The sequence below is a fragment of the Halosegnis longus genome, assembly GCF_009663395.1.
Taxonomy (GTDB): Archaea; Halobacteriota; Halobacteria; order Halobacteriales; family Haloarculaceae; genus Halosegnis; species Halosegnis longus.
On the sequence record NZ_QKNW01000001.1, the window covers coordinates 657,686 to 768,695 of the forward strand.

Genomic DNA, 111,010 nt, shown 5'->3' on the forward strand with positions numbered 1-111,010 from the left:
TACCCCACGTAAGGCGGGTAATGAGCCAGCAGGCTGACTGGCGTGTCGGACTCGACGCCACCGACGCCGCCCTCATCGACGAGTACCAGAGCGGCTTTCCCGTCACCGAACGCCCGTTTCGCGTCCTCGCCGAGGAGCTCGGTATCGAGGAGTCGGATACGCTCGACCGCGTCCGGCGGCTCCGCGAGGACGGAATCTTCCGCCGCTTCGGCGCGGTGTTGAATCCGCCCGTCATCGGCTCCTCCACGCTCGCGGCCGTCAGCGCACCCGACGGGCGCTTCGATGAAGTCGCCGACACCATCAACAGCCACCGGCAGGTGAACCACAACTACCGACGGGACCACGAGTGGAACATGTGGTTCGTCGTCACCGCGAGCGACCGCGACACCCGCGATGAGATTCTGGCCGACATCGAGACCGAGACCGGCTGTGAGGTCCTGAATCTCCCGATGTTGACCGATTACTACATCGACCTCGAGTTCCCGGTGGTCAACGAGGACCGGTTCGCCCGCGAGTCGCTGACCGAGACCGAGGTGAGCGCGACCCGCATCTCCGAGCAGGCCACCGGCGACCTCTCCGCGCTCGACCGTCGCCTCCTGCTCGCGATTCAGGACGGCTTTCCGCTGTCGCTGACGCCGTACGCCGACATCGCCGCCGACCTCGACGTCGACGTGGCGTCGGTGCTCGACAGCGTCGAACGCCTGCGCGAGAACGGCTGTATCAAGCGCATCGGCTGTGTCGTCAACCACGTCGTCACCGGCTTCGACAGCAACTGCATGGTCGTCTGGAACGTCCCCGACGACAAGCTCGACGAGTACGGCGAGCGCGTCGGCAGCCTCCCGTACGTCACCCTCTGTTATCACCGCCCGCGCCGGCCCGAACAGGGCTGGGAGTACAATCTGTTCACGATGGTCCACGGGCGCGATTCGGCGGCCGTGGATTCGGTCATCGACGAGCTCGCGAGCGAGTATCTCCCCGTCCCCCACGAACGACTCTACTCGACGGCGACGCTCAAACAGACCGGCGCGCAGTACGAGCGGCTCGTCGAGACGGAGTAAATTCGCTCGCTTGGGGCGGCAAAAGAACTATTTTCTCCCCATCTGAACGACGCGGTGTGTCAACTTATGAAACACTGCTGGGGTGACGGCGAGAGCGGATGCGGCTGCTGATTTCACTCGAAGCCGACGCCGACGCCGAGTACAAAACGAGCTACCACCACAAGCTTCGCGGGCGGCTCTGGCGGGCCCTTGACGGGACAGAGTACGGGGCCGAACACGACGACGCGCCGACCGGACTCGCGTTCTCGAACATCTTCCCGTGGGACGAAATCGCGGAGGGTGACGAACGGTCGCTGCTCGTCGCCTCGCCGCGTGAGGAGTTGCTCGCGACGATGGCGGAGTCGCTCAAGCGGAATCCGGAGTTCAATGTCGGTGATATGCCGTTTACCGTGACCGACCTCGCACCCGTCGAGCCGGACGTCGGAGAGCCGGGGACGCGAGGAGTCATCGAGACGGCAACCGGCGTCGTGATTCGGCTCTACGACGAGCGCCGGGAGGCGTACGGTATCGACAGCGAGTCGGGGTCGCCGACGTACTGGCAACCCGAACACGGGTTGGAGCCGGTGCGCGACGCGCTGGACGCGAACCTCGCGCGCAAACACGACCGATTCGCCCCCGACTACGTCCCGAGTCCGACCGACGTGGGCGAGACGCTGTTTGATGGCTACGAGCTACTCAAGACGTACGCACTCCCGACGACCGTGACGACGGGCGTCGAAATTCAGTTGGTCGTCTCGAAGTGGCGGTTCGACTACCGCGTTCGCGACGACACCCACCGTCGCCACCTGAATCTCGCCCTCGACACCGGGATCGGGGGGCGCAACGGGCTCGGCTTCGGCTTCGTCAACATCGTGGAGCGAACCCGACCCGGCGAGACGGAGTTGGAGGGGTTGGATGCTTTCGCCTGAGGCGTTCGCCGACGCGTACGACGACGAGACGCTCCATGAGGAGCTGCCGGATTCACCGGTCGGCTCGCTGCGCGACCTCCAGTATCTGTACGGGAAACTCTACACGCTCGCTACGACCGGCGGCGGCGAGTACGCGCCGTATCTGACTCCCGACGCGGCGGAGGACCTCATCGACACCGACCGCAGTCTCGTCGTCGTCCGCGTGGACCTCTCCGGCGAGGAGCCGCGGCTTGCAGACGATGACCGTGGACCGGTGTGGATTACGCGATACACCGACGACCTCGTGACGAAGGTCGCCCACTGCTATTTCGCGAACAAGGGAGCAGGAATCGACCACAGTATTACCCACAAATCTGGCCAGAGAAAGTCTCCTGAGAAGCTCGGAAAATATGCGACTGACCGCCTTACCAGATGGCCGACAGAGGATGCAGTAGCCGAGCTTGCTGGGGAACATGACGACGGCTGGATTATAAATAAACTGGCAGCAGCCGGAGAGTCAGAAGAGCTTGTCCAGAACGTCAAGCAGGAAGTCAAGCGACAGCTCGATGGAGAGAAGACAACAGCGGTACTTACCGTCCAAATCCGACGCGAAGAGGATGGCGAATATCTGTGGCCCGGCGAGTTGGACGTAATAATGGAGGGAATGCGCCGACAGCGGCTCTCGAAGCTCGTCACCAAGAACAAGGCCGACGACTCTTCGGGCGAGGCGACAGACATCGTCACCGGCGCGAAGACCCGCACGGTCGGGACCGCAGACGACCCACAGAACTACTTCCTCGGCAAACAACGCGAGAAGTTCCCCGGACTCGACATCGAGCAGGCGTGGCGCAGCCACCCAATCTCGGAGGATGCCGCCGTGACGGTGATGAACGCAGACGCATTCACCGACGCGTGTTCCTTCTACGCGCTCGGCGCGCGGGTGTTTTATCTTCCGTACCCGTTCGGAACCATCACGCCCGAAGGGGCGCGTGACCTCTACCGACTGCTCTACGCGATTCTCGACCACGATGGACTGAACCCCGTCGAGAAGGCGTACGACAAGACGCGGGAAGGCGAACGTGTGTTCGGCGACGGGTCGGAGCTTCGATTCTACGTCTCGGCCGTGCTCGCACACCAAACCTCACGGTACGACGTGGTCGGCGAGACGCTGAACGGGAAGCTGTTCTACCCACGCCATCTCGCACAGACCCACAATCAGGTCGTGAAGACGGAGCCGTTTCTCGATAGCGAGTGGACCGCGCCGTTCCCGACGAACGAGAACTGGGCGCTGCTGTCGGGGAGCGACGAGCAGCTCGGCTCGGTCACGGGCGGCTGGTACTTCACGCAGACGTTCGCCGACCACGACGACGACGAGGCCGAGGAGGACGACCCGCGCATCGACGCGCTCGTCGCCGTACTGAGCGGCGAGTCGATCGCCGTCGAGCAGCTGCTCGATGAGTACACCGACCGTATCACGACCGAGACGAACGACGAGGACCGCGAGTTCCCGTCGTTTCTCGTCGCGAGCCAGTTCGCACAGCTGTGTGCGCTGGCGAACGACGAGCTGAATCTGCTCTCGACGACCGACGATGCGAAGGAATCGATCACCCGCGAACCAGCCTACGAGAAGCCACCAATGGAAACAGTCGAAGATATCCTACCTGACGGGGGGAACCCCGGGGAAGCCAAACTCGAATCGTTCATCGAACAGACACCCGCCATCGCGCCGACTGAAGACGGCGACGACACGACCGACCAGCGCCGGGGGGCGTTCTTACTCGGCGCGCTCGTCGGCGCGGTCGGGAACTATCAGGGGTACGACCTCGGACGTTCGACCACGCTCATCGATCAGTTCCCCGTGAAATCCATCACCCAGACGCGAATCAAGAAGGTGACACAGGAGGCTATCGGCAAGACGGTCACCTACACCCGCGAGGAGGGCCGGACGGTGACGAAGTTCAGCCACATCGTCGAACGGCTCCGCGAGACGGTGTTAAACCCCGAGCCCGACGAGTGGGTGCTCGACACTGACGACCTACGCTTCTACTACGCACTCGGCGTCACCTACGGCATGAACGACCGCGCGACCAGCAACAACGAGGACACCTAACATGACAGACACCACCGACACCGTCGAGAACCGCTCCGAAATCGTCTTCCTGTACGACGCAGTCGACGCGAACCCGAACGGCAACCCCCTCAGCGGCTCAAATCGGCCGCGAATCGACCCGCAGACACAGCAGGCAATCGTCACCGACGTGCGCCTGAAGCGGTATCTGCGAGACCAGTTGGACGACGACGGCCACGGCGTCTACATCCGCAACGTTCAGGAGGAGGGCGAGCAGTTCACCCGCGCACAGCTACTCGAAGACCGGCTGAAGGCAGTCGACCCCGACGACTACGACCTCGACGACGAGGAAGAAAGCGAGCAGTTCCGCGACGACATCTTCGGGGAATTTCTCGAAGAAAGCGCGGACGTGCGCTACTTCGGCGCGACTATGTCCGTCGACGACACCTACGCGAAGCACCTCCCGGACCACTTCACCGGCCCGGTGCAGTTCTCCCCCGGCAAGAGTATGCACACCGTCAACGAAAACGAGGAGTACGACAGCCTGACGAGCGTCATCGCGACACAGGAGGGGAAAGAGCAGGGCGGCTTCGACCTCGACGACCACCGCATCCAGTACGGGCTGATTCGGTTCCACGGGCTGGTCGATGAACACGGAGCCGAAAGCACGAAGCTCACCGACACGGACGTGCGTCGGCTCGACACGCTCTGCTGGCGCGCGCTGAAGAACCAGACCATTTCCCGGAGCAAGGTCGGACAGGAGCCCCGGCTGTATCTCCGCGTCGAGTACGACGAGGAGAGCTACCACCTCGGCGGACTCGACAAGGACCTCAGTCTCGACGACGGGGCGTCGAAGCCGGACGAGGAGCTTCGCAACGTTCGCGACCTCGCGGTCGACCTCGACGCGTTCATCGACCGACTCGAGGGAGCGAGCGATCAGATCGCGCGCGTCCGCGTGGTGGCGAGCGACGTGCTCCAATTCGCCCACGACGGCAAGGAGGGCGGCCCCGAGTTGCTGTACGGGACAATCGAGGAGGCCGTCGGAAGCGACGCCGTCGAGGAAATCGACGTGTACGACGAGTATCTGGAGACGCTGGCGACCGAGGAGTGACGATGGGACAGGAGTCGCTCGACGATTGGACAGAGGAGGGGTCGTTCCCGAGCCGCTGTCTCTCGGTGACGGTTCGCGGTCCGTGGGGTCACTTCCGCCGGGTCGAGGGGAATGTCGTCAAGCAGACCTACCGCGTGATGCCTCGAACGACCGTCGCGGGGCTGCTCGCCGCCGTACTCGGCATCGAGCGCGACGGCTACTACGAGCTGTTCGGTCCCGAGCAGTCGGCAATCGCCATCGAGCCGACGGAGGAGCTTCGGGCGGTCAATATGCCGATGAACTCCCTCTCGACTGCAGACGGGAATCTCCGGTCGCTCAACGGCCGCGGGAAGGTTTCGATGCAGCTTCCCGACCCGACCGCGCTCCGCCAACAGCACAACTACGAGGTGCTCGTGGAGCCGGCATACCGTATCGACGTCGCGCTGCGCGACGCCGAGCGGTACGCCGAGCTGCGGGAGCTACTCGACGCCGGGAAGTCCCACTACGTCCCGAGTCTCGGTCTCTCTGAGCATCTCGCCGAGCTGGAGTACCACGGCGAGTTCGAGGTAGAATCACAGCCGGCCTCGGGGAAGGTGAACGTGGATTCGGCGGTGCCGAACGCGGTTGACTCGCTCGTCGTCAAGCCGAAGGTGAAAAGCGGTATCGAGGAGTCACCCGCGTTCATGACGACCGACGAGGGGGGCCGGACGACGACGGCGTTCACGACGTACGCGTACAACGCCGACGGCGGGGCGCTTCCCGTCGACAACATCGAAACCTCACGCGTCGGCGACCGGACCGTGGTGTTCGTGTGATGATCCGCTCACACCCCGCTGAGGGCGAGCGGGAAGCGGTGCCGCTCTCGGACCACCTCGATGACGTCGCGGCGCGGATACCGCACGTCGTTCCGGCGTCGGTGCAGACGCCCGCGGGGGAGTCGCTGCGGGCGGTGTGTGAGACGCTCGCGCTGTTGCACGATTTCGGGAAGGCGACGAGCTACTTCCAGCAGTATTTGAACGACGAGTATCAGGGCGATTCAGCGCTCCGATACCACGCGCCGCTGGGGTCGTTCGCGGCGTACTACGCGCTCGACGCGCGGGGCTTCGATACGGAAACCTGTCTGGCCGGCTTCGTCGCCGTCGCGAAACATCACGGCGAGCTTCCGAACGTCGCGACGTACGTCCACGACCGAACAAATACGAACGACGGTAATTCGGAGACGAAGGTCACAGAGAGCCAGCGTGCCGTTGCAAAACAGTTGGCCGACATCCGCGAGCACGCACCGGACCTCGCCGCCGATGTATTCGAGCGAGCGAGCGACGGCGAAGGCTCGTGGTCGGAGTTTACCGGTGAGTTCGTCTCTTTGCTCGATGACATCGACGCGACCGTTACCGGCGACGGTGCGATGCCGAGAGTCGGTAGGGATGCTCTCTCCGTGGACTGCTACGGGACCGTACTTCGGTGTTGGAGCGCGCTGACGCTTGCCGACAAGACGAGTGCGGCGGGGGCAAAGCGAGACGCCGAGACGTACGAACCGAAACGGCCCCGACGAGACGTGTTCGAGGCGTACGTCGCTGACATAGAGAAGGAGGCCGACGCTGACCCAGAGGGGACGCGTGAACAACGGCTTGATTACCATCGGTCGCGCGCTCGCGCGGAAGTGCTGGAGACAACAGAATCGTTCGCCGAGGACGGCGGCGGCGTCGCGACCCTCACCTTGCCGACGGGACTGGGGAAGACCCTCACCGGGCTTTCCGCCGCGTTCGACCTCCGCGAGCGACTCGGCGGCGAGCGGATCGTCTACGCGCTCCCGTTCACGAGTATCATCGACCAAGTCGTCGACGAACTCGCCGACATCTACGAGACGGACGGGACGGGCCGGCTGCTCACCGCCCACCACCACCTCGCGGAGACGGTGATTCGAGACGACGATGACGAGGAAAGAGCCGACAAGCACGACGACATCGCGGGGATGCTCGCCGAGAGCTGGCTGGCCGGATTGACCGTGACGACGTTCGTCCAACTGTTCGAGAGTCTCGCCGGGCCGGCAAACCGGCAGTCGCTGAAGCTGCCGGCACTGCAGGATGCCGTTATCGTGCTGGACGAGCCACAGAGTCTCCCACTCGACTGGTGGAAGCTCGCGCCCCGACTGGTCGAACTCCTAATAGACCGGTACGACGCGACGGTCATCGCGATGACAGCCACACAGCCACGGCTGTTCGAAGACGCCACGGAGCTGGTCGCGGAGCCGTCGTCGTACTTCGAGGCCGTCGAGCGCGTCGAGTACGTGCTCGATGAGTCGACCGAACGCTACGTCGAACGTCGGAGCGAGGCGACGCCGAAATCGTACGAATCGGCCGGCGGGACGCTCGAACGAACGCTCGATTCCGGACAGTCATCACTCGCAATCTGTAACACAATCGACAGCGCGCGCGAGCTAACCGACCAACTCTCTGGCAACTACGTGAACGTCGGGAAGCGGTACGGCGAGCTTCTCGACGTGGAAGACGAGTTCACGCCGGAGAAAATCGTCAAGAAAGTACGCCGTGACGGGCGACCGGCGACGCTGCATCTCTCGACGCGACTGCGACCGCGGGACCGACTCGCGCTCATTCAGGCTGCAAAGCAACTTACCGACGAGGGGTATCCTCTCACCGTCGTCTCGACACAACTCATCGAAGCTGGCGTCGACATCAGCTTCGATACGGTGTACCGTGACCTCGCACCCATCGACAGCATCGTACAGGCTGCGGGCCGGTGTAACCGCTCGTTCGAGCGCGAGCGCGGTGAGGTCACCGTCTGGTGGCTCGACGCGCCGGGAGACCAGCAGAAGACGCCGGCGGCGGCCATCTACAATCGCGGCGTCTCGCTGCTGCCTGTGACGGCAGAGACGCTGGCTGCAGTTCGTGACGACGACGGCGGTACGCTACCCGAACGGGCCGTCGCCGACGAGGCGGTGAGTCGATACTACAGACGGCTTCGCGAGGAAAAGAACGTGGGGAAAGCCGAGTACGCCGACCACGTCGATAGCGCACGAGCAGCCGCGTTGGGAGAGCTTTCGCTCATCGACGCCAGACGCACCGCGGAGATTCTCGTCTGTCGGACCGACGACGACCGCCGGCTCGCAGAGAAGGTTCGACAGGCCGAGCAGGCACGCGAGTGGACGGAGTTTCGCCGACTGCTCGACGAATCGAAGGACCGACGAATCTCGGTTCCGCTCGGCTGGGACGATGACCGGGCGGAAGCGATTCAGCAGCTTCCGGTGCTCGTCGAGGACGAAGGGCTGTACTGTCTCGACACCGACCGGTACGAAGCCCACTTCGACACGACGCAGGGGTTCGTCGTGCCCGGCAGTAGCGTCGCCCACCAGTTCCTATGAGTGACACCGACCCCGTCGAACTGTTGCTCGAATCGGCACGCGACGAGACACGCGACGACGAGTTCCACGTCACCGGCGTCATGATGCAGTATTACGCAGTTTGTAAACGCGAACTCTGGTTTGAGTCGCGCAACATCGAAATCGACCGCGAGAACGCAGCGGTCGTCCGCGGGACGCAGGTGGACGAATCGGCCTACGAAGACGAACGTCGAAATCTCTCCATCGACGGCACCATCGCTATCGATGTGTTGGAGGACGGACGCGTGATGGAGGTGAAACCCTCGTCGTCGCTGGTGGAGCCGGCGAAGCTCCAACTGCTGTATTATCTCTGGTATTTACAGCGCGTGGTCGGGGTCGAACGCGACGGTGTCCTTGCACATCCGCGCGAGCGACGGCGCGAGCCGGTCGAACTCACCGAAGAGAACGCCGAGTGGGTCGAGGGGGCGATTCGCGGCATCCACCGCGTCATAAACCGTGAATCGCCGCCGCCGGCAGAGGAGAAGCCGTTCTGTGAGTCGTGTGCCTACCACGACTTCTGTTGGAGTTGTTAATCGTGAACGACAACTATCACATCTTCAGCGACGGGCGCATCGAGCGACACAACGACACGGTCCGGCTGGTCGGGCTCGACGACGAGAAGTCGTATCTCCCCATAGAGAACGCGGAGGCGCTGTTTCTCCACGGACAGATCGATTTTAACACCCGCGTGATGTCGTTTCTCGACGACCACGGTGTTGCGATGCACGTCTTCGGCTGGAAGGACTACTACGCCGGCTCGGTGATGCCAGAACGGGGACAGACCTCCGGGCGGACGGTCGTCGAGCAGGTGCGCGCGTACGACACACCGGAGCGCAGACGCGCGCTGGCACGGAAATTCATCCGCGGGAGCATCCACAATATGCGCGCGAACGTCAGCTACTACGACGGTCGCGGCCACGAGTTCGGTGACGTTATCGAACAACTGGATACCCAACAAGAGCGACTCGAACCGGAACTTGACGTGAGCGAGCTAATGGGGGTCGAGGCGACGGCACGACGCGCATACTACTCGGTTCTCGACGACGTGCTTCCCGATGGTTTCGTCTTTGGCGGCCGCCAGTACAACCCCCCGGACAATGAGGTGAACAGCCTCATCTCCTTCGCGAACTCGCTCGTGTACGCGAACGTCGTCTCCGCGATTCGCGCGACGGCACTCGACCCCGCCGTGAGCTTTCTCCACGAGCCGGGCGACCGCCGCTACTCGCTCGCACTCGACATCGCGGATATGTTCAAGCCCGTGCTCGCGGACCGCGTCATCTTCCGAGTCGTGAACCGCTCACAGGTGACACTCGAGGAGTTCGAAACCGATCTCAACGGCTGTCTGCTCACCGAGTCGGGGCGCAAGACAGTCTCGAAGGCGTTCGAGGAGACGCTGAACGAAACCGTCGAACACCCACGACTGAACCGGAAGGTGAGCTATCAGTATCTGCTTCGCATCGAGGCGTACAAGCTGAAGAAGCATCTCCTGACCGGCGAAGAGTACGTTCCCTTCGAACGGTGGTGGTAGCGTGGTGTACGTTATCGTCGTCTACGATGTGCAGGCCGACCGCACGCCGAAGTTCCTGAACTACCTGCGGCAGTACCTCGTCCACGTGCAAAACTCGGTTTTCGAAGGTGAGTTGACGGAGGGAAAGACCGAGGAAGTCGAGGGACGGCTGGAATCGATGCTGGAGGACGGCGAATCCATAATGGTGTATCGAATGTCCTCGAAAAAGTACGTGAACCGGTCGGTGTTCGGCGATGACCCGATGGACGACCAGCAGTTCCTCTGACCATCGACCCCCGGGGGTTTTGGGGTTATCGCGGGTCGACGGAAACACTAAGTCCTGAGCATCGGTATGTGGGCCTGAGTGCCCCGAATCGGGCATGGTTACAGACGAACCCTTGTGGGATTGAAGCATGCTGAAACGCCTCCGTCGCCGTTGCTGCTGTCGTTTATTCGCTGGTTACAGACGAACCCTTGTGGGATTGAAGCGACCCGGCCTATCCGCGCTGCGAAGACTGGCACTATGTTACAGACGAACCCTTGTGGGATTGAAGCCACTCCTGCGACCGGGCGGTAGCTCAGGATATCGTTACAGACGAACCCTTGTGGGATTGAAGCTTTGTTTATAAAACCGAAGAGGTGTGCATGACGACGTTACAGACGAACCCTTGTGGGATTGAAGCACCCACGACTGGATGATGCTTCGAAAGCGACAGATAGTTACAGACGAACCCTTGTGGGATTGAAGCAGAAAGCGCGCCTCCAAGCAGACCACGAGTTCGTCTGGTTACAGACGAACCCTTGTGGGATTGAAGCCGTGGTCGGCGTGAGGTGACGGTCCACGCGCCGCGTTACAGACGAACCCTTGTGGGATTGAAGCCGATGCTGTCGACGCGCAAGGACGCCGTCGCCGGGTTACAGACGAACCCTTGTGGGATTGAAGCTGGCAACATATACGCCGATACCGCCTAAGATGGGGGTTACAGACGAACCCTTGTGGGATTGAAGCAGTGGAACCATCGTCGTCTGCCTCTGTGTCGGGAACGGTTACAGACGAACCCTTGTGGGATTGAAGCATCATAGCAACCATCGGCATTGCCGGCGTGACGCGTTACAGACGAACCCTTGTGGGATTGAAGCGCGATGTTGCTCTCGTCGAGCTCGGTGACGTTGCCAGGTTACAGACGAACCCTTGTGGGATTGAAGCTTGTCGTAGCGCCGGGGGGCCGGCAGGAGGAAACCGAGTTACAGACGAACCCTTGTGGGATTGAAGCAACGGAGGTGAGGGTGAATGAGCGTGCTCGTCATCAGTTACAGACGAACCCTTGTGGGATTGAAGCACTGGTAACAGCCCCCACAACGACGAGGACTGCCAGTTACAGACGAACCCTTGTGGGATTGAAGCAACCTCGGGCCTACCTATCCTCGCGACCTCCCGCGTTACAGACGAACCCTTGTGGGATTGAAGCACGTATCTGCTTGGCGAGCCGGTGCAGCTCGTCGTGTTACAGACGAACCCTTGTGGGATTGAAGCTCCATCTGACGCCAGGAACCACTCGGCGCCACAGTGTTACAGACGAACCCTTGTGGGATTGAAGCCAGTCCTGCGACCGGGCGGTAGCTCAGGATATCCAAGTTACAGACGAACCCTTGTGGGATTGAAGCACGGTGGGGAGGCAGTGGAGATGGAACTCGTGTCGGGTTACAGACGAACCCTTGTGGGATTGAAGCAAGTTGCTACTAAAAACCTCGCACCAGAGATATCACGGTTACAGACGAACCCTTGTGGGATTGAAGCCCTGTCGAGGGCACGATCACGCCCGAGGACTACGGCGTTACAGACGAACCCTTGTGGGATTGAAGCCCGACTCCGAGGCGCTCGTCGATCAGATCAGCCGGGTTACAGACGAACCCTTGTGGGATTGAAGCAACGACCAGTTTATCCAACACTGGTTTTACCGCGGTTACAGACGAACCCTTGTGGGATTGAAGCGGCGGCCAGATGGACTCGGCGAGCGTCGCGGAGTGTTACAGACGAACCCTTGTGGGATTGAAGCAACAAGCGAGAGGTCGGAGTAGTCACGTCGGTCCTGGTTACAGACGAACCCTTGTGGGATTGAAGCGCCCGCCTGAAGGACGCAAAGGAGGCGATGCTCGATGAGTGTTACAGACGAACCCTTGTGGGATTGAAGCAAGAGCAGCTTTCTCTACCGGGTCTTTATCTAAACAGTTACAGACGAACCCTTGTGGGATTGAAGCCCGTCAAGCTCGAAGATGTCGCCGATGTCTTTCGGGTTACAGACGAACCCTTGTGGGATTGAAGCCAGATACGTGGGTTTCTGGAATCCTCTCAGTAAGGTTACAGACGAACCCTTGTGGGATTGAAGCGGGTCCAGGTATGGCGTCTCGTCGTAGGTCACTGGCGTTACAGACGAACCCTTGTGGGATTGAAGCGGGACTTGCCACACGAGCGTCGTGGGTCCGTCGACGGGTTACAGACGAACCCTTGTGGGATTGAAGCCTCAAGCGCCTGCAGCCGCTCGCGACCGTCCTGGTTACAGACGAACCCTTGTGGGATTGAAGCGCCGTTTAGAATATACTCAATCGAGAATGACGACGGTTACAGACGAACCCTTGTGGGATTGAATTCCCAATATAAATCGCGTCCGGAGAGTTGGAGAATTTTAGAGGGAGCCTTACCACCGGGCGACCGACGCGTAGCCGACCACGCGGGCGGGCGTTCCGGCGGTGTCTGCACTCGTCGCGTACGCCAACGTCTCACCGGCCGTACAGTCGAGCGCAGCCGCTGCGGTCAGCCCGGCGACCGCGCCCCACGGCCCACACATCGTGTGCCCGTGGCGTTTTGCGTCGATAACAGTGTCAGGGTCACCGGCCGCGAGCGCGTCCACGACCGGTTCGTCCGCCTCGCGGGCGACGGCGTCGGGTTCGTAGTGCGTGAGGTCGGTGGAGGCGACGGTGACAACGTCGCGGTCGGCGTCGGCCGCGACGGTCGCGACCCGTTGCCCGAGCCGGCGGGCGCGCTCGGCACCGATGCGGCCGAGACACACCGGAACGACGGCCGTCACGCCACAGTGTTGGAGGAACGGGAGCTGTACCTCAATCGAGTGTTCACCCTCGTGAGCGCGGGTATCGAAGCTCGCGTCGTCGGATTCCGCGACGAGCCGCTGGGCGATATCCGCGGCGACGGGAAGCGCACCGAAGGGCGTCAGCCAGCGGTCGTGGGGGGCGACGGCCACGTCCTCGCCGCCGCCGTCGTGATTCGGCCCGAAGACGATGGCCACGTCGGGGGAGCCGGCGGCGAGTCGGTCGTAGCCGTGGGCCGCAATCGGCCCGGAGTAGGGGTAGCCGGCGTGGGGAGCGACGATGAACCGCGGGGTCGGACCGGCGACGGTCCCGACGCGTTGTCCCGGACCGAGGTCGTGGGTGAAACAACCGACGACCTGCTCGCACAGCTCCGACTCGGTGTCGGCGTAGAACTCCCCGGCGACGGCGGGCCGGCGGACGGACTGTTCGACGCCGCCGTCGGTGACCGCGTGCCGTACCGTACCGTCCGAATCGGTCTCGTCGTAGCGGTGTACCCGAAGGCCGTCGGCCGTCTCGCGGAACTCCCGGCCGGTGAACCGCTCGACGGTGACATCGCCGCGCCGCCACGCGACACCCGGAAGCCCGGCCTTCCGACAGGTCGCGGTGAGGAGCTGCGCCGGGTCCCAGTCGTTGTCGACGGCGACCTGCGGGAGCAACAGCCCCCGGCTTCGCCCCTGTGAGACGACGAGTCCGTCGCGTCCCACGACGACGTGATCGGTGTCGGCGGGAATCTCCTCGGGTGCGGAGAGGACGGTGACGCTGATCTCGAGGTCGGGGACAACAGCGGGAGAGACGGCACCGAAGCGTGGGTCGTTGGCAGCGGCGTCGGCTGCGGCCTCGACGACGACGGTGCGTAAGGGGTCGTCGGCGCGCGGGCGACCGACACAGCCCCGGAGGTCGCCGTCGCGTTCGAGCGTGACGAACACCCCGAGCTCGGCATCGAGCGCCGGGTCGGTTCCCTCTGGCGTCGGATGGGTCTCGCCGCGGGCGGTTCGGCGTACGCTCTCGCGAGCGAGCGCGAGCAGTCGACTGCCGCTGTCGCGGTCGAGGGCGTTGGTGTGAGTCATGCTGTGAATGGTCGACGAGGGGACGCTTCGCGTGCGGTACCGACGAGCGGCGGCTCGTAGCCGCAGGGACACGCACCGTCGCCGAGGGTGACCGATTCGACGGTGAACCCCTCGCGGCGAACGAGGACGCGGCCACACTCGGGGCAGTAGGTTGACTCGGCCTCGTGGCCGGAGACGTTGCCGCAGTAGACGAACGCCAGTCCTTCCTCGCGTGCAATCGCCATCGCACGCTCCAGCGTCTCGACGGGCGTCGGCTGTACGCCCCGGAACTGATAGGCAGGACGGAACCGCGAGAAGTGGACGGGCGTCTCGGGACCGACCGCGTCGTGGAGCCACGCCATCCGCTCGCGAATCGTCTGCTCGTCGTCGTTGTACCCCGGCACGATGAGGTTGGTCACCTCGACGTGGACGCCGCGGTCGGCGAATCGCTCGACGGCGTCGTAAATCGGTTCGGGGTCGGGCGCCCCGATGTGCTCGCGGTAAAACGTCTCGTCGCCCTTGATGTCGATGTTGATGGCGTCGAGTCGCGGGGCGAGCGCGTCGACCGTCTCGGGGGTCATGTAGCCGTTCGAGACGAACACCTGCAGCGCGTCGTCGGGAGCGGCGTCCATCGTGTCGAGTGCGTATTCGAGAAACGCCGTCGGCTCCGTGTAGGTGTACGCGATACCGTCGAGACCCCTGTCTTCGACGGTGGTCGCGAGCGTCTCGGGAGGTCGGTCGCGCTCCGGAACCCCCTCGTGTTCGAGGGCAATCTCGTAGTTCTGACAGAACTCGCAGGCGAAGGTACACCCCTTGGCCGCGAGCGAGAGCAGTCGCGCGCCCGGCGCGACGTGAAACAGCGGCTTCTTCTCGATTGGGTCGACAGCGGTCGCGACGGCCTTCCCGTAGCTGTCGAGTAGCAGCGTGCCGCCGTCGTTCACCCGCACGTCACAGGCACCGGTCTCGCCGTCCGGAATCGCACACTCGCGCGGGCAGTCGTGACACTGGACGGTCCCATCTCGTCGGTCGTACGAGCGAACCTCGCGTGGGCTGGTGCTCATGCGTGAACGTTGGGTCGCCATCGCCACCAGAATTATCCGAAGATGTTCGGCCAAACGGTGAGACGTGTCTCGCGTCTCTACTCGCGTATGCGCCCAACCGAGACGCGGCAGGTGTTCGAAGCGGAGTTGACGTATCCGACGACGCGCCGGGCCGCAATCGAACAGGTCGGCGGGTACGAACTCGAAGCGCCGACCGGCGAGGCGACGCTGTTGGCGACCGCCCTGCGCGAGTGTCCGGAACGCGAGTTCGACAGCGCCACAGGGCTGTACGCCGAGCTGATGTCGTTTCTCGACTCGGCGTTCGTCGGTAGAGTCGGCTACGACGACCGCGGCGGGCTCCACCAGAACTGGACGGCCATGTCGCTGTGACCGGCCGCGACCACGCCGATTTATCATAGCGTGGCTGTCATCACATGCATGGACATCTCCGAGACGAGTGCGGCCTGTGGGGAGGTACTCGACACGCTCCGTGGCGCGATTATCGCCGACGACGCCTTCTTCGAGGATATCCTGCTCGGGCTGCTCTCGCGCGGCCACGTCCTCATCGAGGACGTTCCCGGCACCGGCAAGACCCTGACCGCGCGGTCGATGGCGACCGCGCTCGGGCTCTCCTTTTCCCGCATCCAGTTCACGCCCGACCTGCTCCCCTCGGACGTGACGGGCACCACAATCTACGACGAGGGAACCGGCGAGTTCGAGTTCTCCGAGGGACCCATCTTCGCGAACGTCGTCCTCGCCGACGAGATCAACCGCGCGCCGCCGAAGACGCAGGCCGCGCTGCTGGAAGCGATGGAGGAAGAACAGGTCACCGTCGACGGGACGACCTACGAACTCCCGAGCCCGTTCTTCCTCGTCGCGACGCAAAACCCCGTCGAGCAGTCGGGTAACTTCCCGCTGCCGGAGGCGCAACTGGACCGCTTCAGCGTGAAGACCTCGATGGGGTATCCCGACACCGACGGCGAAATCGAACTGCTGAAGCGCCGTCTCGACCGTATGGAGCAGTCGCCGTCCGTCGAGACGGTGCTCGACACCGAGCGCGTGGTCGGGGCGCGTGACGCCCCCGAACAGGTCCGCATCGAGGAGGACTTGCTCGCGTACATGGTCGACGTGACGCAGGCCACCCGGAGCGACCGCCGTGTCGAGGTTGGCGTCTCGCCCCGCGGAACCCAACGACTGCTCGAGGCGACGCGGGCGGCCGCGACGCTCGCGGACCGCGACTTCGTCACCCCCGACGACGTGAAGCGCGTCGCGACGCCGGTGCTCGCCCACCGACTCGTGTTGACGCCGGACGCGACCGTCGAGAACATCGACAAGCGAGACGTGCTCGCGGACGTGTTAGACCGCGTGGAAGTGCCGACCGTTTAGAGGTCGCTCCGTCGGAACCGTCGGTAGCCGACGGCGAAGGGGACCAGTCCCCACGCCGCGAGAACGACGACGGCGACGGCCGGCGAGACGAACCACGCCTCGTTCTGCACTGCGACCGCCGGCACCGGACCGACGTTCACGACCTCGCCGAGCAGATACGACGCCGAGACGTTCGGCGAGAGGAACTTCGCGAGCACCGCCCACGTCGGCGAGTCGGCGGCGATGACGGCGGCGTTCATCCGGAAGAGGATGAGCGCGACGATATCGACGAACTGCGTCCAGAAGACGACGAGTCCGAGATACGCACCGAACGCCGCGGTGATGACCCGTCGCGTCGTCGCCAACCCCATCGACAACCCCGTCGCGAGCGCGACGAACACGGCGGCGTAGGCTATCGAGACGACGCCGAGACCGAGCAGCGCGAGCGGGTCGAAGCCGCCGAACGCGACCGCCGTAACGACCCCCGAGAGCAGCGTTCCGAGCGCGATAGCGCCCGCGATGACGGCGGTTCTGGCGACGACCTTCCCGACCGCGAGGTCGAGCCGCGAGTGGGGAAACGAGAGGGTAAGCGCGGCCGCACCGGACGTGCGCTCGCCGATGACCGACTCGTAGCCGGAGACGATGGCCAACAGTGGAACCAACAGCGCGAACGCGAAGCCGAGCACGTCGACGTACGGCGTGAACTCCGGCGTTCCGTAGAGGAACGCGCCAGCGAGTCCAAGATACGCGAGCAGGAAGACGGCGACCAGTCCCCACGTCCCGCGGGCGCGGCGCGCGGCCCGGAGGTCGTTGCGCGCGATGACGCGCCAGCTCACCGTCGACCACCTCCGTCGCGGCGGCTCATAGGTCCGTCCCCCGGAAGCGACGGTAGCCACCGACGAGCGGGCCGACGAACCACGCCAGCAGGAGCACGACGGCCACCTCCGCGCCGAGATACCACGGCGCGTCGGGACCGAGGAACGCCCCCGTATCGCGCCCGATGACGAACCCCTCGACCACCCGGTCGTAGACGAGCGACGGTTCCGCCCCGTAGACGAACAGCGCCCAGTCCGGCAGACCGCCGGCGGGCGTCGCCAGCCCCAGCGCGTCAAGCACGCGCGCGAACGTCCCCCGGAGGTTCCGCCAGAACAGGACGGCGACGATGACGGCGAACGCGCCGACGGTCGCCCGGCGCGGCGAGGCGGTCAGCGTCGACAGCGCCAGCGAAATCGCGAACAGGGCGAGGGCGAACAGCAGCGTCGCACCGAGATACACGAGGAAGGTCGCGCCGTCGACCGTCCCGAACGGGTAGGAGACGAGCCAGCCGCCGACGACTGTGCCCGCGAGAATCGAGCCGACGACGACGGTCCCGCGGGCCGCGAACTTCCCGGCGAGCACGTCCAGCCGAGAGTGTGGCAGCGTGAGCAGGAGCGTCAGCCGGCCGGCCGCGCGGTCGGCCACGATAGCGCGGTAGCCGACCAACAGCGCGAACACCGTGACGACGAGCGGGACGAGCCCAGACAGCTGGCTCGCGTACCTCGCCACGTCGCCGCTTGGACTGCCGCCGGCGACGTACCCTCCGGCGACGAACACGAACGCGACGAACGCCATGCCGGCGCGCATCGACCGCCCCTCGATTACGTCGGCGAACTCGCGGCGGGCAATCGGTCGCCACGACATCAGGCCGTGCCCCGCGTGTACTCGACGAACAGGTCTTCGAGCGATGCCTCCTCCGTCGAGAAGTCCACCACGTCGACGCCCCGCTCTTCGAGCGCGATGAGCACGTCCAGCTTCGCGTCGTTCTCGCAGGTGACGACGAACTGGCCGTCCTCGTCGAGCCACGCCGAGTCGACGCCGTCGGTCGCCTCGATGGTCTCGACGTGCGACTCGTCGGGCGTATCGACGGTGATGAGGAGTTTCGTCCCGCCGCCGGCCGTCTCGCGCAACCCCTCGATGGTGTCGACGGCCGCGAGCTTGCCGTGGTGCATGATGCCGACGCGGTCGGCGACGGCCTCCACCTGTTCGAGGACGTGCGAGGAGAAGAAGACGGTCGTGCCGCGCTCGTTCTCCTCGCGGATGATCTCTCGCATCGCCTTCGCGCCGTTCGGGTCCAAGCCGCTCGTCGGCTCGTCCAAGACGAGCAGGTCCGGACTGCCGACGAGTGCCATCCCGAGCACGAGCCGTTGGGCCATCCCCTTCGAGTAGCCGCCGGCGGGGCGGTCGGCCGCGTGCGTGATGTCGACGCGGTCGAGCACGTCGAACGGCTCGTCGTCCACGCCTTTCGACTCCATGGCGAACTCGACGTGTTCGCGCCCGGTCAAGGAGTCGTAGACGGCGTACCCCTCCGGGAGCACGCCCATGTGTTCGCGGGCGGCGACGCTGTCGGTCTGACAGTCCTTCCCGAACACCTCGATGGTCCCCTTGGTCGGGCGGGCGAAGTCCAACAGCATGTTGATAGTCGTGGATTTGCCCGCGCCGTTGTGGCCGAGGAAGCCGAACACCTCACCCTCCTCGACGGTGAGGTCGATACGGTCGACGGCCGTCACCGAGCCGTACCGCTTGGTCACGTCCTGTGCGCGTATCGCTGGCATACTGACTGAGCGTTCAGCGCTCCGGGTGATATGTTTTCCCCTTGACTGCTTTTACCGGTAGGCGTGGGACCGCCGCCAACTACATGAGCATCTGAGCGGGCTCGCGACCCCCGGCGGGACACAGACCGAGTCGACCGACGCGGTTGTCGACGGTCTGTTGCGCTGCCAGATGACGGCGCGGCCCGCCAGCAGAGGCTTGCTGGGGAGGAACCGGCAAACCTCGGGAAGAGTGCCGTGAGCCAGTATCTCCCGGTCCCTGCGGATGCCCGGAGCTGGTAGGACCGCAGAGGACGCAGACGGTGGATGAGTGGGTTAGCGGTCGCGGACTATCTTCTCGACTTCGGGCGATATACCGTTCCGAAGCAGGCAGTCTACGACGGCGAGAACGGGATGCTATCGCTGTAGCGGGAGACCGTCGACAACCGCGTCGAGAAGGGGAAGTTCCGCCTGTCGCGAGCGGACGGCGACGAGACGGGCGGGAGTTCACCGCCGACGCGACGCTCACAGTCCACGATTCGATGTGGCAACCTGAGAGCGGACGTCACCTCGTTTTAGCACCGCACTCCGGGCAAAATGACGGATCGTCGTGCTCGGACAGAGATGCTCCACACTCCGAGCAACGCTGATACAGTTGTGATTTCGACCCGCTCCGGTCCGATCCGCCCAGCGCGTATATACGGTGGTTCTTTGCTTCCGATAGATGTGGTGCGCTCGATCCCTGACTCGCCACGAAGAGGGTACCGTCGACCACTGCCACCGACGAGTGCACTTCCACCCCGTCAGTCTCGAAGTCCCACTGCTTGCGTCCAGTGGCTGTATCAAAGGCGTAGACGTAACTGTCGTTACTTCCAACTAAAGCGGTGGTATCCACCACCGTCACCGATGGATACCGCCATCCAGATGTCTGAGCATCCCACTGCTTGCGTCCAGTGGCTGCGTCCAGCGCGTAGATGTGGCCCTCGAAGTCGTCAACGCTCCCACTCCCGATGAAGACAGTGTCATCCGCCACCGTCGGCGACGATGGATTCTCTCCGTCAGCCTCGAACGTCCACTGCTCACGACCAGTGGCCACATCTAGTGCGTACACATGACTGTATTTGTTCCCGATAACGACAGTGCCGTTGGCTATCGCCGGTGACGAAGCCACCTCACCACTCCGGAAATCCCACTGTTTGTGTCCAGTGGCTGCATCCAGCGCATAGACACGATAGGCGGCTCCGATGAAGACCGTGCCGTCTATCACTGTCGGTGACGACTCTGTGCTTCCATCAGTCCGGAAGCTCCACTGCTCGCGTCCAGTGGCTGCATCCAGCGCGTAGACGCGATTGGCGGCCCCGACGAAGACCGTGTCGTCCACCACCGCCGGTGACGAAGAAATTTGATTAATCTGAAACCTCCACTGTTTGCGTCCAGTGGCTGCATCCAGCGCGTAGACGCAATCGGTGGCCCCGACGAAGACCGTGCCATCCACTACCGCCGGCGATGAGTCCACGACGCCATCAGTGTTAATTTGCCACTGTGAGTTACCACCTTGGTCAATCGCCACGACACGCTCGCCGACACTCACGTATACGATATCGCCCCAGACAGCTGTTCCATACACGGGGTCTTGGAACTCGTGGGACCACACCACAGTAGGAGTGCTGGTCGGAGCTGTCTCTGCTGATGTGTCGAATCGATGGGTCGGATTGTGCATCCGCACGTTCCGGCCAGCCATTATCCCATGGGGATAGTTCCGCTCGTCTTAATCCTATCCCCATTTGCATGGTGAACAGCCTCGGAAGCAAGCCCAGAGGCACTCCGCCTGCTCGGCTTGTAGTTCACTCGCTCGCAAACGCGTTCTCTGACCGCCGTCGCATCCCATCGCGACGTGTCGTGCGCTTGCGCTCTGGCGACAGGTAGTCGTCGAGGACGACATCGGGATTACTACTTTCCCCGCTCCGCGGCGATCTCGTCAAATTCTGACATAATCTCTTCTGATACGTCGGAGTATGCGTCGCAGCAAAAGTGTCGCCCCACCCTCGGCAACGGCTTCTCGCCACCGGCCGACACGTCGACCTCGTCGCCCCGGTTGGCGAGCCAGTCGTTGACGGTGCCGGAAGAACGCGCACAGCTGACGGGCGCAGAAGCGCGTGATATCATCTACCGGTAGGCGTCGCGCCGGTGGCCCACCCGCTCTACCGTGGCCGCCTCGGCCTCGTGGAGGTCGGCGAGGAAGTCGAACAGCGCCGCCTGCGTGTCGATTCCCTCGTCGACGAGATACTCGACGTACCGACGCTTCCGGGCGAGGTCAGTCTCGATGTCGGCCGTCGACTGGTCGGTTCGGCTGGCGAGTCGCCGCGACAGTCGCCCGTCGAGCGAGACGCCCTCGCCACCATCGCGCGACCACAGTTCGGTCCATGACGGATCGTCACCGCCGGCGAAATATCCGACCGCGGTGACCCGGCGTTTCCCGTCGACGTGGCGAGTGACGAGGACGGTATCGAGGGCGCGGGCGGCGGCCGCGCCGTCGGTCCACGCATCGAGTCGAGAGGCAAGGGCGTCGGGACTCCGGGCGTCGAGCGTGGCGATGACACCCCCGCCGGCAGTGAGCCGTTCCGCGAGCAGGTCGCCGCGTGCCGGCCCGTCCACGTCGTCGAGCACGGTGACGGCAGGGTTCAGGGCGGCGAGTTCTTCACCCACGTCCGCCGTCGTGACCCGGCGCTCGGAGTCGGCGTGCGCGTGGGTCGCGAGTCGGAGCGAGGACTCGTGGGGGACGGCGACGCCCGCCGTGTCGCCGGCGACGACCGGTCGGCGGTCGTGCGGGACGAAGGGGAGGAGCGCGTTCAGGAGGGTGGTCTTGCCGGCGCCGCGCTCACCGACGACGGCGACCCGTCCGCGATTCTCGGCGAGGAGCCAACAGAGCGCCGCCACATCGGCGGGGAGTCGGTCCTCGGCGACGAGGTCTGGAGCCGTCGGCGGGTCGGCCGGTCGACGGCGAACCGATAGCTGCGGGCCGGCGTCGGTCGTGCGTGCTAGCCCGAGCGTGCAATCGAGCACGGCGTCGGTCCCTTGGGGACGGACGGTGACGGTGGCGGTCGGCCGCCGTGCCGAGAGGTCGGTACCGCCGGCCGCGGCGAGTCGCCGCACCTGCTCGCGCAGGCCGTCGGCGTCGAACGCGATGTTCGTCGGGAGCCGGCGGGTCCGGTCCTCGTCGCCGCGGTGTCGGACGGTGACTCGCCCGTCGGTGGTGGCCGCGACGGTTTCGACGCGCTCGTCGCGCAGGGGTATCGTCAGCCGGCCCTCGCCGACGAACGCCCGGAGCACGTAGTAACAGAGGGCGTCGAGGCGGTCCGGGGGGACGGGAGCCTCGACGGCCGGCGCGGCGAGTCCGTGGTCGGCGAGCAGGTCGCGCACCCGGTCGCGGGCGGTCGCGAGCCACGTCGCCGGCGTGGCGGCCGACAGGTCGCGCCGGAAGAACACCGCGGCGCGCGCTCGGACCGCGTCGGGGTCGGCGGTGTCGAACTCGTCGGCGGTCGCGAGCAGATGGCGGCGACACCGGTCGATGCGGTCGCGGTCGCCGGCCCGGAGCGGCGGCTCGTCGACGGCGTACTTGCGGGTGAAGCTGTCGGTGCCGAGCGTGTCGTCGCGGTAGCGGACGACGGGTATCTCGTAGCCGCAAAACGAGACGGTATCGCGGGCGAGTCGCTCGCTCGCCAGCCGGGCGACGCGGTCGGCGTCGGCTTCGAATTCCGTCACGGCCGGGGCGAACCGCTCGGTGTGGACGGCGACGGTCTCTCCCGTATCGACCGCCTCGATGCGGGAATCGAGCGCGAGCGGGGTTAGCTCGTCGAGTCCGCGGTAGGTCGCCCGCAGGTGATAATCGAGTCGGCGGGTCGAGGCGGGCGGGCCGTCGTGCGCGCGGTCGCGGGCCTCGCGCCACGACGCCGGCAGCGGCGCGTCGAACTGTTCGCGCACGCCGGTCGTGGTTCGCGGCGTGTCCGGGCGCGCGTCAGTGAGTTGGTCGGCCAGGGCCGCGAGCGCGTCCCGGCTGTCGGGCGAGAGCGACGGCTCGCGCACCGCGTAGGCGAACGGCGCACCGGTCGACTGCTCGCGAACCGTCGCGACGACGCCCGGCGAGAGTGTATACTGTGCGCGGACCTCGGGGGCGTACCACGCCTCGGGGTCGTCCGGGGCAACGGGGGGTGGTATCTCCACTGCTGTGTTCAGTATTAAATTGGTGAAAAAATATGTTGCGGTCGCGAGGGCGGAGAGTGATATACGAGGGGCCAGAACGGACGCGTATGTCCCCATCGCCCGTCAGTATCGTCGCGACGCTCGGGCCGGCGTCCGACGAGCGGAGTCAGATTGCGGCGCTTGCCGACGCCGGCGTCTCCATCGCGCGGCTCAACGCCAGCCACGGCGAGACCGCCGACCGCGCGACGGCAATCGAACACGTCCGCAGCGTCGACGCCGAGCGCGACGACACGCTCGCCGTGATGCTCGATTTGCCCGGCCCGGAGATTCGGACCGCACCCACCGACGAGTCGGTCCACATCGAGTCGGGGAGCGAACTCCGACTCACGACCGGCGACGCCGTCACCGCGACCGAGGTCGGGGTGTCGCAGTCGCTGTCGGGGGTCGAGCCGGGCGACCGCGTGCTGCTCGACGACGGTCGCATCGAGACGACGGTCGAGCGCGTCGACGGAGAGACCGTCATCGTCACCGTCGACGACGGCGGCGACCTCGGCAGCCGGAAGGGGGTGAACGTCCCGCGCGTGGACCTCGGACTCGACGTGGTCACCGAGCGCGACGAGCGGGAACTCGACCTCGCGGCCGAGGCCGAAGTCGACTTCGTGGCGGCCTCCTTCGTGCGCGACGGCGACGACGTGTACCGCATCATCGAGGCGTTGGAGGCGCGCGACGCCGAGATACCGGTCGTCGCGAAAATCGAGCGCGCCGACGCCGTCGCGAACCTCGACTCCATCGTGGAGACGGCGGACGGCGTGATGGTGGCACGCGGCGACCTCGGCGTCGAGTGCCCGCTGGAGACGGTTCCACTCATCCAAAAGCGCATCATCCGGCGGTGTCACGCGGCCGGCGTCCCGGTCATCACGGCGACGGAGATGCTCGACTCGATGGTGACGGCCGGCCGACCGACGCGGGCCGAGGCGACCGACGTTGCCAACGCCGTGCTCGACGGAACGGACGCCGTCATGCTGTCGGGCGAGACGGCCATCGGCGACCACCCGACACACGTCGTGGAGACGATGGACCGCATCGTCCGGGACGTGACCGACAGCGAGGAGTACGCCGAACTCCGCGAGCAGCGCGTTCCGGGCGCGGGAGAGTCGGCGACGGACGCGCTCGCCCGGTCGGCTCGCTATCTCGCCCGCGACGTTGGAGCCTCCACCATCGTCGTCGCCTCGGAGTCCGGCTACACCGCGCGCAAGGTGGCGAAGTACCGACCCGAAACGCCCATCGTCGCCGCGACGCCCGACGACAGCGTCCGCCGCCGGCTGGTGTTGAGCGGCAACGTCACGCCGGTCCGGGTGGACCTCTCCGGCGACGGGGCCGACGCCGTCATCCACGACGCCATCGCCGCCGCGCTCGATTCGGGGATTGCGGCCTCAGGCGAGACGGTCGTCGCGCTCGCGGGGATGATGAACGACATCAGCGGCGTCGACACGACGAACACGCTGAAGATACACACCGCCGCGGCCGTGCTCGCGACCGGGCGCGTCGCCGTCGGCGGCTACCGGACCGCCCCGGTCCACCGGGTCGAACGCGACCTCGCCGAGGTGCCGGACGGCGCGATTGCCGTCCTCGACGGCGACTTCGACGACGACCTCACCGGCGAGATACCGGCCCTCGCGGGCATCATCGACGCGCGGGGCGGGCTGACGAGCTACGCGGCCGTGCTCGCGCGCGAACTCGGGGTTCCGATGGTCGTGGAGACCGCGCTGCCCGACGACGTGGCAGACGGGACGACCGTCACCGTGGACGCGAACCGCGGGGTCGTCTACGAGGGGCGTGTAGACCGCGGCCACGCCGACCTGCCCGCCGGCGCGGGTCAGTAGCCGGTCGTCTCGTTCACGGTCCAGTCGGCGAGGTCGGCGACGACGCCCGCGGCGACGTTGCTCGGGCGAAAATACTCGTTCGGCGTCGACTGCCCCTCGCCGGCCATGAACAGGTGATTGAGCGACGGGTATGCGTCGAACCGGCCCGGCGTCGTCTCCTGCCAGCGTCCGAAGTCGCGCTCGAGGCTCACCTGATAGTCGCGTTCGCCCTGCAGGAAGTACAGGGGTCGGTCGAGATCGCCGGCGGTCGCGACCTGGTCGTACGCCTGCAGGTCCTGCCAGTAGGCCGAACCACCGAGTCCGAACGGTCGCTCGCCGGCGTCGAGATTCCCGTTGCGTATCCGGGCGATCGTCTCCTCGACCGTCGCGAGTCGCTGTTCGTCGTCGGCAGAGAGGTCACCGTCCAGCGAGAGGAGATACTCCATCTGTTCGGGGATGAGTTCCACCAGCGGGCGGGCTGGTGCGGCGAGCATCGCGCCGGCGGCGAGCGACTCATCGCGCGCCAGCAGCCGGGGAACGAGCATTCCGCCGAGGCTGTGACCGACGACGGCCGTCCGGGAGACGCGCTCCTGTGCGCGCAGGGTTGCTGCGGCCGTGAGCGCGTCGTCGGTGACGGTCGCGTCGAGCGAGAGCGCGGCCGGGTCCACGTCGCAGGCGCTCGTCCGCTTCCCGTACCGGAGGACGGCGACCCCGTTGCTCGCCAGCCCGGTCGCGAGATCGCGAAACGGCTTGTTCGGCCCGATTGTCGAGTCCATGTCGAGGGGACCGCTCCCGTGGACGAGGACGACGCCCGGAACCGACTCCTCGCCCGTCGGGAGGGTGAGTTCGGCCGGCAGGGTACAGCCGTCGCCAGCATCGAGCGCAAGCGACTCCGCGGTGAAGGCCGCGTCGTCGGCGTACGCCGGCGGACTGTACGTCCCCGCGCCCGGGAACTGGATGCCGGCGATGCGGCCGGCGTCGTCGTAGACCAGCCGGACGACCACCCGACCGCCGGTGAATCTGACCACCGCGTCGGTGATGAGAAACTCCTGTTGGGAGGCCGACTCGACGGTCGCGACGTCGACGTACTCGCCGAGCCCGTCGGTCTGTGTCGTCCAGATAGATTCGAGCGTCGCGGCGTCCAGCTGCTCCGTGACTGCGTCGGTGTACTCGTACTCCTCGATTGCGACCGTGTACTCGCCGTCGACGAGTAGTTCGACGTACGCGCGGGTGCGGTCGCGTAGGGCGGCGTCGGTCGGTCCCGCAGGCGTCGGAGTCGCTGTCTCCGTGGCGGTTGGCGTGTCCGTCGACGTGTCGGTCTCAGTCGTCGTCATCGTCGGCTCGTCGCTGCTACAGCCAGCAAGCAGGAGGGCGGACGTGACGCCGGCCGTCTGGAGGAGTCTACGGCGCGTCTGCATAGTGACAACAGAACGGAGAGACGCCTAAGCGTTGTCCCGGCTCACGCGAGGCGGTCGCTCGCGATGGCGGCCCCCTCGTCGAGCGCCTCCAGTTTCGCCCACGCGATTTCGGGGCTGACCATGCCGAGTCCGGCCTGCGTGCCGAAGCCGCAGTCCGGTGCGGCGACGAGCGGCGTGTCGTCGTCGACGGCGTCGGCGACCCGTTCGAGCCGGTCGGCGATGGTCTCGGGGTGGTCGATGATGTTGGTCTTCACGTCGACCACGCCCGGAATCAGCGTCCAGCCGTCGGGGACGGGGTGTTCCGCGAAGGCGCGGTACTCGTGTTGGTGGCGGTGGTTCGCCTGCTCGACGCTGAGACCCGTGATGTCGGCCTCGTACAGGATCGGGAGCATCTCCGCGAGGTCGGTGTCGCGGTGGCCCGGTCCCTCGTAGCTCCCCCAGCAGGTGTGGAGCCGCACCTGTTCGGCGGGGACGTTCTCCAGCGCGTCGTTGAGCGCCTCGACGTGGAGCCGGCTGGCCTGCTTGATTTCCTCGAGCGAGGCGTCGGCGTAGGCGTCGGTCTGTCCGACGGTGAGCAGTTCGGGCGCGTCAATCTGGAGGGTGTAACCGGCGTCGGCGAGCAGTTCGTACTCCGTCTGCATCGCGTCGGCGGCGGCGAACAGATACGCCTCGTAGTCGTCGTAGTACTCGTCCACGTGGGTGGCGGTGACGACGCTGGGCGAGGCGCTCGTGACGAAGGTGTCGTCGAACGTCGCGCCGGTCGCGTCGAGCGCGTCCTCGAAGACGGCGAGTTCGGCCTCGGCCTCTTCGCGACCGGTGTACTCGAGCGGCCCGGTGACGACCGGATGCTCCGAGAGGTCGAGCACGTCGGTCTTGAACGTCTCGTCGGCGTATTCGGGGTAGTCCTGCAGGTCGGCCCACAGCGCCGTGGTCTCGGTCCCTTCGATACCGCTGAGCCGGTTTTTGACGTACCAGTTGAACGAGACGCGGGGCTGTTCCCCGCCGTTGGCGATGTCAATGCCGGCGTCGGCCTGCCGCTGGACGACCGTCTCGGTCGCCTCGCGCACCGTCTCGGTCCACTCTTCGTCGTCTACCTGCTCGCCGTCCTGTCGCCGTTTCAGGAGGTCGAGCAGTTCCGGGGGGCGCGGGAGGCTACCGATGTGTGTCGTCGGAATCTGTCCGGAGTCGTCTGCCATACTCAGTAATATTCCTGCAGCAAAATATAACTGCTGGTTGTGCTACTCGGTCGGGGCGGTCGGCGGTCGGAGCAGCAGCGCGGCGAGTCCGGCGGCCAGCGCGAGCGCTCCGCCGAGTCCGAACGCGGTGTACCAGCCGGTCCGGGTGACGAGCCACGCGACGACGGCACCGCCGAAGACGCCGCCCCACATCTTCCCCGAGTAGAGGAGCGCGTAGTTCGAGGAGGAGTGGGCCAGTCCGTAGTACTCGCCGACGATGCTCGGAAACAGGGTGTACTGGGGACTCCAGAAGAACACCGCGAGAACGACGCTCCCGACGAACAGCGCGGGCGCGCCGGCGCTCGCGGCGTACACCAGTCCGGCGACGCCGACCCCACACAGGAGGAAGGAGGCGGCCATCATCCGCCGGCGCTCGAACCGGTCGGAGAACTCACCCATGACGAGTCGGCCGACGCCCGCGGCGATGGGGAGCACGGTCGCCGACAGGGTCGCGGTGTCGAGACTCGCGCCGAGAATCCGGATGCGGTCGGCCAGGTTCGTCGCCTCGGCGAAGGAGACCACCTGTGCGGTCACCATCAGGCCGGCCCCGCTCACGGCGATGAACATCGCGTACATCACCCAGAACTGCCACGTTCGGAGGGTTTCGCGCCACGTGAACTGGTGAGGGTGGGTGGTCGTCGTGTCGTCGTCCTCGTCTTGGGTCTGCCACTCGGTCGGGGGGTCGCGGATGACCAACGCGGCCACCAACACGAGCAGTCCGATGAGGATGCCCATGTTGCGGAGCACCTCGCTGTAGGCCCCGACGGTCTCGTTCGCGCGGACGTACGGGACGAACAGCGCCGAGCCGCCGGCAAACGCCATCGTTCCGACGCCGGTCGTCAGCCCCCGCCGGTCGGGAAACCACTTCAGCGCCGTGTTGACCGAGACGGTGTAGACGATGCCGACGCCGACGGCCCCGAGCGCGTAGAAGAGATACAGCTGCCAGACGGCCGTCGCGTACGCCAACCCCACGTAGCCACCGCCAGCAAGCAGGGCGGCGAGGGTGGTAATCCGCCGTGGGCCGTGGCGGTCGCGCCACCAGCCGACCGGGAACTGCGAGCCGGCCTGCAGGATGACGAAGACGGTGAAGATGGGCGCGAGGACGGCCGGCTCGACGCCGAAGTCCGTCGCGAGCGGCCCCTCAATCGAGGACCAGACGTACTGGTACGGGCTGATGACGCCCATCGCGCCCGCCGCGGCGACGATGAGCCACCACCGCGAGTAGCCCAACTCCTCGCGTGCACGCGCTGCCGGGTCGACTCCGCTCGAACTCATTGTCCGTTCTCTGCGACGGGGACGGGTATTCCTGCCGGTCGCGGGTCGTCACTCCAGTGCGGCGCCGAGCGTGACGGCCGTCGCCTCGTCGTACCAACTCGTCACGAACTGACAGCCGACGGGTGCGTCGGACGAATCGACGGGCACCGACAGCGCCGGGTGGCCGGTGCAGTTGAACGGGCTGGTGTGGGCAATCGTGCGCAACAGCGCCCCGTCGTCCGTCACCTCGCCGTAGTCGGGCGCGGTGTTTGGGGTCGTCGAGAGGAGGAGAGCGTCGTACTCGTCGAGTCGCGTCTCCACCAGTCGGGTGAACTGCTGGCGGACGTTCTGGGCGGCGACGTAGCCGCGCCCCTCGTCGGCTCGCGTGAGCGCGCGCCCGAGCACCAGCCGCGACCGGACGTTCTCGCCGAGCGCGTCGGTGTCGAGGTCGGCGAGCGTCTCGCGCCACTGCTCGCTGTAGCCGGTCCCGACGCCGTGGTCCTGGCCGGCGTCGGCAGCGAGCGTCGTGAACTCCGTCGCCGTCACGGCCGAGTTCACCAGCGGCTGCGTGTGGAAGCCGGACAGCGACACCTCCTCGACGGTGACGCCGGCGTCTCGGAGGTCGGCGGCGGCCGACTCGATGGCCGCGGCGACGGCGTCGTCGGCGTTCGTCTGTGCCTCCGTGACGAGACCGACGGAGAGTCCGGCGGGGTCTTCGTCGAGCCCGTCGCTCGCGGTCGGGGTCGCCACCCCCTGTGTCGAGGGGTCGCGCACGTCGGGGCCGTTGATCGCATCGAGCACCCTCGCGGCGGTCGCCACGTCCGGCGCGAGCGGGCCGACGTGGTCGAGCGAGCTCGCGAGGTCGGCGAAGCCGAATCGCGGCACCGTCCGGAAGGTCGGCTTCAGCCCGACGACACCGCAGTAGGAGGCGGGGATCCGAATCGAGCCGCCGGTGTCGGTGCCGAGCGCGGCGTCGACTAAGCCGGCGGCGACGGCCGCACCCGACCCCGAGGAGGAGCCACCGGGAACTCCACCCTCGACGGCGGGGTTGCCGACCGGCCCGTGTGCGCAGGTCTCGCTCGTCGTGAAGTAGGCGAACTCGTCCATGTTGGTCGTCCCGGTGAGGTCGGCCCCGGCGTCGAGCAGTCGCTCGGTGACGCTGGCGTGGTACGTCGGCTCGAACGCAACCGCAGCGGAGCCGCAGGTCATCGGGACGCCCGCGACGGCGATGTTGTCCTTGACCGCGATTGCAAGCCCGTCGAGGGGGCCCCCATCGCCCGAGAGCGAACACCGGTAGCGGAAGGCGTTGTACTCGTCGTCGCCCTCGCGCACCTCGGTCGCCGGCTCGGATTCGAAGTCGGTGGGCGCGAGGCTGGCGAGCAATCCCTGTGTCGCCTCGAACTCCTCGGCGTACGTGTCACGCTCGGCGTCGGAGAGCGTCACGTCGAACGTCTCGGCCGCCTCGTCGATGAACGGCGTCGGGTCGGTCACAGGGTGTGTGTCACCGGCTGTCACCGAAAGTGTTGGCCTACTCCGACTCGAACCGCGTTTTCAGGTTCTGGAGCGTCGTCTCCAGTTCGCGCTCGTTGTAGCGCTCTGCGAAGGGCCGGACGACGGCTTCGAGCACCGACGAGGGCAGTTCGTAGGCGGCGCTGTAGGTGACACGCGTCCCGTCGTCGGTCGCCGCGAACTCCCACGTCAGTTCGCCCGACAGCGGCCCTTCGACCATGTCGAACACGACGCGGGACTCCGGCTCGTAGGTCGTCGTCTCCAGCGTGCCGTCCAGCGAGACGCCGGCCATCGTGTACGTGTAGTCGAGCCGCTTCCCCTCGTCGCCGCGGTCCTCGACGTTGCGTACGTCCGACAGCGACGGCGTGATTTCGGCCTGGTTGTGCGGGTCGTCCATGTACGCGAACACGTCCGAGAGCGGGGCGTCGATGTCGACGGTTTCACTGACGGAGAGCATATTCGAATCCAGGGTCGGCGATGAGAAAAAAGTCAGCCCGCGACCCCACGACACTATGCCGGTGGGAGCCTTAGCCCGCGACATGAGCGACCACGAGACGCGCGCAGCGGCGATGGACGACGCGGCGGTCGACGCCTTCCTCCGCGAGCAGGGGACCGGCGTCCTATCGCTCGCGGACGGTAACGAGGCGTACGCCGTCCCCGTCTCCTTCGGCTACGAGGCCGGCCGCGCACTCTTCGGTTTTTACACCTTTGGCGAGGCGAGCAAGAAACAGCAGTTCGCCGAACACACCGACCGGGCCTGTCTCACCGTCTACGACGTGGACGAACAGACCGACTGGAAGAGCGTGCTCGCCTTCGGCCCGCTCACCGAACTCGGCCAGGAGTCGTGGGGCGACATCGGCGAACTCATCAGCGACAACGCGTGGACGCCCGACCTCTCGGGAGTGGGTACCCGTCGGCTGTCGATTACGGGGTACGAACTCGACATCGAGGAGGCCACCGGCCTGCAGGGAGATTCCGCGTGAGCGACGGGACAGAAGGGATTTACCACACGGTTCCCGAGCCGTGAGTATGGACGAGCGCACGCGGCGTGAACTGCTTGCCGGCGGGCTGACCGTCGGACTCGCGGGACTCGCTGGCTGTTCGAGCAGCGGCGGCGACAGCGGGGCCGGAACCCCGAGAGCGACCGACACGCCGACCGCCACCCCCACCGCGCCGACGTACGACACCTCCCTCACGCACGACGCGACCGCGTGGTCGGGCTACGACCCCGAGTGGAGTGCTCCGACGACGAATCCCGAAGGCGAGTACACCATCGAGGTGTTAGTCGAGAATCTCGACGTGCCGTGGGACCTCTCGTTCGTCGGTGACCGGCTGTTCATCACCGAGCGGACGGGGCGGGTCCGGATGTACGACTCCGGAACCGTCTCGGATATCGCCGCCCCGCGGGACGCTATCGACGCCGGCTCGGTCGAGCCGGGCAGCGACGACTCCTCGTGGTTCGTGAAAGGCGGCGAAGGCGGGACGATGGGCGTCGCCGCCCACCCGAACTACCCGGAGCCGCCGCTGGTGTACGTCTACTACACCGCCCAGACGGGCGACGGCATCGAGAACCGGCTCGCGTCTCTCGACGCCAGCGCGGACGACCCCGCGGCACACAGCGAGGTGCTCCTCACGACGCCGGCCGCGAACATCCACAACGGCGGCCGCATCGGCTTCGGCCCGGCGAACTACCTGTGGGTGACGACCGGCGACGCGGGCCAGAAATCTCTCGCCGCCGACCCCGCCTCCCTCGCGGGGAAGATTCTCCGCGTCACGCCGGACGGTGAGCCGGCACCCGACAACCCCGGCTTCGACGCGCCGGAGGTGTACACGATGGGCCACCGGAACCCGCAGGGCATCGACTGGCTCCCGGACGCGACGCCGATCATCGACGAGCACGGCCCCGGTCCCGACGAGGTGAACCGCCTCGTCGCCGGGGAGGATTACGGTTGGCCGGAAGCTCGCCGCCCCGAGAGCTACGCCGACACCGACTACCACCGGCCGCTGGCGAGCGGTGCGGTCCCGCGGACGGTGTGGGCACCGTCGGGCGCGACGTTCCACGACGGCGACGGTCCGCTCGCGGGGCGGTATCTGGTCGGCGCGCTCGCGGGCCAACAGCTCGTCGCGTTCACGCTCACGCGTGAGGGTGAGACGCCGCCGCTCGGGGAGACGGGCGTGCGCTACGACGCCGACTGGCTCGACGACGCGTACACGGCCACGAGCCACACGCTCCTGACGGACGAACTCGGGCGGATTCGCCACGTCGAAACCGGGCCGGACGGCGCGCTCTACGCGATTACCTCGAACCGTGACGGCCGGGCAGGCGAGGGGTTCCCGCGCGAGCGGGACGACGTGCTCGTCCGCATCACGGCAGCTTAACTCGGCTCGTCTGTCAGCCCCAGGTCGGCGGCAGCAAGCTCGGCGACCTGCTCGCGGATGGCGGGGTCGACCGTCGCGACCTGCTCGCCGTCGTGGCGAGTCTCGTTGTGGCGTTCGAGCGCGTCGCCGACGGTGTCGAGCGGGAGCCGGGTCTCGGTTCCACACTCCGGACAGCGAATCGGCACGGTAGGCTGGTCGTCGCTCACGGTACTCGTCGGGCGAGAGACGAACAAAAGGGTTCCTACAGTGAGAGCCGTCGCCGGACGCGCGCCAACAGCCCGCCGGCGCGGTCGTCGAGACCGAGTTCCGCGGCGATGGCATCGAGTTCGGCGTCGTCGTAGCGGTCGTCGGTTCGGGCGTCGTCGAGCCACGTCTCCCACTCGGAGTCGGAGAGGACGCCGCGCGACCGGTCGCTCCACTCGGTGCGAAACGCCTCCATCGACGGGACGGGTACGTCCATCTGGCCGCCGCCCCAGTAGAGCGGCGTGAGCACGAACGCGGTGGCGTCGTCGTCGCTGGGTTCGAATCGGTACGGGTACCCCTCGTAGTGAAACACGTCGTCGGGGGTGACCGTCTCCCCCGAGGGGAGGTCGAGCGTCTCCATACCGGACGTAGCCGGCGAAGTGGGAAAGCGGTTGGGCTACATCACCTGCGTCGTCTCGGCCACGTCGAACCGGATGATTTCGGGGTCGCCGCCGAGGAAGGTGGGCAGCGCCTCCTGGAAGGCGGCGAAGTGGTCGCTCTCGCTGTGGGCACCGAGGGCGGCCTCGTCTTCGTACCGTTCGATGATGTGGACGAGCGTGTCGTCCTCGGTGTCGACGGTGACGCGATACTCGACGACGCCCGCCTCGGCTCTGGACTGCTCGCCGAGCTCGCGCAGCGCGTCGAGTCCCGCCTCGCGGGCGTCGGAAGCAAGCGGTATCGTAGCGTGTTGAACGATCATCACGCGGACCGTCACACAGCCGGAACAAAAACCTATGCGACCGCGAAGCATGTCAGACACACGTCGTATTTATGTAGCTCAGACAGTAATCGAATTTATACGACGATGTGACAATGGTCACAACGATGCCACCGGTGCTCGACCCGGTCAGACTCCCGTATCTCCTCGTCTTCGGTGGGGTAACCCTGGCGTGTTTCGGCCTCGCTGCCGTGTTGGCCCGCCAGCGGACAGCCGCCGGTGAGCGGGAGTTGGCGGCGCTGTTCGTCGCTATCGGCTGCTGGAACGCCTGTTCGGTCGGGCTGCTTCTCGTTCCGGGGCGGTTTGCTGTCCGCCCGCTGTTTGCCGGCTCGCTGTTGTTCGCCATCCTCGTGTCGGTCGTCTGGTTCCGGTTCGCGCAGGTGTACTGCGACCGGGACCCGCTGCCGATACCGGGCCGGAGATATCTGATTGTCGGCGTCGTGCTCGCGGCGCTCGCGCTCCCGATAACGAATCCCCTTCACGGGTGGGTCTGGACCGACATCACCGTCCAGTACCGCTACAACATCCCCGTCTACCTCGCCCAGCGCGGCCCGGCACACCACCTCCTCACGGGCGCGTCGTATCTGTTCACGTTCGCCGGGGTCCGGTGTCTCGCGATTCGGTTCTGGAACGCGCGCATCACCCGGCCCGCAATCCTGTCGGTGCTCGTCGGCTTCGGCATCTCCATCTCCGCGAATCTGCTCCCCGTCACGGCCGACCTGCTCATCGAGTATCCACCCGCAGTCACCGCCGGCGGCGGTGCCTTCGGCGCGTTCGGTATCCTCGTGGCGGTCCGGTCTGACCTCTCGGGGACAGTGTCCATCGCCCGCCGGTCCGTCTTCGACACGCTGGCCGACCCAGCGGTCGTAGTCGACACCGGCGGCCACGTGCTGGCGGCCAACGAGGCGTTCGCCCGGACGTTCGGCGACCCGACCATCGGCGAGCCGTTCACGACCACCAACCCGGCGCTCGCCCGCCAGCTCGACGCGGACGCCACCGACCGACAGACAGTGCAGGTGGACGGAGAAGACGACGCCGTCCACTACTCGGTCATCGCCTCGCCGGTCGGGGTCGACGGGACCCGGGGGCGCTCGCTCGTCTTCCGTGACATCTCCGACCTCCGGTCGGCGACCCGCCGGCTGGAGCGACAGAACGAACACCTCGACGAGCTCGCCTACTCGGCGGCTCACAACCTCCGGAACCCGCTGGGCGTCATCGACGGCTACGCCGGGATGATTCAGTCGGAGCTCGAAGACATCGACGACCCGTCGTTCGACCGCGACCGGGTCCGGGAGTACGTCGACAAGGTCGCCGCCAACAGCCAGCGGATGGAGGAAATCGTCACCGACCTGCTGCGCGTCACCCACGCTAGCAAGGCCGACGGCGAGCGGGAGTGGGTGTCGCTGGGGGCGCTGGCCGAGGCCGCGATGGACGCCGTCAACGACGCCGGCAACCTGCGGCTCACGGTCGAGTCGGACGGCGAGATACGGTCGAACCCCGAGCAGTTCGAGATGCTGCTCTCGACGCTGGTGCGGGCGAGTCGCGACCGTTCCGGTGAGGAACCGGTGTCGGTGCGGCTGTCGGCCAGCGAGGACGGCTTCGTCTTCGAGGACGACGCCGAGCCGATTGACGAACAGGACGCCGAGGTGTTTCTCTCGTACGGCTACACGACGAAATACCCCGGCACGGGACTCGGGTTGGCCGTCGCGCGGATGCTCGCAACGAGCCACGAGTGGGACATCGAGATTGACGGCAGCTACGACGGGCTTCGGGTCGTCGTCTCGGGGGCGGCCGTCCGGCCGGCGGCCGACACCGGAAACTAAAGACGGGTGAGCAAGTCGGTACGAGCATGCAGGTCGGGTCGCGCCGCGCAATCGTCAACCCACAGAGCGGGAGCGGAGACCACGCCGACTACGCCGAGCGGCTGCTCAGGGGGCGCGGCTACGCCGTCGAACGGACGACCGGTCCCGACGACGCGGTCCGTCTCGGACGCGAGGCCGGTGTCGACGGCGTCTCCGAGCTCGCCGTCTGTGGCGGCGACGGCACGGTCAACGAGGTGTTGCGCGGGCTCGCCGACAGCGACGCGCTCGGCGAGCCGACGGTCGGCGTCGTCCCCTGCGGGACGGCGAACATCCTCGCGGACGCGCTCGGCATCCGAAACCTCAGACACGGCGTGGGGCTTGCCGACAACGGGCCGGTTCGGGAAATCGACGTGGGTATCGCCGGCGGGGAGCCGTTCGTCGTCTCCTGTATCGCTGGACTCCCCGCCAACGCGAGTCTCGCAGCCTCCAGCGACCTCAAATCCCGGTTCGGCACGTTCGCGTTCGTCGTGACGGGGGTCCAGGAGGCGCTCGGCTTCGACGGCATCGACATCGAGTTGACGGCGACCGTCGCCGGGCGCACCGAGACGTGGGAGGGGGAAGCCACCTGCGTGCTGGTGGGCAACGCCCGGAAGTTCATCGAGGAGGGCGGCCAAGCCGACATGGAAGACGGGCTGTTCGACGTTGCCATCGTCGATAAGATGCCGGCCGGCAATCTGGTCGCCGAGGCGGTCGGCCACCGCGTCCTCGGCCAGGAGACCGACGGCGTCACCCACATCCGGGCGAGTGAACTCACCGTCACCGGGCCGGAGCCGATTACCTTCTCGCGGGACGGGGAGCTCGCGACCCACGAGCGGCTCGAACTGACGAACGAGAAACGGCTACTGTCGCTGCGCGTCGGTCCGACGTACGACCCGACGCCGGGGTAGCCGGGTTACTCCCACGCGGCTTGGAGCACGTCCCGAAGCTCCGCCTGCGTCGCGTCCAGTCCCGGCGGTGTGTTTTCCATGAGTCCGTCCTCGTAGGTGATTTCGGCCGCGCGGTCGAGCGCGGACTCCTCGACGGCGGTGTCGGCGAGTCGGCTCGGTAAGCCGAGTCCGTCGCGGATCTCGGCGACCGCGTCGACGATGCCCTCGGCGGAGTCGACGCCCAACCCCTCGGCGAGGAGGTCACGCCGGCCGTCGACCGTCGAGAAGAGGTACGAGAGCGCGTGGGGCGCGACGGCACCGTGGGCGGCCCCCTGTTGGACGCTGCTCACGCCCGTCAGCCCGTGGCCGAAGGCGTGGATGAGCGAGAGCGTCGACTCGCCGCCGTTGGAGATGCCGTACTGTGCGAGCATGATGCCGGCGACGGCGTCCGACAGCACGTCGATGTCGTCGGTGCCGCCGCCGAGTTCGGGCAGCGACTCGCGACAGAGCCGGAGCGCGTGAATCGCGGTCGCGTCGGTGACGGCCGTCGCGTTGGCGGCGTAGGTCGTCTCGACGGCCTTGTCGAAGCCGTTCATCGCGGACGCGGCGAGGATGCCGGCGGGCGTGTGGACGAACAGTTCGGGGTCGTACCAGAGACCGGTCGGCATGAGTCGGCGGTCGCTGAGCCCGCCGGCGACGCGCTCGTCGAGCGCCCCCGACTCCGGACCGGCGGTAATGCCGGCCATCTGCGAGAGGTCGGCCCCGGCCAGCGTGGTCGGGACGGCCAAGAGCGGCGGCAGGTCGCCGTCCGGAATCGGTATCGTCCCGGTGTCGGCGAGGGCCTGGGCCGCATCCGCGAGCGACTGGCCGCTCGCGGTCAGGACGGCTGCGGCCTTCGCCACGTCGAGGGCGGAGCCGCCGCCGAGCGCGAGGAAGGCGTCGGCGTCGGTCTCGCGGAAGCGGTCGCGGGCGGCGGCGGCCTCGCTCAGCGTCTTGCGAGCGCTCGTGCCGGCGAAGGTGCCGGCGTGGCGGTCGCCGAGACCGGCCTCGACGGGGTCACGCACCGCGGGCGTCGCGCCGACGCTCTCGCCACAACAGACGAGCGCGCGCTCGATACCCTGTGTCGCGAGTTCCTCTGCGAGCGTGTCGACGGTGCCAGCACCGAAGCGAATTGTACCCGGCTGGTAGTCGAATCGGAACGGAGACGGCGTGTCCATACGGGAGGCTCTCCCGCCGGCGAGAAAACTGTACCGCGGGTGGGGAGACACAACAGATAACTGCGTTGATGTGTGTCACACGGTATGAACCGACAGCGCGTCGTCGCCCTCCTCGCTGTCGGCGTCCTCGTCGTCGGACTCGGGGTCGCCGCCGGCGCGCTCGACTCGCTGGAACGCGAACAGGGGGGTGAGGGTGTCGGGACGGAAGCCGGCGGTGGCGTCGAAGGACAGGACGGGCAGTTGCGTACCGACCCGCAGATGACGACGGACACGATTGCCTCGATACCGCCGGTCGTGAAGCAGGTGCTCGCGGTGCTCGTGGCGATACTGCTCGTCGTCAGTGCGGTCGACATCCTGAGACGCCACGGGCCGAAGGCGGTCGCCGCGGTCGTGGGTGCGTTCGTGCTCGTCGCGCTCGTGCTCCAGACGATGGACGACGGGGCCGTGAACCTCGGTGAAGGGGGAAACCAGACGAACGTCTCCGTCGGCGGCGAGGCCGGCGGCGTCGTTTCGACCGGCGAGACGGTGTCACAGGCGACGGAGCCGCCGGTCATCCTCGGCGGGCTCATCGCATTCGTCGCGCTCGGGGGGATACTGCTGTTTCTGCTGTCCGGCCGGACGAACGAGCTATCCGTTCCGGAAACCGAACAGCCCACGCCCGACGCCGACGCCGCGGCCGTCGCACAGACGGCGGGCGAGACAGCAGACCGAGTGGCCGCCGGCGTCGACGTGGAAAACGAAATCTACCGTGCCTGGGAGGAGATGACGACCGCCCTCGACATCGACCGCCCCGAATCGGCGACCCCGTCTGAGTTCGCGGACGCCGCCGTCGAGGCCGGCTTCGACCGCGAGGACGTGGCCGAACTCACGCGGCTGTTCGAGGAGACGAGATACGGGGAGTACCCCGTGACCGACGACCGCGCCGACCGCGCGGAGCGAGCGCTCCGGAGTGTCGAGCGCGGGGGGACGGAATGAGACGACTGCTCATCGTCGGCGTCGCGGTCGTCGCGGTCGGACTCGTGGCGACGGTCGTTCCGGGCGTCGCCGACTTCGTGCCGGCGGGCGGGCTGAGTTCGCTCGTCGGCTTCCTCGCCGTGCTCGGCGTCCTCGGCGGAGTGACACGGCGGGCGCGGGCGAACCCGGACACGCCGGACCTGCCGACGCTGGAGACGGTCGCGGTCGAGCCGCCCGGCGACCAGTTCGACGAGCAGGTGAAGACGGCCGCGACCCGGGAGACGCGCCGCGCCGGCAAGGACGAGACCGCCGTACGGACCCGGCTCCGCGAGGCTGCAGTCCAGATGCTCGTTCGGGAGGGCCACAGCGAGGCGGCCGCGAACGAGCAGCTCCGGGCGGGGACGTGGACCGACGACCCCGAAGCGGCCGCCTTCTTCACACCCACGGACAGCGACCGGCCACAGAAGCTGTTGGCGGAGGCACAGACCGACGTGAAGAGTCGGCGGTCGGTCCGGAGTTTATTCGCCGAGACGACCGTCTTCGAGCGCGGCACGGAGCGGGTCGTCGCAGTGCTGGACGAGCGACTGTCGGAGACCGCGGCGATGGGCGCGGGCGAGGTCACCGACTACGGCCGCCCAGAAGAGGGGGGAGAAGCGGTAGGTGCGGTCGATTCTGAACGGACGGAGGCGACAGCGGGTGCAGTCGACGGTGAAGCCGAAAGCGACGACGGAGCCGCGGAGGGGAGACGGTGAGGACCGTCGCCGACCGCGAGACGCTGCGGTGGGTCGGTGTCGGTGCGCTCGCGTTCGCCGGACTGACGGCGGCCGTGATTCTCGACGCGCCGGGACCGCTGCTCGTGTCGGTGTTCGCGGTCGCGGCGGGCGGGCTGTCGGCCGCGAGTAGTCCGCCGGAGGTCGACCTCGCTATCGAGCGAGAGGTCACGGAACAGACGCTCGGCCCGGACCAGCAGGCGACCGTGACGGTGACGGTGACGAACGAGGGGAGCGGGCCGGCGACCGACCTGCGAATCCTCGACGGGGTGCCGCCGGCGCTCACCGTCGAAGCCGGGTCGCCGCGACACGCGACCGCGCTGCGGGCTGGCGAGAGCGCCAGCTTCCAGTACGTGCTCGCGACGCGGGTCGGTGTCCACCCGTTCGGCTCGACGACCGTGCTGGCGCGGGATGCGACCGGCGCACACGAACGCGAGGCCGAACAGACGGCGTCGGGCGTCACGGAACTCAACGTGGCCCCGACGCTCGACGCGCGGACGACGGTTCCGCTGCGGACACAACAGACCCCCTACGCCGGGGCGCGGACGACCGACTCCGGCGGGGCGGGCGTCGAGTTCCACGCGACGCGCGAGTACCGACACGGCGACCCGCTGTCGCGTATCGACTGGAAGCGGGTCGCCCGGACCGGCGAACTGTCGACCGTCTCGTTCAGACAGGAGCGGGCCGGGTCGGTCGTGCTCGTCGTGGATACGCGGGCCGACTCACACGTCGGCGCGACCGACTCGGCGGTGGCGCGGTCGCTGGAGGCGGCGGCGACGACGGCCGGCGGCCTCCTCGACAGCGGCGACCGGGTCGGGGTGGCGACGTTCGGACCGGGGTCGGCGTGGCTCGCACCCGGCAGCGGACCGGCACACCGGGCGCGGCTTCGCGAGGCGTTCGCGACGGACCCGGCGTTCGCGGCCGCACCCGTCGAGGAGAGTGATTTCCTCCCGTGGCTGGCGCGCCGACGGCTCCGCCGGCGACTCTCGGGCGGGGCGCAGTTGGTGGTGTTCTCGCCGCTGCTCGACCCGTTCATGGTGGAGTCGATTCGCCGGTACGAGGCGCACGGCTACCCGGTGACGGTCATCAGCCCCGACCCGACGGGACGGGCGACGGCGGGCCAGACGCTCGAAGCCATCGAGCGGTCGCTGCGGCTCTCGCGGCTGCGTAGCTCCGGCGTCCGGGTCGTCGACTGGGGGGAGGAACCGTTTGAGACGACGCTGGCCGGCGCGAGCCGGCGGTGGTCGCAGTGAGCGCGAGCGCGGAGTTCGAGCCGGGGGTGCCGATGCTCACGCAGGGGTTGGTGACCGGCGGCGGCTTCGTGACCGCGCTCCTGTTGGTGTCGGTGCCGGTCGCCGCGCTGCTCGCGCTCGTCGGGGCCGTGGCGTGGACGGGTGCGGTGCGGCGACACAGCCAACGGTATCTCGACGGCGGCGCGGGAATCGTCGCGCTGGCGCTGGTGACGGCCGGGCTGGTGGGCGTCGAGCCGCCGGTGCTCGTCCTCGCGTCGGGGGCTGCGTTCGTCACCTACGACCTCGCGTCGACGGGGCTGTCGCTGGCGACGCAGGTCGGGACTCGCGCCGAAACGCGACAGGGGGAGCTTGCGCGACTCGGCGTCACCGCTATCGGGGCGGCGGTGGTCGCGGGCGTCGGCTACGTCGCCTTCACCCTGGCGTCGGGGTCGGTACCGCCGGCCGCGGTCGCGCTCATCTTCGGGGGCGTGCTGCTCGCGGAGCTGGCGCTCCGGTAGCTCACATATCCCAGGAGGTGTCGATTTCGACCGCCTGGCCGAGCTTGATTTTGAGCGCCTCGTCCGGTGGTCGCTTGCCGCGCGTCTTCTGGATTCGCAACAGCGTCTCCGGCTCGATGCTGGTGTAATCGACCGTGAGCCGGAGGATGAGGTCCGCGGCGCGTAAGGTCCAGTCGCGCGTCGTCGGCAGGTCGTTGCCCGCGACGGCGTGGAGAATCCCGACGGAGTCCGTCGCCTGTAGTCTCTGCGCGAACTGGGTGAGGAAATCGTGGTACGTCGGCGGGTCGGCGTGTTCGAGCGCGTTCACCGCGTCGACGATGACGAACGTCTCCTCGCGAACCGACAGCGAGTCGAGCAGCGACTCGACGCTGTCGCCGCGACGGAAGGAGACGACCTCCAGCCCGTCGACGCCACCCATCCCGGCCATGGACTCAACCGTCGACTCCACCTTCTCGGGGGGTGTGACCGTCGTGACGTAGGTCGTGGGGCGGCGCGTCGCGAGCTGGAACAGCAGCGTCTCCGCCTGTTCCGCGGGACTGGCCACGTACGCAGCGAGCGTGCCGGCGGTGAAGCCGCCGTCGAGCTCGCGGTCGAGGGGCCCGGTCCCCGTATCGAAGCGCTCTGGCATCCAGCGGAGATTCCGGCCCTGTGGTGTATAAATCCCCCACCGGGCGACCGCGCCGGCGACGCCAGCACCGTGCGAGCGACTATCACGCTGGAATCGGGTGTCTCGCGCGCGAAATCAGATTCTTTCTCGCGAAATGTACAGAAACAACCGCCCACAGCTTTTTCGTCGATTCTCGCGTATGCGCGTACAATGGAGAGTCATCGAACCGCAGTGAGTCTCGGCGGTGCGGTTCGGACAGTGAGGGTCCGATGAGCGACGCCGAGTGGGTGTCGGAGCCGGAGCCGGCAGTCCGACGGGTCGAAACCCAGAAGTACGAGCCTGCCGTCCGGCGAATCGAGCCCGACGACGCAGACGAGCCGACCGACGACAGCGACGGAGCGCCGGCGACACAGGAGTACGAGCCGGCAATCGTCCGGGTCGAGGACCTGTACGAGCCGGCGATCATCCGGATGGAGCCGGCGACGCGACCCGTGGACTTCTGGCGAGACGACCTCCGGCTCGGGCCGCTCGACGCCATCCCGTCGAACAGCGACCGCTACGAGGAGGCGGTCGAGGTTCGCGACGACCGCTACGACAACATCGAACAGCAGCTCTCGGCGGGCCAGTCGCGCGCGGAGGAGCTGGACGCCGTCGTCGAGGAGCGAACGCTGAACGTTCCCGAGGCGCTCGACGAGGACAGCTTCTTCACCACGGCGCGGGGCCACGAGAGCGTCGCCACCCACTACGACCTAGAGAAGGCGGTCCCGATGGACAAGAAGCCGAATCTGAAGGAGGTGGAGCGCTACTGGGTGAACGAGCCGTACTCGTTCATCGTCATCTACCGGTCGACGACGGCGAACGAGCTGAAGTACTACGCCGTCGAGCCGTATCTCAACGCCGTCGAGGAGGGGATGCACGAGTTCCTCATCGAGAAGCTCTCCTCGTCGCTGAAATACGCCGGCGAGGGGGCCGTCGCGACCGACGGGACCGAGGTCGAACGCGCCGAGGTCATCGAAGACGAGACGATGAAACACGTCGACCGCTACGGCGTGCTCGCCGAGCGTGACGAGACGAGCGCGACCGACCAGGTCAAATCGACCTTGGAGCGATTCGACATCCGGACGTCGGGCGACGCGGGGACCGAGTCGGAGGAAATCGACCCGTACGGCGTAAAGCAGGCGCGAGCCGAGCGGGAGCACGAGGAGTCGAACGGCGACGGGCTCGGCGGTTCGCTGTCGGGAGTCACCGACATCGGCGAGCTGCCGACGCGGCTGAAGTCGTCGGTTTCAGGCCTGTTCGGCGGCGACGAGGAAGACGAGTCGGGACCGCGACACGTCCGCGACGAGAGCATTTACACGCCAGCCGCGGAGCTTCCGGAGCTGAAGGGGCGGTCGGTCCGTCCGGAGCCGGCGGTCATCGAGGAGGACGCGGACACGCTCACCACCTACCAGCTCCGGAAGCTGCTCTACTACCTGAAACGCGACTTCATCGGCTACCAGATAATCGACCCGGTGAAACACGACATCAACGTGGAGGACATCTCCGTGGACGGCTACAACATGCCCGTCTTCGTCTACCACACGGAGTACGAGCAGATTATCTCCAACATGACCCACGGCGAGGAGAGCCTCGACGAGTTCGTCGTCAAGCTCGCCCAGCGGTCGGGCAAAGGCATCTCGAAGCGCCAGCCGCAGGTGGACTGTACCCTGCCGGACGGGTCGCGTGCACAGCTCACGCTCGGGAAGGAGGTCTCCGACCACGGGACCAACTACACGATTCGACAGTTCAAGGACGTGCCGTTCACCCCAGTGGACCTCATCAACTGGAACACCTTCGGACTCGACCAGATGGCGTTCCTGTGGCTCGCCATCGAGAACAACAAGTCGCTCATCTTCGCGGGCGGCACGGCCTCGGGGAAGACCACCTCGCTGAACGCCGTCTCGCTGTTCATCCCCTCGAAGGCGAAAATCGTCTCCATCGAGGACACCCGCGAGGTGGAGCTGCCACAGCGCAACTGGGTCGCCTCCGTCACGCGGCCGTCCTTCTCGGACGACGACAAGGGCGACGTGGACGAGTTCGACCTGCTCGAGGCCGCGCTCCGACAGCGGCCCGAGTACATCGTCATGGGCGAGATTCGTGGCGAGGAGGGCCGGACGCTGTTCCAGGTCATGTCGACGGGTCACACGACGTACACGACGTTCCACGCCGACTCGGTCGGCGAGGTGATGAAGCGGTTCACCACCGACCCGATTAACGTCTCGAAGACGATGTTCACGGCGCTCGATCTGGTGTCGATTCAGGCACAGACCCGCGTCGAGGGGCGGAAGGTGCGGCGCAACCAGGCCATCTCGGCGATTAACGACTACGACGCCGAGAACAACGAGATCAACGTCGAGGACGTGTTCGTCTGGAGCGCCGAACGGGACGCGTTCGACCCGACGCCGAACCCGTCGATTCTCGAACGCATCAAGTTCGACCGCGGGTGGACACAGGAGACGCTCGACCGCGAGCTGTTCATCCGGAAGGTCATGCTCGCGTATCTCATCCGCAACGGGCTGAACAGATACAGCGAGGTGGCCGGGGCGATTCAGGCGTTCATCAACGACCCGGACACGATTCTCGCGTTGATGGCCAACGGCCGGCTGTTCGAGACGCTCGACAATCTGCGCGACATGGAGTCGGTCGAAATCGACGTGGACCCCGACAAGGAGGCGCTCGTCCCGCGGCCGAACCCGGACGAGGCGATGGTCGACGAGACGCGCGGGGTGATGCAGAAGGCCGAGGAGTCGCTGTTCCCCGACTACCGCGAGTCGCTGCCCGAGGACGTGACCGAGGTGCTCGTCGACGTACTGCCGGACAGCCTGACCGACGCGGACAGCGGAACCGTCGGGCTCGACTTCGAGCCGTCGGCCCGCGGCACCGACGAGCCGTACGAGGAAAGCGACGTGACCGTCGAGCCGGTCGAGACGGAGGGTGAGCCGGCCAGCGAGACGCTCGCGGAGTTGGAACGAGACGCAGACGAAGCCGAGGGTGACGACTGATGGCCGCGCCGACCGCTGGCGCGACACGCCCGCCACGCGAGCGGATGGGCGACCGGATGTTCCCGCTGTACCGCCGGCTGTTCGGCGAGGACTCCGACTTCGTCGCGACCGTCGACGACAAGCTCGGTGAGTGTCTCCGCGACGACCCGGTGGAGATGTTCCTCGCGGTCGCGCTCGGCTACGGTGTCATCCTCGGACTCTCCCTGTGGGCGCTCGGCGTCGCACTGGCGTACGGTGTCCTGCTCGTGTTCAACCCCGACCTCGGGGAGGTCGTCAACGTCTCCGTCGCGAATCCGACGCTCGCGGCCACGCTCGAAGCGCTACAGGTTCCGTCGTTCCTCCTCCTTTCGGGCCTCCTGCTCGGAACGATCGGCTTCGTCGTCGGCTTCGGCGCGCCGGTCGGCAACCTCTGGATACAGTCTGGCGAGCGGAAACGCGAGATTAACGTCCTGATGCCCGACGCCATCTCCTTCATGTACGCCCTCTCAATCGGCGGCCTGAACCAGATGGAGATTCTGGAGGCCGTCGCCGAGGCGGACGACGTGTACGGAGAAGTGTCTCGCGAGTTTCAGGTCATCCTGAACGAGACGGGCTACTTCGATACGGCCTACCGGACCACCATCCGGAACCGCTCGACGCAGACCCCGTCCGACGAGTTCGCGCAGTTCCTGACGGACATGCTCTCGATTCTCGCCTCCGGCGGTGACATGACCGACTTCCTCGACCAGAAGAAGGACAAACACATGCGGACGGCAAAACAGCAACAGGAGGCCACCCTCGAAACGCTCCAGCTGTTCGGGGAGATGTACCTGACGCTGTCGCTGTTTCCGCTCCTGCTCATCATCACGATGGTTGCCGTCTCGCTGATGAGCGGCCCGAAGACGCTGCTGTTGACGGGGACCGTGTACGCGCTGATTCCCCTGCTTTCGGTGGCGTTCATCGTCATGATTTCGACGGTGAAACAGGACGACCCCGGCGACGGCTACCTCCGCCCGAAGAACGTCGATTTCCAGGAGCCGGACTCGATTCTCTCCATCGGTCCCATCGAGAGCTATGACACCGACCGGTCGCTGTTCAGCACGATTCGGTCACAGGAGGGCCGGATGCGGCTGAAGGCCATCGCGCGGCGGCCGCACGTCCTCTTCCGCGAGCGACCGGAGTTCACGCTGTTTTTCACCCTCCCGGTCGCGGTTGCCGCCGTCGCGTTCGGCGTCACCTCGGGGCTGATTCCGACGAGCCGCCCGGAGTTCGTGGAGTCGTATCTCTCCGCGACGATCGTGCTCGTCTACGTTCCCGTGTACGTGATGGGGGTTCCGTACGCCATCTTCTACCAGCTCCGCCAGTCGAAGCGGTCGGGCATCACGGGGAAACTGACCGACTCGCTACGGAAGCTGGCGTCGGCAAACGACACCGGCCAGACGCTGCTTGAGTCGTTCGGCACCGTCGCGGACACCTCCTCCGGGCGGCTGGCCCAGGAGTTCGAGATTATCCGCGGGAAGGTGACCTACGGCACCTCGGTGAAGCAGGCGCTCGTGGAGATGAACAACAAGTTCCACCTCCCGCGGCTGGCTCGCTCGGTGAAGCTCGTGAGCGAGGCACAGGAGGCCTCCTCGGAGATTACGGACGTGCTCTCGACGGCCGCACAGGCCTCCGAGAATCAAGACGACCTCGAGCGCGAACAGAAACAGGGCGCACAGATGCAGATGGTCATCATCATCATGGCGTTCATGACGATGCTGGGCGTCATCGCCATCCTGAAGCTCAGATTCCTCGGGCCGATGGCCGACCTCGCGTCGGCGGGCGCGAGCAGCGGCGGCGGAGGCGGCCCGGCCGGCGCGGGCGCTGGAAGCGGCTTCGGCAGCAGCGTCAACGTCCAGCGGCTGGAGATGTTCTTCTTCCACGCCGTGACGATACAGGCCGTCGCGGCGGGCTTTATCGCCGGCTACATGCGGTCGGGGAAGCTGCTCAACGGCGTGAAGCTGTCCGTCGTTCTCATCACGTTCCCACTGCTGGTGTTTCTGGCGACATGAGCCGGCGCGGACAGACGAACATCGACTTCGCCATCGGCATGAGCCTCTTTCTCGTGACGGTGTCGTTCGTCTTCCTGTTCGTGCCGACGGTGTTTTCGCCGTTCGAGGTGGCACAGGGTCAGCCGCTCGTGGCCGACCGCGCGGCGACGCGACTGGTCGATACGATGCTCGCCGGGCCGGACCCGGGGACGCTCGCGCCAGCCTGCACGCTCGGCTTCTTCGCCGACGTGGACACCCCCGGCTGTGTCTACGACAGCTCTCGGTCGCTCGGCGACGCACTCGGTATCGGCAACGAGAACGTCCGCGTCGCGGTGCGCGAGGGCGGCGAGGTGGTCACGCTCGACGGGACCGTCGCGACGAGCGACGGCTCGCGTGCACCGTCGGACCCGCCGACGACACTGGAGCGTGGTCAACCGGCGGGTGAGGTGCCGGAACGGGCGACGACGGTGGCACGGCTCGTCACCCTCGACGGCCAGCAGGTCCGCGTGGAGGTGTCGGTGTGGTGAGCCGCGGTCAGACGTGGACGCTCGAAGGCGTCGCCGCCTCGGTGCTCGTGTTGGGTGCCGTCGTCTTCATCCTCCAGTCGTCGGTCATCACGCCGCTGTCGGCCTCGACGACGAACCAGTATCTCGAGGAGCGCCAACAGGAGCTCGCGACGGACGTGTTGTCCGGGGCCGCGAGCGAGGGTGAACTCCGCGAGGCGCTCCGCTACTGGAACGACGGGGACCGCGTGTTCCACGGTGCAGACGAGACGGGGTACGCGAGCGGCGCGGCGCTCGCGGCCCGCGACATACGACTGGGCGACACCCTGACGGACGCGTTCGACGGACGCGGTATCACGTACAACGTCTACATCCGGTCGCCGATACCGGAGGAGCCGCCGGCGTCGATGCCGGCGGGTACGGGTCGGTACGGGAGCGAGAGCCAGTCGCTGGTGTACCAGGGCGTTCCGTCGGATTCGGCCGTCTCCGCGAGCACCCACGTCACGCTGTACGACGGCGACGTGCTGCTCGATTCCGACGGCGACGAGACGACGACGCGGCTCGATAACGCCGACTTCTACGCCGACGAGGCCGCGGACGGCGACGACACGATATACACGGTCGTGGAGGTGCAGATCGTCGCATGGCAGTCGTGAGCGAGCGCGGCCAACAGCTGCTCATCGGCGGGCTAGTCTTGGCTATCGCGCTCACCGCGCTCGTCGTCGTGCTCAACGGCGCGCTGTACACCGACGACCTGCGGACGCGCGACGCGGCGGGCCAGACCCTCGCCGCCGACGACTACGAGGGTGAGCTGTCGCGAGAACTCGGGCGGACGCTCGACCGCATCAACGACGGGCGCGAAGGCGACCGAACCGTCGTCGAGCAGGCAGTGCTCGACGCCACGTTCGCGACGAACGACCTGCTCGGCCGCCAGTACGCGAGCGGACAGGCTGCCTACGCCAGCGTCGACCCCGCCCGTATCGAACGGGGAATCATCATCGAACAGGACGCCTCGTGTGCGTTCACCGCGTTGAACACCAACTGTGGCGGGTCGAGCGAACGGCCGGTCACGCCCCGGTTCACCTACGGCGACGATGACGACGACAGTTGGGTCCAAGCAGGTGATAGCGGTGAGAATCTCATCCTCGACGCCTCGGAGACGGAAGATTACGACGAGACGAGCGGCGACCTCTCGTACGACTGGACCCTGACGGAGGGGACCGACACCATCACGAAAAGTGGCGAAACTCCGAGCGGCTTCACCCTCCCAGAGTCCGGCTTCTGGAAGGTGACCCTCACCGTCACCGACACCGATACCGGTGCAACGGAAACCGTGACCGCGTGGGTCGCCGCACACGCGACCGACGACGCGAACGAGGTGCCCCCCCGGGCGCGATTCACCCACTCGCCGACGGTGCCGGTCGCGACCGAGCAGGTCGTCCTCGACGCGACGGCGACGACAGACGGGAACGGTGACATCACAAGTTACGACTGGTGGATTAAGGCACCCGACGGGACGGTCTTGCCCTCGCCGCCCGATGGGGAGACGACGACATTCACGCCCGCGGACGCCGGCGACTACGTCGTCGCGCTCGACGTGAGCGACGCGACCGGCAACACCGACACTCTCCGGAAGACCGTCACCGTCGACGAGACGCTCGCGAACGGCGGCGGCCGCACCGGTGACACCGACGGCGACGGCACGAACGAGCCACCGTTCCGCGTCGCGCCGGTGTCGGGCGACCGCTACTTCGCGCTCGGCGAGGCGGGTGCGACCCCCGACTCGCCCGACTGGACGCTCGCGGAGAGCGCCACCGTCCGGCAGTTCGAACTCGAGACCGACGACATTGACGCGCTCTACGACGTGTCCGACTCCAATAGCGACAGTGCGGCCGTCTTGGCCGACACCTTCCACGTCGAACTCACCGGACAGGACGGAGACACGTGGGCGGTCCACGTCTTCGAGAGTTCGACGAGCGGCCAGTTCACCGTCGCGACGATCGCGCCCGACGGCACGGTCGATATCCGCCACCGCTCGAACGACCCCATCGCGGTCGACGTGACCACCGGCGAGGTGAACGGGCGACAGGTGTTCCCGTTCGCGCCGGAGCTCGCACAGCCGGCCGACATCGCCTTCCGCAACGGCGACCAGATTGCCGGCAGCTACGAACTCACGCTCGCGACGGGGACGAGTGCGAGCACGGACGTGCAGACGGCGAACTTCTATCCGCCCGAGGGTGACCGCCAGCCGTACGCCGGCCCGGCAGTGTATGCGGTCAACGTGCCGGCGACGTACGACACGGCCGAGCTATCCCGTCGTGGCAGCGTCAGGGTCGCCCCCGACGAGCCGACGGTGTACGGTCGCGGCATCTCGCTCGGCGTACCCGAACCGTCCTACACCGACCGCGATGCGGTCGTCTACGTCGCACCAGATGGCGGTGCGAACACGCTCCGGTCGATTACTCCGGACGGCACAGTCACGACCTACGACGCGACCGACGTACAGGCAATCGGTCCGAAACAGGTCGATATCGACGCCGACGATGTGGCCGAGATTCCGTACGTCGCGGGTGACGGCTCGCTCCGTATCGTGGATGCAAACGGCGAAAAGCAGACGCTGGTGTCTGCAAGTGCCCCAGAAGCACCCGACACGACACAGGCGCTCATCGGTATCGACCGCTGGAACGGGCAGTTCTCGGTTCTGTACGCGACCGCAAACGGGAACGCCTACCGCGTCGACGCGGCGGGCAACACCGCACAGATCGGGCTTGACCCGGGTGGAAACGGCGTCGGCGCAATCGGCGGTGTCACCGACATGGACGACGACGGGACGCCGGACATCCTCTTTGCGGACACGAGCCAACAGCTTCGATTCTACGAGGAGGGCGCGAGCGACAACGTCCTCGTCTCCAACGGCGGCGTCGGGCAAAACGCCGGAATCGGGATGGGAGCAGCCCGCGACTTCGACCGCGACGGCGTCGAGCGTGCACCGATAGTCGACGGCTCCGGCAGCCTCCGACTTATCAGCGAGACGACCGGACGGAGCGGGCAACTCACATCGGTCTCCCAGAAGGCACCCGCGGCCGGCTTCCAGTGGGACGAGGCAACGACCAACCGCGAAATCATGTTCGTCGCACAGGACACCAACGACGCCGGGAACACCATCTACGTGCTGGCGTACGTCCCGCCAGACGGGAGCGAGCCGGCGACGATCGTGACCGACTCGAACGGTGACCCGATTCAAGTCGTACAGGGGACGGGGGTGGCCTGACGTGCGCGAACGCGCCCAGTCGTCGACAATCGGCTACGTGCTCGCCATCGGCGTGGCGACGCTGCTCATCACCGGTCTCATCACCGGCGTCGGCACCTTCGTCGAGGGACGACAGGAGCAGGCCGTTCGCGACCAGCTCACCGTGGTCGGCGAGCGGGTGGCCTCACAGCTCACCGCGGCCGACGCGCTGGCGACGCGTGAGGGGACGGTGTACGTCGAGCCGGCGGTGCCCGAGCGGGCCGTCGGGATGAACTACCGGATTAGACTGGACGCGAGCAACGAACAGCTGATACTGTCGACGGCCGACCCGGCAGTCACGGTTCGGGTGCCGGTCTCGACGACCCGGCCGCTGGTCGACTCGGCGACGCAGGGAACGGACGTCGCGGTCCGGTACGACGAGAACGGGCTGTCCGTGGGTGAAAAGCGATGACGGGCGACGAGCGCGGCGTCTCGGAGGTGCTCAGCTACATCCTCGTGTTCTCCGTCGTGGCGGTGACCATCGCGTTCGTCCTCGGCGACGGGCTGGGTGCCGTCACGACGACCCAACAGAACGCCCGCATCGACGCCGCACAGAGCGGCGTCGCCATCCTTGACAAGAGCATCGAGACGGTGTATCAGACGGGGGTCCCCCGTCGTTCGACGGAGTTGAAGCCGAACGGGGGGACGCTCTCGGTGGGTGGTCGGCTCGACGTGGATATCGTCGTCTCGCAGGGCGGGTCCGACCTGTTCGATTACGGGTCGGCCAGCAGCCGCTTTACCCACACCATCGACGACCAGTCGGTCGGGCTGGCGCTCGGTGCGCGGTTCCGCAGCGGAACGGGCGGCGTCGCGATGACGGCCGAGCCACCCTTCCACTTCGGCGACGAGCGGACGAATCTCCCGGTCGTGTTGTTGACCGGAGCCGACAGCGTCTCCACCGGCTCGCCGGTCCAGATTGTCGCCGACACGGAAAACGAGGAGCTGCTCGACCACCGGACCGCCGGCCCGAGCGCGGGGACACCCTACACCGTCGAAGTGACCGTCGAGACGACGCCAGAGCGGGCGGCTGCGTGGAACCGGTACTTCCAGCGCGAGGGACTCACCGCAGTCGATGACGACCCGAGCGACGGCACAGTCGTCTACAGTCACGAGACCCGACGGCTCATCATCGAGGAGTTCACGACCGGGCTCGAACTGCGTTAAGACTCCTCGACGACGACCGTGTTGCGCGAGACGTGGAGATACGAGAATATCGTCACGTCGCCGTCGTACGCCGGTATCCCCTTGGCGGCGAGGTCGTAGTGGATGGTCGACCCGGACTTGAGGTCCGGCTTGCCGACGGCCATCGCACCGAATATCTCGCTCTGTGACCGCATATCCAGCGAGGAGTCATCGCCCGGCGCGTAGAAGATGCCGACGAACCGCGACTCGGAGGACATCGTCGCGGTCAAGTCGTCGGTCCCGTAGAGCCAGAAGCGCGGCGAGGCGTCGTCCGGGACGGAGACGTCGCCGCTGTTCATCGTCACGCTGCCGCCGGTCGTGTAGAGTCTGGCGGCGTTGTCGTTGCTGCCGGCGACGGCGATTTCACCGCCGTTGGAAACGTCGATGTTCCCGGTGACCGCGAGGGTGACTTCCTCGTCTGCGGACGGTTCGAGCGTTAGCGTCCGGCCGTTCAACTGGAGTTCCCCGTCGATGTAGTAGGTGCCGGCAGAGAGCGTCACGTCGCCGTCACCGGCGAGCGAGTCGTCCACGAGCGCGGCGACGTCGCCGTTGTCGTTGTCGTCGCGTGCACTCGAGACGCGCTGGGTGACGCGTCCACCGGAGCGTTGCACCTCGACCGACTGTTTGATAATTTCGCCGTTGCGAATCTCGGAGTTGCCCTTGACGTTGACGTAGTTCCCCTCGGGAACGATGACATCACCGTAGACGGTGACGCCGCCGCCGATGTTGACGTTGCTCGTCGCGACGATGCGGCCGTCGTCGAGTTTGCTCTCGGAGTAAGCGCCCTCGGTGGAGTCGTAGCTGTCGAGGAACGTGCGAGAGCCGCCGCCACCCTTCAGATTGAAGCCGGAGGTGCCGGTGGCGGCCGCGCCGTAGGAGATGGTGTTGTCGTACTCGGTCTTCAGCGTGACACTCGCCGTCTCGGTCGAATCGTCGACGGTCACGTCACCGCCGACTCGGCGCTCGAAGTAGCGGCCCCACGCCCGGTAGTAGTCGCTCTGGACCCGGACGGTGAGCTGCCGGTCTTCGACGGGGTTGACACCGTTTTCCGGGGAGGGGTACGTCGCCTCACTTCCACCCGATGCAAGTCGGACGCTGTCGCCCGAGAACCGCGCCGGGAGATTGTCGGCGGTCACGCTCACGACGGGGATGGTGAGCGTGTCGTCGTTGAAGTCGAATTCGGGGGGCGAAACCATCCGCGCGTAGTCGTCGCCCTGTCGCCAGACGCCGCCGCCCTGATACGCGAGGGTGTCACCGTCGGTGGCGTACTCGACCGCGCCGAGGGGTTCATCCACCAGCGTCTGTGTGGTCCCGTCGTCCGCGGTCGCGACGACGGAAATCGACCCGCCGTCGGTGACGGTGATGCTGTCGGCGTTACCGATACCGACGGTCGTCGTCCTGCCGGTCTCGCCGAAGGCGACGAGGGCGGCCGCCGAATCGAACTGTGCGGCCGCGATGCCGGCACGCTCCTCGTTGGCCTGTGTGCGCGACTCGTCGAGCGTGTACACGGCGGCACCGACGGTCGCCGTCGCGGCGGCCACGGTGATGGCGATGACGAACACCGCCCCGAGCGTCGATGATTGGCCCCGCTCGTTCATACAGCGTACACGGCGTCAACGGTGATAACGACAGGGGCTTGTTTCAGGACGTGAACACACGCCCGTGACAGCGCGTCTCGACATCGAACACGACCTACCGCCCGACCTCGCCGACGCGCTCGGCGACGACCGCCGCAGCGTCGGAACGCTGTACAACGAGCTACAGGACCTCTCTGGGGAGGCGTTTCGCGACCGGTTCGACGACGCCTTCGGTCGGCTCACAGAGGCGGTGCCGGCCGACGCCGAGTTCGTCGTCGTCGTGCTCGGGTTGGAAGTCGACACCGAGACCGACCCGTTCGTGACCGACGCCGGCGTCGTCGCCGTCCACGAGCCGAACCCGGACGGCAGCGTCGGGACGCTCCACTTCGTCGCCGACGACGCCCCGACAGACACGTTCGTGATGCTCCCGATTCGCCCGGCGGACTGTCCGCCCGGCTCCGGACGGCCGGTGTCACAGCTCACCGTCGAGGAGTTTCGCGACATCGTGAGCGCGATGGTGTACAAGCGATTCGACCTGCTCGATTCCGACATCGACGCCTACCGCGACTCGTACCTCCGGCCGCTGGTTCGGGGCGTCGAGGCGTACGCGTCGGCTTAGCCCGCCGGCAGCGACAGCGTCACCGTCGTCCCGTTCTCGGCGTCGACGCGGAACTGTCCGCCGACGCCCTCGACGGCCCACCTGACCAGCCACAGCGCGATACCCTGTGTGTGTTCCAGGGGCGTCTCGGAGCCGGTCATCAGCGCGTTGCGTTCGATCTGTGGCATCGTCTCGCCGTCGTCGTGGACCCGGAGTTCGACCACGTCCGCCCGGTCGATGACGGAGACGGTGATGTTCGACGCCTCGCCGCTGCGGTCGATGGCGTCGTCGAACAGCTTGTCCAGACAGAACTCGATTTGGTCCGGACAGACGGCCATCGCCGACTCCGGCGTCACCGTCTCGACGTTGGCGTCGGGGTAGGTGATTTCGAGCCGCGGGACGGTCTGTTCGACCAGCGCCGCGAGGTCCCGCTGTTGGCCGGTCTGTCCGTCGATACTGGTCTCGTCGCCGAACTCGCGGACCGCCTCGGCGATATCGAGTAAGCTGTCGGCGGCCGCGGAGATGCGCTCGCCCGCGGACTGTATCGTCTCCGGGTCGCTGTCGGGTGCGTCCGTCAGCGTCGCGGCGTGGCCCGCCACCACGTTCAGCTTGTTGCGGAGGTTGTGGCGCAACACCCGGTCGAGCACGGAGAGTCGCTCCTGCTGGCGGCGGATGTCGGTGATGTCGCGCGCGACGACGATGACCCGCCGGCTCCCCTCCAGCGTCTCCGGCTGGAAGCGGAACTGGTAGGTGTGGCGGTCGCCCGGCAGCGTGAGCTCCTGTTCGTGGGTCTCGTCGCGTGCGAGCGCGAGCATCAGCGTGTCCATCAGCTCGCCGGCCTGCTCCTCGTCGAACAGCGTCGTTATCGCCGTGTCAGTCGTGCCGGCACCGAACACCTGTGCGGCGGCGTCGTTGGCGTACTCGATTGTTCCCGCGGGGTCGAGCACCAGAATCGGGTCGCTCACCGACTGGACGATTCGCTGGTGGCGCTGGAGGATTCGCTCTCTGGACTTTCGCTCGGTGATATCCCGCTGGAAACCGATGAAGTGCGAGACGGTCCCGTCCTCGGTGACGGGGACGATTTCGAGCTCGTTCCAGAACGGCTCGCCGGACTTCCGGTAGTTCAGAATCTCGACGCTGACCTGCTCGCGGGACTGAAGTGCCTCCCGCAGTTCCGTGCGCGTCTGCTCGTCGGTGTCGGGCCCCTGCAGGAACCGGCAGTTGCGACCGAGCACCTCCTCGCGGTCGTAGCCCGTGATGTCGAGGAAGCCGTCGTTGGTGTAGACGACCGGGTAGTCGCCGTCCGCCTCGGTGATGATGATACCGATTTCGGCACCGTCCATCGCCCGCCCGTACAGTTCGAGTTGGTTGCGGCGGTCGGTCGCGAGCTTCGACTCCTCGCGCGTCTCCAACAGCGCCGAAACGCGGGTCTCGATTGCGCGTTTCGGCGCTGGAATCGACTGGATGGCGTCGACGGCGGTCCCGACTGCGTCGCCGTACTCCTCCCACAGCGCCGTCTCGTCGCCGGTCGCGACCAGCAGTGCGGGAGCCGCGGTCGGCTGGCTGTCGGCCTTCCACTCCGTGAGCGCGTCGCGGAGCCGAGCGAACGCCCCCTCGTCGACGATACACAGGTCGGTCTCCTCGGGGACCGACGCCTCGAACTCGATCACGTCGTACTGGGCGAGAAGCTGAGCGAGGAGCTCGCGGTTCCGGCCGCTGTCGAAGCCGAGGGCAACCCGCACCGCGCCGTCGTCCGTGTCGGACCGGCGGTGCGCGTCCATCGGCTATTCGATTCGTTCCGGGACGCCGGTGAGGATGCCGCGTCGGTCGGTGAGTGCACCACCGAGCGTGACGCCATCGGTGTCGATACGCAGCTCGCGCAGCGACTGCTCGAAGTCGCTGAACCGCTTTTTCAGGACGCCGACCACCTTCCGTATCTCGCCGTCCATCTCCACGTACCGGAGGAAGATGATGTTGTCAGCGAGGTAGCTCACCCGCTCGTCGGTGGCGTCGAGCGACCCCGCCAGGCTCCCAACCTCGTCGATGAGGATGGTGGTGACGCCCATGCGCTTGAGATACCGACACAGGGCGTGAAGCTCGCGGGTCAGCTCCTGTTCGGTGTCGCTCCCCCGAAGCCCGAGCCGGTAGCCCGGAATGCCGTCTATCATCACGACCTCGACGCCGCCCTCGACCGCCTCGCGAACGTCGGCCGCGAACTCGTCGGGGCTCTGGGTGAGCGACTCCACCTCGAACAGCCGGAGCGGGCCGTCCGCGTGCAGTTGGCCGACGCCGAGTCCGAGCTGGTCGGCGCGGTAGAGATAATCGTCGCGAAGCTCCTCGAACAGGAAGCCGGCCGAGGGGGTCCCGCCGGCTGCCGACGACCGGAGAAACAGCGAGCCGAGGGTCGTCTTGCCGACGCCCGACGGGCCGGAGATGACCGTCACGGAGCCACGCTCGATTCCGCCACCGAGCAGAGCGTCGAGTTCGGAAACGCCCGACGAGAGCTGTTCGCGGTCGGTCTCGCGGCGGTGCTCGCCGGGGACGAGCTTCGGGTAGATGCGACCGCCGGTGTCGCCGCGAATCCGGTAGGTGTGTTTGCCGTTTGCGAAATCCGAGCCACGGAACTTCGTCACCTCGAGCGAGCGGTGGTTCGTCGTCCGGTCGATTTCGAGGGTGGCGTCGCCGAGGAACTGGAGGTCCCAGTCGCTGCCGGCTGCGACGGCCTGTGTCGTACAGACCGTCGTGATGTCGCGTGCCTTGAGTTCGTTCACCAGCGAGGAGATATTTCGCCGGAACCGGTAGTCGTCGGGGACGAGCGACCGAAGTTCAGACAACGGGTCGATGGCGAGTCGGTCCGGCTCGATATCGTCGATTTCGTCGGCGATAGAGTCGAGCAGCGCCTCGCCTTCGACCTCCTCGTGTGGGAAGATGGTGTACTCGTCGTCGCTCTCGAAGAAACGGCTGCCGTCGGCACTCAGATCGAGTATTTCGACGTTCGAGAGGTCGATATCCAGTCGGGCGGCGTTCTCCCGGATATCCTCCTCGCGCTCTTCGAAGCCAATGTAGAGCCCGCGGTCCGCGGCGGCGAGAAACTGCAGGGCGAGCACCGTCTTTCCGGTACCCGGCCCACCGCTTACGATGGCCGTCTGCCCGCGGATGAACCCCCCATCGAGCACATCGTCAAGCCCGTCCGTCCCGCTCGTGACTCGGGGTGTGCTTGTCATCTGATTGTCCTTGGCAGGCGGCCGCTATGAGGATTCCGACCGGTTTCACGGCGAAACTCCGCGAACTATCGCTGTCTGGCCTCGGTTTCGAGGGCCTGCTGTTCGTGTCGGACCCGTTCGTCGCCGGGCGTGACGTTCACCGACGGCGCGAGGAACTCGATTAGCATCATCCGTGGTAAGTCATACCAATACAAGAAACTTCGGGTCACCCAGCGGAATCGTAATCCCTAAACTCGCGCCCGGCAGACGTGCGGGTGAGCCGAGATAGCCTAGCCTGGCCAAGGCGGTAGATTCGAAATCTACTGTCCTCACGGACACGTGAGTTCAAATCTCACTCTCGGCGTTCCTCCGACACACCGTAGTGAACGTGGTGAGCGATAGCGAACCCGTGAGCTACCGCGCCGGAGACCGCCGCGTGAGTTTGAACGAGAGACGACACGAGCAACGCGAGCGTCGTCGCGTGGTTCAATATCTCACTCTCGGCGTTTTCACGGAGCCATCCACTGAGCGACCGCTTCGACTGTCGTCCCGACATCTCAACCGCTAAGTGCGGATGTGGCAAGAATTGTGCATGGAAATCGTCGAGGACACCCTCGGGGTGCCGATAGCGACGTTCCTCGCGCGCCCGCTGTTCGCCCACATCGCGACCGCGAGCCCCGACGGGCCGCGCGACTCGCCGGTGTGGTTCCTGTACGACGAGGAGAGCGAAACCGTCTGGATTGACGCCGACCGCGCGTCGAACACGTTCACCGACCGCATCGACGATGATAACAGAGTAGCCGTCGGCGTCGTGGACTCAGAGCCGGCGCGGGGACTCATCCAACACGTCGGCGTGCGCGGAACGGCAACGCTGGAGCCGTTCGACGCCGAGCGTGCAGAGCGACTGTACGCGAAGTATCTGGGCACAGGACGAGAGACGTGGGACGACCGGTTTCGCACGTACATCGAGCAGCCGCCCGAGTCCGCGACACTCGTTCGGGTGACTCCGGAGACGGTGGTGGCGCGCGACCAGTCGTACCGGCCGGCACCGACCTACTGACGGCTACTGCCCGTCGGGGTCGTCGTCGCCGGGTTCGACGCCGCGGTTGCGAATCATGCCGCCGCGGAACGCCACCCACCCGAGCACGCTAATCATCAGGATGGGCGGCAGAATCATGAACCCCCACAGCGGGTCGAGCCCCCACTCCAAGAGGAGAATCACGTCGGCGACGCCGAGCGCGAGAAACGGGAGAATCCCGCGGAGCGCGCGCTTGCGGCTGAGCGTGAACTCCGAGCCGTCACTTCCCATACCCTCTCTCGCGGCTACGCGAGCATAAATTCACGCTCGCGCCGGCCTACTCGACGTCGGCGAGCGACTCCTGCTCGCCGGGGTCGGGGTCGCGGCGCGGGGGGACGCGCCGCCCGCCGACGACGTAGCCGTCCACGTCGCTTTCGTCCCACGGCGCGGCGTCCTGCACCCAGACCGTACGTCCGGGCGGGGACATGATGCGCGCCCACTGGGCCGCCAGCGCCTTCGTGGCGAACGCTCGCCGCGTCCCGTGGGCGCGCACCCACCGGCCGGCGTCGGGCGACACCTTCCGGGCCGACCGCTTGATTTCCACGAGATACTCGTCGTCGCTCACACCCGATGTAGGCGCGTCTCTCGACAAAACAGTACGGATACGCCCGAAGACACTTACCAGCGTGTCAACGAATCCGGGTATGCGCGCCGCCCTCCTCCTCGTCGCGCTCGTGCTCGTCGCCGGCTGTACCGGCGGGCCGGCCGCGACACCGACCGAGACAGCAAGTCCGAGTCCGACGCCCGACCCGACACCGGGAACCGCAACCGAGACGCCGACGACCGTCGCGTACAGCGACCTCTCACAGCGCGACCAAGCGGTCGTCCGGGCCGCGGTGAACGGGACCGTCCGGTTCCTGCCCGACTCGCCACACGTCCCCGAGACGCGATTTGGGCCCGACGCGGTGGACGCGTTCCGCGACGCCGAGTACGTCCGCTACGACGGCACGCGGTACGCGGTGTCGCTCACCCAGGGCGACCTGTACGCGACCTACGGCGTCGAGACGGAAGTCGCCGAACCGGAGCCGAGCGCCACGGTCGTCGACGCGGCGAATCTGAGCGAGCGCGAGCGTGAGGTCGTCGCGGCGGCGCTCAACGGCGGCTACTACACGGAGTTGGGTGCCGACAGACCGCCGATGCCGGACGCCGAGTACGTCCGCTACGAGGGTGAGACCTACCGGCTCCTGCTCGTCGTCGGCGACTACTGGACGTGGGAGCTTCGGCTCTCGCCGGCCTGAGCAACCGTGACGCGGTCGCCCGGCTCCACGCCGTCGGCCGCGCCCGCGGGGAGTTCGATGACCGTGTCGGCGACGGCGCTCCCGCGACCGGTCCACGCGGGTAGTCGTTTCACCCGCTGGACGACTCCGTCGGTGAGCCAGACGGCGTCGATGTCGAACGGGACACACACCATGTGGAGGTGCCGCGTCGACTGGCCCGTGAACTCGAAGACGAGCGCGTAGTCGTCGGGAATCGACCGCCGGAACATCAGCCCGCGAGCGCGGGCGAGAAGGCCGTCGGCTACGTCGACGGTCGTCGCGATGGGTTCGCCGGACGCCTCGTGTACGACCTGCACGGCCGACTCTGTCGGCGACCCGGTATGAGCGTTTGGGCGAGTCGCGCTACGCGAACTGCTCGTCGTACAGCTCTTGGGCGTGCTCGATGGCGTCGAAGGCGGCCTGCTGATTCTCGAAGCCGAGCGTCTCGACCTCCTTGCCCTCCTCCAGATTCTTGTACGTCTCGAAGAACTCCTCGATCTCGTCGAGCTGCTGTTGTGGAATGTCTTCGAGGTCGGTGATGTGGTCGTAGCGGGGGTCCTCACTCGGGACGGCGATGACCTTGTCGTCCTGTTCGCCGTCGTCATCCATCTTCATGAGCGCGACGGGACGCGCCTCGATGACGCAGCCGGGGAACGTCTGATCCTCGACGAGCACGAGCACGTCGAAGGGGTCCTCGTCGTCGTAGTACGACTGCGGGATGAACCCGTAATCCGAGGGGTAGTGGACGTTCGAGTGGAGCACGCGGTCGAGCACGACGCCCGGAATGTCCTTGTCGTACTCGTACTTGTTGCGCTCGCCCTTGAGACACTCAACGACGGCGTAGATTTCCTCGGGCGCGTTCGGTCCCGTCTCCATGTCTTCCCAGAGATTTGCCATACTCCGCGCTGGGTTTGGCTGTCAAAAACCACTTTCGATTACTCTGTACGCCCGATATTCCGTGAATAATACCTGAAGAGCTTACCGAAACTCTCTAAAGCCTATCGAGACGTACACGGTGGTAGACACGACGGCGAGCCGACGGGTAGAACGGATGTTCGCCAAGTGTTAAATACGTCAACGACGTTAACAGTACCATGTCAGAGGCACAATCAGTTACGGGCACCCCAGGCATCGCAAGCGAACTCACGGCGTTCCAACGGAACATCCTCACCATCCTGGCCGAGGAGGCACGCTACGGGCTCGCCATCAAACGCGAACTCGAGGAGTACTACGGGACGGAGGTCAACCACGGCCGGCTCTACCCGAATCTCGACGACCTCGTCGAACTCGGGCTCGTCGAGAAGAGCGAACTCGACAAGCGGACGAATCAGTACGAACTCACCGAGGAGGGCATCGACGTGCTGCTCGACCAGTACGCGTGGGAGTTCGAGAAGTTCACGGCCGACGAGGAGCGCGTCGAAGCGCTCGAAGCACGACTCAACTGAGTCTGAGTCTGTTTCTCCGAGTCACCAGCCGCGGAGCCGCGGCTACGTCGACTCTGCAGCCTCGACGGTGAGTTCGACCGACTCCTCCAGTGCGGCCCGCTGTTGCTCGTCGGGGAAGGCGTTGCGCGGATAGTAGTCGGTGATGAACTCCCGTCGCTCGGGGGGCGTGAGCTGTTCGATGGGCTTCGCGTAGTGGTTGCCGGCGAAGTCGGCGAGCCGGTGGGCGTTGTAGCCGTGTAGCTCGCCGTGTTCGCGCTCGATACGGTCGGCGACGGCGCGGTTGTGCTCTTCGACCGCGTGCCAGTCGTCGCCGTCGCCCGTTCCCGACAGCTGGCGCTCGATTGCCTCGTCGGTGTCGACGCGCTCCATCACGACGGTTCCCTCCTCGTCGGTCCAGTCGTCGGGGTGTAAGACCAGGTGGGTGTCCGTGTCGCCGGAGCGGAGTCTGGCGACGTAGTCGTGGTCGGCGAGCAGTTCGTCCCGGCGCTGTCGGTAGCGGTCGGCCTCGGAGACGGTCGGGTCGTCGCCGTCGAAGGGAGCGTCGTGGTCGGCGCGCTGTTCGACCTCGCGGGCGAGTTTCGTCAGGCGTTCCGCCTCGTCGCGGATATCATCGGGAAGCATCGAAGGCGTCGTTTGCCAGTTTGTCGGCCCGCTCGTTTATCTCTCGCGGAACGTGCTCGATGGACCAGTCGACCCCGGACAACAGCTCTCGGACGCGGACCCGGCGCTCGCGGAGGTCGGGGTCGTTCGTGTCCCACTCGCCGCGCACCTGCTTGACGACGAGCTGTGAGTCCCCCCTGATTTCGAGCGTGTCGAAGCCGCGGGCGGTCGCCGCTTCGAGCGCGCGGATGAGCGCCTCGTACTCCGCCCGGTTGTTTGTCATCCGGCCGACCTGCTCGCCCCCCTCCGCGACGATGCCGTCGCCGGTGACGATGGCGTAGCCGATGGCCGCCGGCCCCGGATTGCCGCGACACGCCCCGTCGAAGTAGACGTAGGCGCGACCGCCGCCGCCCCGGAGCAGACCCACCAGCCGGTCGGTCTGTTGGCCCTGGACGACCACCTTCCCCTCGTACGCGACGGCAGTCGCGTCGCCGTCGGTCGCGCGCCACTGCTCGTGGTCGGTGTTGCCGGGCGTAATCTCGACGCCGGCCTCCCGGAGTCGGTCGCGGGCGTCGGCGGTGTCACACTCGATGACGGGCATAGACGGAGTTTCCGACCGACGGCGTTAGGGCTGTCGTGTCGCGGGAACCCGGCCGCGGACGGGTATATAAATCGGGGACGAGAGACGGGAACGACAGCGCGTCAGACACCCCTCGGTGGGCGGATTCGCCCCGTTTCGAGAGGTCAGATACCCGGATAGTTTTATACCACATTCGGGTGTGGGAAGACATAAGATGACACGACCCACTCGCGAGCGCACCCGAACCCGCGAAACCGGCGAGAGTGAGGAGACGACGGAGGTCGAGGACGCCTGTCCGGAGTGTGGGACCGATTCGCTCGTGACGACCGGCGACCACGAGGTCGTCTGTGACGGCTGCGGGCTCGTGGTCGAGGAGTCGAACATCGACCGGGGGCCGGAGTGGCGGGCGTTCAACCACTCCGAACGACAGTCGAAGTCCCGGGTCGGTGCGCCGACGACCCAGACGATGCACGACAAGGGACTGACCACCCAAATCGACTGGAAGAATCAGGACGCGTACGGGCGCTCGATTTCCTCCGAGAAGCGGAGCCAGATGCACCGGCTCCGGAAGTGGCAGGAACGCATTCGGACGAAAGACGCCGGCGAGCGCAATCTCCAGTTCGCGCTCTCGGAAATCGACCGGATGAGTTCCGCGCTCGGCGTCCCGCGCTCGGTTCGCGAGGTCGCGTCGGTCATCTACCGGCGCGCGCTCAAGGACGACCTGATTCGGGGCCGCTCCATCGAGGGGGTCTCGACGGCGACGCTGTACGCCGCCTGCCGGAAGGAGGGGATTCCGCGCTCGCTGGAGGAGATTTCGGAGGTCTCCCGCGTCGAGCGCAAGGAGATCGGTCGCACGTACCGGTATCTCTCACAGGAGCTCGGGCTCGAGATGGAGCCGGTCGACCCCAAGAAGTACGTTCCGCGATTCTGCTCCTCGCTCGACGCCGGCGACGAGGTGCGCGCGAAGGCGAAGGAGATTATCGACAAGACCGCAGAGCAGGGGCTGCTCTCGGGGAAGTCGCCGACCGGCTACGCCGCGGCCGCGATTTACGCCTCTTCGCTCCTGTGCAACGAGAAGAAGACCCAACGCGAGGTCGCGGAGGTCGCGCAGGTGACGGAGGTCACCATCCGGAACCGCTACCAGGAACAGATCGAGGCGATGGGGCTGTACTGACCGCTTCGAGCACAAGACATATCTCTCGGGGGACCCGATTGTGAGTAGATACCACGCCTATGAACGAGGTCCAACTAGAGGTGGCGAAGGCGTACCCGAACGACTCCGGTCGGGGCATTGCGCGGCTCGACCCGGATACGCTGCTTCACCTCAAGCTCTCGCCGGGAGATATCATCGAAATCGAAGGCGCTGACACCACCGCGGCGAAGGTGTGGCGCGCGGACCGGCAGGACTGGAACACCGACACGGTCCGCATCGACGGCTTCACACGCCAGAACGCCGACGTGGGCATCGGTGAACGCGTCACCATCACGAAGGCCGAGGCGACGAAGGCCGACAAGCTGGTGCTCGCGCCGCCGGAGGAGGCGTCCGTCCAGTTCGGCTCCGACGCCGCCGGCATGGTCAAGCGCCAGATTCTGAAGCGGCCGGTCGTGGAACGCGACATCGTCCCCGTGATGTCCTCGACGAACCATCCGTTCATGCGCTCGCCCGGCCAGGCGATTCCGCTCATCGCCATCGAGACCGAGCCGGAGGGGGTCTGTCTCATCACCGAAGACACCGAGGTCGAACTCCGCGAGGAGCCGATTTCCGGCTTCGAGAAGACCGGCAGCGGCATCACCTACGAGGACATCGGCGGGCTCGGCGACGAGATTCAGCGCGTCCGCGAGATGGTCGAGTTGCCGATGAAGCATCCACAGATCTTCTCGAAGCTCGGCATCGAGCCGCCACAGGGTGTGCTCTTACACGGTCCGCCGGGCACGGGGAAGACGTTGCTCGCGAAGGCCGTCGCCAACGAGACCTCGGCGAGCTTCTTCTCCATCGCCGGGCCGGAGATTATCTCGAAGTACTACGGCGAGTCCGAACAGCAGTTGCGCGAGATATTCGAGGAGGCGACCGAAGAGGCCCCCTCCATCATCTTCATCGACGAACTCGACTCCATCGCCCCGAAGCGTGAGGACGTGACCGGCGAGGTGGAGCGTCGGGTCGTCGCCCAACTGCTGACGATGATGGACGGGCTCGAATCCCGGGGGCAGGTCGTCGTCATCGGGGCGACGAACCGCGTCGACAGCGTCGACCCCGCGCTCCGTCGCCCGGGTCGGTTCGACCGCGAAATCGAGATCGGCGTCCCCGACGAGAAGGGCCGCAAGGAGATCGCCCAGATTCACACCCGCGGGATGCCGCTGTCGGACGACGTGTCGCTGGGCGCGCTCGCCGACGACACCCACGGCTTCGTCGGTGCGGACATCGAGAGCCTGACGAAGGAGGCCGCGATGAAGGCGCTGCGCCGCTATCTCCCCGAAATCGACCTCGACGAGGAGGACATTCCGCCGAGTCTCATCGACCGGATGATTATCAAACGCGAGGACTTCGACGGCGCACTCAACGAGGTGAGTCCCTCGGCGATGCGGGAGGTGCTCGTCGAACTGCCGAAGCTCTCGTGGAACCAGGTGGGCGGGCTGACGGACGCCAAAGAGCAGGTCCAGGAGGCCGTCGAGTGGCCGCTCTCCTCGCCCGAGAAGTTCGACCGCTTCGGCATCGACCCGCCGGCCGGCGTCCTGCTGTACGGGCCACCGGGCACGGGGAAGACGCTGATGGCGAAGGCCGTCGCCAACGAGACGAACGCGAACTTCATCTCCGTTCGTGGGCCACAGCTGCTCTCGAAGTGGGTCGGCGAGTCGGAGAAGGCCATCCGCCAGACGTTCCGGAAGGCCCGACAGGTCGCCCCGACCGTCATCTTCTTCGACGAGCTCGACTCGCTGGCTCCGGGCCGCGGCGGCGGCACGGGGACCAACGTGAGCGAGCGCGTCGTCAACCAACTGTTGACGGAACTCGACGGGCTCGAAGAGATGGGCGACGTGATGGTCATCGCGGCGACGAACCGCCCGGACATGATCGACCCGGCGCTCATCCGCTCGGGCCGGTTCGACCGGCTCGTCATGGTCGGGGAACCCGACCTGGAGGGTCGCGAGCAGATTCTCAACATCCACACCGAGGACATGCCGCTGTCGCCGGACGTGAGCCTGCGTGAGCTCGCGGAGATCACCGACGGCTACGTCGGCTCCGACCTCGAATCCATCGCGCGTGAAGCCGCCATCGAGGCGCTGCGCGAGTCCGATGCGGCCGACACGGTCGAGATGCGCCACTTCCGGCAGGCGCTCGACAGCGTCCGCCCGACCATCAACGAGGACATCCGCGACTACTACGAGGGTATCGAAGACCAGTTCAAGGGAAGCTCCTCGGGCATGAGTCAGACGGGCGGCTCCGGGAAAATCGGCTTCCAGTAGCGCCCGACTCTTTTACAGTATCGTCGCGCCGGGACCGATAGCGGTCTGGAAGGCGCGCGCCTCGATACCTTCGTTGGCGAACGCCTCGACGGTCGCGAGCGCGATATCCCGTTGGGTGTCGCCGGGACAGACCGCGAGAATGCCAGGACCGGCTCCGGAGATAGTGACCCCGCTCGCGCCGGCATCGAAGGCAGCCTGCCGGACGGCGTCGTAGCCGTCGATGAGTTTCGCGCGGGCCGGCGTCACAATCGGGTCGTCCATGCCCCGCCCGACGAGCGCCGGGTCGGAGCGGGCGATACCGGCGGTGAGGGTGGCGGCGTTGCGCACGGTCTCGACGACCTGCGACATCCGGGCCTGCTCGGGGACGACCTGTCTGGCGTCCCGCGTCGAAATGACGATTTCGGGGAGACAGGCGACCAAGGAGATATCGGCATCGAGACAGGTGACGCCGTCGTCGCGGGCGATGGTGAAGCCGCCGAGAATCGAGGGGGCGACGTTGTCGGCGTGGGCGTCGCCGGAGACGACGGCCTCACCCTCCGCCGCAATCGGGACGAGTTCCTCGCGGGTCTTCCCGCGGTCGTACAGTTCGTTGAGCGCGACGGCGGCGCCGGCCGCGCTGGCGGCAGACGAGCCGAGTCCCGAAGCCGGGCGGACGCCCTTCTCGATACTGATGTGGGCGGGGGCGTCGAGCGCCTCGGCGACAGCGCCGACGGTGTTCTTGTCGGGGTCTTCCGGGATGAAGCGCGCGCCGACGCCGGACACGTCGATGGTGGTGCGGTCTGCTTTCTCGACGGTGACCACGTCGCTGGGGCGGTCCAAGGCGACGCCGAAGGTGTCGAAGCCACTCCCGAGGTTCGCACTCGTGGCCGGTGCCCGCACGCGGAGCATACCAACGTCGTTGGCGGGTGCCCCGATAAAACTACCCGAAGCCGAGAGTGTCACCCCACGGAGGCGTGGGTGTCACGCCACCGGGGGCTTTTTCGCTCGCGCGACCATCTGTCGGAGTATGAGTGCGCTTCGCGAGGCACTGGGGAATCTTCCGGAAGCGGTGTTCGCCGACCTACTTGAGAGCGACGAGGCGTATCGCGTCGTTCTCGACCTGCCGGGCGTCACCGCCGACACCGTCGACGTGACCGCCGAAGGGGGGCGACTCCACATCGAGGCACGCCGTGACAAGGACGTGCCGACGGCGTTCCGCTACGTCACCGAGGAGCGGTCGCTGTTTCTGGACACCGACCTGCCGCTGCCGCCGACGGTGGACGCGACGGACGCGACGGCGACCGTCGAGCGCGGCGTCCTGACGGTGACGCTCCCGAAGACATCGGTGACGGGGGGGACGAGCGTCCCGGTGTCGGACGCCTGACGTGGCCGTCCTTCGCGCGTACCGTCGATTCGTCGTCGTCGCGGTGCAGTTCCTACCGCTGTTGGTAGCGTACGCCCGCGACCGCAAGCGGTTCATCCTCTTCGGGAGCGGTCGGACCGTCGACACCGAGACCCGTCGACGGCGCGCGCAGTCGCTGCTGGAGTCCCTGCTCACTCTCGGCCCGACGTTCATCAAACTCGGCCAGCTGCTCTCCACGCGGCCCGACGTGTTGCCCCCGGAGTACATCGAGGAGTTCGAGGAGCTACAGGACCGCGTTCCGCCGGCCGAGTGGACCGACGCCAAACGCGTGTTGGAAGACGACCTCGGCCCCGTCGATGAGGCGTTCGACGAGTTCGACACCGACGCCATCAGCGGCGCGTCGCTCGGACAGGTCCACGTCGCGGAGCTGAACGGCGAGCAGGTGGCGGTGAAGATTCGCCGCCCGGGCGTGGAGTCGCTCGTCGAGGCCGATCTCTGGGTCATCTCCACCCTCCTCCCGCTCCTGATGCGGTTCGTGGACGACTCGCGCTCGTTCTCGATGGAGACGCTCGCCAACGAGTTTTCGCGGGTCATCCGCGACGAGATGGATTACCGCCGCGAGCGGGAGATGCTCCGCGAGATTCGCGCGAACTTCGAAGGGGACGACCGGCTCCGGATTCCCGACGTGTACGAAGAGCAGTCGACCGACCGCGTGCTCACGATGGAGTACGTTCCGGGGACGAAAATCAACGACATCGACAGTCTCGACCGACTCGACGTCGACCGGACCCGACTGGCCGAGACGCTCCAGCGAGTGTATCTCCAGATGATCGTCGACGACGGCGTCTTCCACGCCGACCCCCATCCCGGAAACCTCGCGGTACAGGACGACGGAACCCTCGTCTTCTACGACTTCGGGATGAGCGACCGGGTGGACCCGTTCGTCCAAGAGAAGATCATCGACTTCTACGTCGCCATCGCGCGACAGGACACCGACGCCGTGCTCGATACGCTCGTCAGCATGGGCACCTTGTCGCCGGACGCCGACCGCGAGGTGATGAGCGAGGTGATGGAACTCGCCATCGCTGACGCCCGCGGCGAGGACATCGAGCAGTACCGCGTCCAGCAGATCGTCACCCAAATCGAGGACACGCTGTACGAGTTCCCGCTTCGGCTCCCGCCGAACCTCGCGCTCGTGTTGCGCGTCGCGACGGTCGTGGAGGGCGTCTGTGTCACCCTCGACCCCGAGTTCGACTTCATCACCGTCGCGACCGAGTATCTCGGCGAGGAGGGGTACATCGAGGAGGGCGTCCGCGATGCGGTCCGGGATACGGGCACGCAGATTTCAGAGACCACGCAGTCGCTGTTCCGCGTCCCGCCGAAACTGGAGGACGTGCTCGACACCGTCGAGCGCGGGAATCTGGAGGCGACGGTGGAGTTCCCGAACGACCCGCCGATGTTCCGGAAGCTGGCGAGTCGGCTCATCTACGGAATCTTACTCGCCTTCGCGCTTCCGTCGACGGCGCTGTTGTATCTGTTCGCGTCGCTGCAGGTGACGGTCGTCGCCGCGGTGCTCGCGCTCGGCTTGGTCGTGTTGTTGTACCGCTCGTTCACGAAGTCGAGTTCGGGCATCAGCGCCCAGCCGCAGTTCACGCGCCAGAACCTGAACCGACGCGACGAGTGACAAACTCCATACTGCGAGCACCCGTACACCGGGCATGGACACGGTAGTTATCACGGGAGCGAGTCGCGGCATCGGCGCGGCTCTCGCACGCGAGTACGGCACACACGGCGACCGCGTCGTCTGTTGTGCCCGGTCGAAGGACGCGCTCGATGCGGTCGCGAGTGACGTGCGCGAGGCCGGCGGCGAAGCACTCGTCCAGCGGGCGGACGTGCGCGACGAGTACGACATGGAGCGGCTGATGGAGACGGCCGCCCGCGAGGGGGGCGACATCGACACCGTGTTCGCCAACGCCGGCGTCTACCACGGCGCGCCCGGCCAGACGCCACTCGCCGAGGAATCCTACACCGCCTTCGACGAGCACACGCAGGTGAACGGCCGGGGCGTCTTCGCGGCGATACGCGAGGCGCTCCCGCATCTGGCCGACGACGCGCGACTGCTCGTTCCCTCGGGCGGTATCGCCCGCGAGGCCAAGGCCGGCTTCGGCTCGTATGCCGCCTCGAAGGCGTTCGCCGAGGCGCTCGTCCGGCAGTTCGCCGTCGAACTCGACTACCCGACGGCGGTCGTCGACCCCGGACAGGTCTCTTCGGAGCTAACAAACGGGATGCAGGGTCGCGACCCCGAGGACGTGGCTCCGATGTTCCGGTGGGCAGCGACGGAGGCCGACCCCGAGGAGATGGACGGCGCAGTGCTCTCGCTTCGCGACTGGAAATCCGCGACCCGGTAGTCGTTAACAATCGCTCAGTCGACGTTGTGAACCGACGCCCTTATTATTAATATAGGATTCTGAGTTAGTAATGATAGACGAAACTGCGCGGGCACAGACGAGCGGGCGCTCGCTCGTCGGCGTCGGCGCGACGGTGCTGTTGGTCGTGCTGCTCGCGGTGGGGTACAGCGTGGGCGAGCGGAAGGTGCTCGTCGTCTCCGCGGTGGCGTTTCTCGCGATGGCCGGCTTCGCCGTGCCGGGTGCACGCGCCGCGGGCAAGCAGAACGCCCGCCGGCTCGTCTGGGGGTACGGACTGGCCGCCGGCGCGATGGTCACCTCCGCGAGTCTGTTCCTGCTCCCGCAGGCGTTCGCGCTCGGCCAACAGAGCGGCGGCGTGCTCGGGGCGAAGGCCGGCGGGGTCGGCGTCGCCCTCGGACTGCTCGCGGCTTACGGCGGCCACACCATCGGCCACCGGCTCTCGCACGTCGACTCGGCGTTCGACAGCACCGCCGCACAGATTACGGCCCACGCCCTCTCCGCGGGGCTCGTCATCGGGACCATCTACGCCGCGCTCCCGACGGTCGGCTACCTGCTCGGGCTCTCTATCGTCTCGCACAAGGGACCGGCCGGCTACGCCGCGGCGCGGCGGCTCCGCACGGCCGGCAAGCCCGTCTCCGTCCTCCTGCTCCCGGCAGCCGGCGTCGGGTTGACCGCGATTCCCGTCGCCCTGCTCAATCCGACCTTCTCGATGGAGATGAAGGCGGTCCTGTTCGGGTTCGGAGCCGGCGTGTTCCTCCACGTCGCGATGGACTTCCTCCCGCAGTGCGAGACCGGGACCGAGGTCGGCGAGGTCGCACAGCTGTCGGAGAACGCCCACGCGCTGCTCGATAAGCTCCGCGTCCACGCCGTCGCCTCGACCGCGACGGGCGCGCTGGCCGTCGTCGCCGCGTGGCTGCTCATCTGACGTGTACAGACACGGAGAACGGTTACTCAAACGCGGATTTGTGTCTCCAGCCGGCTTATCTGCGAGAGCGGTGTAGCCGGAGTATGAGCGACGGAGACCAGTCGACGCGGCGGAGCCTCTTGCGCGCGACCGGCGTCGCGGCTGCCGTGGGTCTCGCCGGCTGTACCGGCAGCCCGGGCGGCGGCAACGGAAGTGGTGACACCGGTAGAACCGACACGGAGACGCCGACACCGACGGACGCCGAGACGGAGACGCCGACGGACACCGAGACGCCACCACCGGACGACGCAACCGGGCGCGTACACCGCGTCTCAAGCGACGATACCCCCGACCTCGCCGTCGAGCCGGCGGTGACCGTCGTCGATGCGTTCGTCGCGGCCGACGGCCCGGCGGTGCTTCGGGTCGACGTGGACAATCCGAGCGACGAGACCGTGGTCGTCGGAGAGTACCGCGACGTGGTGTTTCAGTACGTGTCGAGCAGCGACTTCACCTACCAGCTGCTCCCCCACTCCGAGCGTTCGACCACGGGCGTCCCCGAGCGCGAGCGACCGCCGTATCCGACCGAGGAGGGAGAGTCGTGTTGGCGGCTCACCGAGCCGCTGGCCCAGACGACGGAGTACGGGACGGTCTCGATTCCGGCCGGCGGCACGCTGACCGCGTTCGTCGGGCTGTACGCCAACCCCGACGCGGGGGCGTGTCTCCCGACCGGCGAGTACCGGTTCGAGGCGACGTACGCGCTCGAAGAGCCTGTCGGCACGTCGAGCGGGACGGCGACCGAGCAGGAGCGAACGACCGCCGAGTGGGGTTTTTCCCTGTCCGTCGAGTCGCTATAGCCCGGTCGGGTGTGAGATGTACGTCGTGTCGAGTCCCCACTCTTCGGCGAGCGACTGGAGCGCCTTCACGCCGAGCGTCTCCGTCGCGTAGTGGCCGGCGAGAAACACCGAGATGCCCGCCTCCTTCGCCTCGTGGTACGCCGGCTGTTTCCCCTCGCCGGTGACGAGCGCGTCGACGCCCGCCGCGCGCGCCTCGTCCAGCCAGTCGGTGCCGCTCCCGGTGAGCACCGCGATGTCCGACAGCTCGTCGGGACCGAAATCGAGCACCTGTACGTCACCAGCGCCCTCCAGCGTCGCGAGTTCCTCACGGAGATCTACCGTCGAGAACGGCGTCTCGGCGCGGCCGCGCTGGCCGGCGTGACCCGGTCCGCTCTCGCCGAACGGTGCGACGATATCGAGTCCGAGTCGGTCACACAGTCGGGCGGCGTTGCCGTACTCGTCGTGGGCGTCGAGGGGTGCGTGGGCGGCGTACAGCGCGATGTCGTTATCGAGCAGGGCTCGGACGCGCTCGTACTCCTTGCCCGTCACGCGGTCGATGCCACCCCACGAGATGCCGTGGTGGACGACGAGCGCGTCCGCGTCGGCGGCGGCCGCCTGTTCGAACGTCTCCACGACCCCGTCGACGGCGAAGGCGACGCGGTCCACGTCTGCGCGTTCCGGGCCGACCTGGAGTCCGTTGACGGCGTAATCCGCGCCGGCCCACTGGTCGACCTGCAGTTCGGTGTCGAGACGGTCGACGAACTCGGAGAGGTGCATACCGGAGCCAGGAGAGCGAGGGTGTTAGGCGCTCGGCTCCGCCGCGTGGGTGAAGACGAACTCCCGGAGCAGTTTGCCCGCGAGCGCGGCCGCCTGCCCGTCGTCGCGGTCGTTCACCTCGACGGTGTCGAAGGCGAGACAGTGGGGCGCGACGGACCGCACCACGTCGCGCATCTCGCGCGACGTAAGCCCGAACGGCTCCGTCGTGCCGGTCCCGGGCGCGAACGCCGGGTCCGCGCCGTCGATATCGACCGAGAGGTACACCTCGCCGTCGAGGTCGGGCGTCCACTCGGCCACGTCCTCGGGCGGGACGACGGTCACGTCTGTTTCGGCGGCGCGTTCGTACTCCTCGGGCGAGCCGGTGCGTGCCCCGACGATGACGGCCTCGTCTGCAACGTCGAGGGCGTGGCGGGTCGCCGTGGCGTGTGACAGCTCGTTGCCGTCGTACTCGGTGCGCAGATCGAGGTGGGCGTCGACGGTGAGGAACACGTCGGGGTCGGCCGCGCGCACGCCGGCGACGGAGACGGTGTGTTCACCGCCGACCAGCAGTGGCGTCACGTCGTCGTCGTGCCACTCCCGGAGGTCGGCCTCCAGGAAGTCGAGATACTCGCCGGCGTCGTCCCACGCGTGGAGGTCGCCGGCGTCGTGGACTGAGTGGTCGGTGAAGAAGGAATTCGTTCGGCGGTCGTAGTCGTCGAAGGTCCGCGCGAACCGGCGGATACGGTCTGGGCCGAACCGCGTCCCCGGCTGGAAGGTGGTCGATACGTCGAGCGGTGCACCGACGACGGCGTACTCCGCGTCGTCGGGTGCGGCGTTCGCGCCCGGAAACTGAGACATGGCCGGGCTTCGACGCGCAGCTTAAACGACCTTGCGCTGGTCTTCGTACTCGAGGAACTCGATTTCGTCGTCGGCCGACACGTCGAGGTCGTCCGGGACGCGCATCGTGAACGTCTCGTAGGTTTCGAGGTCCATCACCTGCATCTCGCCGGAGCTGGTGGAGACGACCTGCCCCTGCTTGCGCGTGATGATGGGAACCCACACCTTCGCGTCGACGGGGTTCGTGAAGTTGCGCTTTTGACCGCCGTCGAAGACGCCCTGCCCCTCGACGCGGGCCTTCGCGCTGCCGTGCTTGCCCGGCTTCGACGTGCTGTAGGCGGTGATGACCGACGGCGTGTCGTTGATCATCACGTAGTTACCTTCCTGCAGTTCGCGGACCTCGGTCTGCTCTCGTGCCATAATCCTGCATTTCCGCCTTGTCGGTATAAACGGTACGATACCCCTCAGGCGCGGCGTTCGAGAAACGCGTCCAGTCGGGCGAGTCCGTCCGCCAACTCCTCGCTCGCCAGCCCGAACCCGATGCGGAATCGACCCGGAACCCCGAAGCCGTCACCCGGGGCGAGCAACACCGACTCCTCGCGGACGAACGCCTCACAGAACTCCCGGCCGGTCTCGAAGCCATCGGGCACGGTCGGGAACCCGTTGACGCCCGTGGGTTCGCGCCACGACATACCGTGGTCGGCGAGGAACGCACCCACGCGCTCGCGGTGATCGCGTGCCTGCGCGCGGTTCTCGGCCAGAATCTCCGCTTCGCGGTCGAGCGCCTGCTTCGCGACGTGTTGGCCGAACGTCGACGGCGAGATGGTGGTGTAGTCCTTCCAGTTGGCGGCCGCGTCGACGACCTCCTCGGGCCCGGCGACCCAGCCGAACCGACAGCCGGCGAGTCCGTGCGCCTTCGTCACCGACGAGGTGGAGATGCCGTACTCGCCAAAGGAGGCGACCGGCGGGAGCGGCTCCTCCGCGAGCAGTCGGTACACCTCATCACACAGCAGGTAGGTGTCGTTGTCGGCGGCGATGTCGTACAGCTCCCGCATCGTCGCCTCGTCGAGATACCGCCCGGTCGGGTTGTTCGGGTTGTTGACGACGAGTACCGCCGTTTCGGGGCGAAGGGCGTCCTGCACGCGGTCGGTGTCGAGGCTCCACGCCGGCGGGTCGAGGTCGACGGTCGTCACCTCGCCGAAGGCGTCGGGAACGGCAGACAGCGACTGATACGTCGGCGTGACGGTGACGGCGTGGTCGCCCATCAGCGCGGCGAACGTCGTGAAGTTGGCCTCCTGTGCGCCACAGGTGAACAGCACCTCGTCGCCCGACCGGCCGTAGCGGGCGGCGACCTGCTCGCGCAGATCGGGGTCGCCGCCGGTCGGAATCACGTAGCCGAGTTCTCCGGGGTCGGTGTCGAACTCCGCGGTCGAACGGGATTCGATGCCCGACTCCGCGAGCATGATGTCGGCGTCGTGTTCGAAGCGGTCGAAGAAACGCTCCAGCTCGAACGGCTCGATGTCCATACCGGACCTTCGGAGCCGGGAGGATAGCCCTGTCGGGGGAGGTGTCGCACGCAGACGGACAGAATTCGACGCCCGCGGTCGGTTCGGGGCGGCCACCGGTGGCTTTTCGACACTGTGGCCCCATCTTCCGGTATGTCACGCTCCGAGTCGATAGCCGTCATCGGGAGCGGCTTCGGCGGCCTCTCGACGGCCTGTTATCTAGCCGACGCCGGCTTCGACGTCACCGTCTACGAACAACACGACCAACTGGGCGGGCGGGCGTCCTCGCTCCAGCGCGACGGCTTCCGCTTCGACATGGGTCCGTCGTGGTATCTGATGCCCGACGTGTTCGAGCGCTTCTTCGACCACTTCGGCCGGGAGCCGGGCGACTACTACGACCTCCAGCGGCTCGACCCCCACTACCGCATCTTCTTCAAGAACGACCAGCGGGCGGCCAGCGACGGCGGGGTTGCAAGCGAAACGGCCCCCGGCTTCGGTGAGGAGGCGGGCGCACGCTACGTCGACATGCTCCCGGACCTCTCGAAGAACGTCGAGACGTTCGAGGCAATCGAGGCGGGCGCGGGCGAGAAGCTGGAGTCGTATCTCGACACCTCCGGCGTCCACTACGAGACGGCGATGGAGCATTTCGTCTACGAGGACCGCCCCCGGCTGCGCGACTGGGTCGACCTCGACGTGATGCGCGCCGCCCCCATCGGCCTCCAGCTGCTCGGCACGATGGACGACTACGTGGCCGACTACTTCGACAATCCGCGGCTCCAGCAGATTATGCAGTACACGCTGGTGTTTTTGGGTGGTTCCCCGAAGAACACGCCGGCACTGTACAACATGATGAGCCACGTCGATTTCAACATGGGCGTCTTCTACCCCGAGGGCGGTGACCCGACCGCGGCGACCCGCGAGCAGATGCACGTCGGCGACGGCGAGGTGTCCGGGCTGGCGGCCGTCGTCGCGTCGCTGGTCGACCTCGGCCGCGACCTCGGCGTCACCTTCGAGACCAACGCCGAGGTGACCGAAATCATCTCCCGCCGCGAGGGCTTCGACGTCGAATTCGCCGACGGCGAGCGCGCGAGCGCTGGGCGTGTCGTCTCCGACGCCGACTACGCCCACACCGAACAGGAACTGCTCCCCGAACACGAGCGGGGCTACGACGCCGACTACTGGGAGTCGCGGACGTACGCGCCCTCGGCGTTTCTCATGTACATGGGCGTCGAAGGTGACATCGACCCCATCGAACACCACACGCTCGTCCTGCCGAACGACTGGGACCCCCACTTCGAGCAGATTTTCGACGAGCCGGCGTGGCCCGACGACCCCGCCTACTACGTCTGTGCCCCCTCACAGACCGACGAGTCGGTCGCACCCGAGGGTCACTCGAACCTGTTCGTGCTCGTCCCCATCGCCCCCGGACTGGAGGACACCGACGAGATCCGCCGAGAGTACCGCGAGACGGTGCTCGATGACCTGAAAGCGAACACGGGCGTCGACCTCCGTGACCGCATCGTCGTCGAAGAGCAGTTCTCCGTCGACGACTTCGCGAGCCGGTACAACTCCATGCAGGGGACCGCACTCGGGATGGCCCACACGCTCCGCCAGACGGCGCTGCTCCGGCCGCCCCACCGCTCGAAGCAGCTCGACGGGCTCTACTTCACGGGGTCGTACACGACACCCGGTATCGGCGTCCCGATGTGTCTGATTTCGGGCGAACACACCGCCGACGCACTCATCGACGACGCCTGAATGAGCAGTCTCGGCATCGTTCCGGGTCGCGACACGCGACTCGGCTATCTGCTCCGCGTCTCGCGGCCCCGGTTCTGGCTGTATCTGGCCGGCCCGGTCGTCGTCGGCGTCGCCTACGCCGCACAGACGCGGGGCGAGCTATTCGCGCCCGTCGCCGTCGCGCTGTTCGTCTACTTCCTGCTCCCGGCGAACGTCTTCCTCTACGGCGTCAACGACATCTTCGACCGCGACGTGGACGCCGCGAACCCGAAGAAAGCGGAACAGGAGGTGCGCTATCGCGGGGACGCGACGGTTCCGGTAGCTGTCGCCGTGACCGGGCTTGCGGGGCTGGCCTTCCTCCCACTCCTGCCGACTGCGGGCGCGGTCGCGATGGTTGCCTTCCTCGTACTGGGTGCGGAGTACTCGGCTCCGCCGCTGCGATTCAAGACCCACCCCGGTCTCGACTCGCTGTCGAACGGGCTGTACGTCCTGCCGGGCGTGGTCGCGTACGCCGCCCTCGCCGGGGAAGCCCCGCCGCTGCTCGCGCTCGCCGGCGGCTGGCTGTGGGCGATGGCGATGCACACCTTCTCGGCGATTCCGGACATCGAACCGGACCGCGCGACCGGCATCGAGACGACCGCAACCCGACTCGGGGAGTCCCGGACCTACGCCTACTGCGCGGCGCTGTGGCTCGGGGCGGCCGTCGCGTTCGCTCTTCTCCACCCGTTCTTGGGTGCGGTGTTCGCCTTCTATCCCGTCTTCGTCGCGGGCATCGCGCTCTCCGACGTGCGCGTCGACCGCGCCTACTGGTGGTTCCCCGCGGTGAACACCGTCGCCGGCGCGCTGCTCACGAACGCCGCACTCTGGGTGCTCATCTATGGCTGACCGGGCACGGATTGAGCGCCGGCTGAACGACCTCGTCTCGGAGAATCGGTTTACCATCGCCGTCTTCTTCCCGCTCGTCGGCGCGGTGATGCTGCTCGCGAGCGCCGAGCGGGTCCTCATTCCGGACCCGCTCGTCTTCCATCCGCTGCTCGTCATCTTCGGGACGGCCGTGATGCGGCTCCCGCTCATCGTCGGCTTGCTCCCGCTCGTGGGGCGGCGCGCCGCCGGAGCAATCGGGCTGCTCACGCTGTACGCCTACGCCATCGAGTATATCGGCACGACCACCGGTCTGCCGTACGGCGTCTTCGAGTACGGCATCGACCTCGGGCCGATGCTGCTGGGGAAGGTGCCGTTCGGCCTCCCCATCTTCTTTCTCCCGCTGGTGGCGAACGCGTATCTGCTCTGTCTGCTCCTGCTCGGCGAGCGAGCGCGGGCCGCACTCGTGCGCGTGCCGGCCGTCATCGCGACGGTGTTGCTGATGGACCTCGTGCTCGACCCCGGTGCCGTCGCCATCGGCTTCTGGGAATACGACCTCACGGCGACGCCGCTCGCGGTGTGGCCGTACAATTCGGGGGTTGCCTTCTACGGCGTTCCGCTGTCGAACTACGCGGGGTGGGTGGTGTCCGCGACGGTGGCGGTCGTCACCCTGGACGCGGCGTTCGAGTGGATCGACCTCCGGGCGCGTCTCGATTCGTGTGCGTTCATGCTCGATGACCTCGTCTCCTTCGTCCTGCTGTGGGGCGTCATCAACGCCGTCTACGCCCAGTGGGCTCCGGTTGCGTTGGCGGCGCTGCTCGGGGTTGGACTCTGGTACACGGACAGATTCGACGTGCCGGCCCCGCCGTGGCTCTGATTACTGAGTCGGCGACGGCGAGACGCCTTCCCCGCGGGTCCGGGTCTCGGCGTTCGGCACGGAGGACACCTTCGCGAACACCGCCTCGGGGTCTTTGTTCCAGATCCAGTGCCAGCGGGCACGCGCCAGCAGCGAAATCTTGCGGGGCTTGGAGATGCTCGGCGTCGCGGTGAGCGTGTCGTAGTCGCGCTCGCGGATGAGCCGGTGGTGGTCGGCATAGAGGATGGCCGACACGAGAATGGCGAACTGACAGTCGCGGGGGAGATAGGCGATGCCCTTGATTCCCTCCGCGTAGAGCTTCTCCGTCCGGTTCAGTTCCGCCTCCATCGCCTTCCGGAACGCCGGGGTCGGCTCCTTGTTCCGAATGTCCTCGACGCCGGAGCCGAACCGCTCGAGCGTGTCGATCGGGAGATACACGCGGTCGAGCTCGTCGATGTCTTCGCCCACGTCCCGCAGGAAGTTCGTCATCTGGAACGCCTCGCCCAGTTTGCGAGCGTGCGGAAGCGCGAGCGACACGTCGTCCGGCTCCATCACGTAGCTCATCATGACGCCGACCGCGGCCGCGGAGCCGCGCATGTAGCCGCGCACCTCCTCGAACGTCTGGTAGCGGTTCTTGTCGATGTCGGCGATCATCGCGTCGATGAACGTGTGAATCTCCTCGTCGGGAATCCCGTACGCCTCGCGCATCTCCGAGAACGCCGTCAACACCGGGTCGTCGCTGTCGCCGCCGAGGGCGGCCTCGCGAATCTCCTCCAGTTCGGCCCGCTGGTCGGCCGGCGAGGCGTCGCCGGCGTCGTCCACGACCTCGTCCGCGACACGGAAAAACGCGTACAGCACGTAGGTTGCCTCCCGAACTCGCGTCGGTAGCACGCGGGTAGCATACCAGAAGGTCTTACCCGTCGTCTTGTGAATCGATTTGCTCTCGGCGAGCTGGGAATCGTCAACCATTCGTTGTGTGACCTACGGACTCATTTGGCTTATAGCTTCCTCGATTCTGGCCCCTCACAGCCAACGTATCCCGGTTTCGTCGGTTCACAGACCACGCATTCGGAGACGACCGCGGCCGCGCGGGGGAGATGGCTTTTTAGTATCGCGCCGTGTGACCTGTGCTCGTATGACAACGTTCCTGGCAGGGGTCGACAGCGAAGAGACAGCAGAGCATCTGCTCGCGTATCTCCGCGAGCGAATCGACGACGGCGACACCGTCTACGCGGTGAACTCACAGCGGGGCGGCGACGACACCAGCGACGACGAAATCGCCGCCGGCAAGAGCGCCCTCGAACCGCTGGAGGAGCATGTCGGTGCCGAGGGCCACCAGCTCGTCCGCGGCAACAGCCCACAGGAGGATATGATCCAGTTCGCTCGCGACCACGACGTGGACGAACTCGTCATCGCGATTCGGAAGCGCTCGCCGACGGGGAAGATGCTGTTCGGCTCGACGGCACAGGACCTCCTCCTTGAGACGGACCGCCCGGTGGTGACCGTCCCCCGACAGCGCTAGTCGAGGAGATTCTCGGCCAGCGTCGGGACGAACGTCCCGATGTCCGTCACCATTCCGACCGCCTGTGCGCTCCCGCGGTCGAGCAGTTGGGTGACGGTCGCCGGGTTGATGTCGACACAGACCACCTTCGTCGTGGAGGGGAGACAGTTGCCGACCGCGACCGAGTGGAGCAGCGTCGACAGCATGAGCACCATGTCGGCGTCGTGGGCCTGCTCGCGAATCGCGTTCTGTGCCTCCACGGCGTCCGTAATCGTGTCCGGCAGCGGCCCGTCGTCGCGAATCGACCCCGCCAACACGTAGGGTACGTCCTGCTGGTGACACTGGTACATGATGCCCGACTCGACGAGTCCCGACTCGACGGCCTCCTCGATGCCGCCCGCGCGGATAATCTCGGAAATCGTGTAGATGTGGTGTTTGTGGCCCTTGCGCGCGTGGTCTGCGGTGTCGGTGTTCACGCCGAGCGAGGTGCCGAACAGGTCGCGTTCGAGGTCGTGGACGGCGAAGCCGTTGCCCGCCGAGATGGCGTCGACGTACCCTTCGCGAACGAGTCGCGCGAGCGCCTCGCGCGCGCCGGTGTGGATGAGCGCCGGGCCAGCCACGACGAGGACGTTGCCGCCCTCGCGTTTCGTCTCCGCGACCGCCTCGGCCACCTGTCGAATCGTCGTCTCGGAGGGGCGCTCCGAGGAGACGCCACCCTGCATGAAGCCGAAGGCGCCGCTGCGGTCGCGGGGGCGTTCGGGCGGCTGAACCCGGATGCCGCCCTCGCCGGTGACGATGCGGTCGCCCTCCTCCACGGCGTTGAGCACCTTCGTGTAGGCGCGCGCGCCGTCGTCGGTCTCCTCAACGACGACCGCACAGTCCATCTCCATGCGCTCGACCTCGACCCACTCGTCCTCGTAGCGAATCTGTGTCGGGTGGTTCGTCGTGGAGTAAAAGCCCTCGGGGACCACCTGGTCGTCGGGGGCGGACGTGAGGGTAGCGTTGGCGGGGTCGGCCGGGTTGGCTCCGTTCTGGTGGAGTTCGTGGAGAATCGAGTGGAGCGTCTCGTGGTCGTCTGCCATCACCCGCATCCGGGCGTACGACGGCTGGTCCTTCTGGCGACCGATGTCGAACTCCTCGACGTCGAAGTCGCCGCCCAAGTCCATCACGATGGAGAAGGCGGACTGCATCATCCCCGAGTCGATGATGTGGCCCTCCAACTCGACGACGCGTGAAACTGTCATACCACATCCAGTGTGCGGGGGGTCAAGTCACTACTGCTCGCGGCGCACGTCGAGCGCACCGACCCGGTCGGCGAGTCGGTCGTGAAACGCCTCGACGCCCGCGGGACTCGTCGCCGACCGGACGTGGAGTTCGACGCGCTCGTCGCGCACGCCGAGCCGGAAGGTGTCGTCGGTGTCGTCGTCGTGGACCAGAAACAGGGGCATCGGCAGGTCGAACCAGTCGCCGTAGCGGTACGGGCCCGCATCCAGCAGCTCCTCCACCTGCTCGGCCAGCCCGTCCGGGCGGCGGGGCAGGAAGACGAACACCGTCCCGCCCTCGTACTCCATCCCGCGGGCCCGCGAGTGGCTCCGCTCCGGGTGGGTGATATCGAACTGCGACCCCGTCGACGGCTCGCGCTGCTCGTCGCGCAACGCGTTTGCCGTCGTGAACTCGGGGTCGTCGTCCACACCGTCGGTAGTGTGTAATCGGATATAAGTCTCGGGCCGCCGCGGGGGATTTTTCACTGCTGTGGCCCTCTGTGCGGTATGTGCGGGCGCTACAGCATCTATCTGCCAGCCGACGACATCGAATCCCGGTTCGGCGTCGACGTCGGTGACGACTACGAGCCACACTACAACGCCGCGCCGGGCCAGCGGCTCCCCGTCGTCACCAACCACGACCCCGACGAGCTGACCCACCACGAGTGGGGGTTCCAGCCGTCGTGGGCCGACTCGCGCATCATCAACGCGCGCTCGGAGACGCTGGGCGAGAAGTTCGCCGAGGCGACAGACCGACGGCGCTGTCTCGTCCTCGCTGACGGCTACTACGAGTGGGCGGACCTCGGCGACGGGAAACGCCCCTACCGCATCACGCGCAGCGACGAGGAGCCGTTCGCGATGGCCGGCATCTGGGAGCCGTACGAGCCGGAAACGACACAGACCGGGCTCGACGCGTTCGGCGCGGGCGGCGAGGGGACCGACGAGCCGGAAGCTCGCTTCTCGATACTGACGACCGAGGCGAACGCCTTCCAGTCGACGTACCACCACCGGATGCCCGTCGTGCTCGACGCCGCTGAGGAACGGGCGTGGCTCGCCGAGGCCGACGAGTCGCTGCTCGCTCCGTACGACGGCGACCTCGACGCCTACCCGGTCTCCGAGCGCGTCAACAGTCCGGCGAACGACGACCCCGAGCTGGTCGAGCGAGTCTAGTCCTCGCGGACGGACAGCCCCTCCAGTTCGGCCGCAATACTGGGTGACTCCTCGTCTTCGAGTCCCGACTGCACCGCGCGGACGAGCGCCTCCACGTCGTCGGGGTCCACGTCGACGGAGAGTTCGAGCCCCACGGTGAGCGCCGCGCGCTCGCGCTCGACGGACCGGGTCTCCACCTCGCCGGGGAGATACAGGCCGTCGTCTGTGCGGTCGAGCACCCCGGCCCACACGAGGACGTCCAGCAGCGTGCGACAGCCGATGCGTTCGCGGCTGGTGTCGAGGTCAGCGCCGGTCACGTCGGCCACGCGCGCGAGCAGGTCGTCTTCCGGCATCGCGCCACCACGGAGGATATCGCGCAGGCGGCTGCTGGGCGGCCACGCAGAGAGGATGGTGTACGCGCGGCTCTTGGCCTCCGGCTCGTCGTCGCTCGCGAGCGCGGCCGCGAAGGCGGCTCCGCGGCTCGTGAGCTGGTGGTCCTGACCCTCGGCGTCGAGGATACCGACGGCTTCCAGAAACGGCGTCTGCCGGCTCGTCGCGTCGCTGTAGCCGGCCTGTTCGGCCGCGGCGGCGGTGTTGACGGGCTGGTCGTCGCCGCCGGCGCGGTACCAGCCGACGATGATAGCAAACAGCGTGTCGCGGGCGATTCCCTTCGGAACGGTCATACGCGACAGTTGCCGGCGCGAAAAATAAAACCGCACGCGTCGCTCGCGGGAACCACCAGCCGTTTACACCCGGGCGTCCGACGGCCGCTATGACGAAGTACGCACGCGTCACCACCGACGACGGAGTTCAGACCGGCGAGTACGACGACGGGGTCGTGACCACCGACGATGGTGAGTACGTGGTCGGCGAGGACGCCGACCTGCTCGCGCCGTGTGAGCCGTCGGCGTTCTACTGTGTCGGGCGCAACTACGGCGAGAAGGTCGAACAGATGGGGTACGACGTGCCCGAGAAGCCGGACTTCTTCATCAAGGGACCCACCTCGCTGCTCGGGCCGGGCGAGGATATCGAGTATCCGTCGTTCACGGAGGAGCTCACCTACGCCGGCGAACTGGCGGCCGTCATCGGCGAGCGGTGTCACGACATCGACGAGACGCAGGTGGACGACGCGGTGTGGGGGTACACCATCATGAACGACCTCGACGCCTTGGATCAAGAGCGCCGGACGGCGCGCAAGGCGTTCGACGGCTCCGCGCCGCTCGGTCCCGTCGTCGCCGATATCGACCCCGTCGGTCTCGACATCGAGACGTACGTCGGCGGCGAGCTCCGGCAGGACGACAACACCGAGAACATGTTCATCAAGCCGCGGGAGGTCATCAGCTTCCTCTCCGAGCGGTTCACGTTCCAGCCGGGCGACGTGATTTCCTTCGGCAGCCCGGCCAATCCGGGGCTGGTGGAGCCGGGCGAGACGGTCGAGATAACGTACGAGGGAATCGGAACGCTGTCGAACACCGTCGTCTGACGGCGCCATCTGACCACCTTTTTTGATACCTGGCCGTGGGGCTGTACTGTGGACGAAGCCAGCTCCGTGGAGGGTCTACTCGACGCGCTCGGCGACGAGCGGGCGCGCGACCTCCTGGAGGCGGCTGCCGTCGAGCCACAGTCGGCAAAGCAGCTCGCCGAACGCTGTGGGATGTCGCTTCCGACGGTGTACCGCCGGCTGGAGCTGCTGGAAGAACACGCGCTCATCACCGAACGTACCGAGGTCGCCGAGGACGGCAACCACTACAAGGTCTACGAGTGCAACTTCGAGTCGACCGTCATCACCCTCGACGAGGACGGCTACGACGTGACGGTGTACCGACGCGACAACGCCCCGAGCAAGTTCTCGCAGCTGTGGGACGAGCTCGCCGGAGAGTGATACAACGAATGGCCACCATTACCCCCGCCGGAATCGTACTGCTACTGCTTCGACTCGTCCTGCTCGGGTTCTCGCTCGGACTGACGCTCATCAGCTTCAGGGCCTACCGCGACAACCGGACGGAGCGGCTCAAATACGCGTTCGTCGGCTTCGCGTCGATCAGCACGGGCGTCGCGGTGACGAGTCTCACGACGCAGCTCCTGTTTGCGGCACGCGACCCGACGACCGGCCTGTTCGTCGGACTCCAGGTCGCCGGCGCGGCGCTGTTTTGTGTCGGCTTCGGCGCGCTCTACTACTCGCTGTACAGCTAACGTTCAAAACCGCGCTCGCTGCCCGACGAAGAGAGTGTTACTTGCGCGATGCGACGACGACGATGGGGCCGACAAACAGCAGGGCGATACCGAGGAATCGAAACTGGATGGGGGCGAGACTGCTCGGCGTGACGAGGAAGATGAAGCCGAACACGATGATGTTGATGCCAACGGCCTTGACAGATTTCAGCGGGGCGAGCCCGAGAGTCGACGCGATGAACAGTGCCAGAAGAATCTGCCCGGCGTTGTATTGGAGCAGAAAGTTGTCGACGATCTGCAGCGAAGCGGCGAGCATCCTTGTATCATCTCGCGCCGTGGTTTTCTTAACGCTTCCGTTCGCCGCGACGCCCCACACGGTTTAGCCGCCGGCTCGCGACGACGCGGTATGGAGTGGGAACAGACGACCGACACCGACACGAAGCTCGTGTGGGAACGCGGCGACGCGACGGCCGAAATCGTCGCTCGCAAAACCGCCGGCGGCGAGTGGGCCGTCCACTACGACCGACTCATCCAAGCGCCCGAAGGCGAGACGTACAGACACGAAACCGTCCCCGACCGCGAGCACGCGACCGAACTGGCCGCCGAGTGGCAAGCGAGCGAGTAACACACCACCAGAACGGTTTCCTCCCCGTCGCGTCCACCAGCCGACATGGAGACGCCACCGCCGCTGGAGCCGGGCAGTACCGTCGCGGTCTGTCGCCCCGCAACCGTCCCCGTCGCCGGCGGCTACCCCGACCACCTCGTCGAGTTGGGCTTCGACCGGCTGCGCTCGTTCGACCTCGACCCCGTCGCGCTCGACAGCCTCTCCGCCGACAAACAGGAGCTGTACGACCACCCCGAGCGGCGGGCCCGGGAGCTGGAGCGGGCCTTCCGTGACCCCGACATCGACGGCGTCATCGCGGCCATCGGCGGCGACGACCAGATTCGCATCCTGAAACACCTCGACCCGGGCGCGATTGCGGAGAATCCGACCCGGTTCTACGGGACGAGCGACAACACCTCCTTCGCGGCGTTCTGTCGGGCACAGGGGCTCGTCAGCTTCTACGGCGGGACGCTGTTCACCGACGTCTGCGAGCCGGGGGGACTCAACGACTACACCCGCGAGTATCTGGAGCGAGCGTTCTTCGACGACTCGCTGGGCGAACTTCGGGAAGCCGACCGGTTCAGCGACGAGGACTTAGATTGGCACGACCCCGCGAACCTCGAGCAGAGTCCGGCGTACGAGTCGAGCGACGGCCGCCGGTGGCACGGCTCCGACAAGGTCGAGGGCCGGACGTGGGGCGGCTGTCTGGAGGTGCTCGCGACGCATCTCATGGCCGACAGCTACGTCCCGGAGGAGACGGCCGGGAGCGTCCTGTTGCTCGAAACCTCCGAGGAGCTACCCGCGGCGAGCGTCGTCCGCCGCGTCCTCAGGGGACTGGGCGAGCGGGGCGCACTCGATGCCGGTGCGGTGCTCGTCGGTCGTGCGAAGGCGCGCGGCTTCGGCGACGAGCGCACGCCCGAGGAACGCACGGCGTACCGGGAGCGACAGCGCGAGGCGGTCGTCGAGACGGTCCGCGAGTACGGGGACGCGGTCGTCGTCACGGACGTGGAGTTCGGCCACGCGCGGCCGACGGCCCCGATTCCAATCGGTGGCCGGTGTGTGGTCGACCCGGCGACGGAGACGCTACGGTTCGAGTGACTCGAAGTCGGTGATGGTTTCGCGCCACTCGTCGGGCAGCGGCTTCGCCGTCCCCGCCTCGCGGTCGACGTGGACCATCGTCGTCGACCCCGTCGCGGCGCGCTCGCCGTCGGCGTGAATCGCGTACTCCATCGGAATGCTGCTCCTCCCGAGTTCGGGGACGCGCGCGCCGACGACGACCTCGCCGGCCTCGAGCGTGACGGCGCGCTCGAACTCGACGTTCAGGTCGGCGATGACCATCCCGACGGAGTTGAGCGGATTGTTCACCACGTCGCGGAAGTACGCCGACCGCGCCTGTTCGAGGAACGTCGCGTAGACGGCGTTGTTGACGTGGTTCATCTGGTCGATGTCGCGCAAGCGGAGCGGAATCGTCTCGGTGAAACGGTAGCCGTCCATACCGGGTTCCTGGGGCGAGCGGGGTCGTCACTTTCGGTTTCAGAACGCGTCGGTCGTCTCCCGGACGCGGTCGAAGTACGCCGTCTCGCCGTCGGTCGTCCACGCCGCCTCGACGCGCCACTCCGCGGTCAGGGCGTCCTCGGCGTCGGCGATCGCGACGGCACCGAGCGTGTGGTCGCCATCGGGGTGGTGGTCGGCGTACGCGAGCGCAATCGTCCGCGCCTCGGTCCGGAGCCCGTCGGTCGTCGTCGCCGTCGTGAGATACTCCAACTCCCAGCCGCCCCGTTCGGCCGAGAGCGCGCGAACCTCAATGTCGGCGCTCGCGAGGGCACCGCGAAACCGCGACTCCGCGGTGTCGCCACTGGCACAGCCAGCGAGCGACGCGAGCCCGACGCCGCCGAGCACACCCAGAAACCGCCGTCTGGTCACGTCGCGTCGAGTCCCTCCGACAGGTATGCGCTGGCACACGCCGGGCTACAGAACCGACTCTCGAAGTTCATGTGTTCGTGGTGGTGTCGCAGTTCGACCCACTCGCCGGCGGCGGAGATTCGTGTCTCACAGCGAGCACACTGTTGCATCACCCCACTATTCGGGCGACACCGGCAAGTAGGTTCGGGCTACTCGCTTAGACGCGCACCTCATTCTGCCGTCGGAACCGGAGCTTCGGTATGGCGGTAAATTTAATATCGCGTGTAAAGTCTGCTTTACTGTAAAGGAGGCTTTACAGCAATGACAACGAGTCAGACCACACCGAGACTCTCACGGACGACGTACCAGCGGGTCGTCTACGGCATCATCGCGCTCGCCGTCATCGGCCTGTTCGTCGGTATCATCGTCGACAGACCGCTCGTCGGGACCGCCGTCTACCTGGTCGGCGCGTGGGTCGGGGGCGGCTTCGCGTTCCTCGCTCCCCGGCTGAGCAGCGCACAGCTACAGGACGAACGCGACTACGCCCTCCACAACCGCGCGAGCGGGCTTCTGCTCAAAATTATGACCGTCATCACGCTCGCCACGGTGCCGGCGCTGTACGTGCTTGAAGCCGCGGACTACCTGACGATTTCGGGCGCGCTGGGCGGCGCGATTGGGACACTTTCGGCGCTGTTCATCCTGTACGGCGTCTGCTACGGCTTCGTCAAGCGACGTGGGTGAGCGATGGAGAATGACCTCAAACGGCGACGGAGTCGACACGACCTCAGTCAGGCGGCCTTAGGCGAGGCTGTCGGCGTGTCCCGACAGACGATTAACGCCATCGAGCGGGGACGATACGACCCCTCGTTGGAACTCGCCTTCGAGTTGGCCGACCACTTCGACTGCCGCATCGAGGACATCTTCACCCCCGAGTAACCCGCTCAGGTCAGGTCGACGAACACCTTCACGGCCTCGCGTTCGTCCATCGCGGCGTACCCCTCCGGAACCCCGTCGAGGTCGACCGTCTTCGTGAACACCGGCGAGGGGTCGAGCGTCCCCTGCAACACGTCGGCCATCAGCTCCTCGATGTACTCGCGGACGGGCGCGACGCCGCCCTTCAGGGCGATGTTGTCACCGAAGGCAGTCCCGAGGAACTCCGCTTCCTCGATGCCGGCCGGAACGCCGACGTAGCCCACCGTGCCGCCGGGGCGCGCAACGTCGAAGGCCATGTTCATCGACGACTCCATGCCGACCGCCTCGATGACGTGGTTGACGCCGCCGTTCGTCAGTTCGTGGACGCGCTCGACGGCCTCGTCGGCGCGCTCGGTGACGCGGTCGGTCGCCCCGAACTCCTCGGCGATGTCCAGTCGGTTCTCGTGGTGGCCCATCGCGATGATGCGCTCTGCGCCGAGTCGCTTCGCCGCGAGCACGCCACACAGCCCGACGGCACCGTCACCGACGACGGCGACCGTCGAGCCGGCCTCGACGCCGGCGTTGACGGCGGCGTGGTGGCCGGTACACATCACGTCCGTCAGCGGGAGCAGCGATTTCAGCGTCTCGGGGTCGTCGGCGTGGCGGTCGGGGACCTTCACGAGCGTCCCGTCTGCGGTGGGACATTTCACGTACTCGCCCTGCCCGCCGCCGTTTTCCCCGCCCCAGCTGCTCGCGTTCGAACAGGAGGTGTGGAGTCCCTTCCGGCAGAACTCACACTCGCCACAGGAGATGGCGAAGGGAGCGAGGACGCGGTCGCCGGGTTCGAGCGAGACGACGTCCTCGCCGACCTCCTCGACGATACCCATCGGCTCGTGGCCGACGCCCGAGGGGACGTCGCGGTCCTGCTGGCCGCGGTAAAACCACAGGTCCGAGCCGCAGATTGCGGTGTGGGTGACGCGGACGAGTGCGTCCTCCGGGTCGGTGACTTCGGGGCGGTCGACCTCGTCGATGCGGATGTCGCCGGGTCCGTGATAGCGTGCTGCGCGCATACGACACCTGCGACCGGCGGCGGCAAAAAGCCGCGGCTCCGTCGGCTGAACTTCCGTTCAAAAATGTGGAAACGCTTTACCACCCGGCAGTCCACCCTCGGGTATGACGACGCATCGCGCGGTCGCGGCGCTGGTCGTACTGCTCGCCGCGAGCGCGGGAATCCCACCGGCCGCGGGCGCATCGACGACGGCTGCGAACGACGGACTCCTGTATCTGACGACGAGCACCGACCCCGTCCAGCCGACGACGAGCGGGAACTTCACCTTCACCGCTCAGCTCACGAATCCCGACGCGAGCAGGGAGACCTACTCGATTCGCTCCGTCTCGGTGTACGACGGCGACCCCTCCGAGGGCGGTGACCGACTCGACCGCAGGAGCAATCCCGGCCGCGTCGCCCCCGGCGGCGAGACGGACATCCCACTCGACATCGGCTTCGACGAGGCGGGAACCAAGACGCTGTACGTCACCATCGACGCCCGCGCGACGGCCGGCGGCGACCCGCTGACCGTCGAGACGACCACCGCCATCGAGGTGTACGACCCGGCACCGCGCATCGAGGCGAGCGCCGCCGGCACCGTCGCCGGGGAGCCGACCGACCTCACCGTCGGAGTCGCGAACGGGCTCGACGTGCCGGTCAGAGACGTGAACCTCGAACTCGCCGCCGCCGGCGTCGACTTCGACGAGTCCTCGCGCGTTGCCTCGTCGGTCGCCGCCGGCGCGGAACGGGAGTTCACCTTCACCGCCACGCCCGCAGAGTTGGGTGTGGGCGACATCGAGGCGACGCTCTCGTACACGGACGACGACGGCTTCCGGCGGACGACCACCGAAACCCTCGACGTGCGCTTCCGCTCGCCCGACCTCGCGGGAAGCATCGACGTGGGCGGGACGATCGACCCCGCCTTCCCGGGCGCGGAGACCACCCTCTCCGTGAACGTCACGAACGGGCTGGACCAGCAGGTCAGACAGATTGCCGTCGAGGCGGCCGGTGAGGGCGTCGAGTTCCGCACCGACCGCCGCGTCGGGACCCAACTCGCCAGCGGGGAGGGCCGGACCTTCACGTTCCCCGTGACCCGCGATTCGACCGGCGCGCAGTCGTTCGACGTGACCGTCACCTACACGACGGCAAACGGCGTCGAGCGCCAGACCGACCGCACGCTACGGACGCGCTTCACCGAGCCGGCCAACCCCGCTGAAATCTCACTCACCGGCGTCGAGGCGGTCGCACGCGGCGGTGAACTCGAACTGTCGGCGACGGCGAGTAATCTGGGCGGCGGTCCCGCGAGCTCGGTCGTCGTCGACGTCGGCGGCGAGAACGTCTCCGCGAGCGAGTACTTCGTCGGCAGCGTCGACGGGAGCGACTTCGCCGCGTTCACACTCACCACCGGCGTCAGCGGCGACGTGTCGACGGTCCCCGTCACCGTGAGCTACGACGTGGGCGACACCGAGCGCTCGTACACGCAGGACGTACCCGTCCAGACGGTCGAGACGGTCGAGGAGTCGGGCGGCGGCGGCTTCCCGATACTGCTCGTCGGGCTGGTGGTCGCCGCGCTGGTCGTGGGTGGCGTCCTCATCCGCCGGCGGAACTGATGGCCCACCCGGTCGGCTACGTCCCCGAGGACGCGGTCATCGAGGGCCACGACGTGGTGAAGGAGTATCGCACCGGCGACCAGGTGGTGCGGGCGCTGAAGGGGATTGATTTCGGCATCGCATCGGGCGAGTCCGTCGCGGTCGTCGGTCCCTCCGGCTCCGGCAAATCGACGCTGTTGAATCTGCTCGGCCTACTCGACGTGCCGACCAGCGGCTCCGTCACGCTGTACGGCGAGGAGACCGCCGAGTTCTCCGAGGCCGAACGCACGCAAAAGCGCAAGGAGGTCATCGGCTTCGTCTTCCAGAGCTTCTTCCTGATTCCGACGCTGACGGCGCGGGAAAACGTCGAGATGCCGCGGCTGCTCGACCGGACGCCGAAGCGCACCCGCGAGCGCGCGACCGAACTGCTCGAACGCGTCGGGCTCGGCGACCGACTCGACCACTACCCCGACGAGCTATCGGGCGGCCAGAAACAGCGCGTCGCCGTCGCCCGCTCGCTCATCAACGACCCGGCGCTCGTCCTCGCTGACGAGCCGACGGGCAACCTCGACCGCAAGACCGGCGACCAGATTCTCGACCTGTTCGACGAGCTACGCGAGACCGAGGACGTGGCGGTCGTGACGGTGACCCACGACGACTACGTCGCCGACGCCGCAGACCGGGTCGTCCGGCTCATCGACGGGACGCTGCGCGAGGGTGAGTGAGATGTTCGACCGGCTGGCCGCTCGATTTCCCGTGCTCCTGCTCGCGCGCCGGAACCTCGCCCGGTCGCGCGACCTGACGGTGCTCGCGGTGTTGGCGGTCGTCATCGGCGTCGTCGCCATCGGGGGTATCGGGCTGGGCGGCGAGGCGTTCAAACAGGACCAGCTTTCGGCGTTCGAAGGGTTCGGCGGCACGGCGACGGCCGACCCGATCGACTACGAGGGCGAACCGCCGAGCGAGCGCGGCTTCGGCGACGACGACATCGACCGGATGCGGCAGGCCGCCGGGAGCGCGACGGTGCTCCCGGTGGTCTCGCCCGGCGGCTCGACCGTCCAGACGGCCAGCGGCGACATCGCGGTTACCGCGCAGGTGAACGGTATCGAGGACCCGCGCGCATTCTACGACGCACAGACCGGCGAGATACCGGCGAACTGGCGGCGCAGCGTCGTCGTCGGCGCACGCATCGCCGACACGAACGACATCGCGGTGGGCGACCGCATCACCGTCTCGGTCCCCGGCGCGTTCACGCGCGCGTTCACCGTCGACGCGATACTGGAAGCGCAGGGCTTTGCCGACCCGCTCAGCGCCGACCAGACCGTCTTCGTCCCGCTGGCGCAGTTCGGCGAGCCGCGGTACGATTCGGCCGTCGTGCGCGTCCCCACGACCGCCGGCGACATCGACGCCGTCGCCGAAAACATCGAGGCGGCGCTCAACGTCCGGCGACAGGAGGTGTCGGTCTCACCCGTCCAGAACCAGCGCGCGCAGTTCGAACAGCTGTTCGGCACGATCAATCAGTTCCTCGCGGGCGTCGGCGCGCTGTCGCTGCTCGTGGCGGCCGTCACCATCGCGAACACGCAGCTGATGAGCGCGCTCGAACGCGAGGGCGAACTCGGCGTGATGCGGGCGGTCGGCTATCCGAAGCTGGCGGTCGTGCGCCTGCTCGTCGCCGAATCCGCGGCCCTCGGCGTCGTGGGCGCGGCCGTCGGCATCCCGCTGGCGCTCGCCATCGGCCTGGTGGTCAACGCCCTGCTCGTGGGGGATCCGCTGGCGTTCACGGCGACGGGGCTAACCTACGTCGCCGTCGGTGCCGTGTTCGGCATCCTGACGGCGCTCGTCGCCGGTATCTACCCCGCATGGCGGACGGCGAACAAACGACCCGTGGAGGCGTTCCAGGGATGAGTTTCCTCCATCGCCTGCTCGGTCGGGTACCCTCTCTCCTCATCGCCCGCCGGAACGTCACCCGCGCGAAGGTGCGGTCCGGGCTCGCCGTCGCGGCTATCGTCATCGGCGTCGTCGCCATCGGCGCAATCGGGGCCGGCGGCGCGGCGTTCAAACAGAGCCAGCTCGCGACGCTCGACGACCAGGGCGCGACCAACGTGTTCGTCCTCCCGGGCGTCGACAGACAGGAGCGCACCTTCGACCAGACCGACCTCCAGCGCATCGAGGAGACGGTCGCGCCCGCGGGCGTCGTCGCCACCCGGTCGGGCGGCGGTGAGCTACGCACTCGCGACGGAACGGAGCCGGTGTCGATAACGTATCTCTCCGCCCCGAGGCTCATCTACACCGTAGAGGCGGGAGCGATACCCCCCGACTGGCGGCGGGGCGCAGTCGTCTCGACGACCATCGCCGAGGAGTACAGCATCGACCCCGGCGACCGGATTCACCTGACGCGCCGCGGCGAGGTTGGCGTCCACCGGGTCGAGGCGCTCGTCTCCGGTGGCGGCTTCGGCGGACAGAGCATTCTGCTGCCGCTCGAACTCACCGGCGAGCGACGCTACGACCAGCTTCGCGTGACGACCCAGTCGGTCGACCGCGCGGAGGCCGTCGCGGCCACGCTCCGCGAGGAGTTCAACGGCCGGAAAGACACCTTGCTGGTGGTCGAACTCACGTCGCTGGTCCGGCTGTTGCGCTCTATCGTCAACGGTATCAACCTGTTCTTGGCCGGGCTGGCGGCCATCTCGCTGCTCGTCGCCGGCGTCTCCATCGCCTCGACGATGTTGATGGCCGTCATCCGCCGGCGACAGGAAATCGGCGTGCTCCGGGCGGTCGGCTACGGGCGCAGAGACATCGTCCGCGTGCTCGTCGTCGAGGCGGCGCTGCTGGGAGCCATCGGAACGGTAATCGGGCTGACCATCGCCGTGCTCGTGACGATGGTCGCGAACGCGCTGTTTCTCGGAAATCCGGTCGCCTTCGCCGGCGAGTCGCTGTTGTATCTCGGGGCCGCGGCGCTGTTCGGTATCGGTATCAGTCTCGTCGCGGGCGTCTACCCGGCGTGGCGGGCGGCGAACGACCGGCCGGTCGAGGCGCTGCGCGGGTGAGCGGAACAGAGAATGGCCGGGGTGGGCTCCGAACCCACGATCTCCGCATGTCCCAGGTGTCGGATAGGCATCCGACGGGGAGGCGGGAAGCCGACTCGTAACCCTATGAGTGCGGCGCTATGTCCAGCTAAGCCACCCGGCCTACCACCGCGTAGCCAAGTGAGAGACTTGAAGCTGTCTATCCAATCTGTTCCCCTGCGGATTTATGCCGCGTGCCGGAAACACACGGGCATGGACGTTCCCTCGCTCGTCGCCGACCGGCTCGACGGCGACTCGGTCCGCACGCGCGTCGACTTGGGCGGCGACGACGCCGTCTTCGTGACCGCCGACCAGACCCTCGTCTACCGGGCCGAAGGGCTCCTCTCTGACGAGTCCGTCTCCGCGTATCCACACGACGTGGAACGGCTCGACCTGACGACCGGCCGCAAGAGCACCTTCGAGTTGACGTACGTCGACGCCGCCGGCAAGTTCGCCGTGCCGAGCGACCGCACCGACGCGGTGCTCGCGCCGCTGCTCGAGGGCGTGCTCGCCACGACCGGCGTGGTCGACTCGGGCGAGTCAGTCCGGGCGACCTACCGATTTTCGGAGCTCACGCTCGTCGTCACGGACGCGCGTCTGCTCAAACACGTCGGCAGCGCGGTGTGGGACAGCGACTTCGAGTCGTACGCGTTCGACGCGGTGACCGACCTCGAGACCGAGGCGGGCAACGTCGCGAGCCAGCTCGTCGTGACCGTCGACGGCCGCCCGCAGCGCGTGAAGGTCCCCTCCGAGGAGGCCGACGCGGTCGCCCACACCGTCGAGAGCGCGCTGCTCGCCTTCCACGGCGTCGACAGTATCGCCGAACTCGCGACCGGCGAACCGGAGCCCGAATCCGAGCCGGAGACGTTCGAGGACCAGAACCTCGACACCCTCGTCTCCGACACGGAGGCGACCATCGACCGCGTCGCGAGCGGCGACACCGAGTCGCTCGACGTATCGAAGGCGAACGCGCTGACGGAACGGCTCGCCTCGCTGGAGGAGACGGTCGAACAGCAGACCGAACTGCTCGAACAACAGCAGGAGACGATCGAAACGTTGGTGGAGGAACTGCGTCGCGGCCGCTGAAACGCACGCGACGGAGGAACTGCGTCGCGGCCGCTGAAGCGTTACTCTCTGCCCGTCACCTTCCGAATACACGAGGAGCCGAACGGCCCGTGTTCGCCGGCCTCGAGGTTCATGAAGTATCCCGTCGAGATGGAGGCCCCACACCGCCGGCAGGTGAACTCACCCTCCTTCGTGACCACCTCGGCCTCGAAGGAGAGAAACGACGAGCGGTTCGGCCGGACGACGCCGTCCTCGCGCTCGATGATACCGCGCATCTCCGCTGTGTCGAGAATCTCGCGAACGAGCGCCGGGTCGGTGGTGACCGTCTCGATGCGGTCCATCGTCTCGGCAAGCGTCAACTCGGCGTGTTCGAGCCGTTCGAGCAGCTGCAAGCCGAGTTCGATAATGTCCTCGTCGTCCGAATCGCCGCGCACACCGAGGGCAGGCGACCGGATGACAAAGCGTTTGCCACAGCGGGAAAAGCCTGAGGCGTGCACCCCGTCGCCCGGAGACAGGCTGCCGGCGTCGCGACGCTCGCGCTCGTGGCGGGAGTCGCGACGGTCACGCTCTCGCCGGCCGGAGTCGCGCGGGCACTGACGGCGCTCGCCGACCGACCGCTCCTGTTCGTCGGCGTGGTGGCCGTGGCGTATCTGCTTCGGTTTCTCGCGGCGTGGCCCATCAGCGCCTTCTCCGCCGTCGTCGGCTTCGCGCTCGGGCCGCGGGGGGTGCCGCTCGCGCTCGCGGGCGCGGTCGTGACCTGTCTGCCGCCGTATCTGCTGGCCGGCCGGTTCGACCAGCGCGGGCCGCTCGGCACGCTCGCCGACCACGGCGACCGCTACTTCACCGCGACCGGTGGACTTCGGGGTGTCGTCGCCGCGCGACTCGCGCCCCTACCGGCGGACGCGGTCTCTTACACCGCCGGGCTGTCGGGCGTCTCGCTTCCGGCGTACGCGCTCGGAACCGCACTCGGTGAACTCCCGTGGGTGACGGCCGCGGTGCTCGTCGGTGCGAGTGCAGAGCAGGTGACGACGGAGGGGATGACGGGTGAGCCGACGCTGGTCGTCGGTGCCGTGGCGCTGGCGGCGTTGCTGCTTGCCGGGCCGGCGTACCGCGCGCTCAGAGGGTGAACGGGTCCGAACAGTCGGTGATGACGCCGTGTTGCGGACAGACGTACTTGCAGTGGCGCTTGAACAGCGCGGCCTCACAGCGGGGACACGCCGGTGGCTCTGCCATACCCTCGTTCACACCGCCGCGGGCATGAATCCTCCCGTCCGTGGACAACGACTTTGCCCGTCGCGTCCCTCGTGTGCGTATGTCACGCCGCCGCGAACGGGGGATACAGGCGGTCGCTGCTGGCGTCGCCGGCGTCGCCGGAAGCTACGCGGTCGGCGGCTTCACGCCCGGGTTCGTCCCCGCGACCATCGCCACGGCCATCACGCGCCACTCGCCGGACGCCGTCATCCGGTTTGCCATCACCGTCCTCGGCGACCTCGGCCGGCAGTTGGCCGTCGTCGCCGGCTTTCTCCTCGCCGTCGCGCTGTTCGCGGGAATCGCCGGCGGCGCACTCGCCGTCGGCCGTCGACTCGACGCCGACCCGCTCGCGGTGCCACTCGCCGGCGGGGGTATCTTCGCCGCGACGACGACACTCGGGAGTGGCGCGGGCGCGGCACTCGCGGCCGCAGTCGCCGCGATACTCCCGCTGGCGGTCCCGCCGCTTACAGCGCGGGTGCCGAGCGAACGCGTCTCGCCCGCGCGCCGGCGCACCCTCGGGACGGTGGGGTCGGCGCTCGCGACCGTCTGGGTCGGCATCGAGTCCGGCGTGCTCAGCGGGCCGGCGCTTCCGAGCCGGGCCGTCAGCGACCCCGCAGTCCGCGACCGACTCGACGAGGCCGAAGCGAAATCGCTCGACGTATCTGGACTGGAACCGCTCGTCAGCACCGACTTCTACCGCGTCGACGCCAGCATCGCCGCGCCACAGACCACCCGCGCCGAGTGGTCGCTGTCGGTTACCGGTGAGGTCGAAAACGAACTCGACCTCGATTTCGCGACCGTGACCGAAATGGACAGCGAAGAGCGGTTCGTCACCCTCCGGTGTGTCGGCGACGGGCTGGACGACGAGAAGATGGACACCGCCCTCTGGACCGTCGTGCCGGTCTCAGAGATTCTGGACCACGCGGGCGTCACCGACGCCGGAAGCCACGTCATGCTCCGGGCGGCGGACGACTACTATCAGGAGTTTCCGGTCGAAGTGCTCGATTCCGCGGTGTTGGCCTACCGGATGAACGGCCGGCCGCTGCCCCGCGGCCACGGCTTCCCCGTGCGCGCGCTCGTCCCCGGCCACTGGGGAGAAATCAACGTCAAGTGGCTCGAGGAAATCGAAATCCTCGACCGCGAGGCCGAAGGCTACTGGGAAAAACGCGGCTGGCACGGCACCGGCCCGGTCCACACGGTCGCGAAGATCGAGACGACGAGCCGCGAGGGAGCCACGCAGACCGTCGCCGGCCACGCCTACGCCGGGACGCGCGGCATCTCCGCGGTCGAGGTGTCGACCGACGGCGGCGAGACGTGGAGCGAGGCGACCCTCTCGGAGCCGCTGCCGGGCGATGACGTGTGGCGACAGTGGGCCTTCGAGTACGAACCGTCGGGGAGCCACGAGGTAGTCGCTCGCGCTCGCGAGGCTGACGGCACACTCCAACCGGAAGAACGAACGGAACCGTATCCCAGCGGCGCGACGGGCTGGGACACCGAAGAAATCGAACGCTAGCTCAGTCTAACACTCGGACCAGCCGCAGGACTGACACGTCTTACAGCCCTCGTTCATCGCCAGCGACATCGCCCCGCACTCGGGACACTCCGGCGACTCGCCGGCCGCGAGCAGCGAGTCCGTGGCGTCGTCGCTCGCCAGACTCTCGCTGGTCGGCTCGCCGAGCGCGTTCGCGCCGCCGTCCGTCTCCGGCGTCGGCTCCGGCTCACGGTTCGGGTCGGTCTCCGTGGCGTCGGCCGCCTCGGAGAGCCGCTGCTGTTGTGGGTACGGCTTGTCGATGTCGTCGTCGAGATAGCGCTGGAGCGCGGTGCCGATGGCGTCCGGGATGGAGTTCACCTGCTCGCCCTTGTCCCACGCGACCTTCGGCGAGCGGATGCCGCGCAGTTCGCTCGCGATCTCGTCGGGCGCGACGCCCGACCGGAGTGCGGTGGAGATGGTCTTCGCGAGCGCCTCGGTGAAGCTCGCCGTGAAGCCACCGGAGTTGCCGATAGTCGCGAACAGCTCGAACGGCCGCTCGCGCTCGGTGTCCTCGTTGATGGTGACGTAGAGCTTCCCGTAGCCGGTGTCGATGCGCTGGGTCACGCCGTGGAGCAGGTCCGGGCGGCTCTGCTTTTCCGCGTAGGCGTGCTCGGAAACCTCGAAGCTGAACAGCTCCTCGGGGTCGGTGTCGAGCGTCGCCGCGACCTCCTCGTGGCTGAGGAAATCATCCAGTCCGCCGAAGATTTTCTCGATGCGGTCGATGATGACCGGAGCGGCCTCCTCGGGGTCCATGTCCTCGGAGAACTCCGTGTTCTCCGCACGGGTGGTGAGCACCTGCTTCGAGCGGGTGCCGTCGCGGTAGACGGTGACGCCCTTGCCGCCGTTCTCGTAGATGTAGCGGAACACCTCGTCCATATCCTCCGGCGTCGCGGAGTTCGGGAAGTTACACGTCTTCGAGATGGCCGAGTCGACGCCCACCTGACAGGCACACTGCACGGCGGCGTGCTCGATACCCGAGAGGTCGGAGGTGACGACGAACAGCTCGCCGATGGGGTTCGGCACGGTGTCGAGCCCTTCGACGCCGTCGAACTCGTTGGTCGCCATCTGCTCTTGGGCCTCCTGTTTCACGGCCTCGACGTCGATGTCGTTGGCCTCCAGCGTGCGCAGGAAGTAGTCGTCGAACTCGACGAGCATCTCGTCGCCCTGCACGTCGTCGGAGACGTTCTTGTAGTAGGCGACGTTGTAAATCGGCTCACAGCCGCCGGTCGTGTTGCCGACCATCGAGGTCGTGCCGGTCGGCGCGATGGTGGTCGTGTTGTGGTTGCGAATCGGGTAGCCGTCGGCCCAGTCGTCGGCCGACTCGCCGGTCTGGTTCTCGAACCAGTCGCGGTACTCGGTCGGGTTCGCGTACTTGGAGTCGTCCCAGTCGTCGAAGGAGCCGCGCTCCGTCGCGAGCTCGTGAGAGGCGGCCTTCGAGCCGTGGTTGATGCGCTGCATGACCTGGCGGGCGACCTCGTTGCCCTCGTCGCTGCCGTAGCGGATGCCGAGTTGGACGTACAGCTGGGCGAGTCCCATGACGCCAAGCCCGATTTTCCGCATCTCGCGGACCTTCTGTTCGATTTTCTCGACTGGGAAGTCCGACATCGTGACGACGTTTTCGAGGAAGCGCGTGCCGGTCTCGATGCGGTCGTCGAACTCCTCGGTGTCGAGGGCCTCGCTTAGGAACCGCTCGACGCCCTCCTCCAGTGTGTCGAACTCGTTGTTCTGCGACCAGACGCGCCAGTCCGGTGCGCCGTTAGCCGCGAGCGTGGAGAGGTTGATGTGGCCGAGGTTGCAGGCCTCGTACTCCTCGAGCGGCTGTTCGCCACACGGGTTCGTCGCGAGAATCCGGTGGTCCGGGTGCTCCTCCACGTCGAAGGAGTGCTCCTTGTTGATGCGTTCGAGGAAGACCACGCCCGGCTCGCCGTTCTCGTGGGAGCCGTCGACGATGCGCTCCCAGACGAGGTTCGGGTCGATGGAGAACGGCTCGCCCACCTCGACCTCGTCGCCGAGCCCGTAGCGGGAGTACATCTCCTTGGTCTCCTCGCTGGCGATGTGCGGCTCGCCCGTGCGGGGGTTCGTGAACGTGAACTCCTCGCCGGAGTCGAGCGCGTCCATGAAGTCGTCCGTCACGCCGACGGAGATGTTGAAGTTCGAGAGGTGGCCCTCGACGGCGTTGCGCAGGTGTTTCGGCACCTTGCCGTCGTCGTCGATGAGCCCGCGCGCCTCCTCCAGCGCCTCCGAGAACGTCGTGTACGTGTAGTCGTCGGGGTCGTTGAGCCGGAGACAGTGGGCGAGGCTCACGTCCTTGTTCTTGGCGTGGATGAACTCGATGACGTCCGGGTGCGAGACGCGCATGACGCCCATCTGGGCACCGCGGCGTGCACCGCCCTGGGCGATGGTCTCACACATCTGGTCGAACGTCCGCATGAACGTGATCGGCCCGGAGGCGATGCCCCCGGTGGAGCCGACCGCGTCACCGTACGGCCGGAGCCGCCAGAAGGCGTACCCCATGCCGCCGCCCGACTGGAACACCTCGGCGGCCTCCTTGGCCGTCTGGTGGATGTCCGTCAGGTCGTCCTCCGGCGAGTCGACGAAACACGCCGACAGCTGCTGGAGCTCGTCGCCGGCGTTCATCAGCGTCGGCGAGTTCGGGATGAAGGAGAGCCGCTCCATCACGTTCTGGAACTCCTCGCGTTTGTCCTGGACGTGGGCGCGAACGCCGTCCGGGAGTTCGGGAACGATGGTGTCGTACGCGAACTTGTTGACGTTGTAGACGGAGAGTTCGGTCTCGGCGTCGGCGTCGGCGGTCGTGCCGGCACCGAACACCTCGGCAGCGAGTTCATCGCGACGCGGGTGGTCGGGCTTGAGCTGGTCGGGCGTGACGGTCACGTCGACGCCGCGCTTGTCGGCCTCGAAGACGGCCTCCGCGAGCGCGATGTTCTTCGCGACGCGGGCAAAGAGGTCCTCCTGGCTCTCGACGAGCTCGCCGTCCTGGTTCTGGCGGAGGTACCGCGCGGGGAGAATATTGTGGTAGGCGTTCGCAGTGAGTCGGTCTTCGAGCGTCTCACCGTCGGTGCGTTTGATCGGCAGTTCGAGGTCGTCCGCAGAGAGGTCCGTTCCGGACATTATCGGCCCTCTGTCTGTGTGGCGTGGATGGTCATGTTCATGTGGAGATTCCGTGGCGTCATTCGTGACGATGCGTGCTTCCGTGGCAGGCCAAATTAACCCTTTGGCGCGGCGGAACGCCCGCCGAGCTACTGGTCGTTGTTGACACTGCTCGTGGTGGATGGGTCGCTCCTCGTGTGGAACGCGTGGTACGTATCTCAGTGGTCGCCCCACCCACATAAGGCTACGCACCGCGGAGTGAAACTGGACAGCTCGACACGAAATCGGGGTGTCGTCGTGCGGTTTCCCACTCGAACGTCAGGGGGGTCGTGGTGCCCACAAGCTTTTGCGACCGCGGGATGAGACGCAGGTATGAACGCCGTACTGCCAGCGCTCCAGGCGATACCGGAACTAACCCCCGTCTCCATCGGCACCACCATCGTCGTCGTCCTGCTCGCTATCTTCGCCGCCCGACTCCTGTTTTCGATTGCGATTCGGGTGGCAGTCGTGGCGGCCATCGTCGCCGGCCTGCTGTGGTACTTCGGGCTGTTCCAGCTGCTCCCCTTCTAGAGCGTCGCGAGGAAGTTGTCGATGATGTCGTGGCCGACGCCCGTCAGCACCGACTCAGGGTGGAACTGGACCGCCTCAAGTGGGAACGACTCGTGGCGAATCCCCATCACGAGCGCGTCCTCGTCGGCCGTGCGCGCCGTCACGTCGAACGCCGCGGGCACCTCAGTCGCGATGAGGGAGTGATACCGGCCGGCCTGGAACCCCTGTTCGAGCCCGACGAAGACGCCCTCGCCGTCGTGGTCGATCGGCGAGGCCTTCCCGTGGACCGGTTCGGGCGCGCGCCCGACCGTGCCGCCGTACTCGTAGGCCGCGGCCTCCAGTCCGAGACACACACCGAGCGTCGGCACCTCGGGCGAAAGCTCCGTGAGCACGTCCGCCGAGACGCCCACGTCGCGGTCGTGTTTCGGGTGGCCCGGTCCCGGCGAGATGATGATGCCCTCGGGGTCGTGGCTCCGCACGGCATCGAGGGAGGCGATGTTCTTCTCGACGGCCACGTCGATGCCGTGTTGGCTGACGTACTCCACGAGGTTGTACGTGAACGAGTCGTAGTTGTCGACGATGACGACGGTCATGGTTCCTCCGTGATGGCGTCGAGCGCATCGAGCACGCCGCCCATCTTCTTTTCAGTCTCCTCGTACTCGCGTTCGGGGTCGGAGTCGGCGACGATACCCGCGCCGGCCTGCACGGTAATGCGGTCCTCCTCGCCGGCGGTGTCGACCGTCGCCGTCCGGATGACGATGGCGAAGTCCGCGTCGCCAGACCACGAGTAGTAGCCGACGCCTCCGCCGTACAACCCTCGGGGCGTGCGTTCGAGGTCGTCGATAATCTCCATCGCGCGCACCTTCGGCGCACCAGAAAGCGTCCCGGCGGGGAACGCCGCGCGCGTCGCGTCGAACGCGTCCGAGTCGGCGGCGAGCGTCCCCGTCACCGTCGACTCGATGTGCTGGACGTGCGAGTACTTCAACACGTTCATGAACTCATCGACGCGGACGCTGCCGGCCTCGCTCACCCGGCGTACGTCGTTGCGCGCGAGGTCCACGAGCATCGTGTGCTCGGCCCGCTCCTTCCCGTCGGCGAGCATCTCGCCGGCGAGCCGGCGGTCCTCGACGGGCGAGGAGCCGCGGGCGCAGGTGCCGGCAATCGGGTTGGCCATCACCTCGGTGCCGCGCACGGAGACGAGCGTCTCGGGCGACGCCCCGACCACGGTTCGGTCACCGTAGCCGAGCAGGTACATGTACGGCGAGGGGTTCACCTCGCGGAGCGCACGATAGAAGCCGAGCGGGTCGACCTCGCCGGTCCGTTCGCGGGTGCGCGAGATGACGCCCTGATAGATGTCGCCGTCGAGGACGTGCTCTTTCGCGCGGTCGACCGCGTCCTCGTACTCCGGCTGTGGCCCGGCGGTCTCACCGGTCTGCGTGAAGCCGCCGGTCTCCGGCGGGTCGGCGCGCGCGAGCAGGTCCTCGACGCGTTCGACCTCGCTTGCGAGGGCGTCGTACACCCGTCCCGCGTCGGACTCGTCGACGACCGGCGTGCAGACCAGCGAGAGGGTGTCGGCCTCGTCGTCGAAGACGAGCGTCTTCGTGTTGAGGACGAACTGCGCGTCCGGAAACGCCGTGTCGGGACGGTCGACGCCCACCTCGTCGAGCCAGAGGTCGTAGACGGCTTCGTACGCGAGAAAGCCGACCAGCCCGCCGTCGAGGTGGCGGCGACCGCTCGCGTCGAAGTTCTCGCGAGGAAGGTCCGGCAGCGCAGACCGGAGGGCGTCGATGCAGTCGCCGTCGGCGTCGGGCGCGAGCAGCCCGTCGTAACGGTCGTCGAAGGTCGCCACGTCGGCACCGTCGGGACCGACCGTGACGACGCCGGCGGGGTCGTAGCCGACGAAGGAGTAGCGGGCGTGGCGGTCGGTGTCGTCGGTCGAGAACGCGCCGTCCGGGTCCGAGGAGGCGACCTTCTGGGCCGACTCCAGCAGGAACGAGTAGTCCGCGCGGTCGGCGTCTGTCGTCCGGCCGACGAGGGCGGCGTACGCCGACAGCGGCTCCACGTCGGCGTCGATGGGTGCGTCCAGTCGGACGACGGTCGGCTCCGTGCCGGCGAGGTCGACGAACTGCTCGCGCGTGGTGTCGAAGCTCATGCGCGGTGTGCTCGTTCGACGAACGCCTCGACGGCGTCGGGGTCCTTCTCGCCCGGCGCGGCCTCCACGCCCGACGCCACGTCGACGGCGTACGGCCGGACGGTCTCGATTGCCTCGACGACGTTGTCTGGGGTCAGCCCGCCCGCGAGGATGAGGGGCCGGTCGAGGTCGGCGGTCGCGTCGCGCGTCGCCGCCCAGTCGTGGGTCTCGCCGGTGCCGCCCCCGCCGCCTTCGCTCGGGGTATCGACCAACAGCGCGTCGCCCAGGTTCTTGTACTCGGGAATCTCGTCGGGCGAGATAGCAGGGAAGACGGGGCCGCGGAAGCTCTCGATGACGACCGACAGCGAGCCGGGGTCGAGTCCGTGAAGCTGAACGGCGTCCACCTGTACGAGGTCGGCGAGCGTGATCGCCTGTGCGGCGTTGTCGGGCATCGTGACGAGCGTCGTCGTGACGAACGGCGGGACGCTCGCCTCCAGGCTCGCTGCCTTCTCCGCGGAGATTTCACGCGGCGAGTCCACGTCCACGTCGACGATGAAGCCGACCGCGTCCGCGCCGGCCTCGACGGCCGCCGCTACGTCCGCCTCGGAGGTGAGTCCACACACCTTCGCGCGCACCATCAGAGGCTCACCTCGCCCCCGGCGAGGGTATCGAGCGTCTCGCCCGCAGCGCCCGAGTCGATTGCCTCGCGCGCCTGCTCGACACCGGCCGCGAGCGACTCGGCCTCGCCGGCGACGTAGATGGCCGCGCCGGCGTTCGCGAGAATGATGTCGCGTTTCGGACCGTCGAGCTCCCCGGTGACGATACCCCGGAGGTCTGCGGCGTTCTCCGTCGGCGTACCGCCCGCGATCTCCTCGACCGGGGCGCGGTCGAGTCCGAGGTCGTCGGGCGTGACGGTGTACTCCTCGATGTCCCCGTCGCGGAGTTCGGCGGCGGCGGTGTCGTCGTGGAGCGCAATCTCGTCCATCCCGGAGCCGTGGACGACGAGCGCGCGGTCGACGCCCACGCGGTCGAGCGCTCGCGCGACCACGGGCACGAGGTCGGGGTCGTAGACGCCGACGACCTGTGCGTCCGCGTCGGCGGGATTGGTCAGCGGCCCGAGGACGTTGAAAATCGTCCGGATGCCGAGTTCGCGCCGCGGCCCGATGACGGCCTTCATCGCGGGGTGGAACGCCGGCGCGTGCATGTAGCCGATGCCGTCGCGCTCGATGCGCTCCTCGACGGCGTCGGGGCTCGAATCCAGGTCGACGCCGAGCTCCGCGAGCACGTCGGAACTCCCCGAGGAGGAGGAGACGGAGTAGTTGCCGTGTTTCGCGACCGTGACGCCCGCGCCCGCGGTCACGATGGTCGCAGTCGTGGAGACGTTGATGGTGTCGTAGTCGTCACCGCCCGTGCCGCAGGTGTCGACCAGCGGCCGGCGGTCGGGGTCGATGGTGTTGGCGACCTCGCGCATCCCCTCGGCGAAGCCCGCAATCTCGGCTTCGGTCTCTCCCTTGGCGCGCAGCGCCGCGAGCAGCGCGCCGATTTGTGCCTCGGTCGCGTCCTCGAAGACGAGCCGTGCGGCGGTTCGCGCCTCCGCCTGCGTCAGGTCCTCCCCGTCCGTCACCCGTTCGAGGTACTGTGTCATATCCGTCATAATGTTCGATACTGTGTTGTAGTGTACAAGTCTGTACATTCGTAAAAGCGTGTCGGAGCCACGGAGTTGGCGATTCGAAACCTTCAATTGTACCACCGGGCTACCCGAGAGTGCAACAGGGGTTCGTGGTCTAGGCTGGTTATGACACCTCCTTGACATGGAGGAGGCCGGCGGTTCAAATCCGCCCGAACCCATACCCTCACCCGTATTTTGTTGCGTATACGACAGACCCCCAGCGTAGCCGTTACGTCTGGGGGTGGTCCTGTGTCTGAATCCCTCCTACGCGTCAGTGTTGTTCCTCTCGAAACACACAATTCGAGTTCTGTGGCGACGGCATTCGGCGTCCGGGAGACGAAGATTGACCACACGAAGAATGCTCGCGAGGAAGTCGGCTACACTGGGACGGGCTTCGTGCTGGGTGTCGGTATCGGGACGCTGCTGCGAGCGGCGAATGGTGGCTCCGGCGACGTCGCAAACGTCGTTGATGTGGTCGGTCGGTTCGCTGGCTCGATTCCCGTATAACAGCCCTCTCCGTTCTCAGCGATACGTTTCCACTTCAACACCGGGCACGGATTCGAAGTGCCCGTCGGCTGCAAGCACAGGGACATCGTACTCGATAGCGGTTGCAGCAATCGCAGCGTCTCCCTTTCCGATTCCTGGGCCCTCACCGTCGCCTGCGTCTGCCATCTGCTCACCGAGTAATCGCCCTGCTCGCCGGGCGATACTGGGCGTCATATCCGCCTGTGGATACGATTCGATGACGCCACGGACCGCTTGCCGTTCAGCGGTGGAACTCGTCGCCGCCCCGACGCCGATCCACAGCTCCAGTATCGTCATCGCGGGGAGCGTGAGGGGGATGTTCTGCAGCTGTAGCTCCGTCTCTTTTGCTTCGGCTGCCTCCACGCCGTCGATACGGTCGAGAACGAAGCTGGTGTCGACGATCATTTGAGACGGTCCGCGACCTCGTCGGCTTCTTGGCGGTCGCGACGGTCGGCCTCGTCGATGGCGTTCCGCATGTCGCTCACCTGTTCGTCATCGAAGACTGCTTCGAGATCACCGAAGGTCCGGCCACCGAGCGCACGCTCGACGGCTTCACTGTACGTCTCGTCATCTCGCTTGTTCTCTCGGAGCCGCTCGTAGACATCGTCGTCAAGACGTATCTGTTTCGACATCCTTGTTGACAGCGTTGACACTGTAGGCTGATATGTGCTACGCCGCACTGAGTACGGTTGTCCCAGGGGAGATCTCCCTGTGCTACAAGTCCGGTAAACGGCTCGACTCACAGTCCGCTCACATTTCCTCGATACCCTCGAGAGCGTCGTCTGAGTCGGTCGGAGAACCGCGTGACGCCGATTGCGTGCGGCCGTCACGCCGGCGCCGGTAGTGGCTCCGAGAAGTTGGTCCCACGTCCCGGACGCGAGACGCAGTGAGTCGCGACCGGTCCCCCACGGCCGCGTCGGGGGGAGAGCGCGGCCCGTGTCGGGGGCGGCGACTCGGGGGCCGGGTCGGTCTCGGCCGGGACACCTGAACAGTGGCGTCCCAGCGGTCTCACGGTTGGCACGAACATGTTCGGAAATATCCGAGCGAACGACAGCGATCCACCCACGCGGGCCGTGCTGCGTGCACCCTCGAAACTATCTGTAGAGAGCAGAGCGTGGCATGGTACTTTCCCAAGTAACCGTGTGCCGTCTCGGTGCTGTTCGGCCGCCCCGCGGGTGTGGATGGGCCACATGCGACACAGGATTACTTTCAATACCGCGGCTTGCGAAGCCCGAAGGAGAGGGACTCCAATGGATATCGAGGACATCATCATCGACGAGTACGAGAAAGTGGACGTAGACGAACGACTGGGGAAGGTGCGCTCGGCGTTCGAGCGAACCCGAAGCAAGGGGATCATCGTCACCGAGGACGGTGAGTACGCCGGCGTTATCACGGAAAAGCAGCTCCTCCAGTCACACGTCGAGGACAACACGAAGGCCGGCGCGATGATGCTGTCGGCTCCCCGCGTCGACGAACACGCCGACGTGCGCGACGTTGCGCGCGTCCTCGTCGAGGGTGACGTGAAGGTCGCACCCGTCTTCGCCGGCGAGCGACTGGCCGGAATCATCACCGAGAACGCCATCCTCGAGGCCGTCATCGAGAACCTGGACGTGCTCACGGTCGGCGACATCGCGACCGAGGACGTGCTCTCGGTGTCGGAAGACGCCACCATCGGGCAGGTCATCAACCTCATGCGGGAAAACAGCATCTCGCGTGCCCCCGTCACCAACGAGAACGGCTACCTGACGGGCGTCGTCACGACCCACGACATCACCGACATCGTCGTGCGCGACATGGACAAAGCGACCACCGGCGACCGCGGCGGCGACATCGAGCGCATGCTCGACATCCCGGTGTACGACGTGATGCAGAGCCCGGTCGAGACCATCGACCCCGACGCCACCGTCGAGACCGCCGTCCGCACCATGCTCGACGAGCGGTACAGCGGTCTCGTCGTTACCAGCGACCCCGAGGACCGACTCGTCGCCGGGATCATCACCAAGACGGACGTGCTCCGTGCGCTCACCTACACCGAAGACGAGCACATGGACGTCCAAATTACGAACATCGAGGTGTTGGAGACCATCACCCGCGAGGAAATCGTCTCCAGCATCGAGGCCGTCTCGGACAAGTACGCCGACATGCAGGTCCAGCACGCCCACGTGCGCTTCAAGCAGCACAAGGAGAAGCTCCGTGGCACGCCGCTCATCTACGCACAGATTCGGCTCCGGACCAACGTCGGCCAGATCGGCGGCTCGGGCGAGGGCTACGGTGCCGAGTCCGCGTTCCGCGTCGCGCTCGACAAGCTCGAGCGCAACGTCGTCGAGCTGAAAGGAATGCAGGCAGACGAGGAGTACGAGGGCCAGCTCCTCCGCAAGCTCGGCCAGCTGTAGCGTGCGTTAGGCGTCGAACGACTCGAAGTGCGTGATGTCCTCGACGCTGCGGCGGTACTTTCGCTCGCGTTCGAGGTCACCGGCGTCGTCTTCTGGATAGCCGAGCGTGATAATCATGACCGGCTCGTAGCCGTCGGTCCCGTACGTCTCCTCGGTATCGGGGTCGGGGGAATCGCCACTGTCCTCGTGAGCAGCGCAGCGGGAGTCGAGTTGTCTCGCTTCACTCCACGCTCGACGATCGGGTAGTACACCGCCGAATCTCGGGACGGACAGCGGTGTGAGCTGTACCGCAGTCAGGCAGTTGTGTCAGTGTTATCGGGCGACCGTCACCGGGACGTGCGCGCGACGGACGACCGTCTCGGCGACCGAGCCGAGCAGGACGCGGGAGATTCCCTTCCGGCCGTGGCTGCCGATGATAATCTTGTCGTGGTCGTTCTCCTCGGTGAACTCGACGATGGTGCGGGCCGGCTGACCCACCTCCGTCGCGGTCTCGATGGTCATCCCCTCGGGGGCGTCGGCCTTCGCCGCCTCGAACAGCTCCTCGGCGGCGGCTTCCGCCTCCTCGTACCACTCCTCGGAGAAGCTCGGCAGACCGGCCTGTGCACCGTAGCCGGCGCGGGCCGGATTGATGACGTGCAACAGCGTCACCGTCGCGTCGGGGAAATGCTCGTAGGTGTACTCCAGCGCCTTCTGTGACTGGTCGGAGCCGTCGACCGGAACGACGATTTTCGTTCCCATAATCGAGTCTCGAACGTCGATGGATAAAAAGTCCCACATCGAAGGTCGGAATCGGGGACCGCTCAGTCCCGGCCGTGTCGGGTGACACAGTGTGGCAGTCCGACCACCTCCACCGGCTCGGAGTTGTCCGGCGAGTAGATCGCCATCTGGCCCTTCTCGAAGTACGGCACCTTCCCCTCCAGCGTCGACGGGATGTTGACGGATTTGATGGCGTCCTCGTCGCCCAGGTTCAGGACGACGGTCGTGTTCACCTGCTTGAACACGGGATCGGCGATGTCCTGTGGGTCCTGCGTGATGAGGAAGAGACCGAGCCGCTCCTTGCGGCCCTGTTTTGCGGCCTCGGAGAACTTCGAGATGACCTTGTCCGCCTGCACGCTGTCGGCGTCGGTGAGGAAGTTGTGCGCCTCGTCCATCCCGAGCACGAGGGGCGTCTCCTTGATGCGGTCGTACCGGGGGTCGTTCGAGAGCTTCTCGTCCACGAGCAGCGAGGAGAGCGCCAACACGACGGTCGTCGTCGCCCGCGTGTCGTTGATGTGGTACGTCGGCACGCAGGTAAGCCCGCCCGGCCGGACGAAGTCGTGGACGAGGTCGGTGATGGGCGGGGCGTCGCCGTCGAAGATATCCCCGAAGCCCTGCGTCTTCCGTCTGACGGCGTCGAAGGTCGCTTCGTGAATCTGTCCACCCTCGTGGAGTTCCTCCCGCAGTGCGGGGTCGTCGAGGAACGAGCGGAACTGCGAGTACGTCCCCTCGTTGCCGTACTGTCGGAAGAACCGGTCGAGCAGATTCGTGAGGCCCTGGTACTGATTGTCGTTGAGACCAGCGCCGGCGACGAGCCACGGCCGCGATTCGACCATCGAGAAGGGGAGCGTGAAGCCGACCTGTTCGGCGCGGTGGTGGTCGGCCGCGTAGGTGGCCCCGCCGACCGCGGGAACGAACGCCTTCGTGTCGGCGTGGCCGCCGTGTTTGACCCCCTCGGCGTCGAGTTTGCGGGCGAAGTCGTCGGGGTAGTCGCCGTCGTCGTGCATCTGTGCGTACTCGTCTTGCGGGTCGAACTGGACGACCGCCGCGCCGGGCGTGCGACCGTCGCTCATCTCGTACGTCCGGCCGAGATACTGTCTGAGGATGTTCTTCGAGGCGTGGGTCTTCCCCGACCCCGTCCCGCCGGCGATGAGCGAGTGACGGAACACGAGCGGGTCGCCGGAGTCGTAGTCGTCCTGGAGCCGGTAGTCGACGGTCGGCGGTTCGGCCGCAGTGCGAATCTTCTCGCCCCCGACCGCGAGGTGGCCGATGAAGACGCCGTCGTCGGGCACCTTCAGCCCGGTCTTCACCTCGACCTTGTCCTCGGCCTGTCGGATGACGGTCTCGGGTTTCGGGACGCGGTCGGCCATCCGCCGGCGGAGTTCACCGCCCTCGGAGTAGAGCACTGCGAGGGGTTCGAGCGTCGCCATCAGCTTGTAGTCCGCCTCGTCGATACCGTCCGACCGCATGGCTCGACGGGCGTGAATCTCGGTGGCGTCGTCGGATTCGAACTCCTGTGCGTACTCCAGCGCGGAGATGCGACAAAACAGCGCCTCGTCGTCGGGGTAGTCGGCGATGGCGTACCGGCCGACGCGCACGAGCGAGCGGTTGCCCACGGTCACGTACGCGCGCAGTCGGGTGTCGTCGTCGTCCTCGCCGACGGAGAGTCCCTCCGCGGCCGAGAGCGTCCCCAGCCCGCGGTCGTGTCCCTGTGGCGTCGCGTCCACCGGCTCGAACGTCGGTTCCTCGCCCGTCGCGTCTGGCTCCGAATCGGCGTCGCTCGTCGTCTCCGCGCCGGGTTCGAAATCCCCGAGGTCGGTCATGCCTCGCCTGCGTGTTCGGGAGACAAAAAGCCCCGCTCGCCGCGCGGCTACTCGGCGAACTCCTCGGTCGTGTGCGAGCGCACCCACAGTTCGCCGATGCGCGAGAGCCGCGTCCGGTAGGATTTCCCCTGCTCTTCCTGTTCGATGTACCCCTTTCCCCCCGGCCCGAGCCGGTCGACGTTGTAGATGACCTTCGACCGGAAGGAGTCGGTGTACTCCTCGCCCAGCTCCGAGGCGAGCGTCTTCGCGAGCTCGGAGACCGACCCGAACTCGCCGTGCTCACCGAGCGTGAACAGAATCAGCTCCTCGAACGGCTTCACGTTCGAGAACGACGCCACCGGAAGCTCGACGATGTGGCTCCCGTTGAACTCCTTCGCGCCGATGGTCGTTCCTCGCTCGTCGAACTCGGCGAGCAGGTCACGGCCCGCCTCCAGTCGCTCGCGCACCTGCTCGTCCTCGCCGTCCCCGTCGAGCACCTCAGCGAGCAGGTCGGTCTGTGCGCGCAGTTCCTCCGCGAGTTCCGTCTCCAGATACTTCTCCGGGGCGGTGTAGTAGGTGTGGATGCGGTCGCGGTCCTCGCTGCGCTCGACGGCGATGGAGTGGGCCGCGGTCGCGAAGGCGAAAGAGACGACCCGCGGCATCGAGGAGACGTTCACCCACACCTCGTTGCCGGCGTCGAGTTCCGCGTTGATGAGGTCGAACGCCTGCTCGAAGGCGGCCCCGTAGTCGTACACGTCGGCGACGCCGTGACGCTGTGTCTCCGCGCCGAGCAAGTTCTCGAAGTCCTGTTCGAGTTGGCCGCCGAGGTTCCGGGAGTACTCGACGTTCGCCTCGCTTCCGACCGCACCCTCCAAGAGGATAACGCGGTCCACCGTGAGCCGGTCCCGGACCAAGGGGGCGATGAGCCGGTCGTAGTCGAAGCCGACCGGCACGATGTGGGTTTGCATACGGCGACTTGGCCGAGTAACATTATATATTCCCGCATCACGGAGCGGGCCAGAGGGATTATACACGAGCTCGCCCGGTCGTGCGTATGGCACTCGACGAGTTCGACGGCGGTTCAACGGAACTCAGGGACGTGGTGAACGATTTCAAGGAGAAAGAGCCCACTCCACACGTTCGGAGTGCCGTGTACGGCATCTTCGACGCCGAGACGAGGG

General features: G+C 66.9%; 112 protein-coding genes, 3 tRNA genes, 1 pseudogene and 1 CRISPR repeat array (1 of these 117 only partly in view). Of the genes and pseudogenes, 63 read left to right on the top strand and 53 right to left on the bottom strand.

The window, feature by feature from the left end; all coding sequences use genetic code 11:
* The first annotated feature begins 20 nt into the window (after nt 1-20).
* From ahbB to cas2, 9 genes are all read left to right on the top strand, one after another.
* Nucleotides 21-1,058 carry a siroheme decarboxylase subunit beta gene (gene ahbB, locus DM818_RS03730; protein ID WP_075938043.1) on the top strand — a complete coding sequence of 346 codons (1,038 nt, stop codon included), beginning with the start codon at nt 21-23 and terminating at the stop codon, nt 1,056-1,058.
* Between the two features lie 98 nt (nt 1,059-1,156).
* Nucleotides 1,157-1,966 carry a CRISPR-associated endoribonuclease Cas6 gene (gene cas6 / locus DM818_RS03735; protein WP_153952330.1) on the top strand — a complete coding sequence of 270 codons (810 nt, stop codon included), beginning with the start codon at nt 1,157-1,159 and terminating at the stop codon, nt 1,964-1,966.
* The gene (gene cas8b, locus DM818_RS03740; RefSeq protein WP_153952331.1) at nt 1,953-4,055 is read left to right on the top strand and encodes a type I-B CRISPR-associated protein Cas8b/Csh1; all 2,103 of its coding nucleotides are present in this window, start codon (nt 1,953-1,955) and stop codon (nt 4,053-4,055) included. Before cas6 ends, cas8b begins: the two co-directional genes overlap by 14 nt.
* A gap of 1 nt (nt 4,056) precedes the next feature.
* Nucleotides 4,057-5,124 carry a type I-B CRISPR-associated protein Cas7/Csh2 gene (gene cas7b, locus DM818_RS03745; RefSeq protein WP_153952332.1) on the top strand — a complete coding sequence of 356 codons (1,068 nt, stop codon included), beginning with the start codon at nt 4,057-4,059 and terminating at the stop codon, nt 5,122-5,124.
* Nucleotides 5,125-5,126: 2 nt separating this feature from the next.
* Nucleotides 5,127-5,918, top strand: a complete 792-nt coding sequence (cas5b, locus tag DM818_RS03750) for a type I-B CRISPR-associated protein Cas5b (RefSeq protein ID WP_153952333.1) — start codon at nt 5,127-5,129, stop codon at nt 5,916-5,918.
* A complete protein-coding gene (locus DM818_RS03755) occupies nt 5,918-8,482 on the top strand; it encodes a CRISPR-associated endonuclease Cas3'' (protein WP_153952334.1) in 2,565 nt (854 codons plus the stop codon). The genes cas5b and DM818_RS03755 overlap by 1 nt, the downstream gene beginning before the upstream one ends.
* A complete protein-coding gene (gene cas4 / locus DM818_RS03760) occupies nt 8,479-9,033 on the top strand; it encodes a CRISPR-associated protein Cas4 (protein WP_153952335.1) in 555 nt (184 codons plus the stop codon). The genes DM818_RS03755 and cas4 overlap by 4 nt, the downstream gene beginning before the upstream one ends.
* A 2-nt stretch (nt 9,034-9,035) precedes the next feature.
* Entirely contained in the window at nt 9,036-10,028 is a 993-nt protein-coding gene (gene cas1b / locus DM818_RS03765; protein WP_153952690.1) for a type I-B CRISPR-associated endonuclease Cas1b, read from the top strand.
* A gap of 1 nt (nt 10,029) precedes the next feature.
* Nucleotides 10,030-10,293 carry a CRISPR-associated endonuclease Cas2 gene (gene cas2, locus DM818_RS03770; RefSeq protein WP_153952336.1) on the top strand — a complete coding sequence of 88 codons (264 nt, stop codon included), beginning with the start codon at nt 10,030-10,032 and terminating at the stop codon, nt 10,291-10,293.
* Between the two features lie 97 nt (nt 10,294-10,390).
* A CRISPR array of direct repeats spans nt 10,391-12,656; the repeat unit is 30 nt; unit sequence GTTACAGACGAACCCTTGTGGGATTGAAGC.
* Nucleotides 12,657-12,703: 47 nt separating this feature from the next.
* Here the strand turns inward: cas2 and amrB are convergent.
* The gene (gene amrB, locus DM818_RS03775; RefSeq protein WP_153952337.1) at nt 12,704-14,179 is read right to left on the bottom strand and encodes an AmmeMemoRadiSam system protein B; all 1,476 of its coding nucleotides are present in this window, start codon (nt 14,177-14,179) and stop codon (nt 12,704-12,706) included.
* Entirely contained in the window at nt 14,176-15,219 is a 1,044-nt protein-coding gene (gene amrS, locus DM818_RS03780) for an AmmeMemoRadiSam system radical SAM enzyme (protein ID WP_172977281.1), read from the bottom strand. Before amrS ends, amrB begins: the two co-directional genes overlap by 4 nt.
* Nucleotides 15,220-15,306: 87 nt before the next feature.
* Here amrS and DM818_RS14890 point away from each other — a divergent pair, with 87 nt between their 5' ends.
* Both DM818_RS14890 and DM818_RS03785 read left to right on the top strand, forming a co-directional pair.
* Nucleotides 15,307-15,588 (top strand): DUF5789 family protein, encoded by a 282-nt coding sequence (locus DM818_RS14890; RefSeq protein WP_172977282.1) that lies wholly within the window; start codon nt 15,307-15,309, stop codon nt 15,586-15,588.
* 48 nt (nt 15,589-15,636) lie between these two features.
* Nucleotides 15,637-16,584: an AAA family ATPase gene (locus DM818_RS03785; protein ID WP_075938041.1), complete on the top strand. Its 948-nt coding sequence runs from the start codon at nt 15,637-15,639 to the stop codon at nt 16,582-16,584.
* On the opposite strand, the gene DM818_RS03790 is transcribed toward DM818_RS03785, so the two are convergent.
* The 5 genes from DM818_RS03790 to DM818_RS03810 all read right to left on the bottom strand — a co-directional run bounded on the left by DM818_RS03790 (nt 16,581) and on the right by DM818_RS03810 (nt 23,351).
* Complete coding sequence (locus tag DM818_RS03790) at nt 16,581-17,399, bottom strand: ABC transporter permease (RefSeq protein ID WP_172977283.1); 819 nt, start codon at nt 17,397-17,399, stop codon at nt 16,581-16,583. The genes DM818_RS03785 and DM818_RS03790 overlap by 4 nt on opposite strands.
* Nucleotides 17,400-17,424: 25 nt before the next feature.
* Entirely contained in the window at nt 17,425-18,243 is an 819-nt protein-coding gene (locus tag DM818_RS03795) for an ABC transporter permease (protein ID WP_153952340.1), read from the bottom strand.
* A complete protein-coding gene (locus DM818_RS03800; RefSeq protein ID WP_153952341.1) occupies nt 18,243-19,154 on the bottom strand; it encodes an ABC transporter ATP-binding protein in 912 nt (303 codons plus the stop codon). The genes DM818_RS03795 and DM818_RS03800 overlap by 1 nt, the downstream gene beginning before the upstream one ends.
* A 541-nt stretch (nt 19,155-19,695) precedes the next feature.
* Nucleotides 19,696-20,871 carry an outer membrane protein assembly factor BamB family protein gene (locus tag DM818_RS03805; protein ID WP_153952342.1) on the bottom strand — a complete coding sequence of 392 codons (1,176 nt, stop codon included), beginning with the start codon at nt 20,869-20,871 and terminating at the stop codon, nt 19,696-19,698.
* A gap of 425 nt (nt 20,872-21,296) precedes the next feature.
* Nucleotides 21,297-23,351 (bottom strand): ATPase, T2SS/T4P/T4SS family, encoded by a 2,055-nt coding sequence (locus DM818_RS03810; RefSeq protein ID WP_153952343.1) that lies wholly within the window; start codon nt 23,349-23,351, stop codon nt 21,297-21,299.
* A gap of 86 nt (nt 23,352-23,437) precedes the next feature.
* On the opposite strand from DM818_RS03810, the gene pyk reads away from it, so the two are divergent.
* Complete coding sequence (gene pyk / locus DM818_RS03815) at nt 23,438-25,213, top strand: pyruvate kinase (protein ID WP_075938037.1); 1,776 nt, start codon at nt 23,438-23,440, stop codon at nt 25,211-25,213.
* Here pyk and DM818_RS03820 read toward each other — a convergent pair.
* Genes DM818_RS03820 through DM818_RS03840 form a run of 5 tightly spaced genes read right to left on the bottom strand, consistent with a single transcriptional unit; the run spans nt 25,207 to nt 31,065 of the window.
* On the bottom strand, nt 25,207-26,610 hold the full coding sequence (locus tag DM818_RS03820) for an alpha/beta fold hydrolase (protein WP_123123807.1): 1,404 nt from the start codon (nt 26,608-26,610) through the stop codon (nt 25,207-25,209). The two genes, pyk and DM818_RS03820, sit on opposite strands and share 7 nt — an antisense overlap.
* A gap of 41 nt (nt 26,611-26,651) precedes the next feature.
* On the bottom strand, nt 26,652-27,806 hold the full coding sequence (locus tag DM818_RS03825) for a cobalamin-independent methionine synthase II family protein (RefSeq protein WP_075938035.1): 1,155 nt from the start codon (nt 27,804-27,806) through the stop codon (nt 26,652-26,654).
* Between the two features lie 42 nt (nt 27,807-27,848).
* Complete coding sequence (locus DM818_RS03830) at nt 27,849-29,120, bottom strand: OFA family MFS transporter (RefSeq protein ID WP_123123806.1); 1,272 nt, start codon at nt 29,118-29,120, stop codon at nt 27,849-27,851.
* A 48-nt stretch (nt 29,121-29,168) separates the two neighbouring features.
* Complete coding sequence (locus tag DM818_RS03835) at nt 29,169-30,590, bottom strand: amidase (RefSeq protein WP_158601414.1); 1,422 nt, start codon at nt 30,588-30,590, stop codon at nt 29,169-29,171.
* Nucleotides 30,591-30,627: 37 nt separating this feature from the next.
* The gene (locus tag DM818_RS03840; protein ID WP_123123804.1) at nt 30,628-31,065 is read right to left on the bottom strand and encodes an SRPBCC family protein; all 438 of its coding nucleotides are present in this window, start codon (nt 31,063-31,065) and stop codon (nt 30,628-30,630) included.
* Nucleotides 31,066-31,147: 82 nt separating this feature from the next.
* Here DM818_RS03840 and DM818_RS03845 point away from each other — a divergent pair, with 82 nt between their 5' ends.
* Together DM818_RS03845 and DM818_RS03850 are read left to right on the top strand one after the other, a co-directional pair.
* Entirely contained in the window at nt 31,148-31,591 is a 444-nt protein-coding gene (locus DM818_RS03845) for a pyridoxamine 5'-phosphate oxidase family protein (RefSeq protein WP_075938032.1), read from the top strand.
* Between the two features lie 46 nt (nt 31,592-31,637).
* Nucleotides 31,638-32,987 carry a PQQ-dependent sugar dehydrogenase gene (locus tag DM818_RS03850; protein ID WP_123123803.1) on the top strand — a complete coding sequence of 450 codons (1,350 nt, stop codon included), beginning with the start codon at nt 31,638-31,640 and terminating at the stop codon, nt 32,985-32,987.
* Here DM818_RS03850 and DM818_RS03855 read toward each other — a convergent pair.
* Genes DM818_RS03855 through DM818_RS03865 form a run of 3 tightly spaced genes read right to left on the bottom strand, consistent with a single transcriptional unit; the run spans nt 32,984 to nt 33,930 of the window.
* Nucleotides 32,984-33,193, bottom strand: coding sequence for a hypothetical protein (locus DM818_RS03855; protein WP_075938030.1), 210 nt, complete (start codon nt 33,191-33,193; stop codon nt 32,984-32,986). The genes DM818_RS03850 and DM818_RS03855 overlap by 4 nt on opposite strands.
* Before the next feature lie 35 nt (nt 33,194-33,228).
* Complete coding sequence (locus DM818_RS03860; protein ID WP_075938029.1) at nt 33,229-33,591, bottom strand: hypothetical protein; 363 nt, start codon at nt 33,589-33,591, stop codon at nt 33,229-33,231.
* Between the two features lie 36 nt (nt 33,592-33,627).
* Nucleotides 33,628-33,930, bottom strand: coding sequence for a putative quinol monooxygenase (locus DM818_RS03865; RefSeq protein ID WP_075938028.1), 303 nt, complete (start codon nt 33,928-33,930; stop codon nt 33,628-33,630).
* Between the two features lie 125 nt (nt 33,931-34,055).
* On the opposite strand from DM818_RS03865, the gene DM818_RS03870 reads away from it, so the two are divergent.
* Together DM818_RS03870 and DM818_RS03875 are read left to right on the top strand one after the other, a co-directional pair.
* The gene (locus DM818_RS03870) at nt 34,056-35,771 is read left to right on the top strand and encodes a sensor histidine kinase (RefSeq protein ID WP_075938027.1); all 1,716 of its coding nucleotides are present in this window, start codon (nt 34,056-34,058) and stop codon (nt 35,769-35,771) included.
* 26 nt (nt 35,772-35,797) lie between these two features.
* Nucleotides 35,798-36,697 carry a diacylglycerol/lipid kinase family protein gene (locus tag DM818_RS03875; protein WP_123123802.1) on the top strand — a complete coding sequence of 300 codons (900 nt, stop codon included), beginning with the start codon at nt 35,798-35,800 and terminating at the stop codon, nt 36,695-36,697.
* A 5-nt stretch (nt 36,698-36,702) separates the two neighbouring features.
* Here the strand turns inward: DM818_RS03875 and DM818_RS03880 are convergent, their stop codons facing one another.
* Nucleotides 36,703-37,893 carry an iron-containing alcohol dehydrogenase family protein gene (locus tag DM818_RS03880; RefSeq protein ID WP_075938025.1) on the bottom strand — a complete coding sequence of 397 codons (1,191 nt, stop codon included), beginning with the start codon at nt 37,891-37,893 and terminating at the stop codon, nt 36,703-36,705.
* 84 nt (nt 37,894-37,977) lie between these two features.
* Between DM818_RS03880 and DM818_RS03885 the strand changes: the two genes are divergently transcribed.
* The 4 genes from DM818_RS03885 to DM818_RS03900 are packed head-to-tail and all read left to right on the top strand — an operon-like array spanning nt 37,978 to nt 41,367.
* The gene (locus tag DM818_RS03885) at nt 37,978-38,868 is read left to right on the top strand and encodes a DUF4129 domain-containing protein (RefSeq protein WP_075938024.1); all 891 of its coding nucleotides are present in this window, start codon (nt 37,978-37,980) and stop codon (nt 38,866-38,868) included.
* Nucleotides 38,865-39,599: a DUF7269 family protein gene (locus DM818_RS03890; protein WP_123123801.1), complete on the top strand. Its 735-nt coding sequence runs from the start codon at nt 38,865-38,867 to the stop codon at nt 39,597-39,599. The genes DM818_RS03885 and DM818_RS03890 overlap by 4 nt, the downstream gene beginning before the upstream one ends.
* Entirely contained in the window at nt 39,596-40,870 is a 1,275-nt protein-coding gene (locus DM818_RS03895) for a DUF58 domain-containing protein (protein WP_153952344.1), read from the top strand. Before DM818_RS03890 ends, DM818_RS03895 begins: the two co-directional genes overlap by 4 nt.
* On the top strand, nt 40,867-41,367 hold the full coding sequence (locus tag DM818_RS03900) for a DUF7519 family protein (RefSeq protein WP_153952345.1): 501 nt from the start codon (nt 40,867-40,869) through the stop codon (nt 41,365-41,367). The genes DM818_RS03895 and DM818_RS03900 overlap by 4 nt, the downstream gene beginning before the upstream one ends.
* Nucleotide 41,368: 1 nt before the next feature.
* On the opposite strand, the gene DM818_RS03905 is transcribed toward DM818_RS03900, so the two are convergent.
* On the bottom strand, nt 41,369-41,995 hold the full coding sequence (locus DM818_RS03905) for a DUF7125 family protein (RefSeq protein ID WP_123123800.1): 627 nt from the start codon (nt 41,993-41,995) through the stop codon (nt 41,369-41,371).
* Nucleotides 41,996-43,209: 1,214 nt separating this feature from the next.
* Between DM818_RS03905 and DM818_RS03910 the strand changes: the two are divergent.
* The 7 genes and pseudogenes from DM818_RS03910 to DM818_RS03940 form a co-directional block, all read left to right on the top strand.
* Nucleotides 43,210-45,009: pseudogene (locus DM818_RS03910) on the top strand (type II/IV secretion system ATPase subunit); the annotation flags it as partial.
* Nucleotides 45,010-45,014: 5 nt separating this feature from the next.
* A complete protein-coding gene (locus tag DM818_RS03915) occupies nt 45,015-47,045 on the top strand; it encodes a type II secretion system F family protein (protein ID WP_075938019.1) in 2,031 nt (676 codons plus the stop codon).
* Nucleotides 47,042-47,551, top strand: a complete 510-nt coding sequence (locus tag DM818_RS03920) for a DUF7287 family protein (protein WP_075938018.1) — start codon at nt 47,042-47,044, stop codon at nt 47,549-47,551. Before DM818_RS03915 ends, DM818_RS03920 begins: the two co-directional genes overlap by 4 nt.
* Nucleotides 47,545-48,183 carry a DUF7288 family protein gene (locus DM818_RS03925; protein ID WP_123123799.1) on the top strand — a complete coding sequence of 213 codons (639 nt, stop codon included), beginning with the start codon at nt 47,545-47,547 and terminating at the stop codon, nt 48,181-48,183. Before DM818_RS03920 ends, DM818_RS03925 begins: the two co-directional genes overlap by 7 nt.
* Nucleotides 48,171-50,798, top strand: coding sequence for a PKD domain-containing protein (locus DM818_RS03930; RefSeq protein ID WP_123123798.1), 2,628 nt, complete (start codon nt 48,171-48,173; stop codon nt 50,796-50,798). Before DM818_RS03925 ends, DM818_RS03930 begins: the two co-directional genes overlap by 13 nt.
* 1 nt (nt 50,799) lies before the next feature.
* Nucleotides 50,800-51,228: a DUF7266 family protein gene (locus tag DM818_RS03935; protein ID WP_123123797.1), complete on the top strand. Its 429-nt coding sequence runs from the start codon at nt 50,800-50,802 to the stop codon at nt 51,226-51,228.
* Complete coding sequence (locus DM818_RS03940; RefSeq protein WP_123123796.1) at nt 51,225-51,980, top strand: DUF7289 family protein; 756 nt, start codon at nt 51,225-51,227, stop codon at nt 51,978-51,980. Before DM818_RS03935 ends, DM818_RS03940 begins: the two co-directional genes overlap by 4 nt.
* Here DM818_RS03940 and DM818_RS03945 read toward each other — a convergent pair.
* Nucleotides 51,977-53,596: a DUF7289 family protein gene (locus DM818_RS03945; RefSeq protein ID WP_123123795.1), complete on the bottom strand. Its 1,620-nt coding sequence runs from the start codon at nt 53,594-53,596 to the stop codon at nt 51,977-51,979. The genes DM818_RS03940 and DM818_RS03945 overlap by 4 nt on opposite strands.
* 64 nt (nt 53,597-53,660) lie before the next feature.
* Between DM818_RS03945 and DM818_RS03950 the strand changes: the two genes are divergently transcribed.
* Entirely contained in the window at nt 53,661-54,194 is a 534-nt protein-coding gene (locus tag DM818_RS03950) for a hypothetical protein (protein ID WP_123123794.1), read from the top strand.
* Here DM818_RS03950 and DM818_RS03955 read toward each other — a convergent pair.
* Entirely contained in the window at nt 54,191-55,954 is a 1,764-nt protein-coding gene (locus tag DM818_RS03955) for a PAS domain-containing protein (RefSeq protein ID WP_123123793.1), read from the bottom strand. The genes DM818_RS03950 and DM818_RS03955 overlap by 4 nt on opposite strands.
* 3 nt (nt 55,955-55,957) lie before the next feature.
* On the bottom strand, nt 55,958-57,397 hold the full coding sequence (locus DM818_RS03960) for an ATPase domain-containing protein (RefSeq protein WP_153952346.1): 1,440 nt from the start codon (nt 57,395-57,397) through the stop codon (nt 55,958-55,960).
* 258 nt (nt 57,398-57,655) lie between these two features.
* On the opposite strand from DM818_RS03960, the gene DM818_RS03965 reads away from it, so the two are divergent.
* Together DM818_RS03965 and DM818_RS03970 are read left to right on the top strand one after the other, a co-directional pair.
* Nucleotides 57,656-57,740 (top strand) — tRNA-Ser (locus tag DM818_RS03965).
* A 228-nt stretch (nt 57,741-57,968) separates the two neighbouring features.
* On the top strand, nt 57,969-58,436 hold the full coding sequence (locus DM818_RS03970; RefSeq protein ID WP_153952347.1) for a pyridoxamine 5'-phosphate oxidase family protein: 468 nt from the start codon (nt 57,969-57,971) through the stop codon (nt 58,434-58,436).
* Between the two features lie 3 nt (nt 58,437-58,439).
* On the opposite strand, the gene DM818_RS03975 is transcribed toward DM818_RS03970, so the two are convergent.
* Nucleotides 58,440-58,685 carry a hypothetical protein gene (locus DM818_RS03975; protein WP_153952348.1) on the bottom strand — a complete coding sequence of 82 codons (246 nt, stop codon included), beginning with the start codon at nt 58,683-58,685 and terminating at the stop codon, nt 58,440-58,442.
* Nucleotides 58,686-58,731: 46 nt separating this feature from the next.
* Nucleotides 58,732-59,019: a hypothetical protein gene (locus DM818_RS03980; protein WP_075938007.1), complete on the bottom strand. Its 288-nt coding sequence runs from the start codon at nt 59,017-59,019 to the stop codon at nt 58,732-58,734.
* A gap of 79 nt (nt 59,020-59,098) precedes the next feature.
* Between DM818_RS03980 and DM818_RS03985 the strand changes: the two genes are divergently transcribed.
* Nucleotides 59,099-59,692, top strand: coding sequence for a hypothetical protein (locus DM818_RS03985; RefSeq protein ID WP_123123790.1), 594 nt, complete (start codon nt 59,099-59,101; stop codon nt 59,690-59,692).
* Here DM818_RS03985 and DM818_RS03990 read toward each other — a convergent pair.
* The gene (locus DM818_RS03990) at nt 59,656-60,027 is read right to left on the bottom strand and encodes a DUF192 domain-containing protein (protein WP_075938005.1); all 372 of its coding nucleotides are present in this window, start codon (nt 60,025-60,027) and stop codon (nt 59,656-59,658) included. The genes DM818_RS03985 and DM818_RS03990 overlap by 37 nt on opposite strands.
* A gap of 46 nt (nt 60,028-60,073) precedes the next feature.
* Nucleotides 60,074-60,607, bottom strand: coding sequence for an inorganic diphosphatase (locus DM818_RS03995; protein WP_075938004.1), 534 nt, complete (start codon nt 60,605-60,607; stop codon nt 60,074-60,076).
* Between the two features lie 197 nt (nt 60,608-60,804).
* On the opposite strand from DM818_RS03995, the gene DM818_RS04000 reads away from it, so the two are divergent.
* A complete protein-coding gene (locus DM818_RS04000; protein WP_075938003.1) occupies nt 60,805-61,155 on the top strand; it encodes a PadR family transcriptional regulator in 351 nt (116 codons plus the stop codon).
* A gap of 42 nt (nt 61,156-61,197) precedes the next feature.
* On the opposite strand, the gene DM818_RS04005 is transcribed toward DM818_RS04000, so the two are convergent.
* Together DM818_RS04005 and rnhA are read right to left on the bottom strand one after the other, a co-directional pair.
* Nucleotides 61,198-61,776 (bottom strand): DUF7108 family protein, encoded by a 579-nt coding sequence (locus DM818_RS04005; RefSeq protein ID WP_075938002.1) that lies wholly within the window; start codon nt 61,774-61,776, stop codon nt 61,198-61,200.
* Entirely contained in the window at nt 61,763-62,356 is a 594-nt protein-coding gene (gene rnhA / locus DM818_RS04010; RefSeq protein WP_075938001.1) for a ribonuclease HI, read from the bottom strand. Before rnhA ends, DM818_RS04005 begins: the two co-directional genes overlap by 14 nt.
* Before the next feature lie 193 nt (nt 62,357-62,549).
* Here rnhA and DM818_RS04015 point away from each other — a divergent pair, with 193 nt between their 5' ends.
* Together DM818_RS04015 and DM818_RS04020 are read left to right on the top strand one after the other, a co-directional pair.
* A complete protein-coding gene (locus tag DM818_RS04015; protein WP_075938000.1) occupies nt 62,550-63,509 on the top strand; it encodes a transcription initiation factor IIB in 960 nt (319 codons plus the stop codon).
* A gap of 59 nt (nt 63,510-63,568) precedes the next feature.
* Nucleotides 63,569-65,794, top strand: a complete 2,226-nt coding sequence (locus tag DM818_RS04020; RefSeq protein WP_075937999.1) for a CDC48 family AAA ATPase — start codon at nt 63,569-63,571, stop codon at nt 65,792-65,794.
* A gap of 12 nt (nt 65,795-65,806) precedes the next feature.
* On the opposite strand, the gene DM818_RS04025 is transcribed toward DM818_RS04020, so the two are convergent.
* The gene (locus DM818_RS04025; protein WP_075937998.1) at nt 65,807-66,682 is read right to left on the bottom strand and encodes a homoserine kinase; all 876 of its coding nucleotides are present in this window, start codon (nt 66,680-66,682) and stop codon (nt 65,807-65,809) included.
* A 118-nt stretch (nt 66,683-66,800) separates the two neighbouring features.
* Here DM818_RS04025 and DM818_RS04030 point away from each other — a divergent pair, with 118 nt between their 5' ends.
* The 5 genes from DM818_RS04030 to DM818_RS04050 all read left to right on the top strand — a co-directional run bounded on the left by DM818_RS04030 (nt 66,801) and on the right by DM818_RS04050 (nt 71,320).
* Nucleotides 66,801-67,157, top strand: a complete 357-nt coding sequence (locus DM818_RS04030) for an Hsp20/alpha crystallin family protein (RefSeq protein ID WP_075937997.1) — start codon at nt 66,801-66,803, stop codon at nt 67,155-67,157.
* A 1-nt stretch (nt 67,158) separates the two neighbouring features.
* Nucleotides 67,159-68,820 (top strand): ABC1 kinase family protein, encoded by a 1,662-nt coding sequence (locus DM818_RS04035; RefSeq protein WP_075937996.1) that lies wholly within the window; start codon nt 67,159-67,161, stop codon nt 68,818-68,820.
* 34 nt (nt 68,821-68,854) lie between these two features.
* Entirely contained in the window at nt 68,855-69,544 is a 690-nt protein-coding gene (locus DM818_RS04040) for an SDR family oxidoreductase (protein WP_075937995.1), read from the top strand.
* Between the two features lie 70 nt (nt 69,545-69,614).
* The gene (locus DM818_RS04045; RefSeq protein ID WP_123123789.1) at nt 69,615-70,487 is read left to right on the top strand and encodes a ZIP family metal transporter; all 873 of its coding nucleotides are present in this window, start codon (nt 69,615-69,617) and stop codon (nt 70,485-70,487) included.
* Between the two features lie 83 nt (nt 70,488-70,570).
* On the top strand, nt 70,571-71,320 hold the full coding sequence (locus tag DM818_RS04050) for a hypothetical protein (RefSeq protein ID WP_123123788.1): 750 nt from the start codon (nt 70,571-70,573) through the stop codon (nt 71,318-71,320).
* Here DM818_RS04050 and DM818_RS04055 read toward each other — a convergent pair.
* Genes DM818_RS04055 through DM818_RS04070 form a run of 4 tightly spaced genes read right to left on the bottom strand, consistent with a single transcriptional unit; the run spans nt 71,315 to nt 74,418 of the window.
* Nucleotides 71,315-72,076, bottom strand: coding sequence for a Nif3-like dinuclear metal center hexameric protein (locus DM818_RS04055; protein WP_123123787.1), 762 nt, complete (start codon nt 72,074-72,076; stop codon nt 71,315-71,317). The genes DM818_RS04050 and DM818_RS04055 overlap by 6 nt on opposite strands.
* 24 nt (nt 72,077-72,100) lie before the next feature.
* On the bottom strand, nt 72,101-72,913 hold the full coding sequence (locus DM818_RS04060; RefSeq protein WP_123123786.1) for an arginase family protein: 813 nt from the start codon (nt 72,911-72,913) through the stop codon (nt 72,101-72,103).
* A 21-nt stretch (nt 72,914-72,934) separates the two neighbouring features.
* Entirely contained in the window at nt 72,935-73,312 is a 378-nt protein-coding gene (locus tag DM818_RS04065) for a translation initiation factor IF-5A (RefSeq protein WP_075937990.1), read from the bottom strand.
* Nucleotides 73,313-73,356: 44 nt separating this feature from the next.
* Nucleotides 73,357-74,418 carry an aminotransferase class I/II-fold pyridoxal phosphate-dependent enzyme gene (locus tag DM818_RS04070; protein WP_075937989.1) on the bottom strand — a complete coding sequence of 354 codons (1,062 nt, stop codon included), beginning with the start codon at nt 74,416-74,418 and terminating at the stop codon, nt 73,357-73,359.
* A 132-nt stretch (nt 74,419-74,550) separates the two neighbouring features.
* Here DM818_RS04070 and DM818_RS04075 point away from each other — a divergent pair, with 132 nt between their 5' ends.
* Genes DM818_RS04075 through cruF form a run of 3 tightly spaced genes read left to right on the top strand, consistent with a single transcriptional unit; the run spans nt 74,551 to nt 77,872 of the window.
* On the top strand, nt 74,551-76,155 hold the full coding sequence (locus DM818_RS04075) for a phytoene desaturase family protein (protein WP_075937988.1): 1,605 nt from the start codon (nt 74,551-74,553) through the stop codon (nt 76,153-76,155).
* Nucleotides 76,156-77,019, top strand: coding sequence for a prenyltransferase (locus DM818_RS04080; RefSeq protein WP_123123785.1), 864 nt, complete (start codon nt 76,156-76,158; stop codon nt 77,017-77,019).
* Nucleotides 77,012-77,872, top strand: coding sequence for a bisanhydrobacterioruberin hydratase (gene cruF / locus DM818_RS04085; protein ID WP_123123784.1), 861 nt, complete (start codon nt 77,012-77,014; stop codon nt 77,870-77,872). Before DM818_RS04080 ends, cruF begins: the two co-directional genes overlap by 8 nt.
* On the opposite strand, the gene DM818_RS04090 is transcribed toward cruF, so the two are convergent.
* On the bottom strand, nt 77,873-78,820 hold the full coding sequence (locus tag DM818_RS04090; RefSeq protein WP_075937985.1) for a phytoene/squalene synthase family protein: 948 nt from the start codon (nt 78,818-78,820) through the stop codon (nt 77,873-77,875). It abuts the gene before it with no gap.
* Nucleotides 78,821-78,986: 166 nt separating this feature from the next.
* Between DM818_RS04090 and DM818_RS04095 the strand changes: the two genes are divergently transcribed.
* Nucleotides 78,987-79,373, top strand: coding sequence for a universal stress protein (locus tag DM818_RS04095; RefSeq protein WP_123123783.1), 387 nt, complete (start codon nt 78,987-78,989; stop codon nt 79,371-79,373).
* On the opposite strand, the gene DM818_RS04100 is transcribed toward DM818_RS04095, so the two are convergent.
* Nucleotides 79,370-80,596, bottom strand: coding sequence for an ornithine cyclodeaminase (locus DM818_RS04100; protein ID WP_075937983.1), 1,227 nt, complete (start codon nt 80,594-80,596; stop codon nt 79,370-79,372). The genes DM818_RS04095 and DM818_RS04100 overlap by 4 nt on opposite strands.
* A gap of 30 nt (nt 80,597-80,626) precedes the next feature.
* Complete coding sequence (locus DM818_RS04105; RefSeq protein ID WP_233571925.1) at nt 80,627-81,043, bottom strand: hypothetical protein; 417 nt, start codon at nt 81,041-81,043, stop codon at nt 80,627-80,629.
* 78 nt (nt 81,044-81,121) lie between these two features.
* Here DM818_RS04105 and DM818_RS04110 point away from each other — a divergent pair, with 78 nt between their 5' ends.
* Nucleotides 81,122-81,784, top strand: coding sequence for an SOS response-associated peptidase (locus DM818_RS04110; protein ID WP_075937982.1), 663 nt, complete (start codon nt 81,122-81,124; stop codon nt 81,782-81,784).
* Here the strand turns inward: DM818_RS04110 and DM818_RS04115 are convergent.
* Nucleotides 81,781-82,446: a hypothetical protein gene (locus DM818_RS04115; RefSeq protein WP_123123782.1), complete on the bottom strand. Its 666-nt coding sequence runs from the start codon at nt 82,444-82,446 to the stop codon at nt 81,781-81,783. The two genes, DM818_RS04110 and DM818_RS04115, sit on opposite strands and share 4 nt — an antisense overlap.
* Nucleotides 82,447-82,535: 89 nt before the next feature.
* Between DM818_RS04115 and DM818_RS04120 the strand changes: the two genes are divergently transcribed.
* From DM818_RS04120 to DM818_RS04130, 3 genes are read left to right on the top strand one after another with little or no spacing between them, the layout of a single operon-like run.
* Nucleotides 82,536-83,246: a fumarylacetoacetate hydrolase family protein gene (locus DM818_RS04120; RefSeq protein WP_123123781.1), complete on the top strand. Its 711-nt coding sequence runs from the start codon at nt 82,536-82,538 to the stop codon at nt 83,244-83,246.
* Between the two features lie 48 nt (nt 83,247-83,294).
* Nucleotides 83,295-83,645 carry an ArsR/SmtB family transcription factor gene (locus DM818_RS04125; RefSeq protein ID WP_075937979.1) on the top strand — a complete coding sequence of 117 codons (351 nt, stop codon included), beginning with the start codon at nt 83,295-83,297 and terminating at the stop codon, nt 83,643-83,645.
* A gap of 8 nt (nt 83,646-83,653) precedes the next feature.
* A complete protein-coding gene (locus DM818_RS04130) occupies nt 83,654-83,956 on the top strand; it encodes a DUF7521 family protein (RefSeq protein WP_075937978.1) in 303 nt (100 codons plus the stop codon).
* A 37-nt stretch (nt 83,957-83,993) separates the two neighbouring features.
* Here DM818_RS04130 and DM818_RS04135 read toward each other — a convergent pair whose 3' ends face one another.
* A complete protein-coding gene (locus tag DM818_RS04135) occupies nt 83,994-84,251 on the bottom strand; it encodes a hypothetical protein (protein ID WP_075937977.1) in 258 nt (85 codons plus the stop codon).
* Between the two features lie 90 nt (nt 84,252-84,341).
* On the opposite strand from DM818_RS04135, the gene DM818_RS04140 reads away from it, so the two are divergent.
* The gene (locus DM818_RS04140; RefSeq protein ID WP_153952349.1) at nt 84,342-84,560 is read left to right on the top strand and encodes a DUF7543 family protein; all 219 of its coding nucleotides are present in this window, start codon (nt 84,342-84,344) and stop codon (nt 84,558-84,560) included.
* Between the two features lie 45 nt (nt 84,561-84,605).
* Entirely contained in the window at nt 84,606-85,637 is a 1,032-nt protein-coding gene (locus DM818_RS04145; RefSeq protein ID WP_153952350.1) for a S66 family peptidase, read from the top strand.
* Here DM818_RS04145 and DM818_RS04150 read toward each other — a convergent pair.
* Genes DM818_RS04150 through DM818_RS04160 form a run of 3 tightly spaced genes read right to left on the bottom strand, consistent with a single transcriptional unit; the run spans nt 85,623 to nt 86,611 of the window.
* A complete protein-coding gene (locus DM818_RS04150) occupies nt 85,623-86,033 on the bottom strand; it encodes an acyl-CoA thioesterase (RefSeq protein ID WP_075937974.1) in 411 nt (136 codons plus the stop codon). The genes DM818_RS04145 and DM818_RS04150 overlap by 15 nt on opposite strands.
* Before the next feature lie 39 nt (nt 86,034-86,072).
* A complete protein-coding gene (locus tag DM818_RS04155; RefSeq protein ID WP_153952351.1) occupies nt 86,073-86,462 on the bottom strand; it encodes a hypothetical protein in 390 nt (129 codons plus the stop codon).
* Nucleotides 86,459-86,611, bottom strand: a complete 153-nt coding sequence (locus tag DM818_RS04160) for a hypothetical protein (RefSeq protein ID WP_153952352.1) — start codon at nt 86,609-86,611, stop codon at nt 86,459-86,461. Before DM818_RS04160 ends, DM818_RS04155 begins: the two co-directional genes overlap by 4 nt.
* A 151-nt stretch (nt 86,612-86,762) precedes the next feature.
* Between DM818_RS04160 and DM818_RS04165 the strand changes: the two genes are divergently transcribed.
* Both DM818_RS04165 and DM818_RS04170 read left to right on the top strand, forming a co-directional pair.
* On the top strand, nt 86,763-87,182 hold the full coding sequence (locus DM818_RS04165; RefSeq protein ID WP_123123777.1) for a DUF2178 domain-containing protein: 420 nt from the start codon (nt 86,763-86,765) through the stop codon (nt 87,180-87,182).
* A 3-nt stretch (nt 87,183-87,185) separates the two neighbouring features.
* Nucleotides 87,186-87,377 (top strand): helix-turn-helix transcriptional regulator, encoded by a 192-nt coding sequence (locus tag DM818_RS04170; RefSeq protein WP_123123776.1) that lies wholly within the window; start codon nt 87,186-87,188, stop codon nt 87,375-87,377.
* Nucleotides 87,378-87,382: 5 nt separating this feature from the next.
* Here DM818_RS04170 and DM818_RS04175 read toward each other — a convergent pair whose 3' ends face one another.
* Complete coding sequence (locus DM818_RS04175) at nt 87,383-88,423, bottom strand: alcohol dehydrogenase catalytic domain-containing protein (protein ID WP_123123775.1); 1,041 nt, start codon at nt 88,421-88,423, stop codon at nt 87,383-87,385.
* Between the two features lie 103 nt (nt 88,424-88,526).
* On the opposite strand from DM818_RS04175, the gene DM818_RS04180 reads away from it, so the two are divergent.
* The 4 genes from DM818_RS04180 to DM818_RS04195 are packed head-to-tail and all read left to right on the top strand — an operon-like array spanning nt 88,527 to nt 93,031.
* A complete protein-coding gene (locus DM818_RS04180; RefSeq protein ID WP_075937969.1) occupies nt 88,527-90,011 on the top strand; it encodes a COG1361 S-layer family protein in 1,485 nt (494 codons plus the stop codon).
* Nucleotides 90,011-90,715 carry an ABC transporter ATP-binding protein gene (locus DM818_RS04185; protein WP_075937968.1) on the top strand — a complete coding sequence of 235 codons (705 nt, stop codon included), beginning with the start codon at nt 90,011-90,013 and terminating at the stop codon, nt 90,713-90,715. Before DM818_RS04180 ends, DM818_RS04185 begins: the two co-directional genes overlap by 1 nt.
* Nucleotide 90,716: 1 nt before the next feature.
* Complete coding sequence (locus DM818_RS04190; RefSeq protein ID WP_075937967.1) at nt 90,717-91,892, top strand: ABC transporter permease; 1,176 nt, start codon at nt 90,717-90,719, stop codon at nt 91,890-91,892.
* On the top strand, nt 91,889-93,031 hold the full coding sequence (locus DM818_RS04195) for an ABC transporter permease (RefSeq protein ID WP_153952353.1): 1,143 nt from the start codon (nt 91,889-91,891) through the stop codon (nt 93,029-93,031). Before DM818_RS04190 ends, DM818_RS04195 begins: the two co-directional genes overlap by 4 nt.
* 13 nt (nt 93,032-93,044) lie before the next feature.
* Here DM818_RS04195 and DM818_RS04200 read toward each other — a convergent pair.
* Nucleotides 93,045-93,173, bottom strand: a tRNA-Met gene (locus tag DM818_RS04200).
* Nucleotides 93,174-93,262: 89 nt separating this feature from the next.
* Here DM818_RS04200 and DM818_RS04205 point away from each other — a divergent pair.
* Nucleotides 93,263-94,135 (top strand): DUF7115 domain-containing protein, encoded by an 873-nt coding sequence (locus DM818_RS04205; protein ID WP_123123772.1) that lies wholly within the window; start codon nt 93,263-93,265, stop codon nt 94,133-94,135.
* 41 nt (nt 94,136-94,176) lie between these two features.
* On the opposite strand, the gene DM818_RS04210 is transcribed toward DM818_RS04205, so the two are convergent.
* Nucleotides 94,177-94,548, bottom strand: coding sequence for a DUF5830 family protein (locus tag DM818_RS04210; protein ID WP_123123771.1), 372 nt, complete (start codon nt 94,546-94,548; stop codon nt 94,177-94,179).
* A gap of 57 nt (nt 94,549-94,605) precedes the next feature.
* On the opposite strand from DM818_RS04210, the gene DM818_RS04215 reads away from it, so the two are divergent.
* Complete coding sequence (locus tag DM818_RS04215; RefSeq protein ID WP_075937963.1) at nt 94,606-95,241, top strand: TVP38/TMEM64 family protein; 636 nt, start codon at nt 94,606-94,608, stop codon at nt 95,239-95,241.
* Here DM818_RS04215 and DM818_RS15325 read toward each other — a convergent pair.
* Nucleotides 95,231-95,347 carry an HVO_2523 family zinc finger protein gene (locus tag DM818_RS15325; RefSeq protein WP_318257428.1) on the bottom strand — a complete coding sequence of 39 codons (117 nt, stop codon included), beginning with the start codon at nt 95,345-95,347 and terminating at the stop codon, nt 95,231-95,233. The two genes, DM818_RS04215 and DM818_RS15325, sit on opposite strands and share 11 nt — an antisense overlap.
* 79 nt (nt 95,348-95,426) lie before the next feature.
* Between DM818_RS15325 and DM818_RS04220 the strand changes: the two genes are divergently transcribed.
* Nucleotides 95,427-96,878 (top strand): molybdopterin-dependent oxidoreductase, encoded by a 1,452-nt coding sequence (locus tag DM818_RS04220; protein WP_123123770.1) that lies wholly within the window; start codon nt 95,427-95,429, stop codon nt 96,876-96,878.
* Between the two features lie 6 nt (nt 96,879-96,884).
* Here DM818_RS04220 and DM818_RS04225 read toward each other — a convergent pair whose 3' ends face one another.
* Entirely contained in the window at nt 96,885-100,025 is a 3,141-nt protein-coding gene (locus tag DM818_RS04225) for an adenosylcobalamin-dependent ribonucleoside-diphosphate reductase (RefSeq protein ID WP_123123769.1), read from the bottom strand.
* 351 nt (nt 100,026-100,376) lie between these two features.
* Between DM818_RS04225 and DM818_RS04230 the strand changes: the two genes are divergently transcribed.
* The gene (locus tag DM818_RS04230) at nt 100,377-100,574 is read left to right on the top strand and encodes a hypothetical protein (RefSeq protein WP_075937960.1); all 198 of its coding nucleotides are present in this window, start codon (nt 100,377-100,379) and stop codon (nt 100,572-100,574) included.
* Here the strand turns inward: DM818_RS04230 and trpG are convergent.
* From trpG to trpD, 4 genes are read right to left on the bottom strand one after another with little or no spacing between them, the layout of a single operon-like run.
* Nucleotides 100,571-101,146 carry an anthranilate synthase component II gene (gene trpG, locus DM818_RS04235; RefSeq protein ID WP_075937959.1) on the bottom strand — a complete coding sequence of 192 codons (576 nt, stop codon included), beginning with the start codon at nt 101,144-101,146 and terminating at the stop codon, nt 100,571-100,573. The two genes, DM818_RS04230 and trpG, sit on opposite strands and share 4 nt — an antisense overlap.
* Nucleotides 101,143-102,705, bottom strand: a complete 1,563-nt coding sequence (trpE, locus tag DM818_RS04240) for an anthranilate synthase component I (RefSeq protein ID WP_153952354.1) — start codon at nt 102,703-102,705, stop codon at nt 101,143-101,145. Before trpE ends, trpG begins: the two co-directional genes overlap by 4 nt.
* Complete coding sequence (locus DM818_RS04245; RefSeq protein WP_075937957.1) at nt 102,702-103,322, bottom strand: phosphoribosylanthranilate isomerase; 621 nt, start codon at nt 103,320-103,322, stop codon at nt 102,702-102,704. The genes trpE and DM818_RS04245 overlap by 4 nt, the downstream gene beginning before the upstream one ends.
* Nucleotides 103,322-104,338 (bottom strand): anthranilate phosphoribosyltransferase, encoded by a 1,017-nt coding sequence (trpD, locus tag DM818_RS04250; protein WP_123123766.1) that lies wholly within the window; start codon nt 104,336-104,338, stop codon nt 103,322-103,324. Before trpD ends, DM818_RS04245 begins: the two co-directional genes overlap by 1 nt.
* A gap of 119 nt (nt 104,339-104,457) precedes the next feature.
* On the opposite strand from trpD, the gene DM818_RS04255 reads away from it, so the two are divergent.
* Nucleotides 104,458-104,532: transfer RNA gene (locus DM818_RS04255), tRNA-Val, on the top strand.
* A gap of 130 nt (nt 104,533-104,662) precedes the next feature.
* Entirely contained in the window at nt 104,663-104,860 is a 198-nt protein-coding gene (locus tag DM818_RS04260; protein ID WP_075937955.1) for a hypothetical protein, read from the top strand.
* A gap of 15 nt (nt 104,861-104,875) precedes the next feature.
* Here the strand turns inward: DM818_RS04260 and DM818_RS04265 are convergent, their stop codons facing one another.
* Nucleotides 104,876-105,283 carry a PIN domain-containing protein gene (locus DM818_RS04265; RefSeq protein ID WP_075937954.1) on the bottom strand — a complete coding sequence of 136 codons (408 nt, stop codon included), beginning with the start codon at nt 105,281-105,283 and terminating at the stop codon, nt 104,876-104,878.
* Nucleotides 105,280-105,510, bottom strand: a complete 231-nt coding sequence (locus DM818_RS04270) for a DUF7557 family protein (RefSeq protein ID WP_075937953.1) — start codon at nt 105,508-105,510, stop codon at nt 105,280-105,282. The genes DM818_RS04265 and DM818_RS04270 overlap by 4 nt, the downstream gene beginning before the upstream one ends.
* A gap of 618 nt (nt 105,511-106,128) precedes the next feature.
* Here DM818_RS04270 and DM818_RS04275 point away from each other — a divergent pair.
* Complete coding sequence (locus tag DM818_RS04275; protein WP_075937952.1) at nt 106,129-107,271, top strand: CBS domain-containing protein; 1,143 nt, start codon at nt 106,129-106,131, stop codon at nt 107,269-107,271.
* Between the two features lie 312 nt (nt 107,272-107,583).
* Here the strand turns inward: DM818_RS04275 and DM818_RS04280 are convergent, their stop codons facing one another.
* The 3 genes from DM818_RS04280 to DM818_RS04290 all read right to left on the bottom strand — a co-directional run bounded on the left by DM818_RS04280 (nt 107,584) and on the right by DM818_RS04290 (nt 110,797).
* Nucleotides 107,584-108,009, bottom strand: a complete 426-nt coding sequence (locus DM818_RS04280) for a universal stress protein (protein WP_075937951.1) — start codon at nt 108,007-108,009, stop codon at nt 107,584-107,586.
* Between the two features lie 62 nt (nt 108,010-108,071).
* Nucleotides 108,072-109,850 (bottom strand): ATP-binding protein, encoded by a 1,779-nt coding sequence (locus DM818_RS04285; protein WP_075937950.1) that lies wholly within the window; start codon nt 109,848-109,850, stop codon nt 108,072-108,074.
* 47 nt (nt 109,851-109,897) lie between these two features.
* Entirely contained in the window at nt 109,898-110,797 is a 900-nt protein-coding gene (locus DM818_RS04290; RefSeq protein WP_075937949.1) for an HFX_2341 family transcriptional regulator, read from the bottom strand.
* Nucleotides 110,798-110,883: 86 nt separating this feature from the next.
* Here DM818_RS04290 and DM818_RS04295 point away from each other — a divergent pair, with 86 nt between their 5' ends.
* Nucleotides 110,884-111,010 carry the beginning of a GIY-YIG nuclease family protein gene (locus tag DM818_RS04295; RefSeq protein WP_075937948.1) on the top strand. The gene runs 245 nt beyond the window's last position, so only the first 127 of its 372 coding nucleotides appear in the window; its start codon is at nt 110,884-110,886; its stop codon lies off the right edge, out of view.

What these genes read in the sequence shown, in the direction of transcription:
- trpG (WP_075937959.1), bottom strand. Translation starts at nt 101,146, where the DNA reads ATGACCGTCGTCATCGTCGACAACTACGACTCGTTCACGTACAACCTC.
- DM818_RS04285 (WP_075937950.1), bottom strand. Translation starts at nt 109,850, where the DNA reads ATGACCGACCTCGGGGATTTCGAACCCGGCGCGGAGACGACGAGCGAC.
- DM818_RS03865 (WP_075938028.1), bottom strand. Translation starts at nt 33,930, where the DNA reads ATGATCGTTCAACACGCTACGATACCGCTTGCTTCCGACGCCCGCGAG.
- DM818_RS04080 (WP_123123785.1), top strand. Translation starts at nt 76,156, where the DNA reads ATGAGCAGTCTCGGCATCGTTCCGGGTCGCGACACGCGACTCGGCTAT.
- DM818_RS03825 (WP_075938035.1), bottom strand. Translation starts at nt 27,806, where the DNA reads ATGGCAGACGACTCCGGACAGATTCCGACGACACACATCGGTAGCCTC.
- DM818_RS04205 (WP_123123772.1), top strand. Translation starts at nt 93,263, where the DNA reads ATGGACGTTCCCTCGCTCGTCGCCGACCGGCTCGACGGCGACTCGGTC.
- DM818_RS03930 (WP_123123798.1), top strand. Translation starts at nt 48,171, where the DNA reads ATGGCAGTCGTGAGCGAGCGCGGCCAACAGCTGCTCATCGGCGGGCTA.
- DM818_RS04230 (WP_075937960.1), top strand. Translation starts at nt 100,377, where the DNA reads ATGAACGCCGTACTGCCAGCGCTCCAGGCGATACCGGAACTAACCCCC.
- DM818_RS04180 (WP_075937969.1), top strand. Translation starts at nt 88,527, where the DNA reads ATGACGACGCATCGCGCGGTCGCGGCGCTGGTCGTACTGCTCGCCGCG.
- DM818_RS04065 (WP_075937990.1), bottom strand. Translation starts at nt 73,312, where the DNA reads ATGGCACGAGAGCAGACCGAGGTCCGCGAACTGCAGGAAGGTAACTAC.
- amrS (WP_172977281.1), bottom strand. Translation starts at nt 15,219, where the DNA reads ATGAGCACCAGCCCACGCGAGGTTCGCTCGTACGACCGACGAGATGGG.
- DM818_RS04280 (WP_075937951.1), bottom strand. Translation starts at nt 108,009, where the DNA reads ATGGGAACGAAAATCGTCGTTCCGGTCGACGGCTCCGACCAGTCACAG.
- DM818_RS04030 (WP_075937997.1), top strand. Translation starts at nt 66,801, where the DNA reads ATGAGTGCGCTTCGCGAGGCACTGGGGAATCTTCCGGAAGCGGTGTTC.
- cas7b (WP_153952332.1), top strand. Translation starts at nt 4,057, where the DNA reads ATGACAGACACCACCGACACCGTCGAGAACCGCTCCGAAATCGTCTTC.
- cas5b (WP_153952333.1), top strand. Translation starts at nt 5,127, where the DNA reads ATGGGACAGGAGTCGCTCGACGATTGGACAGAGGAGGGGTCGTTCCCG.
- DM818_RS03755 (WP_153952334.1), top strand. Translation starts at nt 5,918, where the DNA reads ATGATCCGCTCACACCCCGCTGAGGGCGAGCGGGAAGCGGTGCCGCTC.
- DM818_RS04120 (WP_123123781.1), top strand. Translation starts at nt 82,536, where the DNA reads ATGACGAAGTACGCACGCGTCACCACCGACGACGGAGTTCAGACCGGC.
- DM818_RS03885 (WP_075938024.1), top strand. Translation starts at nt 37,978, where the DNA reads ATGAACCGACAGCGCGTCGTCGCCCTCCTCGCTGTCGGCGTCCTCGTC.
- DM818_RS03890 (WP_123123801.1), top strand. Translation starts at nt 38,865, where the DNA reads ATGAGACGACTGCTCATCGTCGGCGTCGCGGTCGTCGCGGTCGGACTC.
- DM818_RS04100 (WP_075937983.1), bottom strand. Translation starts at nt 80,596, where the DNA reads ATGACAGTTTCACGCGTCGTCGAGTTGGAGGGCCACATCATCGACTCG.
- DM818_RS04245 (WP_075937957.1), bottom strand. Translation starts at nt 103,322, where the DNA reads ATGGTGCGCGCGAAGGTGTGTGGACTCACCTCCGAGGCGGACGTAGCG.
- DM818_RS04045 (WP_123123789.1), top strand. Translation starts at nt 69,615, where the DNA reads ATGATAGACGAAACTGCGCGGGCACAGACGAGCGGGCGCTCGCTCGTC.
- DM818_RS04025 (WP_075937998.1), bottom strand. Translation starts at nt 66,682, where the DNA reads ATGCTCCGCGTGCGGGCACCGGCCACGAGTGCGAACCTCGGGAGTGGC.
- DM818_RS03905 (WP_123123800.1), bottom strand. Translation starts at nt 41,995, where the DNA reads ATGCCAGAGCGCTTCGATACGGGGACCGGGCCCCTCGACCGCGAGCTC.
- DM818_RS04130 (WP_075937978.1), top strand. Translation starts at nt 83,654, where the DNA reads ATGGCCACCATTACCCCCGCCGGAATCGTACTGCTACTGCTTCGACTC.
- DM818_RS04270 (WP_075937953.1), bottom strand. Translation starts at nt 105,510, where the DNA reads ATGTCGAAACAGATACGTCTTGACGACGATGTCTACGAGCGGCTCCGA.
- DM818_RS03880 (WP_075938025.1), bottom strand. Translation starts at nt 37,893, where the DNA reads ATGGACACGCCGTCTCCGTTCCGATTCGACTACCAGCCGGGTACAATT.
- ahbB (WP_075938043.1), top strand. Translation starts at nt 21, where the DNA reads ATGAGCCAGCAGGCTGACTGGCGTGTCGGACTCGACGCCACCGACGCC.
- cruF (WP_123123784.1), top strand. Translation starts at nt 77,012, where the DNA reads ATGGCTGACCGGGCACGGATTGAGCGCCGGCTGAACGACCTCGTCTCG.
- DM818_RS04115 (WP_123123782.1), bottom strand. Translation starts at nt 82,446, where the DNA reads ATGACCGTTCCGAAGGGAATCGCCCGCGACACGCTGTTTGCTATCATC.
- DM818_RS03995 (WP_075938004.1), bottom strand. Translation starts at nt 60,607, where the DNA reads ATGGCAAATCTCTGGGAAGACATGGAGACGGGACCGAACGCGCCCGAG.
- DM818_RS04135 (WP_075937977.1), bottom strand. Translation starts at nt 84,251, where the DNA reads ATGCTCGCCGCTTCGCTGCAGATCGTCGACAACTTTCTGCTCCAATAC.
- trpD (WP_123123766.1), bottom strand. Translation starts at nt 104,338, where the DNA reads ATGACGGATATGACACAGTACCTCGAACGGGTGACGGACGGGGAGGAC.
- DM818_RS03795 (WP_153952340.1), bottom strand. Translation starts at nt 18,243, where the DNA reads ATGTCGTGGCGACCGATTGCCCGCCGCGAGTTCGCCGACGTAATCGAG.
- DM818_RS04095 (WP_123123783.1), top strand. Translation starts at nt 78,987, where the DNA reads ATGACAACGTTCCTGGCAGGGGTCGACAGCGAAGAGACAGCAGAGCAT.
- DM818_RS03870 (WP_075938027.1), top strand. Translation starts at nt 34,056, where the DNA reads ATGCCACCGGTGCTCGACCCGGTCAGACTCCCGTATCTCCTCGTCTTC.
- pyk (WP_075938037.1), top strand. Translation starts at nt 23,438, where the DNA reads ATGTCCCCATCGCCCGTCAGTATCGTCGCGACGCTCGGGCCGGCGTCC.
- cas4 (WP_153952335.1), top strand. Translation starts at nt 8,479, where the DNA reads ATGAGTGACACCGACCCCGTCGAACTGTTGCTCGAATCGGCACGCGAC.
- DM818_RS03970 (WP_153952347.1), top strand. Translation starts at nt 57,969, where the DNA reads ATGGAAATCGTCGAGGACACCCTCGGGGTGCCGATAGCGACGTTCCTC.
- DM818_RS04075 (WP_075937988.1), top strand. Translation starts at nt 74,551, where the DNA reads ATGTCACGCTCCGAGTCGATAGCCGTCATCGGGAGCGGCTTCGGCGGC.
- DM818_RS03940 (WP_123123796.1), top strand. Translation starts at nt 51,225, where the DNA reads ATGACGGGCGACGAGCGCGGCGTCTCGGAGGTGCTCAGCTACATCCTC.
- DM818_RS03820 (WP_123123807.1), bottom strand. Translation starts at nt 26,610, where the DNA reads ATGCAGACGCGCCGTAGACTCCTCCAGACGGCCGGCGTCACGTCCGCC.
- DM818_RS04195 (WP_153952353.1), top strand. Translation starts at nt 91,889, where the DNA reads ATGAGTTTCCTCCATCGCCTGCTCGGTCGGGTACCCTCTCTCCTCATC.
- DM818_RS04175 (WP_123123775.1), bottom strand. Translation starts at nt 88,423, where the DNA reads ATGCGCGCAGCACGCTATCACGGACCCGGCGACATCCGCATCGACGAG.
- DM818_RS04170 (WP_123123776.1), top strand. Translation starts at nt 87,186, where the DNA reads ATGGAGAATGACCTCAAACGGCGACGGAGTCGACACGACCTCAGTCAG.
- DM818_RS03975 (WP_153952348.1), bottom strand. Translation starts at nt 58,685, where the DNA reads ATGGGAAGTGACGGCTCGGAGTTCACGCTCAGCCGCAAGCGCGCGCTC.
- DM818_RS03945 (WP_123123795.1), bottom strand. Translation starts at nt 53,596, where the DNA reads ATGAACGAGCGGGGCCAATCATCGACGCTCGGGGCGGTGTTCGTCATC.
- DM818_RS03850 (WP_123123803.1), top strand. Translation starts at nt 31,638, where the DNA reads ATGGACGAGCGCACGCGGCGTGAACTGCTTGCCGGCGGGCTGACCGTC.
- DM818_RS04165 (WP_123123777.1), top strand. Translation starts at nt 86,763, where the DNA reads ATGACAACGAGTCAGACCACACCGAGACTCTCACGGACGACGTACCAG.
- DM818_RS03800 (WP_153952341.1), bottom strand. Translation starts at nt 19,154, where the DNA reads ATGCCAGCGATACGCGCACAGGACGTGACCAAGCGGTACGGCTCGGTG.
- DM818_RS04015 (WP_075938000.1), top strand. Translation starts at nt 62,550, where the DNA reads ATGACACGACCCACTCGCGAGCGCACCCGAACCCGCGAAACCGGCGAG.
- DM818_RS14890 (WP_172977282.1), top strand. Translation starts at nt 15,307, where the DNA reads ATGCGCCCAACCGAGACGCGGCAGGTGTTCGAAGCGGAGTTGACGTAT.
- DM818_RS04145 (WP_153952350.1), top strand. Translation starts at nt 84,606, where the DNA reads ATGGAGACGCCACCGCCGCTGGAGCCGGGCAGTACCGTCGCGGTCTGT.
- DM818_RS04055 (WP_123123787.1), bottom strand. Translation starts at nt 72,076, where the DNA reads ATGCACCTCTCCGAGTTCGTCGACCGTCTCGACACCGAACTGCAGGTC.
- DM818_RS03805 (WP_153952342.1), bottom strand. Translation starts at nt 20,871, where the DNA reads ATGGCTGGCCGGAACGTGCGGATGCACAATCCGACCCATCGATTCGAC.
- DM818_RS04220 (WP_123123770.1), top strand. Translation starts at nt 95,427, where the DNA reads ATGTCACGCCGCCGCGAACGGGGGATACAGGCGGTCGCTGCTGGCGTC.
- DM818_RS04070 (WP_075937989.1), bottom strand. Translation starts at nt 74,418, where the DNA reads ATGGACATCGAGCCGTTCGAGCTGGAGCGTTTCTTCGACCGCTTCGAA.
- DM818_RS04005 (WP_075938002.1), bottom strand. Translation starts at nt 61,776, where the DNA reads ATGCTTCCCGATGATATCCGCGACGAGGCGGAACGCCTGACGAAACTC.
- trpE (WP_153952354.1), bottom strand. Translation starts at nt 102,705, where the DNA reads ATGAGCTTCGACACCACGCGCGAGCAGTTCGTCGACCTCGCCGGCACG.
- DM818_RS03985 (WP_123123790.1), top strand. Translation starts at nt 59,099, where the DNA reads ATGCGCGCCGCCCTCCTCCTCGTCGCGCTCGTGCTCGTCGCCGGCTGT.
- DM818_RS04185 (WP_075937968.1), top strand. Translation starts at nt 90,011, where the DNA reads ATGGCCCACCCGGTCGGCTACGTCCCCGAGGACGCGGTCATCGAGGGC.
- DM818_RS04060 (WP_123123786.1), bottom strand. Translation starts at nt 72,913, where the DNA reads ATGTCTCAGTTTCCGGGCGCGAACGCCGCACCCGACGACGCGGAGTAC.
- DM818_RS03830 (WP_123123806.1), bottom strand. Translation starts at nt 29,120, where the DNA reads ATGAGTTCGAGCGGAGTCGACCCGGCAGCGCGTGCACGCGAGGAGTTG.
- DM818_RS04090 (WP_075937985.1), bottom strand. Translation starts at nt 78,820, where the DNA reads ATGGTTGACGATTCCCAGCTCGCCGAGAGCAAATCGATTCACAAGACG.
- cas6 (WP_153952330.1), top strand. Translation starts at nt 1,157, where the DNA reads ATGCGGCTGCTGATTTCACTCGAAGCCGACGCCGACGCCGAGTACAAA.
- DM818_RS03860 (WP_075938029.1), bottom strand. Translation starts at nt 33,591, where the DNA reads ATGGAGACGCTCGACCTCCCCTCGGGGGAGACGGTCACCCCCGACGAC.
- cas8b (WP_153952331.1), top strand. Translation starts at nt 1,953, where the DNA reads ATGCTTTCGCCTGAGGCGTTCGCCGACGCGTACGACGACGAGACGCTC.
- DM818_RS03845 (WP_075938032.1), top strand. Translation starts at nt 31,148, where the DNA reads ATGAGCGACCACGAGACGCGCGCAGCGGCGATGGACGACGCGGCGGTC.
- DM818_RS03955 (WP_123123793.1), bottom strand. Translation starts at nt 55,954, where the DNA reads ATGGACGCGCACCGCCGGTCCGACACGGACGACGGCGCGGTGCGGGTT.
- DM818_RS03960 (WP_153952346.1), bottom strand. Translation starts at nt 57,397, where the DNA reads ATGACAAGCACACCCCGAGTCACGAGCGGGACGGACGGGCTTGACGAT.
- DM818_RS04040 (WP_075937995.1), top strand. Translation starts at nt 68,855, where the DNA reads ATGGACACGGTAGTTATCACGGGAGCGAGTCGCGGCATCGGCGCGGCT.
- DM818_RS04160 (WP_153952352.1), bottom strand. Translation starts at nt 86,611, where the DNA reads ATGCAACAGTGTGCTCGCTGTGAGACACGAATCTCCGCCGCCGGCGAG.
- DM818_RS04050 (WP_123123788.1), top strand. Translation starts at nt 70,571, where the DNA reads ATGAGCGACGGAGACCAGTCGACGCGGCGGAGCCTCTTGCGCGCGACC.
- DM818_RS04140 (WP_153952349.1), top strand. Translation starts at nt 84,342, where the DNA reads ATGGAGTGGGAACAGACGACCGACACCGACACGAAGCTCGTGTGGGAA.
- DM818_RS04225 (WP_123123769.1), bottom strand. Translation starts at nt 100,025, where the DNA reads ATGTCCGGAACGGACCTCTCTGCGGACGACCTCGAACTGCCGATCAAA.
- DM818_RS04190 (WP_075937967.1), top strand. Translation starts at nt 90,717, where the DNA reads ATGTTCGACCGGCTGGCCGCTCGATTTCCCGTGCTCCTGCTCGCGCGC.
- DM818_RS04150 (WP_075937974.1), bottom strand. Translation starts at nt 86,033, where the DNA reads ATGGACGGCTACCGTTTCACCGAGACGATTCCGCTCCGCTTGCGCGAC.
- DM818_RS04020 (WP_075937999.1), top strand. Translation starts at nt 63,569, where the DNA reads ATGAACGAGGTCCAACTAGAGGTGGCGAAGGCGTACCCGAACGACTCC.
- DM818_RS04265 (WP_075937954.1), bottom strand. Translation starts at nt 105,283, where the DNA reads ATGATCGTCGACACCAGCTTCGTTCTCGACCGTATCGACGGCGTGGAG.
- amrB (WP_153952337.1), bottom strand. Translation starts at nt 14,179, where the DNA reads ATGACTCACACCAACGCCCTCGACCGCGACAGCGGCAGTCGACTGCTC.
- DM818_RS03840 (WP_123123804.1), bottom strand. Translation starts at nt 31,065, where the DNA reads ATGCTCTCCGTCAGTGAAACCGTCGACATCGACGCCCCGCTCTCGGAC.
- DM818_RS04275 (WP_075937952.1), top strand. Translation starts at nt 106,129, where the DNA reads ATGGATATCGAGGACATCATCATCGACGAGTACGAGAAAGTGGACGTA.
- DM818_RS03920 (WP_075938018.1), top strand. Translation starts at nt 47,042, where the DNA reads ATGAGCCGGCGCGGACAGACGAACATCGACTTCGCCATCGGCATGAGC.
- DM818_RS03785 (WP_075938041.1), top strand. Translation starts at nt 15,637, where the DNA reads ATGGACATCTCCGAGACGAGTGCGGCCTGTGGGGAGGTACTCGACACG.
- DM818_RS04110 (WP_075937982.1), top strand. Translation starts at nt 81,122, where the DNA reads ATGTGCGGGCGCTACAGCATCTATCTGCCAGCCGACGACATCGAATCC.
- rnhA (WP_075938001.1), bottom strand. Translation starts at nt 62,356, where the DNA reads ATGCCCGTCATCGAGTGTGACACCGCCGACGCCCGCGACCGACTCCGG.
- DM818_RS03875 (WP_123123802.1), top strand. Translation starts at nt 35,798, where the DNA reads ATGCAGGTCGGGTCGCGCCGCGCAATCGTCAACCCACAGAGCGGGAGC.
- DM818_RS03915 (WP_075938019.1), top strand. Translation starts at nt 45,015, where the DNA reads ATGGCCGCGCCGACCGCTGGCGCGACACGCCCGCCACGCGAGCGGATG.
- DM818_RS04290 (WP_075937949.1), bottom strand. Translation starts at nt 110,797, where the DNA reads ATGCAAACCCACATCGTGCCGGTCGGCTTCGACTACGACCGGCTCATC.
- DM818_RS04000 (WP_075938003.1), top strand. Translation starts at nt 60,805, where the DNA reads ATGTCAGAGGCACAATCAGTTACGGGCACCCCAGGCATCGCAAGCGAA.
- DM818_RS15325 (WP_318257428.1), bottom strand. Translation starts at nt 95,347, where the DNA reads ATGGCAGAGCCACCGGCGTGTCCCCGCTGTGAGGCCGCGCTGTTCAAG.